The sequence below is a fragment of the Flagellimonas sp. ABD4_174 genome (assembly GCF_056160185.1).
Genome location: NZ_JBSWWP010000001.1, coordinates 2,402,958 through 2,518,300, shown reverse-complemented (window position 1 = coordinate 2,518,300; position 115,343 = coordinate 2,402,958). Strand labels below are relative to the sequence as shown.

103 protein-coding genes and 1 tRNA gene (2 of these 104 cut by a window edge) are annotated in these 115,343 nt (G+C 40.1%); 65 read left to right on the top strand and 39 right to left on the bottom strand.

Annotated features, from left to right (window positions below):
• From ACXAFK_RS11155 to ACXAFK_RS11120, 8 genes are all read right to left on the bottom strand, one after another.
• Window positions 1-388, bottom strand: the 5' portion of a protein-coding gene (locus ACXAFK_RS11155; RefSeq protein ID WP_474957808.1) for a pyridoxamine 5'-phosphate oxidase family protein. The gene continues 224 nt to the left of window position 1, outside the view; only the first 388 of its 612 coding nucleotides appear in the window; it begins with the start codon at window positions 386-388; the stop codon falls past the left edge of the window.
• Window positions 389-467: 79 nt separating this feature from the next.
• Window positions 468-3,629, bottom strand: coding sequence for an ABC transporter permease/M1 family aminopeptidase (locus ACXAFK_RS11150; protein WP_474957807.1), 3,162 nt, complete (start codon window positions 3,627-3,629; stop codon window positions 468-470).
• Window positions 3,626-4,501, bottom strand: a complete 876-nt coding sequence (locus ACXAFK_RS11145) for an ABC transporter ATP-binding protein (protein ID WP_474957806.1) — start codon at window positions 4,499-4,501, stop codon at window positions 3,626-3,628. Before ACXAFK_RS11145 ends, ACXAFK_RS11150 begins: the two co-directional genes overlap by 4 nt.
• 21 nt (window positions 4,502-4,522) lie before the next feature.
• Window positions 4,523-4,726 carry a helix-turn-helix domain-containing protein gene (locus ACXAFK_RS11140; protein ID WP_014034008.1) on the bottom strand — a complete coding sequence of 68 codons (204 nt, stop codon included), beginning with the start codon at window positions 4,724-4,726 and terminating at the stop codon, window positions 4,523-4,525.
• Window positions 4,727-4,729: 3 nt separating this feature from the next.
• The gene (locus tag ACXAFK_RS11135) at window positions 4,730-5,239 is read right to left on the bottom strand and encodes a DUF2975 domain-containing protein (protein WP_474957805.1); all 510 of its coding nucleotides are present in this window, start codon (window positions 5,237-5,239) and stop codon (window positions 4,730-4,732) included.
• 126 nt (window positions 5,240-5,365) lie between these two features.
• On the bottom strand, window positions 5,366-6,844 hold the full coding sequence (locus tag ACXAFK_RS11130; RefSeq protein ID WP_474957804.1) for a serine hydrolase domain-containing protein: 1,479 nt from the start codon (window positions 6,842-6,844) through the stop codon (window positions 5,366-5,368).
• A gap of 96 nt (window positions 6,845-6,940) precedes the next feature.
• Window positions 6,941-7,570: an NAD(P)H-dependent oxidoreductase gene (locus tag ACXAFK_RS11125; protein ID WP_224837095.1), complete on the bottom strand. Its 630-nt coding sequence runs from the start codon at window positions 7,568-7,570 to the stop codon at window positions 6,941-6,943.
• A gap of 25 nt (window positions 7,571-7,595) precedes the next feature.
• Window positions 7,596-8,045, bottom strand: a complete 450-nt coding sequence (locus tag ACXAFK_RS11120) for a DMT family transporter (protein ID WP_369884345.1) — start codon at window positions 8,043-8,045, stop codon at window positions 7,596-7,598.
• A 166-nt stretch (window positions 8,046-8,211) separates the two neighbouring features.
• Between ACXAFK_RS11120 and ACXAFK_RS11115 the strand changes: the two genes are divergently transcribed.
• The 5 genes from ACXAFK_RS11115 to ACXAFK_RS11095 all read left to right on the top strand — a co-directional run bounded on the left by ACXAFK_RS11115 (window position 8,212) and on the right by ACXAFK_RS11095 (window position 13,391).
• Window positions 8,212-9,426 (top strand): alpha/beta hydrolase family protein, encoded by a 1,215-nt coding sequence (locus ACXAFK_RS11115; protein WP_474957803.1) that lies wholly within the window; start codon window positions 8,212-8,214, stop codon window positions 9,424-9,426.
• A 198-nt stretch (window positions 9,427-9,624) separates the two neighbouring features.
• Window positions 9,625-11,106, top strand: coding sequence for a serine hydrolase domain-containing protein (locus ACXAFK_RS11110; protein WP_474957802.1), 1,482 nt, complete (start codon window positions 9,625-9,627; stop codon window positions 11,104-11,106).
• Between the two features lie 154 nt (window positions 11,107-11,260).
• The gene (locus ACXAFK_RS11105) at window positions 11,261-11,704 is read left to right on the top strand and encodes a GNAT family N-acetyltransferase (RefSeq protein ID WP_474957801.1); all 444 of its coding nucleotides are present in this window, start codon (window positions 11,261-11,263) and stop codon (window positions 11,702-11,704) included.
• Window positions 11,701-12,162, top strand: a complete 462-nt coding sequence (locus tag ACXAFK_RS11100; RefSeq protein WP_474957800.1) for a nuclear transport factor 2 family protein — start codon at window positions 11,701-11,703, stop codon at window positions 12,160-12,162. Before ACXAFK_RS11105 ends, ACXAFK_RS11100 begins: the two co-directional genes overlap by 4 nt.
• A gap of 62 nt (window positions 12,163-12,224) precedes the next feature.
• Entirely contained in the window at window positions 12,225-13,391 is a 1,167-nt protein-coding gene (locus ACXAFK_RS11095; RefSeq protein ID WP_474957799.1) for a serine hydrolase domain-containing protein, read from the top strand.
• Window positions 13,392-13,503: 112 nt separating this feature from the next.
• Here ACXAFK_RS11095 and ACXAFK_RS11090 read toward each other — a convergent pair whose 3' ends face one another.
• The 6 genes from ACXAFK_RS11090 to ACXAFK_RS11065 all read right to left on the bottom strand — a co-directional run bounded on the left by ACXAFK_RS11090 (window position 13,504) and on the right by ACXAFK_RS11065 (window position 17,042).
• Complete coding sequence (locus tag ACXAFK_RS11090) at window positions 13,504-13,803, bottom strand: antibiotic biosynthesis monooxygenase family protein (protein ID WP_474957798.1); 300 nt, start codon at window positions 13,801-13,803, stop codon at window positions 13,504-13,506.
• A 25-nt stretch (window positions 13,804-13,828) separates the two neighbouring features.
• Window positions 13,829-14,230 (bottom strand): DoxX family protein, encoded by a 402-nt coding sequence (locus ACXAFK_RS11085; protein WP_293295616.1) that lies wholly within the window; start codon window positions 14,228-14,230, stop codon window positions 13,829-13,831.
• An 18-nt stretch (window positions 14,231-14,248) separates the two neighbouring features.
• Window positions 14,249-14,872: a hypothetical protein gene (locus ACXAFK_RS11080; protein WP_474957797.1), complete on the bottom strand. Its 624-nt coding sequence runs from the start codon at window positions 14,870-14,872 to the stop codon at window positions 14,249-14,251.
• 149 nt (window positions 14,873-15,021) lie between these two features.
• Window positions 15,022-15,750: a GNAT family N-acetyltransferase gene (locus tag ACXAFK_RS11075; protein ID WP_474957796.1), complete on the bottom strand. Its 729-nt coding sequence runs from the start codon at window positions 15,748-15,750 to the stop codon at window positions 15,022-15,024.
• Window positions 15,751-15,761: 11 nt separating this feature from the next.
• Window positions 15,762-16,385, bottom strand: a complete 624-nt coding sequence (locus ACXAFK_RS11070; RefSeq protein WP_474957795.1) for an NADPH-dependent FMN reductase — start codon at window positions 16,383-16,385, stop codon at window positions 15,762-15,764.
• 81 nt (window positions 16,386-16,466) lie between these two features.
• Window positions 16,467-17,042 carry a Crp/Fnr family transcriptional regulator gene (locus tag ACXAFK_RS11065; protein ID WP_224837106.1) on the bottom strand — a complete coding sequence of 192 codons (576 nt, stop codon included), beginning with the start codon at window positions 17,040-17,042 and terminating at the stop codon, window positions 16,467-16,469.
• A gap of 173 nt (window positions 17,043-17,215) precedes the next feature.
• Here ACXAFK_RS11065 and ACXAFK_RS11060 point away from each other — a divergent pair, with 173 nt between their 5' ends.
• Window positions 17,216-17,938, top strand: a complete 723-nt coding sequence (locus ACXAFK_RS11060) for a DUF4386 domain-containing protein (protein ID WP_474957794.1) — start codon at window positions 17,216-17,218, stop codon at window positions 17,936-17,938.
• Here ACXAFK_RS11060 and ACXAFK_RS11055 read toward each other — a convergent pair.
• The 4 genes from ACXAFK_RS11055 to ACXAFK_RS11040 form a co-directional block, all read right to left on the bottom strand.
• Window positions 17,925-18,500 carry a Crp/Fnr family transcriptional regulator gene (locus tag ACXAFK_RS11055; protein WP_252079496.1) on the bottom strand — a complete coding sequence of 192 codons (576 nt, stop codon included), beginning with the start codon at window positions 18,498-18,500 and terminating at the stop codon, window positions 17,925-17,927. The two genes, ACXAFK_RS11060 and ACXAFK_RS11055, sit on opposite strands and share 14 nt — an antisense overlap.
• A gap of 97 nt (window positions 18,501-18,597) precedes the next feature.
• The gene (locus tag ACXAFK_RS11050; protein ID WP_474957793.1) at window positions 18,598-19,068 is read right to left on the bottom strand and encodes a VOC family protein; all 471 of its coding nucleotides are present in this window, start codon (window positions 19,066-19,068) and stop codon (window positions 18,598-18,600) included.
• A gap of 224 nt (window positions 19,069-19,292) precedes the next feature.
• Complete coding sequence (locus tag ACXAFK_RS11045; RefSeq protein ID WP_474957792.1) at window positions 19,293-19,868, bottom strand: uracil-DNA glycosylase family protein; 576 nt, start codon at window positions 19,866-19,868, stop codon at window positions 19,293-19,295.
• 19 nt (window positions 19,869-19,887) lie between these two features.
• Entirely contained in the window at window positions 19,888-20,229 is a 342-nt protein-coding gene (locus tag ACXAFK_RS11040; protein ID WP_474957791.1) for a pyruvate kinase, read from the bottom strand.
• Window positions 20,230-20,498: 269 nt separating this feature from the next.
• Between ACXAFK_RS11040 and ACXAFK_RS11035 the strand changes: the two genes are divergently transcribed.
• From ACXAFK_RS11035 to ACXAFK_RS11010, 6 genes are all read left to right on the top strand, one after another.
• Window positions 20,499-21,584 (top strand): sensor histidine kinase, encoded by a 1,086-nt coding sequence (locus ACXAFK_RS11035; RefSeq protein WP_474957790.1) that lies wholly within the window; start codon window positions 20,499-20,501, stop codon window positions 21,582-21,584.
• 8 nt (window positions 21,585-21,592) lie between these two features.
• Window positions 21,593-22,921 carry a sigma-54-dependent transcriptional regulator gene (locus ACXAFK_RS11030; RefSeq protein WP_474957789.1) on the top strand — a complete coding sequence of 443 codons (1,329 nt, stop codon included), beginning with the start codon at window positions 21,593-21,595 and terminating at the stop codon, window positions 22,919-22,921.
• A gap of 258 nt (window positions 22,922-23,179) precedes the next feature.
• Entirely contained in the window at window positions 23,180-23,425 is a 246-nt protein-coding gene (locus ACXAFK_RS11025; protein WP_252079300.1) for a hypothetical protein, read from the top strand.
• A gap of 39 nt (window positions 23,426-23,464) precedes the next feature.
• Window positions 23,465-24,757 (top strand): Glu/Leu/Phe/Val family dehydrogenase, encoded by a 1,293-nt coding sequence (locus ACXAFK_RS11020; protein WP_224834928.1) that lies wholly within the window; start codon window positions 23,465-23,467, stop codon window positions 24,755-24,757.
• Window positions 24,758-24,819: 62 nt separating this feature from the next.
• Window positions 24,820-25,239: a GreA/GreB family elongation factor gene (locus tag ACXAFK_RS11015; RefSeq protein ID WP_224834927.1), complete on the top strand. Its 420-nt coding sequence runs from the start codon at window positions 24,820-24,822 to the stop codon at window positions 25,237-25,239.
• Entirely contained in the window at window positions 25,236-25,631 is a 396-nt protein-coding gene (locus tag ACXAFK_RS11010; RefSeq protein ID WP_224834926.1) for a hypothetical protein, read from the top strand. The genes ACXAFK_RS11015 and ACXAFK_RS11010 overlap by 4 nt, the downstream gene beginning before the upstream one ends.
• A gap of 139 nt (window positions 25,632-25,770) precedes the next feature.
• On the opposite strand, the gene ACXAFK_RS11005 is transcribed toward ACXAFK_RS11010, so the two are convergent.
• The 6 genes from ACXAFK_RS11005 to ACXAFK_RS10980 form a co-directional block, all read right to left on the bottom strand.
• Entirely contained in the window at window positions 25,771-26,406 is a 636-nt protein-coding gene (locus tag ACXAFK_RS11005; protein ID WP_474957788.1) for a transglutaminase-like domain-containing protein, read from the bottom strand.
• Window positions 26,407-26,555: 149 nt separating this feature from the next.
• A complete protein-coding gene (locus ACXAFK_RS11000; RefSeq protein ID WP_474957787.1) occupies window positions 26,556-28,760 on the bottom strand; it encodes a PepSY domain-containing protein in 2,205 nt (734 codons plus the stop codon).
• A gap of 9 nt (window positions 28,761-28,769) precedes the next feature.
• Window positions 28,770-29,255, bottom strand: a complete 486-nt coding sequence (locus ACXAFK_RS10995; RefSeq protein ID WP_224834914.1) for a DUF2271 domain-containing protein — start codon at window positions 29,253-29,255, stop codon at window positions 28,770-28,772.
• A 1-nt stretch (window position 29,256) separates the two neighbouring features.
• Window positions 29,257-30,756: an ankyrin repeat domain-containing protein gene (locus ACXAFK_RS10990; RefSeq protein WP_474957786.1), complete on the bottom strand. Its 1,500-nt coding sequence runs from the start codon at window positions 30,754-30,756 to the stop codon at window positions 29,257-29,259.
• Between the two features lie 7 nt (window positions 30,757-30,763).
• On the bottom strand, window positions 30,764-31,669 hold the full coding sequence (locus tag ACXAFK_RS10985) for a DUF6607 family protein (protein ID WP_474957785.1): 906 nt from the start codon (window positions 31,667-31,669) through the stop codon (window positions 30,764-30,766).
• A 226-nt stretch (window positions 31,670-31,895) separates the two neighbouring features.
• Window positions 31,896-32,603 carry an arylesterase gene (locus tag ACXAFK_RS10980; RefSeq protein WP_224834911.1) on the bottom strand — a complete coding sequence of 236 codons (708 nt, stop codon included), beginning with the start codon at window positions 32,601-32,603 and terminating at the stop codon, window positions 31,896-31,898.
• 35 nt (window positions 32,604-32,638) lie between these two features.
• Between ACXAFK_RS10980 and ACXAFK_RS10975 the strand changes: the two genes are divergently transcribed.
• From ACXAFK_RS10975 to ACXAFK_RS10915, 13 genes are all read left to right on the top strand, one after another.
• Window positions 32,639-33,319, top strand: coding sequence for an ABC transporter ATP-binding protein (locus tag ACXAFK_RS10975; protein ID WP_474957784.1), 681 nt, complete (start codon window positions 32,639-32,641; stop codon window positions 33,317-33,319).
• On the top strand, window positions 33,319-35,856 hold the full coding sequence (locus ACXAFK_RS10970; protein WP_474957783.1) for an ABC transporter permease: 2,538 nt from the start codon (window positions 33,319-33,321) through the stop codon (window positions 35,854-35,856). The genes ACXAFK_RS10975 and ACXAFK_RS10970 overlap by 1 nt, the downstream gene beginning before the upstream one ends.
• Before the next feature lie 411 nt (window positions 35,857-36,267).
• Window positions 36,268-36,822 (top strand): RNA polymerase sigma factor, encoded by a 555-nt coding sequence (locus tag ACXAFK_RS10965; protein ID WP_224834908.1) that lies wholly within the window; start codon window positions 36,268-36,270, stop codon window positions 36,820-36,822.
• 155 nt (window positions 36,823-36,977) lie between these two features.
• Window positions 36,978-38,150 (top strand): FecR family protein, encoded by a 1,173-nt coding sequence (locus tag ACXAFK_RS10960; protein ID WP_474957782.1) that lies wholly within the window; start codon window positions 36,978-36,980, stop codon window positions 38,148-38,150.
• A 64-nt stretch (window positions 38,151-38,214) separates the two neighbouring features.
• Window positions 38,215-41,742 (top strand): TonB-dependent receptor, encoded by a 3,528-nt coding sequence (locus tag ACXAFK_RS10955; protein ID WP_252079320.1) that lies wholly within the window; start codon window positions 38,215-38,217, stop codon window positions 41,740-41,742.
• Between the two features lie 17 nt (window positions 41,743-41,759).
• Complete coding sequence (locus tag ACXAFK_RS10950) at window positions 41,760-43,139, top strand: RagB/SusD family nutrient uptake outer membrane protein (protein ID WP_474957781.1); 1,380 nt, start codon at window positions 41,760-41,762, stop codon at window positions 43,137-43,139.
• A 208-nt stretch (window positions 43,140-43,347) separates the two neighbouring features.
• Window positions 43,348-44,235, top strand: coding sequence for a PIG-L deacetylase family protein (locus ACXAFK_RS10945; protein WP_474957780.1), 888 nt, complete (start codon window positions 43,348-43,350; stop codon window positions 44,233-44,235).
• A 57-nt stretch (window positions 44,236-44,292) separates the two neighbouring features.
• Window positions 44,293-45,549 (top strand): MFS transporter, encoded by a 1,257-nt coding sequence (locus ACXAFK_RS10940; RefSeq protein ID WP_252079322.1) that lies wholly within the window; start codon window positions 44,293-44,295, stop codon window positions 45,547-45,549.
• Window positions 45,549-46,394 carry an ROK family protein gene (locus tag ACXAFK_RS10935; RefSeq protein WP_474957779.1) on the top strand — a complete coding sequence of 282 codons (846 nt, stop codon included), beginning with the start codon at window positions 45,549-45,551 and terminating at the stop codon, window positions 46,392-46,394. Before ACXAFK_RS10940 ends, ACXAFK_RS10935 begins: the two co-directional genes overlap by 1 nt.
• Window positions 46,395-46,415: 21 nt before the next feature.
• Window positions 46,416-49,058, top strand: a complete 2,643-nt coding sequence (locus ACXAFK_RS10930) for an exo-rhamnogalacturonan lyase family protein (protein ID WP_474957778.1) — start codon at window positions 46,416-46,418, stop codon at window positions 49,056-49,058.
• 85 nt (window positions 49,059-49,143) lie between these two features.
• Complete coding sequence (locus tag ACXAFK_RS10925; RefSeq protein ID WP_338194151.1) at window positions 49,144-50,577, top strand: SLC13 family permease; 1,434 nt, start codon at window positions 49,144-49,146, stop codon at window positions 50,575-50,577.
• A 76-nt stretch (window positions 50,578-50,653) separates the two neighbouring features.
• A complete protein-coding gene (locus ACXAFK_RS10920) occupies window positions 50,654-51,496 on the top strand; it encodes an ATP cone domain-containing protein (RefSeq protein WP_474957777.1) in 843 nt (280 codons plus the stop codon).
• Between the two features lie 6 nt (window positions 51,497-51,502).
• Window positions 51,503-52,873, top strand: coding sequence for an MBL fold metallo-hydrolase RNA specificity domain-containing protein (locus ACXAFK_RS10915; RefSeq protein WP_474957776.1), 1,371 nt, complete (start codon window positions 51,503-51,505; stop codon window positions 52,871-52,873).
• A gap of 11 nt (window positions 52,874-52,884) precedes the next feature.
• On the opposite strand, the gene upp is transcribed toward ACXAFK_RS10915, so the two are convergent.
• Window positions 52,885-53,538, bottom strand: a complete 654-nt coding sequence (gene upp, locus ACXAFK_RS10910; RefSeq protein WP_224834897.1) for a uracil phosphoribosyltransferase — start codon at window positions 53,536-53,538, stop codon at window positions 52,885-52,887.
• 193 nt (window positions 53,539-53,731) lie between these two features.
• Here upp and ACXAFK_RS10905 point away from each other — a divergent pair, with 193 nt between their 5' ends.
• From ACXAFK_RS10905 to ACXAFK_RS10895, 3 genes are all read left to right on the top strand, one after another.
• The gene (locus ACXAFK_RS10905; protein ID WP_474957775.1) at window positions 53,732-54,643 is read left to right on the top strand and encodes a DnaJ C-terminal domain-containing protein; all 912 of its coding nucleotides are present in this window, start codon (window positions 53,732-53,734) and stop codon (window positions 54,641-54,643) included.
• A 7-nt stretch (window positions 54,644-54,650) separates the two neighbouring features.
• Window positions 54,651-54,941, top strand: coding sequence for a chaperone modulator CbpM (locus ACXAFK_RS10900; RefSeq protein WP_252079329.1), 291 nt, complete (start codon window positions 54,651-54,653; stop codon window positions 54,939-54,941).
• Between the two features lie 159 nt (window positions 54,942-55,100).
• Window positions 55,101-55,922 (top strand): universal stress protein, encoded by an 822-nt coding sequence (locus ACXAFK_RS10895; RefSeq protein ID WP_474957774.1) that lies wholly within the window; start codon window positions 55,101-55,103, stop codon window positions 55,920-55,922.
• On the opposite strand, the gene ACXAFK_RS10890 is transcribed toward ACXAFK_RS10895, so the two are convergent.
• Window positions 55,923-56,327 carry a hypothetical protein gene (locus ACXAFK_RS10890; RefSeq protein WP_474957773.1) on the bottom strand — a complete coding sequence of 135 codons (405 nt, stop codon included), beginning with the start codon at window positions 56,325-56,327 and terminating at the stop codon, window positions 55,923-55,925.
• A gap of 89 nt (window positions 56,328-56,416) precedes the next feature.
• On the opposite strand from ACXAFK_RS10890, the gene ACXAFK_RS10885 reads away from it, so the two are divergent.
• The 11 genes from ACXAFK_RS10885 (at window position 56,417) to ACXAFK_RS10835 (ending at window position 65,590) form a co-directional block, all read left to right on the top strand.
• Window positions 56,417-57,946, top strand: coding sequence for a sensor histidine kinase (locus ACXAFK_RS10885; protein ID WP_474957772.1), 1,530 nt, complete (start codon window positions 56,417-56,419; stop codon window positions 57,944-57,946).
• Window positions 57,924-58,973: a response regulator gene (locus ACXAFK_RS10880; protein WP_474957771.1), complete on the top strand. Its 1,050-nt coding sequence runs from the start codon at window positions 57,924-57,926 to the stop codon at window positions 58,971-58,973. Before ACXAFK_RS10885 ends, ACXAFK_RS10880 begins: the two co-directional genes overlap by 23 nt.
• Window positions 58,974-59,059: 86 nt before the next feature.
• Window positions 59,060-59,896, top strand: coding sequence for a universal stress protein (locus ACXAFK_RS10875; protein WP_474957770.1), 837 nt, complete (start codon window positions 59,060-59,062; stop codon window positions 59,894-59,896).
• Between the two features lie 147 nt (window positions 59,897-60,043).
• Window positions 60,044-60,886, top strand: a complete 843-nt coding sequence (locus ACXAFK_RS10870; protein WP_474957769.1) for a universal stress protein — start codon at window positions 60,044-60,046, stop codon at window positions 60,884-60,886.
• 7 nt (window positions 60,887-60,893) lie between these two features.
• The gene (locus ACXAFK_RS10865) at window positions 60,894-61,709 is read left to right on the top strand and encodes a universal stress protein (RefSeq protein ID WP_474957768.1); all 816 of its coding nucleotides are present in this window, start codon (window positions 60,894-60,896) and stop codon (window positions 61,707-61,709) included.
• Window positions 61,710-61,767: 58 nt separating this feature from the next.
• Window positions 61,768-62,619, top strand: a complete 852-nt coding sequence (locus ACXAFK_RS10860) for a universal stress protein (protein ID WP_474957767.1) — start codon at window positions 61,768-61,770, stop codon at window positions 62,617-62,619.
• 12 nt (window positions 62,620-62,631) lie between these two features.
• Window positions 62,632-63,060: a hypothetical protein gene (locus ACXAFK_RS10855; protein WP_474957766.1), complete on the top strand. Its 429-nt coding sequence runs from the start codon at window positions 62,632-62,634 to the stop codon at window positions 63,058-63,060.
• Window positions 63,061-63,144: 84 nt separating this feature from the next.
• Window positions 63,145-63,543, top strand: coding sequence for a hypothetical protein (locus ACXAFK_RS10850; RefSeq protein WP_224834885.1), 399 nt, complete (start codon window positions 63,145-63,147; stop codon window positions 63,541-63,543).
• A gap of 80 nt (window positions 63,544-63,623) precedes the next feature.
• The gene (locus tag ACXAFK_RS10845; protein ID WP_293295551.1) at window positions 63,624-64,064 is read left to right on the top strand and encodes an Hsp20/alpha crystallin family protein; all 441 of its coding nucleotides are present in this window, start codon (window positions 63,624-63,626) and stop codon (window positions 64,062-64,064) included.
• A 45-nt stretch (window positions 64,065-64,109) separates the two neighbouring features.
• A complete protein-coding gene (locus ACXAFK_RS10840; protein ID WP_474957765.1) occupies window positions 64,110-64,562 on the top strand; it encodes a hypothetical protein in 453 nt (150 codons plus the stop codon).
• Window positions 64,563-64,582: 20 nt separating this feature from the next.
• Window positions 64,583-65,590: a 2-hydroxyacid dehydrogenase gene (locus ACXAFK_RS10835; RefSeq protein ID WP_474957764.1), complete on the top strand. Its 1,008-nt coding sequence runs from the start codon at window positions 64,583-64,585 to the stop codon at window positions 65,588-65,590.
• On the opposite strand, the gene cls is transcribed toward ACXAFK_RS10835, so the two are convergent.
• The 3 genes from cls to ACXAFK_RS10820 all read right to left on the bottom strand — a co-directional run bounded on the left by cls (window position 65,585) and on the right by ACXAFK_RS10820 (window position 69,161).
• Complete coding sequence (gene cls / locus ACXAFK_RS10830; RefSeq protein WP_474957763.1) at window positions 65,585-66,991, bottom strand: cardiolipin synthase; 1,407 nt, start codon at window positions 66,989-66,991, stop codon at window positions 65,585-65,587. The two genes, ACXAFK_RS10835 and cls, sit on opposite strands and share 6 nt — an antisense overlap.
• 126 nt (window positions 66,992-67,117) lie before the next feature.
• Window positions 67,118-68,446 carry an MBL fold metallo-hydrolase gene (locus ACXAFK_RS10825; protein ID WP_293299201.1) on the bottom strand — a complete coding sequence of 443 codons (1,329 nt, stop codon included), beginning with the start codon at window positions 68,444-68,446 and terminating at the stop codon, window positions 67,118-67,120.
• A gap of 49 nt (window positions 68,447-68,495) precedes the next feature.
• Window positions 68,496-69,161 (bottom strand): peroxiredoxin, encoded by a 666-nt coding sequence (locus ACXAFK_RS10820; RefSeq protein WP_474957762.1) that lies wholly within the window; start codon window positions 69,159-69,161, stop codon window positions 68,496-68,498.
• Window positions 69,162-69,688: 527 nt separating this feature from the next.
• Here ACXAFK_RS10820 and ACXAFK_RS10815 point away from each other — a divergent pair.
• The 8 genes from ACXAFK_RS10815 to ACXAFK_RS10780 all read left to right on the top strand — a co-directional run bounded on the left by ACXAFK_RS10815 (window position 69,689) and on the right by ACXAFK_RS10780 (window position 80,785).
• The gene (locus ACXAFK_RS10815) at window positions 69,689-71,329 is read left to right on the top strand and encodes a TldD/PmbA family protein (RefSeq protein ID WP_474957761.1); all 1,641 of its coding nucleotides are present in this window, start codon (window positions 69,689-69,691) and stop codon (window positions 71,327-71,329) included.
• A 27-nt stretch (window positions 71,330-71,356) separates the two neighbouring features.
• Window positions 71,357-72,673 carry a TldD/PmbA family protein gene (locus ACXAFK_RS10810; RefSeq protein WP_474957760.1) on the top strand — a complete coding sequence of 439 codons (1,317 nt, stop codon included), beginning with the start codon at window positions 71,357-71,359 and terminating at the stop codon, window positions 72,671-72,673.
• 81 nt (window positions 72,674-72,754) lie between these two features.
• A complete protein-coding gene (locus ACXAFK_RS10805) occupies window positions 72,755-73,375 on the top strand; it encodes a DUF4159 domain-containing protein (RefSeq protein WP_474958165.1) in 621 nt (206 codons plus the stop codon).
• Window positions 73,376-73,385: 10 nt separating this feature from the next.
• Window positions 73,386-74,393, top strand: a complete 1,008-nt coding sequence (locus ACXAFK_RS10800) for an AAA family ATPase (protein WP_474957759.1) — start codon at window positions 73,386-73,388, stop codon at window positions 74,391-74,393.
• Window positions 74,394-74,611: 218 nt separating this feature from the next.
• Entirely contained in the window at window positions 74,612-75,511 is a 900-nt protein-coding gene (locus ACXAFK_RS10795; RefSeq protein WP_474957758.1) for a DUF58 domain-containing protein, read from the top strand.
• Window positions 75,512-76,792 carry a BatA domain-containing protein gene (locus tag ACXAFK_RS10790; RefSeq protein WP_474957757.1) on the top strand — a complete coding sequence of 427 codons (1,281 nt, stop codon included), beginning with the start codon at window positions 75,512-75,514 and terminating at the stop codon, window positions 76,790-76,792.
• Window positions 76,789-79,035, top strand: a complete 2,247-nt coding sequence (locus tag ACXAFK_RS10785) for a tryptophan-rich sensory protein (RefSeq protein WP_474957756.1) — start codon at window positions 76,789-76,791, stop codon at window positions 79,033-79,035. The genes ACXAFK_RS10790 and ACXAFK_RS10785 overlap by 4 nt, the downstream gene beginning before the upstream one ends.
• Entirely contained in the window at window positions 79,028-80,785 is a 1,758-nt protein-coding gene (locus ACXAFK_RS10780; RefSeq protein WP_474957755.1) for a hypothetical protein, read from the top strand. The genes ACXAFK_RS10785 and ACXAFK_RS10780 overlap by 8 nt, the downstream gene beginning before the upstream one ends.
• A 16-nt stretch (window positions 80,786-80,801) precedes the next feature.
• On the opposite strand, the gene ACXAFK_RS10775 is transcribed toward ACXAFK_RS10780, so the two are convergent.
• Complete coding sequence (locus ACXAFK_RS10775; RefSeq protein ID WP_474957754.1) at window positions 80,802-82,532, bottom strand: alpha/beta hydrolase-fold protein; 1,731 nt, start codon at window positions 82,530-82,532, stop codon at window positions 80,802-80,804.
• Between the two features lie 178 nt (window positions 82,533-82,710).
• Between ACXAFK_RS10775 and ACXAFK_RS10770 the strand changes: the two genes are divergently transcribed.
• The 12 genes from ACXAFK_RS10770 to ACXAFK_RS10715 all read left to right on the top strand — a co-directional run bounded on the left by ACXAFK_RS10770 (window position 82,711) and on the right by ACXAFK_RS10715 (window position 93,922).
• Window positions 82,711-83,574: a sugar phosphate isomerase/epimerase family protein gene (locus ACXAFK_RS10770; protein WP_474957753.1), complete on the top strand. Its 864-nt coding sequence runs from the start codon at window positions 82,711-82,713 to the stop codon at window positions 83,572-83,574.
• Window positions 83,575-83,678: 104 nt separating this feature from the next.
• Window positions 83,679-83,752: transfer RNA gene (locus ACXAFK_RS10765), tRNA-Arg, on the top strand.
• Window positions 83,753-84,206: 454 nt separating this feature from the next.
• Window positions 84,207-85,949 carry a tetratricopeptide repeat protein gene (locus tag ACXAFK_RS10760; RefSeq protein WP_474957752.1) on the top strand — a complete coding sequence of 581 codons (1,743 nt, stop codon included), beginning with the start codon at window positions 84,207-84,209 and terminating at the stop codon, window positions 85,947-85,949.
• 207 nt (window positions 85,950-86,156) lie between these two features.
• On the top strand, window positions 86,157-87,587 hold the full coding sequence (locus tag ACXAFK_RS10755) for an amidohydrolase family protein (RefSeq protein WP_474957751.1): 1,431 nt from the start codon (window positions 86,157-86,159) through the stop codon (window positions 87,585-87,587).
• A 310-nt stretch (window positions 87,588-87,897) separates the two neighbouring features.
• Window positions 87,898-88,056, top strand: coding sequence for a glycine zipper domain-containing protein (locus ACXAFK_RS10750; protein ID WP_474957750.1), 159 nt, complete (start codon window positions 87,898-87,900; stop codon window positions 88,054-88,056).
• Entirely contained in the window at window positions 88,056-88,757 is a 702-nt protein-coding gene (locus ACXAFK_RS10745; RefSeq protein WP_474957749.1) for a DUF4386 domain-containing protein, read from the top strand. Before ACXAFK_RS10750 ends, ACXAFK_RS10745 begins: the two co-directional genes overlap by 1 nt.
• Window positions 88,754-89,662, top strand: coding sequence for a TolB family protein (locus tag ACXAFK_RS10740; protein ID WP_474957748.1), 909 nt, complete (start codon window positions 88,754-88,756; stop codon window positions 89,660-89,662). Before ACXAFK_RS10745 ends, ACXAFK_RS10740 begins: the two co-directional genes overlap by 4 nt.
• A gap of 64 nt (window positions 89,663-89,726) precedes the next feature.
• Complete coding sequence (locus ACXAFK_RS10735; RefSeq protein ID WP_474957747.1) at window positions 89,727-90,329, top strand: hypothetical protein; 603 nt, start codon at window positions 89,727-89,729, stop codon at window positions 90,327-90,329.
• A 186-nt stretch (window positions 90,330-90,515) separates the two neighbouring features.
• Window positions 90,516-91,199, top strand: a complete 684-nt coding sequence (locus ACXAFK_RS10730) for a DUF6624 domain-containing protein (RefSeq protein ID WP_474957746.1) — start codon at window positions 90,516-90,518, stop codon at window positions 91,197-91,199.
• A complete protein-coding gene (locus ACXAFK_RS10725; RefSeq protein WP_474957745.1) occupies window positions 91,186-91,971 on the top strand; it encodes a CPBP family intramembrane glutamic endopeptidase in 786 nt (261 codons plus the stop codon). Before ACXAFK_RS10730 ends, ACXAFK_RS10725 begins: the two co-directional genes overlap by 14 nt.
• A gap of 77 nt (window positions 91,972-92,048) precedes the next feature.
• Window positions 92,049-93,011, top strand: a complete 963-nt coding sequence (locus tag ACXAFK_RS10720) for an NAD(P)-dependent alcohol dehydrogenase (protein WP_474957744.1) — start codon at window positions 92,049-92,051, stop codon at window positions 93,009-93,011.
• Between the two features lie 50 nt (window positions 93,012-93,061).
• Window positions 93,062-93,922 (top strand): alpha/beta fold hydrolase, encoded by an 861-nt coding sequence (locus ACXAFK_RS10715; RefSeq protein ID WP_474957743.1) that lies wholly within the window; start codon window positions 93,062-93,064, stop codon window positions 93,920-93,922.
• Window positions 93,923-94,134: 212 nt separating this feature from the next.
• Here the strand turns inward: ACXAFK_RS10715 and ACXAFK_RS10710 are convergent, their stop codons facing one another.
• The 3 genes from ACXAFK_RS10710 to ACXAFK_RS10700 form a co-directional block, all read right to left on the bottom strand.
• On the bottom strand, window positions 94,135-94,731 hold the full coding sequence (locus ACXAFK_RS10710; protein WP_474957742.1) for a Crp/Fnr family transcriptional regulator: 597 nt from the start codon (window positions 94,729-94,731) through the stop codon (window positions 94,135-94,137).
• A gap of 272 nt (window positions 94,732-95,003) precedes the next feature.
• Window positions 95,004-96,695, bottom strand: a complete 1,692-nt coding sequence (locus ACXAFK_RS10705) for a RagB/SusD family nutrient uptake outer membrane protein (protein WP_252079540.1) — start codon at window positions 96,693-96,695, stop codon at window positions 95,004-95,006.
• Window positions 96,696-96,701: 6 nt separating this feature from the next.
• Window positions 96,702-99,812, bottom strand: coding sequence for a SusC/RagA family TonB-linked outer membrane protein (locus ACXAFK_RS10700; protein ID WP_338194595.1), 3,111 nt, complete (start codon window positions 99,810-99,812; stop codon window positions 96,702-96,704).
• Between the two features lie 625 nt (window positions 99,813-100,437).
• Between ACXAFK_RS10700 and ACXAFK_RS10695 the strand changes: the two genes are divergently transcribed.
• Window positions 100,438-103,929, top strand: coding sequence for a VCBS repeat-containing protein (locus ACXAFK_RS10695; protein WP_474957741.1), 3,492 nt, complete (start codon window positions 100,438-100,440; stop codon window positions 103,927-103,929).
• A 19-nt stretch (window positions 103,930-103,948) separates the two neighbouring features.
• Here the strand turns inward: ACXAFK_RS10695 and ACXAFK_RS10690 are convergent, their stop codons facing one another.
• Window positions 103,949-104,839, bottom strand: a complete 891-nt coding sequence (locus tag ACXAFK_RS10690; RefSeq protein ID WP_474957740.1) for an aminotransferase class IV — start codon at window positions 104,837-104,839, stop codon at window positions 103,949-103,951.
• Between the two features lie 190 nt (window positions 104,840-105,029).
• Between ACXAFK_RS10690 and ACXAFK_RS10685 the strand changes: the two genes are divergently transcribed.
• From ACXAFK_RS10685 to ACXAFK_RS10675, 3 genes are read left to right on the top strand one after another with little or no spacing between them, the layout of a single operon-like run.
• Window positions 105,030-105,551, top strand: a complete 522-nt coding sequence (locus ACXAFK_RS10685; protein WP_293295496.1) for a 5' nucleotidase, NT5C type — start codon at window positions 105,030-105,032, stop codon at window positions 105,549-105,551.
• Window positions 105,552-105,599: 48 nt separating this feature from the next.
• Entirely contained in the window at window positions 105,600-106,286 is a 687-nt protein-coding gene (locus ACXAFK_RS10680) for a carboxylesterase family protein (protein WP_252079545.1), read from the top strand.
• A gap of 5 nt (window positions 106,287-106,291) precedes the next feature.
• Window positions 106,292-107,017 (top strand): M15 family metallopeptidase, encoded by a 726-nt coding sequence (locus ACXAFK_RS10675; RefSeq protein ID WP_474957739.1) that lies wholly within the window; start codon window positions 106,292-106,294, stop codon window positions 107,015-107,017.
• Here ACXAFK_RS10675 and ACXAFK_RS10670 read toward each other — a convergent pair.
• The 3 genes from ACXAFK_RS10670 to ACXAFK_RS10660 form a co-directional block, all read right to left on the bottom strand.
• Window positions 107,014-108,126, bottom strand: a complete 1,113-nt coding sequence (locus tag ACXAFK_RS10670; protein ID WP_474957738.1) for a THUMP-like domain-containing protein — start codon at window positions 108,124-108,126, stop codon at window positions 107,014-107,016. The two genes, ACXAFK_RS10675 and ACXAFK_RS10670, sit on opposite strands and share 4 nt — an antisense overlap.
• 73 nt (window positions 108,127-108,199) lie before the next feature.
• Window positions 108,200-109,300: an AI-2E family transporter gene (locus ACXAFK_RS10665; protein ID WP_474957737.1), complete on the bottom strand. Its 1,101-nt coding sequence runs from the start codon at window positions 109,298-109,300 to the stop codon at window positions 108,200-108,202.
• 3 nt (window positions 109,301-109,303) lie between these two features.
• Window positions 109,304-109,912 carry a DUF4159 domain-containing protein gene (locus ACXAFK_RS10660; protein WP_252079548.1) on the bottom strand — a complete coding sequence of 203 codons (609 nt, stop codon included), beginning with the start codon at window positions 109,910-109,912 and terminating at the stop codon, window positions 109,304-109,306.
• A gap of 81 nt (window positions 109,913-109,993) precedes the next feature.
• Here ACXAFK_RS10660 and ACXAFK_RS10655 point away from each other — a divergent pair, with 81 nt between their 5' ends.
• Entirely contained in the window at window positions 109,994-110,755 is a 762-nt protein-coding gene (locus ACXAFK_RS10655; protein WP_474957736.1) for a DUF1223 domain-containing protein, read from the top strand.
• Here ACXAFK_RS10655 and ACXAFK_RS10650 read toward each other — a convergent pair.
• Both ACXAFK_RS10650 and tsaD read right to left on the bottom strand, forming a co-directional pair.
• Window positions 110,752-111,459: a 16S rRNA (uracil(1498)-N(3))-methyltransferase gene (locus tag ACXAFK_RS10650; protein ID WP_224837157.1), complete on the bottom strand. Its 708-nt coding sequence runs from the start codon at window positions 111,457-111,459 to the stop codon at window positions 110,752-110,754. The two genes, ACXAFK_RS10655 and ACXAFK_RS10650, sit on opposite strands and share 4 nt — an antisense overlap.
• Window positions 111,460-111,474: 15 nt before the next feature.
• Window positions 111,475-112,542, bottom strand: coding sequence for a tRNA (adenosine(37)-N6)-threonylcarbamoyltransferase complex transferase subunit TsaD (gene tsaD / locus ACXAFK_RS10645; protein ID WP_474957735.1), 1,068 nt, complete (start codon window positions 112,540-112,542; stop codon window positions 111,475-111,477).
• A gap of 63 nt (window positions 112,543-112,605) precedes the next feature.
• Here tsaD and ACXAFK_RS10640 point away from each other — a divergent pair, with 63 nt between their 5' ends.
• On the top strand, window positions 112,606-115,343 hold the 5' portion of the coding sequence (locus ACXAFK_RS10640; protein ID WP_474958164.1) for a translocation/assembly module TamB domain-containing protein. Its footprint extends 1,684 nt past the window's final position; only the first 2,738 of its 4,422 coding nucleotides appear in the window; its start codon is at window positions 112,606-112,608; its stop codon lies beyond the right edge, outside the window.

Genomic DNA, 115,343 nt, shown 5'->3' with positions numbered 1-115,343 from the left:
CTCCCCAAATTTTTACCCTTGTTTTGTTCGGGTAGTCCATTAAAAAAAGAAATGCTTTAGGGTTATCGGCCAGATTGCCCACACTGATGTATTGACGGTTTCCTGAAAAATCGGCAAAAGCGATGGTTGTTGGGTCCAATATTTTTAAAAAACCTGGCGCCCCACCTCGATGTTGGATGTAGGGCTGTCCCTCAGGGTTAGAAGTTCCCATATAAAAGGAATCCCGCTTGCTTACAAAATCGATTATAGGCGGGGTCAGTTCCTTTAGCCAACCCCTGCCGGTCTCCATTTGAGCATAACTTTTTCTTGAACCGTTTTTTTCCTGAAGTTTTTTTACGGTTGAAGTAAATGCAATGTCGGAGGTGAATTCCCCTTGCTGTTTTTTCATACTAATTGGATTAAAGGACGCTTTTTATTATCCTATATCCTTAGTATGATTTTAGGCGAAAACCTGACAAAGGCAATCTTTATTGAAACAATGATTTAATTTTGGAATGATAAATTGGGTCTGCTACCTCCAGAATAGCACTTAACAAATCCGTGGATATAGGCTTATTATTAGGGTATCTATTGCTGCTCAAAAAGTTTTTCAAAGCTTTATTCAATACCGATTCCCCAATCAGTTCACTCAGCTCCACAAATACAAGGGCACCTTTTGAGTAGGCCAAATATGTTTCGCCCGGGGCAACTTTTAGTATAGACTTTCTTTGGTTAAAACCTTTTTCGGCATCGTAGATCTGTTGGTGAATCGCTAATCGCTCCCACATTTTATCCTGACCGTACATCTGTTTGTAGATCATCATTTCCGTATACATGGCCAAGCTTTCGGTAAGCATGGAATATCCTTCCCTAAAATCGGGCTGTATTTGATGCGTACCCCACCAAAAGTGGGAAACCTCATGTCCGGCGAGTTCATTGATAACATCTTGTTGTTTTCCTGCGGTCAGGTTCGCATTGAAGGTCATATGTTCGGTTAGGAATATAGACCCGGGGTAAGCAGTACCCGCAAATCCTTGCGTAAAAGAAGATACTTCTGCATAGTTAACCGTTTTAAAAGGATATGGCCCAAAATGTTCTTCACAGTAATCTAGTGTTAGCTTCGTATTTTCTATTAAATGTTCCACATTCGAGCTATGCTCTGGATGATGGTAAACCCTAATGTCGATATTATGGTGCTTTACATTCTTAACTTGATAGTCTGCCGAGGAAATTGCAAAACGAAACGGGATGGATTGAGCGGCATAAGCAAAGTAATTTCTTTCCCCTTGCTGCCATTGCTTTTTTAACTCTCCGGTCCCCACAGCTACTTGATCGCCAGTGGTGGAAATTTGCATGTTCAAATCTATGGCATCGTTCAAGTATTTTTTAGGAGCTTCCAATTTTCTAAAGGTTGTGCCAAGCGAAAGGCCATACTTGGCACGCGTAATGGAATCTTTTATTTCCCTATCGGAGTCATATCCAAATTGGGGATAATACCTGCTGATCCTCATGAACGAACCATTTTCGATGATGGCATTAAAGGAATCGTGACCGTTCACAGCAAACCATTGATAGTCCAATTTAAATTGTAACTGGACGGAATCGTTGGGTTGTATGGGGTGGGGAAGGACCAGTTCTGAATTTGTATCGTTGAGCTCAAAATTTTCTTGACCGTATTGAAAAACCATGAACCTGATTTTCATTTCCTCAGGGACACTTATTAAAACTGAATCAATAGGCTGGTCGTGTTTATTGACCAAAGTATATTGTCCTTCGATGGTATAAGATTGCTCATCAGGGTATAAATGTACTTTGGTCTGTACCTTTTTTATCGTGGGTTGTGCCATGTTTTGGTACTTCCTAAACTGTTTTTCATACATCAGCTGGGCATTGATAACTTCCTCTTTTTCTTTTTTAGGATGATAGTTCCTTAAGTAAATAGAACTGCTTATAAGTGCAATCATCAAGGATAGAACCATCCCGATCATAAGCACTTTTCTATCCTTGTTATTTCTTTTAAAATAATACCACATGAATAGTAGCATCAAAATAGAAAAACCAAAGACCAAGCGCAATGAGTAGGGGTTTATATAGTCGCCAAACCCAATAAATTCACTATAAGAACCTCTATAACCGGAGAAAAACCGAAGCAATGAACTAGTAAATATACTTTTGGAGATGGGTGTTGCCAATACCAAAAAACACAAAATGGAAACACCAAGAGCTATTGATTTATTTTTGCTCAACAGATTGATCAAAATCATGAAAAGGCCAAGTAGTACTAAAGGGAGTGTGTTGAATAAAACAGCTCCAAAGTAGGCCCGAGCATCAAAAATTAGATGTTTAAAAAAAACTTGAAAGGCTAGTGCCTCTACAATAATGATAAGTGTTAGGGTGGTCAGTAATACCACAATGCTACCGATATGGCCCACTAATTTTTGCGTCGCATAAAAGGTTGTTTGCTCTAAAACGGAAAACCTACTTGAGTTACTCCGCCAGAAAAGGTCATTTACAAAATAAACGGTAAACAATGCGCCCAAAGGGTAAAACGTACTGTTGATGGTTTGTACTAAAAGACCAGAACTTGCATACATTTGAGGTATTCGAATTCCTTTATTGATATCATCATACATTTCCACGCCAACATAAAAAACCAAGAGTAGGACAGTGGCTATAAAAGGTATGCTTTTAAAGATATAAATGGTATCCACCTTTATAAACGATAATATCGCTTTCCACTTAGATTTTTTATTGAATTCCGTAACCGCGGCGGCAAATGGATTTATGGAAGGTTTTACACCCGTAATTATCAACTTTTTTCTACTTTTTTTCTTGAATTTTGGAAGAAATGAGAACGACCGAATCCCCAGAAGTAACATACCAAAGGCTAAGACAATACTAGCCATTCTGTTAATGAGTAAAAGATTTGACAAGGGTACAACCTGGTAATTTCTTTGCTCAAGGCTCAAATCCTTGGCTTCAAAAAAATAGCCCGACAAGCCAAAAATATCCACTATGGCAGAAATGCGTTGAACAAACAGGGATTGTGGCATGGCCTGTGCCATAAACGGCGCATTCGAGAATAAGAGTGTAATCATGTACAACACGTAGAGCAGCACCCCAACAATGGCCACCATTAGTTTATTCTTGTACGACTGCGCCACATAAAATAACACACTGCAGATAACCAACGTGTTGACGACTCCAAATATTAAAAAGGGATATGCAAAATGCCAAAATTGGAAACTAGGATTCAATAGGACGTCTTTGGCCAAATGTATGCCTAATACATAACCTGATATAAGACAAAAAAAACCGAACAACGTGAGTAGGTTAAACGAAAAAAATCGAGCAAAGGCAAATCTGTTTTTCGCTATTGGCGTTGAGAAAACTATTAGTTCGTAGTTGGCATCCTGTTCTTTGAACAAAAGAGGAAAAGCCAAAACGGTGGCAATTAATATGATCGCCAAACTCAAAAGACCGATCATGAATCCAACAGAATACGATGCGTTGACCGCAAGTTCATCTCCTACCGAGATATTGAACTTATAACCGGTTAAGATACCGATACCCAAGAAAAAGGCAATGGCTATATAGGTGGTTTTCTGCCTAGCAAGGGTTTGCAAGTCGTTTAGAAGAACAGTTTTCACGATGCAACTTTGTTTAGGTGGGCAAAATAGGCGAGTTCAAGACTAGGTTCGATAGGAGTAAAACCAGGAGGGCAGTCCGTTTCAAGAACAGTGATGTGCATTGTTCTTTCCACCAACTGCTTGTTTATGACATGGTAGTTGGCTTCCATTGCCGACAGCTCTTCCTTAGTTGTAGGTTTACGCCACAATTGGCCTTCCAATTGTTTCAAATAGTTTTTTGGGGCGTCTTGGGATACTATTTCGCCCTTTTTGATTATTGCCATTTGCGAACAGAGGTTTCTAACATCCTCCACCAAATGGGTAGATAGAATGATGATGATATCTTCGCCAATATCGCTGAGCAGGGAATTGAATCTATTTCGTTCTTCAGGGTCTAAACCTGCGGTTGGCTCATCCACAATTAATATTTTAGGATTTCCCAATAACGCTTGTGCCACTCCAAAACGCTGTTTCATGCCCCCGGAGAAGGTATGTACTTCCTTATCTTTGTAATCCAGCAAATTAACTTTATCCAATAACCATAGTATTTGGTCATGGCGTTGTTGCGAATGGTTAACTCCTTTCAGCTTGGCCAAGTGTTCCAATAAATGATAGGCGGATACCTTTGGGTACACACCAAAATATTGAGGCAAAAAACCCAAATGCTTTTGGATATCCAGCGGGTTTTGAACCACGTCCGCCCCGTTAAAATAAATTTTACCGGTGGTTGGTTTTTGCAGTCCAACAATGGTTTTCATCAGAGAAGATTTTCCAGCACCATTGGGCCCCAAAAGTCCAAATATTCCGTTCTGTATTTCTAGATTTAAGGCAGTAAGCGCCCTGTACCCATTGCTGTACACAAGGGATACATTATCGATTTTTAATGTATTCATGATTAAAATATGTTGGAAGAACTATGCTACATAGTCAATAATATCTCCTGGTTTACAGTCCAAAGCCTTGCAAATGGCCTCTAGGGTTTCAAAGCGTACACCTTTAGCTTTTCCATTTTTAAGTATGGATAAATTGGCCGGGGTTATGCCAATCTCTTCGGCGAGGTCCTTGCTCTTTATCTTTCGTTTGGCGAGCATCACATCAATATTTATAATAATCGGCATAACTTAGATATATAGATCTTGTTCGTTTTGTAATGACAGTCCTTGATTGAAAATTTCTGAAATAATAAAAATAAAGACCCCTAAAACAAGATGTAACGCTACAATGATGAATATTCCTTTATCGATCTCAATAAAGAACGATGAAAAGGCAACGAGCACTATGGGGAAAATCAAATTAGCTGCATAAAACCGCTTTAAATGTGTAACATTGGGTTGGGTAAAAAGTTTTTCCCGGTAGAATACTTTAAACACATTGGAGAGCAACCAAAAAAATAAGGTGTAAGACGAAACAGGCAGTAAAAAGGCGAATAAAAAATACGACCAGTTGTTGTCCAATATTAAAAAAGAAACATCGCTAAATGGATAATTGATTATGGCCCGTGTATCCTCTGTGCGAATATTCGTTTTTGTTAGCCAAGCAAAGCCCCCGTACAATGCAATTACCAAATATATCCAAGCGAGACTTCTGGTAATGGCGTACAATATTGTAGATAGTACTCTTGTTTTTTTCATTGGTTAGATGATAAATATTTTTGCAAACATATAAAAAATTATTGTAAAACAATAATAAAATATTCTTTTGTGAAATATTATTGTTCCTTAAAGATAACTTTCAAGAGGTGATTTTACAGGCCTATTTCATTTTTTGTAAATTAAAGATCCGGTGGATAGAGAGTCTTTACTGACCTGAAAAGTTCTTGATAATACCCCTAGATTGCTACTGTATCCACCCTCATCGTTTCGGAATATTTTACCCTTTAATACTCCCCATTTAAAAATGTAGTGGTCCTCTTCTCTGTAAATTTCAATGGTGGGCCAGTTTTGCTCATTGTGATACGTTCCTATGATGCTATCATTGGTTGAATTGGCTGAAAGCATTTGCGAGTCATCAGGATATTCCAAGTTATCTTCCCTCTTAAAACTATTATCGAAAGAGGTTTTTTCAATTTTTAAAATACTGTCAGCAGGCTGTTCATTGATTAGGTTGTAGGCATAATTTGCCATCAAATGAGGTAATAGGTAAGCTCTGTTATCGTTCGAAAAAGCAATCACCCCGACCTTTTTATCGGGCATAAAAGAAATGTGAAAGCTGATCCCGGCCAGTCCTCCAAATCGGGTCAAAATCCTATCATTCCCATATGCCGCAATATCCCAGCCCAAACTATAACCAGAACGTTGGTAGGTAAAGTATTTTTTGTCCTGGGTTGCGATTGAGGTATGCAGTTCACCCCACGAATCTTTATGTAATAGCACACTATCCTGATTGATATTCGCGGCCAACCATTTGGATAGATCATTGATGGTGGAAACAATCCCTCCCGAGGCATGCATCGTGATATCTGATTTATAGAAACCTTTTTCAACAATTCCCTTTTCTTTGGTAACGGTTAATGAAGGACGAATGTTTTCGAAGTCAAAATCACTGACATTGGCACTTGTGTTTTCCATTTTTAAAGGAGAAAAGATGTGGTTCCCCATAAGGGTTTTCCATGTTTTTCCGGTCACTTTTTCTGCAACCATGCCAGCTAGGATTGGTCCTACGTTGGAATACCGATACTTGCCTGAGGGATCAAATAGAAAATCAGTGTTTAGATCATGTATCAGTTCCTTATTCCCATCCTTGTATCCCAAAAAGGCGGTTTTCCATGTCATCGGCGTACTGAAGGTCCCATGGGTATGGTTTAAAAGATGGGTAAGGGTAATGTTCTTTGTATCGACACTATCTTCGAAATTTAAATCGGGGAGGTAGTCGTGCAACGACTTTTCCAAGGAGAGAACATTTTTCTCCTCCAAAATTTGTAGCAAAGTACCCGTAAACGATTTTGTGCTGGATGCAATATAAATAGGAGTATCGTTACCCAGAGAGCCCTCTTTGCCATTTAAAATATCCCGATTCAATGCAAATGAATATGCCAAGCCGTTTTCGTCGACCACGGCGAAGATGAAATCCCCATACATTTCTTTTTCAAGATAAATGTCCTTTACCTTGTTTTGAAATTGCGTTGCAAAAACGGGGTGGTTTTCAGCAAAAATTTCAGAATTGGTGGGAGCGATAACCTTGTTGGTCCCGCATCCGTTAGCTATTAATATTAGAATTGGAATAAGTAACAATCTCATGATGTTTTTGTTTTTTTTGATGCAAAGGTTGGACGAGTAAACTCCGGTCGAGGTTACTTAGATTATCTTTTGAGTGTTGTGCAGGTTGCAAATTGCTTAAACTTCCTCAAAAAGAATTTCCATGGGTTTTCTTACCTTTTTTCTGAACTGGGTGTGGTCTTCGGAAGAACGATATCCGACCGTTGCAATTACCGCTGCATTTAAACCCTGCTCCTCAAGACCCAGAATGGCATTGAACTTTTCAGGTTCAAACCCCTCAATAGGACAGGAATCAATTTTTAGTTCCGCACAGGCGGCCAATAGATTGGAAAGAGCCAAATAGGTTTGCTTTTGAGACCAGCTTTGCCATTCCACATCCGATTTACTCGATGTACTCTGCTTGATCAGATTACTGTACCCCTCAAGTTTCTCGATCGGGGTGTCCTGAATTTTAGAGGTAGCTCTAATGTAATCATCAATATGCTCGTTTTTTCTTTCGGTATAATTACAAAAAACAAAAATATGGGAGGCGTCGGTAAGCTGATCTTGGCCCCATGCGGCAGGCTTTAATTTTTCTTTAAGTTCCTTGTTGGAGACAATTAGAACTTTATACAGCTGAAGCCCGTAGGATGAAGCGGAAAGTTGCACAGCCTCTTTCAGTTTTTGTAGCTCGTCCTTGCTTACCATTTTTGAAGCATCAAATTTTTTGGTGGCATAACGCCATTTTAGGTTTTCTACTAGATTCATTGTCTTGGATTTTTAATTGAATGTTTTAAACTTTATTGATTAATAGAATGCCGATCACCATTGTTATCAATCCAACCATTTTTTTTATGGCCATCGGTTCTTGGGGCAGTCCAAACCAGCCAAAATGCCCGGCGATTGCTGAAAAAATAAGTTGACCGAACAAACCAACGGAGATCATAGTGGATATGCCCAGCTTCGGGATCGTGTAGTAGTAGAGTCCTATCCCTATCACGCTAAAAAGAGCTCCAGTGAACCATAAATGTTTTGGAATACTCCATAGTTGAGAGGCGTTAGGAATGTTTTTGATACTAATCACCACTACCACTAATGCAAAGAGCGTACTAAAAAAAAATGCCGTGAGCGAAGCCAACAACGGATTTTTTAATTGAACGCCCAATTGTGCATTTAATCCACCTTGCATGGCCAGAAACACTCCGCCTACAAAAGCCAATAAAATGTTGATATACTGATTCATGATTTCACATTTGATGTCACAAAACTAGAGTGATGCCTAGGAGTAATTCTTAAGGTAGCTTAAGAAATCGGAAGCGGGGTAGAGCTAATTTTGATATCTGATCAGTTGCTGGGTTTCTTAACCAAAGTCAATGTGGATGTGATGGTCACAAAATATTTTTGTGGGAATGGGAAAACAAGCATCAAATAGAGAGAATCCAATGATATTTTTAGAATCAAAATCCAATTATGGAAACAGGCCACGGTTTTTTGAGAAACTGATAGTAGGTTCAGATAGTGGGTCCAAAAAACTGCGTGCTGGCACCCAACTTGGAATTTGCTTAACAGCTTTGTTGTTCGCAACATTTTCCTGTTTTGGAAATAATAGTTTCCAAAAAAAACCACCAGTATCGATTGATATGGTTATAAAAACAGAAAAAGTTGCCATTGGAGGAACCCTGGTAATCCCCTCTCATTTAAAAACTACATCGCTTGTTATTATGAGTTCGGGAAGTGGCCCACAGGATAGGGATGAAACTTTGGAGGGATTTAAGATATTTAAGACCATTGCCGAGCATTTGGCAGCTAATGGAATTGCTTCTTTCCGATACGATGATAGGGGAGTTGGAGAGAGTACCGGGGATTTTGTAAATAGCACGCTCGATGACCACGCCAAGGATCTGGAAAGCATCATAGACTATTTTAAAGTGTCAAAATCCCATACGTTCAAAAGTTTTGCTCTATTAGGGCATAGTCAAGGTGGAATTGTGGTCTCTAAAGTCGCGGTTGCAAACACATCAGTTAAGAAAGTAATTTTAATGGGGGCTCCGGCAGTGCCATTGATCGATGTCGTGCTTTATCAAATTAGAGAGGAGCATAAACAATTGGGTATTTCACCCTCATTGATAGAGGAGGATGTTTCAGCTCACAATAGGTTAATGCGAGCCATAAAAGACCAGAACAATATCGAAACAGCGCTTGAAACGTTCCAAAATACAAATCAAACTATTTTACGGTTCCAAAATTCAGAAAAGGAATTGGATTTGAAGAAGATAGCGGAGCAAGTCAGGGTTACCGCAAAAGAATACCATATTATCTATGGTTTACCTTCTTTAACATCTTTTTTGTATTACGACCCTTCCAAGGATTTTGAACAATTCAATATTCCTGTTTTAAGTCTGTTTGGCGGGCTGGATTTTCAAGTGCCCATTCATCAAAATAAAGATAGAATGGAAAATGCTTTGCTGAGTGCAGGGACAAGTTATCAATTTAAAACCTTTGATAAGGCCAACCATTTCTTTCAAAAAGCCGAGACCGGCAATCGCGATGAATATTCAAAACTTGAAAAGAGATTTGTTGATGGATTTTTAGATGAAATTTCCAGTTGGCTGGTTGATGAATAGGCATTTCTGAATGATATTTTATAGGTTCCCCTACACTGATTTTTTTACACTGATCTAAATGGTATGTTACCAGTACAAATATTTTTGAAAGGGTAATGTTTGTAGCACGACCGAGAAGACATAATTTAACAGAATTAAAAAGTACACTGTTCTACCCACAGGTTACGATAAAAACCATTACAAACACAACGAGTTATCATGAGAAAATTCTACCTCCTTATTTTGATGGCCTTTAGCTTTTGCTCAGAGAGTTTTGGTCAAAAACTACCTACCAAAACACAAGATTTGGTTCAGCGATTGGACAACTATTTATCGGCATCCGAGACCAATGGATATAATGGTGCGGTATTTGTTGTTAAGGGCAATGAAGTTATTCTGGATAAAGGCTATGGCTGGGCAAACACGGCGGATTCGATTTATAATACCAAAGAAACCGTTTTTGATATTTGTTCTGTTACCAAACAATTTACTGCAGCTGCCATCCTAAAATTGGAGGAAGAAGGAAGGCTTAAACTGGATAACCCTTTACACATCTATTTTAAAGACATGCCTTTGGACAAGGCAAATATCACAATTCACCAATTGTTGACACATACCGCAGGTTTTTCCCATGGCATCGGCGAAGGGGATTTTGATCATATTCCAGAGGCAGAGTATTTTGATCGGTTGTTCTCCAGCGAACTTAGATTTGAACCCGGCGAAAAGTATAGTTACTCCAATTCCGGGTATAGCGTACTTGGTAAAATTATTGAAAAAGTATCTGGAAAATCCTACGAGACCTTTCTTCAGGAAAAATTATTTGCTCCTTCCGGAATGACACAGACCGGCTATATTTTGCCCAATTGGAACTTGAACCATGTAGCCAATGAGTATGTGTACAATGTAATTGATAAAGGAAATCATGTTGATCGATATCTAGCGGATGGAAAAATCGCATGGCCTTTAAAAGCCAATGGGGGAATCAACTCTACTTTGCAAGATATGTATAGATGGTATTTGGCATTGAGAGATCAAAAAGTGTTGCGTAAAGCCTCCATAGATCTATTGACCCGGCCTCATGTTCAGGAACAAGTGGGGCAGTCTACCTATTATGCGTATGGATGGGCCATTTTTGAATCGGATAGAAATACCAAAATAATTGGTCATAACGGATTCAATGGGGTGAGCTATTTTGAGTTTCTTTGGTTTCCAGAAGAAGATGCCCTTATTTTATTCGCCTCCAATTCGTCCACTAGAGAAACATCAAGAATGCCCATTGAGTTGGAAAGAATACTTTTTGATGATGGATATGTTGCTGAACCTTATCCTCAAAATTTGGTAATGCAACTAGTTCACTTTGTAGAAGATTTTTCCGGCACCCACAAAGAACTGTCCGCTGCTATAAAGAAGAAATATAGCGCAGAATTGGATTCACCTTCGCACCTAAATCGATTAAGTGGTCTGTACTTGAGAGAACAAGAACAGGAAAAGGCCTTGGCAATTGCACGGTTGAACTGTGATTTATTTCCCAATGACGGAAATATTTGGGATACATTGGGAGAAGTTTACATGGCATCCAATAGAGATGAGGATGCTATAAAAAGTTATAGGAAGGCCCTGGAGCTTAAGCCAAAAGAGGATTGTTTCTATTGTGAAAACGCACTAGAACAAATCGAGAAATTAACGCAACGCAAAAATTAAAAATCTAATTAGCATGCCTCATTTTGTCCTCGACTGCTCCAATACGATGCTTGAGATGCAGTCACCAAAACTATGGCTTAACTATATTCAATGTTAAAGAAATTATACTATCTGTGTTTGGTGGAGCATAGTTCTTCAACATAAAAATTAAGAAATGGAAGTAAAAATTACCAGTATAGATAAAACAGAATACAAGGAAGTTGTAGATATATGGGAAGCCTCTGTGAGAGCTACTCACCACTTCTTAAAAGAAGAGGACATAGCCTATTTCAAGCCTTTAATTTTAAATACCTATTTAGATGCTGTTGATTTAAAAGGTATTAGAGATGAAAATGGAAAAATAATGGGCTTTCTTGGAGTGGCCGATCAAAATTTGGAAATGCTATTCATCCATCCATCATATATAGGAAAAGGAATAGGAAAGACCTTGTTGGATTTTGGTATCAACCATTTAAATGTGACTAAAGTTGATGTTAATGAGCAGAATGAACATGCTGTTGGGTTTTATAAACATTGCCGATTTGTGGTAATTGGACGCTCAGAATTGGATTCATTGGGAAAGCCTTACCCGATTTTGCATATGAAACTAGAAAAATGAAATTAAAATCTATCGCTTTAACAATGCTGTTGGTTTTTACTTTAAGTTTAACCAAAGCACAAGAACAAAATACTAAAGCTAAAGATTCGCTTCTCCGGTTAATGGAACAGTATTACAAGCTGAACCTAAAAGTTTTCCAACAAAACTCGACTCCTGAAGACATTGACAACATCTTTGAACTCTTTACGGACGATTTTACTTATGTGCACCCTCAATATGGAGGGGTGTATACTAGGGAAGACCTATATAACGGTTACATGCGCAACCAGAAAAATGGCGGTTATGATGGTAGTGTGGTCGATATACGAGTCGAAAATAAAATTGTTGGGCTGAATGCCATCGCTGTAAGCAAGCGATTCATTAAATTGGTACAGAACAAAACTGTTGAAGGTGATGCTCAAATGGCTCTTTTCGAATTTAGGGACGGGAAGATTTCCAGGATTTATGAGTATTGGTAGTTCCTAAATGAAATAATTAACAATCAAACAGAAAAATCAAATCAATTAAAAGAATGTACTGTATGAGAGCTCTTTTATCGTTGTTATGTATTGTAATGGGGGTTTACTCCGTTCAATCACAACAGCAGACCGATTCGATAACCAAGGAATTGAAAAGGATACAGGAAAGCAGTAACCTTGTGGGCTTCGCCGTGGCCATTGTCGATAAAGATAGTATTGTTTACTCCAAAGGCTTTGGCTATTCGAACAAAGAGCAACAGAAACCCTATACAACAAAAACAGTCCAACCCATTGCATCCATTTCCAAGACGTTGCTCGGAGTGGCCTTAATGAAAGCACAGGAAATGGGTTTACTGGATTTAGATGACCCCATCAAAGATTATTTACCCTTTACCATACAGAACCCATTTTATCCAAAGGAGCCAATAACCATTCGTCAACTTGCTAGCCATACCTCCAGTATTCTAGATACGGAGCACTATGAGAAGATTTACATTTTTAATGACAGTATTCCTCCCTTCTACGAAAACCTGCCCCAAAAAACCAAACAAAAGGTACAAAAGGAGGTAAACTTATTGAATGAAAACCAAATGATGCCTGCAGCCCAATTCATTAAAAACCAATATTGTACGGATGGAAAATGGTATACGTCAAATAGCTTTTCAGACACGATTCCAGGATCTTCGTATAATTACAGTAATATGGGAGCCAATATTGCGGCCTATATTATTGCACAGGCCAGTGGTATGGAATACACCGATTTTTTACAGGAACATATTTTAAAACCACTCCAAATGAATGATTCAGGTTGGGCGAACAAAGACCGTCCACTGAACAATACATCTACACTTTACTGGTACGGTTACCCAATTCCGGCATATGAGTTTGTTGTATACGGTGATGGCGGATTCATGACCAATATAGAGGACTTCAGTCAATATTTGATGGCGGTGATGAAGGGCAATAATGGGGAGAGTAATGTTTTAAAGGCATCCAGCTATAAGGAAATGCTATCTGAACCGGCCTCAAAAGAATTCAAAAAGAATGTTTTTTGGACTATTGATGATGAAAAAATAGGGCATAGCGGCAATGATCCAGGTATTATTTCCCATGCATATTTTCTTAGGGAAGGAAGTCATGGTATTATTGTGTTTGTCAATACTTCGGAAGTCGAAAACGATATGATATCGGTAAGGGATATCTATCGCACACTGCTAAAATATATGTAGTAGCTCTAACGAATCTTGAATATTTGAAAGAAGAATTATTGGAAGTCAACTTAAAAACCAAAATCAAATAATCATTTGTAAGTATGTATGTTTTTTCGGTTCATAAAATCTCTTAAATCAACAAATCCTTTTTGACTTTCATATTGAACAATACTGTAATTTCCTCACAATACCCGTTCATTCGGTGTAGATTTTCTATAGCAGTTTTTGGTAATTTTTGTCTAGCAGTTTCCCAAGCTTTTTTATTGGGCCATTGGGCATATGCAATATAAACTCCCGCCTCGGTTTTATGGAGACGGGAGCCAAGCCCTTCCGCATGGGCCATAAATGCTTTGGTAACCGCCCGCCATAAGTTCTCAAAAGCAACTTCCTTGCCTTGGATAACTTTAAACCGATAGATTACTGCATACATATTGACTTTGTTTTATTGGCTATCATCAGTCCCAAGCATGGGAGGTCGAGATAGCATGTTTACCTGCGCCACTGAAATAAAAAGCGACTCCGGCAACAAGATAAATAAACAAAAGGTCTAATGTCCAACCGCCATACTGGTTTAATGTGAAAATATGTTGGATTTGGGCCATAAGTATGGCCAATAAACAATTAAAGGCTAATAGTAAACCTGCCAATCTACTTCTGTAGCCTAACACAAGCATTAGTGGTGCTACTATTTCCCCTATAAAAACCCCATAGACCAAAAAGGAGGGCAAATTATAGGCATCCAATAAACTGCCGATGAACCCGGTGCCGTTTGTAATTTTATCAATACCATAAATCAACATGGTAAAGGGAATGGAAACCCTAAAAAGAAGGATAGCAACATTTTTGTTTCGTTTCATGATTCAATTTATTTTGATTTAAAAATTATACTTAAAGAATATTCCGAAATTGGCAAGTGTTCTTTTTGCGTTATTGAACTGGTCTAGATTAGCAGCAATCCCAGTGGTCAGTAGCTTTTTTTGGATACCGACCTTAACTTGTTGGAGGCCTCTTGTGTATCCATTAGAATTCAAATTTGCTGTTGCGAGCAGATTCAGATATCCTCGGTTACTTTTTCCTAAAACGGGCATATAGCTCATTACCAGTGATTGCTCCAATGACACGCCTTTTTGATAAGTTCCGCCCACGGTATAAATACCGAGAAAGTTTGGTGACCGAAATACATAGGACATCGACAAAGTGCTAAATGCCCCAGGATTTTTTATGCCTATAGCCGCATTTGCACTCACATTTTTGAACACGGAATATGAAACGGTGTTTCTTATAAAAAAGAGATTGTTCTCATCGGTGTTGTATTCGGTATCGAACAGGGTTAAATTATCGACGGTCAATTTTTGATTGAGTGTGTATTTGACCAAATGTTTATATGTGATAGATCGATTACCCAATACCACATCGGGATCAAAACGTAGTTCCTGTCCAAACCCAACGCCAATAACCGATACATTAAAAAATATGAATAGAAGTTTGTCCTTGCTCATTGTTCTATATTTTATTGGGACAAACCTACATGCAAACCAAAAGGGAATACTTAAGGTATATTAAGAAAGAAAATAGGGTCATAGAAAATGGGAAGGCGCCCCTTTTATTAAAAAGAGACGCCTATAAAACTTAGTCAGCAGACACTGTTTTATGGTCCGGTTAGCGAAAAGCTTTCCAAATTACCATACGTGGCAAAACCAAGTTTGTGATAAATACGCTCACCTGCCTCCGATGCCACAAGAAATACCATATTACTATTTGACTTTATTGATTGATTTATAAGGAATCGGGTCATTTTTTTGCCCATGCCCAATCCCTGAAATTCTGCCCTGGTACCGATCATATGGATTCCTGAAATACCATTTTGGTCCAAATAGACCATTCCGCAGCTTGGGAAGTCATCCTTACATCTCCCCAAAAAGAGCTGCATGTTTTCTTTGTTGATCAAGGATTGGACTACAGAGGTATCTACCAAATATCCGAACGATGCCGATGCTGTCTTCGCAAAAATACGTGCCTTGTTTTTTGAGTCCACGAGTGTAAATTCAGACTCGTCAATATCATCGTAATACAATTGCTCGGTGCTCATGGCCATGGCTTTTACCTTGGAGGTGGAGCAAAAATTATTGGATTCCAACAACTGTTTCGTGTTTTCGCACTCGGGTATTCCAATCGAATTGGGAATTTCACCTGTGCGAATCCTTCGCTGTACATCTTCAATATTTATTTGACCGACCTCAATGTTGTAAACTTTACTGGGCCATGAGTTGGGCTCTGGTTTTGTAAAGGCAAAGCCTCTTTCCTTGTTAAAAGAATCGGTATGTTTTCCAATCTGTTCCCACAGTTCAAATAAATGCGCAATGATTTGTTTGTTCATGATCTCTCTTATTATATAAATCCTTTGGACTTTAGATTATGCTTGATTTCATCCATAAATGAATCCATTTCTAATTGTGTTCTGAACCTGCCATTAGGTTGATTGTGGTAGTTCAAAATATTATGGACCACAGCTTTTAGTTCCAGTTTGTCTTCCAGCCTAACCAGTTCATTATTTTCTATATCGAATGTTTTATGGAATACACCTAAGGAAAACCGACCAACCATTTTTCCACCCCAATTGGGTATCAATCTATCTAAAATGTTGAGGTGGGTACTACCGCCTAGTTTTCCGGGCGAGGCACTTAAAAGAAGAATCGGCTTATCGCCAAAAAAACGTTGATCTATTCGTGAAAGCCAATCAATATGGTTTTTTAAAAAAGTTGTGGGCAGGCCATTGTGCTCTGGCGATGCGATGATAAATCCATCTGCCGAGGTGATAATTTGAAAAAGCTCCTTGACTTGGATGGGAAAGCCCTCTTTTTCGATATCCGGACTGTAAATAGGTAGGTCAAACGTTTCAAGATCAATATACTCAATATCATTTTCAACAAATTCCTTTAGAATATAACCGATTAACTTTTTATGAATGGAGTTACGGCCATTACTGCCCGAGATCGCTATTATTTTTTTCATGCTGCACTAATGTGTATGGTCAGTGCAAACCTAAATAGAGGGGAAATTTTTAATCTTAAGGTGGATTAAGAAATGCTTTTGTTACCGTTTTTTTCGCAATGCACTTAAAAATTCCGGGGTAATTCCCAGATACGAGGCAACCATATATTGGGGTACGCGCTGCTCTATGCTTCTATACTTCGTGCGGAATTCCAAATAACGTTCTTCTGCTGTTTTACTCATGGAATTAATAGTGCGATCTTGTAGGGCCACATACGCATTTTCGAACTTCAATCTATAAAATCGCTCAATGGCAGGAACTTTGTTATATAGATCGTTTAAAGTATCTCGATGAATTTGTAGAACCACGGAAGGCTCTAGGGCCTGAACAAATTGTTTGGCAGGGGTTCGGGTCAGATAACTATAGAGATCGTTCACCCACCAACCTTCTATGCCAAATTGCACGATGTGTTCTTTAGCCTCTTCATCCATGTGATAGGCCCTAAGGCAACCCTTTGCTATAAAACGCATATGCGAGGATATCTCCCCGGCAAAAAGCAAAACCTCCTTCTTTTTTAGCTGTACTTCGGAATAGCTATCGCATACGATGGATTCTTCCTCGGGCGTAAGCCTGATACTTTCCTTTAAATGCGATATTAGTTGGGCCTTGGAATCCAAAATTCAATTTAAACCTGAAATTACTAAAAGTTGAACAAAGGCTGATGATACATCCCTTAAATTGACAAAAAATGTATGCTAACCAATTTTTTGGCACAAAAAGTTCTTAACCAAAGTCAATGAATTTTGTTACATCGAAATTTAGCTTTGCCTGGCTTTAAACATGTTTTACAATGTGCTACAAACCATCGATAAAATTTTCGGGTATCAGTTATATTCTGCTGTTCGTTGCTGGATTTTATGCTAACTTTTTCGTTTTGGAAAAACTGGTAGTTCCCTCAGATCCAGAAATTACCGTCAGCAATTTTGTTGAATTTCGTTCATTGTTCCGTCAAGGGATATTAGGTTTTGTTGTGATGCTGCTTTTTGATATCTCCTTGGTAGGCTCGTTGTATTTTGTAACACATCACGTCAACAAAAAAGTGACCATTTTCGCTTCTCTGTTGCGACTCTCCCATGCATTGGTTTTTACTGTCGCATTGATGGGTTTGTTCAGTATTTACCAAAATACACACCCATCCTTAATAATGGATGAAAAGCAATTGCAGGAGTTGGTAATTACGGCACTGGCCAATTTTAATGCAACTTGGAATATTGGATTGTTGCTCTTTGGAATGCACTTGTTGGTTTTGGGGTACCTCTGTTTAAAATCCCCTAGGATTGCAAACGGCATTGGAGGAATACTGCTTTTAGCGGCTTCTGGATACCTATTGGATGGTTTGGCCAAACTCTTTCTGGACAGCTACAAAAATTACAAGGAAACTTTTGAAATAATGGTACTTATCTGCGGTGTACTGGGTGAATTGACTTTTACGTTTTGGTTATTGTTCCAAGGGTTCTGGGGAGACCGGTTTAATAGAAAGTACAACTGGTCGGGTGGTACTACCGAGAACTGATGCGTTTTCGTATCCTGCTCAACGATTCAGGTTTTATGCCCAGGTAACTTGCCAAATGGTACTGTGGGATACGCTGTAAAAGGTCAGGCCTATTTTCCAATAGGTCTATGTATCGTTTTTCTGGACTGGAAATCATGAACTGGGCCAATTTATCCTGGTACGTTCCAAGTTCCTCCTCCACAGAAACCCTACAAATGGATTCGAAGGCAGGTACATGTTTGAATAGTTTTTTCTCGCTTGTTCTTGATAAGATAGCCAATCTACAGTCTTCAATGCATTCCAAATAATGGTTGGAGGGAATTTTAAGATGATAGCTCTGCAAGGAAGAAATAGCATCTTGCTCAACATAGAATTCCGTGGTTTTTTCTTCACCATCTACCATATAATACTTCCGTACCAGCCCCTGTATGTTAAAATAGGACTCGTTGGAAACCTGACCTTCGCGCAATAAAATATGTCCTTTCGAAAATTTATGGATAGGAATACATTGGGTCACGACCAAGGCTTCCTCATCGGTCAGGGTCAGAGCATTTTCCAACAATTGGACAATTTCACTTTTCAATACGATCTTTTAGATGTTTGACGCTGCCCTCAAGATAACAAATCCATGTACAAGTTCGTATTTAAACCTTGGTTTTATACTAAAAATGGTCCAAGCACTAATCTTTTGAAGTAATACGAAGGTAATAACCATCAGGGTCTATCAAACGGAAATCAGTGAGCCCCCAATTTTGCTTTTTTAAGTCGGAATGTATCGGATATCCGTTGGATTTCACTTTCTGATACAACTCGCCAATGTCTTCGACCTCTAAAACAATTTCCGTTCCATAACCTTTTTGGGTGCTTTTTAGCTTGGGATCAAAATAATGGTCCGGGGAAAGTTTTTGTATGGGACCAATCCCCAACACTACACCATCTTTAGTTACGACTTGATACGATGGGTCTGGTTTTTCTCCTGCCATGGTGAAGCCAAGAACATCTGTGTAAAAGTTAATGGATGCTTCCATATCGGATGTAAACAGTTCCAATCGAAGTGTCGTTTCTTGAGATGAGGGGCCATTGCTTTCCCTTTTACAAGAAACAATGGTCAATAAAAGTGTTATGATTAAAGTTGATATACGATTTATCATGATGGAAAATTATGGATGTGATTTAAAGATCTTATAAAAGCGAAGCGACTTCATCGTCGCATACTTTTACAAAGAAAACCAAGTATTGCCCTAATTTTCTTAAGCTACATTAATAAGGATGATTTTTGGTCTACTAGGTTTGCCCGACCCTGTTTTGGATAGGATGTTGCTGCAATTGGAAGTAGGGTACATTGATCCTTTTGGTCGATTATAAAATTGGAAGCCTAGGGTGCGATCAATGCATTTACCCGTTTCTGCAATTCCGGTAGTACCTGTTTACCGAACCAAGGGTTTTTTTGCAACCAAAACCTATTTCGTGGAGATGGGTGGGGGAGTACAAAATATTTGGGCAAATAAATATTATAGTTGTTCACGGTCTCGGTCAGATTTCTTTTCATAGTACCTCTCAAGTAATGGTTTTGGGCATACTGGCCTATTAAAATAATGAGATCGAGGTTGGGCATTTGGTCCATTAATGGATTGTGCCATTTTGGAGCGCATTCGGGTCGAGGAGGCAGATCCCCGGATTTTCCCTTGCCTGGATAGCAAAACCCCATGGGAATCAATGCAAATAACTGTTGGTTGTAAAATTGTTGTTCGGTTACATTGAGCCACTCCCTCAGTTTTTTTCCGCTTGGGTCGTCCCAAGGTACACCTGTTTGGTGAACTTTGGCTCCCGGGGCTTGTCCAATAATAGCTATTTTGGATTTTGGATGGGCCGCAACAATAGGTCTTGGTCCCAATGCCAAATGTTTTTCGCAGAGGTTACAGCCTTGGATTTGATGTAAGAGCTGATCCATTTGGGCTTAATTTACCTTTTTACTTAGTAAAAAGCTCGTAAATCGCCTGCTTTTCTTCTAAAGTAAATTTTTTGTCCTCGAACCAGTCGTGTACTTCTATTTTTTTGTTTTCTATTTGTGCTTGCCTAATGGCATTTATGGATACCAAATGCCAATGCACTCCTCGTTGACGATACACGGAATAACCGATATCCTCCATAATATAAGAGGGTTTAGGGTAGTTTACCAGGCGGGTCCCGTTTTTTAATATGGCCAAGGTTTTGGTAAGTTCTACAACTACAGAAAAGGTATAGCGCTTAAAATCATCGAACCCATCTTGGGTCACATTGTATACTTTATCTCCGATTTCTAGTGGTCTCATAGGCTACTGGCAGCCAAAAATAAAAGCCTATTCATAGTATACCTAAGGAATGTTTGATTTGTTATTAACAGCGCTGAGTGGGGAAGTATTATGGTCAACAAGTATCGAATTTTCCTTTTCGTGCAACTAACATATGGTAAGAGACAAAGGTATATCTGTCAGAATAATTAAAAATGTGAATTTATAATACCTTCTATTAACAGATATTTTTGCATTCGTTGTACAACTCGTTCCAAACCCTGTAACTTTACAGTAATAAACAGTGGTCCATGACAAGTACCGAACAGAAATTAAAAGAACGTGTTAAGGAGTTGACCTGCCTTTACGAGGTAACTTCCATTATTGTAAATTCAGGATACGATGAGCTCACTACTTCGTTGGAAGCTATTGCCTATTGTTTAAAACGAGGATGGCAATTTAAGGACGATGCAGAGACCAAATTGTCCATAGGTGATTATCAAGTACAGACAAGCGGGTTCGACGAACATAGAGTTTGCCTTACTTGCAATGTCATTGTCTTCAACAAGGTCGAAGGGACCATTTCCGTAGGTTATCCCTCACCTAAATACACCATGGAAGATTTTCTGGAAGAAGAGCAAACACTGCTCAAAAATGTGTCTTTGGCTGTAGGTAATTTTATTGAGCGCAAGCAAATCCATGATACGGAGCAGGAAACCAAAAGACAATTGGAGCGCAATGATCGACTTCATATTTTAGGCGAGATTACTGCCGGAATAGCCCATGAGCTAAATACCCCGTTGGCCAATATTTTGGGATTCGCCGAATTGTTGATGGATGGGGCAACCGATCCACAGACCAAAAGAGACCTTCAAAAAATAATGGACAATGCCATTTTTAGCCGTGAGATCGTTAAAAAATTAATGTTCTTTACCTGCGAAATGCCCGATCAAATGGAGCCCGTTGACCTGATCAAGGTAATCGAAGATGTGGTTCGGTTAATGGGACCATCGCTCAGGGCAAAAGAACTTAAAATCATCACAGCTTTTAAGCAAGATCATCTTTATATACGTGCCAATACTGTTCAGCTTACCCAAGTGTTCTTCAATTTAATAATGAACGCGGCCTATTATTCACCCGTACAGGGCGAAATAAAAATAGAACTCATTGGAAAGACCAATACGACTGTCATAAGTATTATGGATCAGGGAGAGGGAATTTCTCCGGATATCGAAAATAAAATATTTGAACCTTTTTATACCACCAAACCGGTGGGAGAGGGGACAGGTTTGGGGTTGAGCGTGGTCCACGGCATAATTAAAAGTTACAAGGGCACCATTGCCCACAAGCCCAATACGCCAAAAGGCACTATTTTTACCATTGAGTTTCCTAATTAAGGGTATATATGGCACTGCACAAAGAAAACATTTTGATCGTTGACGACGATATTGGGATATTGGAACTTTTAACGAGAAGATTAAAGGACCTGAATTTTCATGTTTTTAAAGCAATTTCAGTTAAAGAAGCTGTATTTATTCTAAAAGATACACCTATAGATCTTTTAATAACGGATATACAAATGCCCGAAGTGGACGGGGTTCAATTATTAAAATTTGCCAACGAACACTATCCAAATATGCCCAAGTTGGTAGTTACCGGATACCCCTCTGTGGATGGCGCGTTGGAAGTGGTTAAATCGGGTGCGATGGATTATTTGACCAAGCCTTTCACCAAAGAAGAGCTCAAAACTGCCGTGGATAGAGCATTGTCCCAAGGGCGTAAAACAGACAAACCTTCGTCCTCTGCGACTAAAATTAGGGTAGATGCCCATTTTAAAGAAATGGTGGGAGAATCCGTGGCTTTTGATCAAGTTAAAACTATTGTCGATCGGGTTAAGAACAACAGGGCCACTGTTTTAATCAATGGGGAAAGCGGTACAGGGAAGGAACTGGTCGCCAGGGCAATTCATTATTCGGGCAAGTATGCGAAAAAACCATTTGTGGCCGTAAATTGTGGTGCCATTCCAGAGAATCTTCAAGAAGCTGAACTCTTCGGATATACCAAGGGTGCTTTTACTGGGGCCGACCAAAATCGTGATGGATTTTTTCAGGCAGCGTCGGGGGGGACACTCTTTTTGGATGAGATAGGAACGGCCAGTTTGGATGTACAGGCCAAACTGCTGAGGGCGCTTCAAGAAAAGGAGATTACAAAAGTGGGCTCCAGAGCCGTGGAGAAAATAGAACTAAGGATCGTTGCCGCAACCAATGTTGATCTTGTGGAGGAAATCAGAAAAAAGAATTTTAGGGAAGATCTATATTATAGATTGACCGTTGTTGAGATCAATGTGCCTCCATTGCGTGATAGAAAGTCAGATATTCCTTTATTGGTGGACAAGTTTCTCCAAAAGTACGGAATCGAATATAGAGATCGCTTTGTGCGCATAGACCCGGATGCCCTTAATCTATTGGAAAGATATGATTGGCCAGGAAATATTAGAGAACTGGAAAATGTGATCCAACGGGCCGTGATCATGGCAGATGGCCATATTTCCATAAAAGATTTGCCAGATTATTTAAAATACGAAATTCAATTTCCGGAAGACGAATTGATACCTTTAAAGGAAATGGAAAAAAGGTACATCCAAAAAGTACTGGCTCATACCGAAGGCAACAAGACCAAAGCAGCCGAAATTTTACAGATAACCCGTAAAACCCTCCGGGACAAACTGGATTAATTTGGATAGCTTTTGACCAATTGGTTCAAAAGTGACCACTTCCCATATAACTTTCAATGCACACATAAAGTTTAATAATCTGATTATTAAGCACTTGAATGGAATCAGCTTTTTTGTGTCTTAAAGGGTATGCCATTTGTTATACTGTTGCCAAATAAGTTGGTAACAACGAACTAAATGTGGTAACAATGATAGGATCACCGTAAAGCACGATCAAAAGGACTGAAGATGAATAATTCCTGATGGTCAAAAACAATTGTGGAATCTACAGACCTGGAAACCATAGGTCCATCTCAAGTTATTTCCTTCATTAAAAAACAAATACAACTAAAAATCAATAATCCAATGAACGAATTTGTTCGGAGCCTTTGCTCGACCTGTATTCATAGATCGTATTGCTCGTTGAGCAAAAAAAGGACCCAAATAAGTCTGTGCAACGAATACCATCATTTTATGGAAGATAACCAAGAGCCTACCATAATGATGTCGGATGAAATGTATTAATAATCAAAAAAAGAAGGTAGAAGTATCTTAAAATTACATATGACAACAACGATAACATCAGAGAAGAAGCAAAAAAAGCAAGGGATGCTGGATAATGTTATGCGTCAATTCAACAATGCCGCTGACATTATAGATTTAAACAAGAATATCAGAAAAATCCTTGAAGTGACCAACAATGAATTTGTGGTCCACTTTCCGGTCCGTATGGATAATGGCGAGGTAGAAATTTTTACAGGCTACCGTGTTCAGCATAATAATGCCCTTGGGCCATATAAAGGAGGTCTGCGATATCACCCAACTGTGGATATCGATGCCGCACGGGCCTTGGCCATGTGGATGACATGGAAAACTTCTTTGGCAGGATTGCCCTATGGTGGAGCCAAAGGAGGAATCCAGCTAGATCCGACCAAATATTCCCAGGACGAGTTACAACGGATTACCAGAAGGTTTACCTATGCACTGGGTGACAATATAGGACCTGAGTTAGACATACCCGCTCCGGATGTAAACACCAATCCACAGACCATGGCCTGGATCTTGGATACTTATATGTCCACAAAATCTCCGAACGAGCGGTCCAAGAATTTACACGTAGTAACCGGTAAGCCCATTGGAGCGGGTGGTTCCGAAGGTAGGGATAGAGCTACAGGGTATGGTGTTTTCTTGACCATTAAGTTTTGGGCGGAACACAAGAACATTTCACTAAAAGGTAAAAAATTCATAGTGCAAGGTTTTGGCAATGTTGGATATTGGGCATCCCATTTTCTACATGAAGAGGGGGCCTTACTTACTGCGGTACAAGACGCCTATGGAAGTATTTACAATGAGTCCGGTATTCATCCTGAGCAACTTTTGGACTATGCCAAGGCCAATAAAGGGAGTATACTAGGTTTTAGTGGTGGCAATCCTGTGGATAACGCTGATTTTTTTGGGTTGGACTGTGATATTTGTATTCCAGCAGCTCTTGGCAATCAGATTACGGTAAAAAATGCACCACAAATAAAGGCAAGCCTTATCGCGGAAGGCGCAAACGGGCCTACAGATGTAAAGGCCGAAGAAATACTGTTAAAAAATGGGGTGGACATTATCCCGGACATTTTATGTAATTCAGGAGGTGTCATCGGTAGTTATTTTGAATGGCTGCAAAACCGTAACGGAGAGATTTGGCAACTGGATGAGGTGTTGGAAAAGCTGGAGAAAAAGATGAGGGAATCCTTTAGTAAGGTAATGCAAAAAACAAAAACCGAGAAAATCGATGCACGGACCGCTGCATTTGTAATTGCTATTGAGCGACTTGAAGAAGCCTATGTACAAAGAGGTATTTTTCCTTGATCAAGGAAAAATTATCAAGTGAAGTATGATGAGGTTAACAATAATTTTATAAGAATGACACAATGAAATATGGGAGTTTGATAATTGAAAAAAAGGAATATGTTCTTCTTAAACGGCTGATAAACCTTACAGGTTACCATAAAGACGATACCTTTAAACGATCTGTGGGAAAACTTAGAGAAGAGATGGAATCAGCACAGATTTTGGATGGGGAAGATATGCCCAAGGATGTCATACGCTTCAATTCATGGGTCACGATCACTTCCGAAAACGGATGGCACAAGAAATTCAAATTGGTAATGCCGAGCAAGAGTGATGTTAGGAACAATCATATTTCCATTTTGACCCCTATGGGGGCATCGGTAATTGGTTATGCACAAGGAGATACCTATTTATGGGAATTTCCTTCAGGTGTTCAGCAATTGACCATTGAGCATATTGAGCAAGAAAACGAACCTATAGATATAAACATGGTAATATGAAACAAGTAGGTAGACCATATTATCACGAATCCATAAACAATATTCTTAGTAAAAAGGATAAATTGGAAATAGGTAATTGGACGGATAACATGGAACTGATCAATGAAGAGTTGCAATACCTCATCCCATTGGAAAAGCGACTTTTGGGCAATGCAAGCCTTCAACAAAGATTATTGGCATTGCAAAGGGAAAACCAACTGCGATTGGGGACCCTATACCGGTACGAACGGAACATGGCAAATGCCATAGAATGCGATACCTTGGAATGTGATGCCTATTACCTGAATACACATGAAAAAAACAGGGATGGCTACATGGAGCATTTAAAAAACTATTCACAACTTAAATTGATGTTGTTTTCCAAAATTTTGGACCGATACAAGAATAATTGATTCAAGAGGGAAAATTACCGGTGGGTTGGTTTGTAGCCTTCCCCGAAACAGACGACTTTGATGATAATTTTACGATTTTAGCAATGTTCTAAAAGGGGTTAGGCTACAATGATTTGCTGTAGGTCTAAATTGATCAAAGTTATTTGATTTTGATCTCTTTTGCACCTTGTATTTTTTTGCTTACCTCAGGATAGGTGTCCTGAAAGGTTTTGAAAATAAAATCAATAGGAACATCTTCAAAGTGACCGTAATCCTCCAAATACTCCATAAATTGTTTGTTGTCCCTGTTATATTCCTGAAAAATGGAGTCTTGGGTGCCATCAAACTCCAAGGGAGCAACATTATAGCGATCACAGAGTTCTTTGTTAAAAGCAGGCGAACATTTGAACCAATTGCCATTGAGGAATACATCTACCAAACCATGTGGGGCTATTTCGTGCGAGCCTAAAGTTTCTTCTAAGTGTTCCGTCGCGATATGGTTGGCCACTTTGGCCAAACGTAATCTGGCAGGTATGTGCAGTGCACGGAGCCCTGCTACATATAAAATAGCTTTATCGATACAGTGGCCTACCGTTTTTCGGGCAATGGCACTGGCTTTATAATGCGCAGGTGTCAATCCAATATTGAATGGGTTGTAACGCCAACCGTCTCTAACTTTAAGATACAATTGCTCGATTTTTTCCTGGTCGGAAACCAAATTTTTAATGCTCTCCACCATTTTTTGAATTTCTGGACTGGAATGATCAAAGTAAGAAGTCTCCTGGATGTATACCATAATTTTAAAAGGAAAGGTTTTTGGTAAAAGTTTTCTTTATGATAAAATTTTTGGATTTAAATGTTTCTCGTAAAGATACTTAAAGTAATCAATAGTGTTCTGCTGTATTTATTTATAATGAGACTATTTCAAGTAGAAACTTGATCCAATCAATAACAATCCATTCTTAATTGTCCATTGCTTTGGAGTAGATCAAGGTCCAGCTCAGTGTGTTCCAGAAGTATGGATTCCAAAACATCCAGCACTTGTCTTTGCATGGCCAAGGAACCGCAGATCATAATACAACCGCCATCTTTTATAGTTTTCAAGATATGGTCTTCTTGTCTGGAAAGCATGTCCTGAACGTACATCTTATTTTCCTCTCTCGAGTAAGCGATATATTGAGCAAAATTGGTATTGTGCCCGATGTTATTTTCTATATACTCACGGTATAAATCTGTGGAAGATGTATAACGCACCCCCCAGAGTAGGCTGATTTTAATAGTATTGTGTTGGTGGATCATTCCCAAAAATGGTGCAATCCCCGTTCCATTTGCAATGAGAATGGCGGAAGGTGTTTTTTTAGGAAAATGAAAGTGTGGATTTTTATCGATACTTGCCATCAGGGTGCTTCCTTGCTCCAATTCGGATAGAAAGGTAGAACAAAGGCCGAAATCATGCTTTTTAATACTCAAAACAATGTCTTTTCCAATTTTGGCTACCGAATACTGTCGGGCAATATCGGAACCCTTGGGGTAAATGGACAACAGATCGCCAGAAGTACAATCAACACTGTTTTTGGGCCTCAGCCTGAGTAAAAAGGTATCATCAATGTTTAAATCCGAGCGGTGGACTACGTCAAAAGGGACAAGTTTGATTTTTTTCTGTTTTTTTGAAGCGGGTCGTAATGAAAACTCAATTTTTGAGGCTTTGCTCCACTCCTGTGCCCAGTCATTAAACGTAGAGAACGCAGCATTATTTATTTTTTGAAGCGGCAAAAGAGGTGTAAAGTTTTCCCGATGATTAAGGGCATTGTCCACTTCAATGGCATATTTGCAATAATCAGGATATTCGGTAGAGCCAAAACCAACAACCGAATAGTTCAGGTCTTTAGGTTGATGCACTGATTTTACCCTACCCAGAAATTTTCTGGCATTGGTCGGGGAATCGCCCTCACCATAGGTAGAAGTCAAAATAATAATGTGCTCTGCGTTTTGGAATGTGGTGTAATGGTTCAACTCGGTAAGGTAGACTTTTTTATTGGTCGAACTCATTGATCGGTATAATTGCAGTGCAAAATCGTAGGTGGTTCCGGTTTCCGAGCCCACCAAAATTATAATCTCGCTCTCATCCTTATCCGGCATTTGATCTAAAGTAATGTGCTTTTTACCACGTTTTATTCGTTTTACCGACATCACAGCCCCGGAATAGATAAAAAACAAGATCGAAGCACTTGCCAAAAGTAGGACCAAAGACCACACAACACTGCCCTCTCCCGTATGCAGGTTAAAACTCACCCTGGAAGCTAAGGTCACAAAAGGATAGGAAGCACTGGCGACTATGTCTCCAGTTTCTTGGTTTACCTGGATTTCTTCGTACTTTAGTGAGATTTGGTAAAACTCTTCCGGATCCTCGGAGAAAGGAAACTCTACCATTCTAACATCCTGAAGTGTTGTGTTTTGGAAGAAAGGGATATTTAGAACACTATTGTATTTGTTCTGGGACCGGATTTTCTGTTCTACCCAATGTTTTGTGCTGGTGTCCGGAAGTAAATTGAATTTTTCCAACGAAAGATAAACGCCGGTAACGGAAAGGATGATTATCGGGATAAAAAACCATCGACTTAAAATTACATGATAGCGAAGCTCCATATAATCTTGCTGTACCTTGGAGAACAGTTTTTTTATCCCTCCTTGTCGCTTGGCCAACAGCACCAATCCGGTTAGGGCGATCAAGAGCAATAAAAACGAAATTGACCCCACAAAAAACCGCCCAATGCCCTTTAAGAACAGTGAGCGGTGTAAATTGGTGGCAAAACTATAAATGCCAGGTCGGTCTTGAACCATGCCCAGTTGTTCGCCCGTTCTTGGATCGATATAAATATCGTGTGTATCCAAATCCATGGTCAGAACCGAGGCTTTTACAAAATCGGATGATTCTACCTCAAAGGAGAAAACCTCCTCATAATTTTGATCAAGTGCATGGATCGTGGTTGCCAGCGAAATTTGGTCCAAATCCTTGATTGCATACCCTTTGGCTTGATGCTGTATAGGTTCCACGGCTAATATTACACCGGTAACGGAAGCGATCAAAAGAAATATGGATGAAACCAGAGCCAATAAAAAATGGCTGTATCGCCAAATGGATATGGTCATAGATCTTTTTTACTGCGCGAGCATTCGCACGTAACGAATAAATCCTTTGCCCTCTTTCTTGCTTTTCAGGTTATCCGAAGTCAGCTCAAATTGGATGTCATCCATGTAATACTCCTGATCTTCAACGGAAGTCTCAAAGCGAATACGATATCCTTTATCAATTTTATCCTCGGGTATCTGCAAAACGGTAACAGTACGTTCGCCCCCACTTATGGTTTCACCGGAAATACCATCTATATTGGGACGATATTTGCCATAGAACTTCCACCATTCGGGAATTTCACTGTACCATTCACTATCCTTACCTTGGACATAGAGGGTTTGCTCATATTCACCATCAGGTTTAAGGAGAGATACCACCAAATACGCACCTTCACCAGTATAATTGGTCATTTGGATTAGACACTTTACCGTTTTGGTCTGGGTAGGAGCAAAGGCGGTGAACAGTAATCCTGCAAGCATAAGTACAGGAACTAGTTTAATCAATTTTTTCATCTTACTTTAAAAAGGTTAATACGATGTTTTGTTGTTGTAAGAGTTCATTTTCACTGGCCAGATCATAAACCGTTTCCTCAAAGTCGGTCTTGATGTCTATATCGGCACCTTTTGATATCAAATACTTCATTAATTTATCATCTTCGGCTTTCATGGCAGCTAAATGCAATGGCGTGAGCCCCTCGGCGTTTTTGGCATTCACGTTGATACCAAGACCATCCAGTTTTTTGGCAAGGGATACGTTATTGTTCTTGGCCGCCAAATGGTACAAGGTATTGCCATCGGCCTGTGCCGTATCGAATACCACATCCTTATTCTCCAACATCTTTCTTTTTTCTTCAAAGGCTGCTATATTTTTGGCGTTATAAGAGGCTGCCCAATAGTAGGCCATTGAATTTCCAGAGTTGTCGCTCAAAGTGGCATCGGCGCCTTTGGAAAGCAAATATTCCACCACTTCGGGAGTGTTGTTTTCCAAGGCGAGCATTAAAGGTGTCTGCCCTTCGTTGTTTTTTGCATTGAAGTTTGAAACATCTGTTGACAGTAGTTTGACCATCTCCATATTGTTTCGGGCAGCAGCATTGATAAACGGAGTATTACCATTGATATCTTTCTGATTTACATCTGCTCCGGCCGCAAGGAACAAATTAAAAATAGCTTTGTCCTTATTGTTGTAGGCCAAACGGTGAAGAGGCGTATAACCATCTTTGGTTACCATATTGGGATTTAACCCTAGGTTTTTTAAATACTCATAGACAGATATTGGGTTGCTAAATCCACGCCTTCCTTGTGCTGCAAATAGAAAAGCATTGGCACCTTCCTTGTTTGGTGTTTTATAATCGACCCCTTTTGATATGAGCAAATCAAGGAATTGAGTATTTCCTTTTTTTGCAGCGTAATTAAAAATACCGTTGCCTGATTGGTCTTTACTGTCCAACTGGAATCCTTTATTTAGGAAAAAGTTGAGCTCTTTTTCATTGTTAAGAGCTGCCGCTACCAATAAAAGAAGGTTGGCACCGTTGTCGCTTTTTTCTTCGGTAAGAACTACTCCATGCTTTTCGAACGTATTGTACAGTTCTGGATTTTTTTGACCAGAATTGGCGGCAAAAGCCAAGGGAGTGTATCCATGACTGTCCAAATCGGTCACCGAAGAACCTTTTTCCAGTAAATAATCTACCATCTCAATTTTTCCTGCGTATGCAGCCCAATGGAGATAAATACGGCTATCGTGGGTATTCTTGTCCACGGAATTTCTTTCTAAGGATAATAAATAGGTAATAACCCGGTCGTCCGCTTTTTCCAAAAGGGCGTACACCACTGCATCAAAAGCATTGGCATTGAGCGCCACAGGGTCGTTGCCTTCTTTGATTTTGTTTTTTACGGTTTCAACATCTGGGTTGCTTTTCCAGAAAGCTCTATCAAGTAAAACATTGCTGTTTTGCGCGATCAAGGAAAAGGTAGGCAAGAACAGACCCAATAAAAGTATTTTCTTTAGTGATTTCATGTATTGGTTATTTTACAAAAGCTTCGATGATCTCATCAATTTTGCCTTTTTCGTTGTAGGCCTCTTCATCCAACAAATATTTAAAAAGAACTTTGTTGTCCACTTTGTTCTCTAGTTGCAGATCAGTGTTTCTGCCGTAGACCTCGTCCCATTTGGCGCGAACCATGGCCCACTTTTCTTGGTTTTCCTTCCACCATTTTGCAGCTCCGGCACATCGGCTATCATCTACTTTTACATAGGTATTGTACCCTTTTTCTTTGGCCAAAACAAAGTCTTCTTTCCCCTTTTCACGTATGATCTTTGCGTTGTCTTGTTCGTGCAACCATCCATAATCTGTTATTTCCTGGCGGTTTCCCCTCATGGTCAGATTGTAGTCGCTTCGGGTGGTATATTCTCGACGGGGGAGGGGAGCAGGAGTTGTATTTTCCCAATAGCTTTTTCCATCTACGTGTACCCAGGTGGCGGAACCTTCGTAGCGGGGACTATCATCCACTTGATATACCTTTTGGGTCCACTGACCTTTAACTTCTGCCGGGTCCAATTGTTGGTAGGTCCACTCATTATTGGCGTTGAACTTATATAGGTCGGTATTCTCGAACAACCAATCCTGTCTCCAGTGTTTTACAATGTAGGGCTCATTTGGGTTGCCTACCTGTAATAGGTGTTGTATGGAAATCTTGTTGTCCTCATCAGTAACCAATTGTGCCCACTCCAATCCCTTGTCCACTTTTGTTTTAGAGGGTTTGTATAGGGAATCGTTGGCATAATTAAAGGTTTCGGCAAAGTTAAAAGTAACCTCGTAGCAACCACACATATTCTTAATGGCTTCGCGATCTTTATCTTTTTTTTCGGTTTGAGAAAAAGCATTGGCGAAAATCAAAACAACCAATGCAGAGAGCATGATATTTTTCATCAGGAAAGTTTACATTATTTAGTTACGCTGACAAAAATAATTAAATATAATTAATCTAAATAAGAATAGTGAAGCTTTATTTTATTGAAGTGTTTTATGCCCAAAAATTAGAATTCCAACTCTTGCTATTGAATTGAAAATAAATTGTTTACTACAGTTTTTATTTGGGCTGAAATGTGTTTGCCTTTCGATTTTTAAGATTTTATCTTTAAAAACAACGAAGGTTTCATAGAATCGGTTGCAGTACTTTCCATACATTTTCGGCAACCAATTTTTGTCCTTTTATGGTTGGGTGAATGCCGTCACTTTGGTTAAGATGGGGGATGCCTGCCACATTTTCCAATAGGAAAGGGATTAAATATATCTCTTCGGATGAGGCCAGTTTTGGAAAGATCTCTTCAAATTCTTTGGTATATTCGGGTCCCATGTTTGGTGGGATTTTCATTCCGGCCAAAATAATCCTTGCGTTTGGCAAGGTTTCCCGGACGGTATCCACCATGCTTTTTAGGTTGGACTCTGTTTCCGACAAGGGAATGCCCCTTAGACCATCGTTGGCACCCAATTCTATAATTACAATATCAATATTTTCTTCGAGAACCCATTCCAATCTGTTTTTTCCACTGGCCGTGGTCTCTCCGCTTAATCCGGCATTGATCACGGCATAATCCAAATCAAGGGAATCTATTTTTTGTTGAATTAAAGTTGGAAAGGCCTGACCCATTTCAAGTCCATAACCTGCGGTTAGGCTATCTCCAAAAAATAAAATTTTTTTATCGGAACCTTCGGTCGTAATCGTTTCGGTTTTTTCAGCTGGATTGTCCTTGATAGCGTCTTTCTTAACGGATTTGTCACCACAGCCAATTAAGAGTAGGATCAAAAAATAACAAAACATTAACGGCCTAGGGGAGCTTGGTATTTTCTTGGACTTGTCCATTTTAGTATTTTGAGAGTTTTAACCAAAAACGAGTTATGTCAAAGATATTAAAAGTTCAACACCTCTCTAAAACCTACCGGAGTGGTGAGCACGATCTTACTGTTCTGAATAATGTGTCTTTTGAAGTGGATGCCGGAGAAAGTTTTGCGATTGTTGGGCCATCCGGAAGTGGAAAAACCACATTGTTGGGACTTTGTGCAGGACTTGATACTACTGATGAGGGGGAGATTTGGCTTTGTGGCCAAAATTTGTTGAAGTTGGATGAGGACGGAAGGGCACGGTTAAGAAATCAGAATGTAGGTTTTGTTTTTCAGGACTTTCAATTATTGCCCACTTTAACGGCTTTGGAAAATGTTATTGTTCCCTTGGAGTTAAGAGGGGTTAAAAAAGCCGCTCAGCAAGGAAAGGAGCTTTTGGTTAAAGTCGGTCTTGGCGATAGGGCCGGACATTATCCTTCACAATTGTCCGGAGGGGAACAACAGCGGGTTGCCCTGGCCAGGGCTTTCGCCAACAAACCATCCATTCTTTTTGCGGACGAACCAACAGGAAATTTGGATGATGAGACTGGGACAAAAATAGAGCAATTACTTTTTGATCTAAACAAAGAACAGGGCACTGCTTTGGTGATAGTGACCCATGATCTGGAACTCGCCAAAAAAACAGATAAGAGCATAAGGCTAAGGTCTGGCAAAATAGAGCAAACTGTAGTTGGGTAATGAGAAACAACAATACTGGAATTTCTTGGTTGGTAAAAATGGCATGGCGAGATGGTAAAGCAAGTTTTGGCAAGCTATTACTGTTTGTTTTTTCCATTACATTGGGAGTGGCAGCTGTGGTCAGTGTATACTCGTTCAGTGGGATTTTAAAAAAGAACATTGCTTCGCAATCCAAATCACTTTTGGGTGCAGACTATTTAATCGAAAGTGATAAACCCGTCAACGATAAGGTACGGGCTATTATAGACTCATTGGGCGGAGCCGACGCCAAGGAAATCAATTTTTTGTCCATGGCAGCTTTCCCCGGTTCCAATGGCACAAAGCTCTTGGAGGTTAGGGGAGTGGAAGGTGGTTTTCCATTTTATGGTGAATTGGAAACAATCCCAAAATCAGCAGCCAAAGATTTTGTGCAGAGTGGAGCATTGGTAGATGCAACCACAATGCTGCAACTCGATCTACAAGTAGGGGACAGCATTAAATTGGGCGCGATTACACTCCCTATTGCCGGATCGCTGGAAAATGTTCCAGGAAGCACATCGGTTTTTGGTACAATTGCACCGCCGGTTCTTATACCTTATATATATATAGATGCAACAGGACTGGTACAGACAGGAAGTAGAATTGAATACAAATATTACTTTAAGGCCGATGAGAATGAAGACTTGGTATTGTTAAATGACCAACTAGCCCCGGTGCTGGATGCCGAAGAAGCAGACTTGGATACCCATATTTCGGAAGCACGACGTTTGGGCAGACGCTACGAAAACTTTGGCAAGTTTCTGAACCTGGTCGGGTTTATTGCTTTGCTTTTGGGTTGTGTGGGCATAGCAAGTGGCATGGGCATTTATGTTCAAATGAAATTAAGGAGCATAGCCGTACTAAAATGTTTGGGAGCATCAAAAAGGCAGAGTTACTTGATTTTCTTTATACAAATTGCAGCCATGGGTATTGTAGGAGGGTTGTTGGGTACAACGGTCGGTTATCTTCTTCAACAATTGTTCCCGGTACTTTTGGGCGATTTACTGCCTGTGGATGTCGACATTAGCATGTCATATCAAAGTATGGTTCTAGGTGTCGCCTTAGGCTTGGTGATGTCCATTTTGTTTGCATTATATCCGTTGATGAAAACTTTATATGTCTCACCATTGCAGGCATTGCGTGTGGTGGGGGATACAAGGTCGCGTCCAAAAAGGGCTACAATGGCAGCGGGATTGGGCATTGTTCTTTTTGTACTGTGTTTTTCCTATTGGCTGTTGGGCAATTTTGAACGCTCTCTGGCTTTTGTTGGAGGTTTATTGGCCGTGTTTTTGGTCCTAACTGCGGTTGCCCGTGCTTTTATGGCCCTGTTGAAGAAGTTTTTTCCAGATTCGTGGGGTTTTATTCCCCGCCAAAGTTTAAAGAATCTGTTCCGACCGCAAAATCAGACTTTGGTTTTGGTACTGTCCATAGGTATAGGAACATTTTTGATCAGCACCTTATATTTTACCAAGGATTTGCTTTTGGAAAAAGCCTCCATAGAAGATAGTGCAAACAGCGCAAATATGATTCTTATGGATGTACAGAGCAATCAGGTCAGCGCTATTTCCAAAACCATTACGGGTTCAGGTTTGCCCGTCATTGATCAAATTCCGATTGTTACCATGCGAGTGGAAAAACTCAACGGAAAACACGTGGAAGAAATTCGCAAGGACACCACGTCCCAAGTCGGTCGGTGGATTCTGAACCACGAATTTAGGGTTACCTACAGAGATACCCTTATCGGCTCGGAAAAAATAATCGAGGGCAGTTGGAGGGGTACGGCCAGTTCAAATTCCGATATTCCCATTTCAGTAAGTAGTGACTTTGCACGAATGGCACGGGTAAGCGTCGGAGATCCGGTGGCCTTTAATGTGCAAGGAAGAATTATGGATACCCGGGTGCAAAGTATACGCGAAGTGGATTGGAGCAGGCTACAACCTAATTTTTCTGTGGTATTTCCAAAAGGAGTATTGGAAAATGCACCACAATTTGGCGTAATCACCACAAGAACAAAGACCGATGTGGGTTCGGCAAAGCTACAGCAGCAATTGGTCAAACAATTTCCTAATGTTTCAATCTTGGATTTAAAACGCATCTTAAGTTTGTTGGAAGAAATATTGGGTAAAATAAGCTGGGTCATCAATTTTATGGCCTTTTTCAGCATATTTGTTGGTATTGCTGTTCTTATGGGAGCCATATATAGTAGTAAGCACCAACGGGTAAAACAGGGGGCCTTGCTCAGGACTTTGGGTGCCAAAGGTCACCAAATTTTAAAATTGATTGCCATCGAGTATGCTATTTTGGGCTTTTTAGGTGCGTTTGTGGGCGTTGTGCTGGCTGTTTTCGGAAGCTCACTTTTGGCATGGGTCTTATTTGATATGGCATTTGCACCATCCTGGGTTCCATTTGCAATAATTCTTCCGGCCATTACATTGTTGGTATTTGTATTAGGAGTGGCCAATAGTTTAGGTATTGTGAGAAACTCCCCACTTTCGGTTTTAAAGAAGGAAAAGAGTTGATCATAGTTTAAAAACTTAGTTGTATTTCCTTTATACTGTGTAGGGACTCGACTTTACCCCATTATCTAGGTGATTAAAAACTCAGGGGGTTTTCAGGAAATCATAAAAAAAATTGTTCAAAATATTTTTATTAAAGTTTTTTTTATAATTTGTTAACGTTTTTTGGTAGTATTTCAATTGGTTTTTAATCGAATCTAGGAAATAACAGCAACTTTCCTTTATTAAAGATTCTCTCTTTAAAAGAGAATAATAAGCGTCGGTACTTTTTTTGTTGAAAACTTAAAAAGATCCTCATATGGTTTGTTCTAGCGGTTCTGTGTTATGTAATGATGATATGTTGACAATTGGCAAAGAATTGCCCAATGCGAATAATATTTGGATTGTGACATACCTAAAAAGAAAGGTGAAATAATGGGCCAAAAAAGTTTTACAAACGAAACCTACCTCATTGAACAGCTGCAAAATGGCTGTAAAGAGGCCTATGCCCACTTGTTTGGCCTATACCATAGGGAGTTGTGCAATTATATGACTGCAATTTCGGGTAACCAAAAAGCTGCAGAGGATATTGCCCAACAGACTTTCATCAAAATTTGGGACAACAGACGAAAACTTTCCGTTTCCGAAAATAAATTAAAGCGCTATTTATTTAAAATTGCCTATAATTTGTTTATCGACTCACAACGCAAAAAGAAGAAAGAATTTCAACTTCTGGAAAAATTAAAGGACGAAGCCTATTTGGAAATGGCCGAAACCGACAGCTCACTTTTTGAAGAGCGATTGAAAAAAGTAGAGCAAGAGATCGATAATTTGCCGGAACAGTGTAAAAAAGTGTTCATTATGAGCAAAAGGGAAGGTCTAAAATATCGGGAAATCTCGGAACAACTTCAAATATCCATTAAAACAGTAGAGGTGCACATGGCCAAGGCCATGAAACGACTTAGGGCACAATTGACTGTTTTTTTATAATAATTTACTTCTCAAATGTCTGATTACTGGGATTTTATAGTCAATAAAACCCTTCTTTAATCATGGATTTCACATTTTAAATGTTAAAATTTTAAGTCCTTGTAAGGGTTTTTTAAAAATCTTGCGTCTCTTTTAAAAGTGACAATAATACTCAGATGACCAAGATTGATATCAGACGAATAATTACAAGGTACATCAACCAAGAAGCTTCGCAGGACGAATTGACGATTTTGTTCGAATGGATCCAAAAGGGAAATAATGCAGAAGTGTTCAAAAAGTTGGTGCAGGCAGATTTTTTGGTCAAGTACGAAGATAAGCCTTGGGCTACCGAAGCTGCTTTTGAAAGTTTCTTGGATACCATTAAAGAAAAAGAAAACAGAAAGATCAGGTCGTTGTTCGTGCGAGAGCATGTTTGGAAGTATGCTGCCGTGATCATGATTGTTTTAGGTTCCTCACTGTACTTTTTGCTCAATCAGAACCCGTTGGGAGACATTCAGGTAAATTTAGATCCCAATCAAATTACCATACAGTTGGATAATGGTGAGATTTTGACCATTGATCCAGAAACCAATGCTACGGTAAAAAGTAAAAAGGGAAATACGGTAGTATCTTTTGTAAATGGAGTTTTGAGACAAACCGAAGAAGGTGAGAACAAAGGAGAGGTTGCTCATAATACCATTAGGGTCCCTTACGGCAAAAACCTTTCCGTTACGTTGCAAGACGGTTCCGTGGTGATGTTGAATTCTGGTTCAAGCCTTACGTATCCTTCCAGTTTTGAAAACTTGGACAAACGGGAAGTTGCCCTAAACGGAGAGGGCTTTTTTGAAATAGCGAAAAACCCCGAAAAACCTTTCATAGTTAAAACAGAAACTATGTACACTCAGGTTTTTGGAACGGTATTTAATGTTTCGGCCTATGAGGAAGATGGTCCGAGCGAAGTGGTGTTGGTAGAAGGGTCAGTTGGTGTTGGTGAGTTTAATGGTTTGGTAAACAGTGACTTACAAATGATAGTGCCATCGCAAAAAGCTACCAAATCTGAAGGAAAGGGCTTTATCGTGGAACATGTGGATGTGTCCTCATATATATCGTGGACCAAGGGAATATTGGCTTTTGAAAATGAATCCATGGCACAGATCATAAATCGTTTACAGCGTCAATACGATATAAAAATCGTAAATCAATACAGAGAATTGGGAGAGCGGAGATTTACGGGTATGTTCGATGAGGAATCTATAGATAATGTGCTCAGAACCATACAGGCACATACACATTTTAAATACGAAGTTGAAGGAAATACGATAACAATAAAAAAGAACAAAAAAGAATAGTGCCTATGATGTGAAAACCTTTAGAAACCAAAAAACTTAAATTACTAACTAGACTAATTCAATTATGAAAAAAACCAAGACTATATGTGCCATAGTTCCTAAACTCGGGCAAAAATTGCTTTATGGATTTTTCCTGCTCTTTATGTTTGGGCAAGTCAATGCAGCGTCTTGCGCGCAATATGATAAAGTGGCCGCGAACTTTGATGACACACGATTGAGTGATGTGTTCGAAACCATCACAGAAACAACAGGTTATAAGTTCTTTTATGAGGCCACCGAGGTCAACATAAACCGAAAAGTAACCGTAAACGGTGCAAATCTTTGCATCGAGGATTTCTTAAAAGAGGTATTTAAAGGTACCGACCTTTCCTTTGAGATCATTGCTAGACAAATAGTGGTGAAAAAGAAAGAAAAGACTTTGAAAAGCCTAGTTCCACAAAAGAAGATCAATGCTGAAAATCCACCACAGTCCAACTTAACCGGGGTTGTATTGGATAATGCAGGAATTCCGTTGGCAGGAGCTACCATTATAGCAAAGGGTACCACGGTTGGGGCTACTACGGATTTTGATGGTAATTTCGAAATTACCATGCCATCCGGTGTAACGGTAATCAGAGTTACCTACATTGGTTTTAAGGCAAAAGAAGTCGATGTTGCCGGACAAACTTCCGTTAATATCACCCTGGAACAAGATGCCGCCGCTCTAGAAGAGGTAGTAGTTGTTGGATACGGTACATTGGCAAAGAAAAAAGTAACCGGGTCTGTGGTTTCCATTACTCCGGAAACCATAACCGAAGTACCGGCTCTGACTCCGGAAAGCGCCCTTATTGGACAAGTAACAGGTGTTCAGGTGCAAGAAGTTTCTGGTGAACCAGGTGCTGCACCGAATATTCGAGTTAGGGGTTCGGGATCCATTTCTGCGGGAAACGATCCATTGTTCGTGGTAGATGGGATTCCTATTTCGCGAAACCTTACATCATCTAGTCAATTGGGTGGGGTGGCAAGCCAAAGAGCTGCGTTTCAGCCTCCAACAATTAACCCATTGGCAACCTTGAACCCAAATGATATTGAGTCTATCCAAGTATTGAAAGATGCCAGTGCCGCTGCCATTTATGGTTCAAGAGGTGGTAACGGTGTTCTTTTGATCACTACAAAAAAAGGATCTAACAATGATGAAGGAGTTTTTTCCTTTGATTCTTATGTGAGTATTCAATCGGTAGCCAACAAATTGGATTTGATGAATGCCGAGGAACTCATAGATTTTACGAGAGATGCAAGAAACAATGCGTATCTTCAGGATGTTCCGGGAGCATCTGTCGATGATCCGATCGGACCTGGCGACAGAGGGAATGCTAATTATGAGATGCCGGAATCATTCCTTAACTGGGATGGAACCGATACCGATTGGCAAGATATTATGTTCAAGACAGGGGTAGTGCAGAGCTATAACTTTTCCTATGCATCACCAGTAAGAAATAAAACTAGTTTTTACGCTTCTACAGGATATTTTTCGCAAACTGGTATTATTGACAAGGCCAAGTTTGAAAGGTATTCCGTATTGTTGAACGTAAATTCCCAATTAACGGAAAAACTGAACCTTGACCTAAGATTGGCTCCTACGGTGACAGAGAACCAAAGGGTTCCGGCAAATTCACCATATTTTGGAACACCTCCGGGAATTGTATATTCCGGTATAGTTCACTCGCCAACAGTTGCTCCATACAATCCCGATGGAACAATCAACCAGCTGAACAACCAGTCTTATTTAGGAGGAGGTACAACTACAGCGAGTAACCCATTGGCCATTATTGAAGCGGTGGATGATCAAATATTCCAGTTTCAAACAAGAGGTAATCTTGCCTTGACCTATGATATTCTTCCGGAATTAAGCTTCAAGACCTTTGGTGGGGTTTACATCAACCTATACAACCAAGATTTTTACAGGGCCAGTACGTTGTTATATCGTAATTCGGCAGATGGGAATCCATACGGACAAGCATCTTCTTCTACGGAGACCAACTGGTTGTGGGAGAACACCTTGAACTGGACCAAGGAGTTCGGCGATCACTATATAGACGCAGTAGTTGGTTATACAGCGCAAAAGGACAATGTACACCTGAAAAGTGTTTTGGCCAACAATTATCCGGACGATCTTGTGCCGACCGTTAGTGGTGGACAGGTGTATGGCGGTACTGCCATTAAAGAGCAGTGGTCTTTATTGTCCAGCTTGTTTAGGGTGAATTATAGTTACAAGGATAAATATTTGTTTACTGGAACTTTCCGTTCCGATAAATCTTCTCGTTTTGGTAAAAACAACCAAACAGGATACTTCCCTTCCTTTTCTTTGGGATGGAGATTGAACGAAGAGGACTTTTTGGCGGATTCAGAAACTATATCCGAACTTAAATTGCGTGCCAGCTGGGGACAAACAGGTAACTTTGAGATTCCAAATTATGGGGCTGTTGGTCTTTTATCGCCTCAGAACTATAACCTTGGAGGAAACCAAATCAATGGTCTTGTACAGAGCACAATTCCAAACCCAAACCTAACTTGGGAAAAATCCGAGCAAATAGATTTAGGTATAGAATTAGGGTTGTTCAACAACAGAGTTTTCCTTTTGGCCGATTACTACGACACCAAAACAAGGGATTTGTTGCTTAACGTGGCCATTTCTTCAGTTTCTGGTTTCGAGACCACTTTAAGAAATTTGGGAGAAGTACAAAACAGAGGTTTTGAACTTGCTTTGAGCACCAAGAACTTTGTAGGTGAGGATTTTACTTGGAATACCGATGTTAATTTCTCCACCAACAAAAACGAAGTACTTTCCCTGAACGAGGGCAATGAGCCTATTTATTCTTCAGGTAGTGCGGGGGTACGACACGTAACCAGGGTAGGTGATCCTATCGGTAGCTACTATGGTTATGTAGTGGACGGAGTATATCAATCCCAAGCTGAGATTGATGCTGCACCATTCGATACACAAGCGCCCGATCCAGCACCTGGGGATTTCCGATTCAAGGATATCGATGGTGACGGAGAGATCACTCCAGATGATAGAACCGTAACAGGAAGTTACTTCCCGGATTTTAACTGGGGTATTAACAACAGGCTGACCTACAAGAACATCGATTTCAGTTTCTTGATTCAAGGTGTGGAAGGCAATGAAATTCTAAACCTGACTTCAAGACACATGAAGAACGGTGAGGCCAACTTTAACTCCTATGCCATATTCAATGACCGTTGGATATCGGAATCCCAACCAGGAAGCGGTTCTGTGCCAAGGGCGGATAGGGTATCCGGAAATCACGGTAACAACAATAGACCTTCTTCTTTTCAAGTAGAGGACGGTTCTTATGTTCGATTAAGAAATGTAACCTTGGGTTACACTTTGCCGACCGATAAGTTTTTTGGAAGCAAAATTCAGAAACTTAGGTTCTATGTTACGGGAACAAACCTCTTTACCATTACCGATTACCTCGGTTATAACCCAGAGGTTAGTAGCATTACCACGAATAGTTTAACCCCTGGGGAGGACTATGGAGCATTTCCATTGGCTAAATCCTTTACCTTGGGCGTAAACCTTAAGTTCTAACCTAAAAACTGAGAAAAATGAAACGAATTCTATATATAATGCTATGCACGGCACTATTTACCGGGTGTAGTGAAGATTTTACCGATCTAGCACCAATTTCCAATAGGAACGAGGCGGACTTCTATAACACTGCGGATGATTTTGAAGCCGCTGTTACCGCCAGTTATGCCGGTCTTCAAAGCACTGGTGTATATGGTAGAGGGTATTGGACCATGTTCGAGATGCGAAGCGATAATACAGATCAAGGTCCGGATGCTACCGGATTGGCACGTCAGTATACCGAAATAAATGCATTTACCGAAGACGCCTTGAACGAGCAGGTTACCTCTGCATGGAGCGAATCTTATAGGGTAATAGCCAATTGTAACGTTATCTTGGATCGTATTCCAAATGTTGAGTTGGACGCAGCATTTAGTGATCAACTTGCTGGTGAAGCATTGTTTATTCGATCTTTAATGTATTACCATTTGGCAATCGGTTTTGGTAATATTCCCTTGCAGTTGACGCCATTTGTGGCTGGAGACGAGCTTACGCAAGTGGACGAAACCACAGTGCTACAACAATTGGTCACCGACTTGACCACTGCAGAACAAGGTTTGCCAGTATCCTACAGCGGAAGCGAAGTGGGTAAAGCGACCAAGGGAGCTGCAGCAACATTGTTGGCCAAAGTATTGTTGACATTGGGCGAAAATTCCGCAGCAGAAACCGTGCTCAGAAGAATCATTGCCAACTATGGTTACGAATTAGTACCAAATTATTCGGATCTATGGGGCGTGTCCAACGAGAACAACGCAGAGTCCATTTTCGAAGTGCAGTATATTAGTGGAGGAATTGGTCAAGGTAGTTTGTTTACCAACGATTTTTCACCAAGTACCGATCTGCAGACCGGATCTGGTTTTGGTAGAAACCGTCCCACGCAATCTATGATGGATGCTTACGAAGATGGAGATTTGAGATACGATGTTTCCATGGCAGCTACTTACGAAAACCTTGAAGGTGAAACCGTTGAGCAGCTACATGTGAAGAAATATCAATCTGATTTGGCCATAGAAAACGATTCTGATATCAATTTTGTGGTGTTCCGTTATGCCGATGTATTGTTGATGCTTGCCGAAGCTTTGGGTGAAACATCAGAAAGCTACGATTTGATAAATGAAGTTAGAAATAGAGCAGGATTGGCAGATATCGATGCATCCAGCCCAGGAACTTTTGAAGAAAAGTTGTTGCAGGAAAGAAGAGTTGAACTCGCTTTTGAAAACCATCGATGGGCAGACCTTAAGCGTTTCAATGCCATTGACAAAGTTATCGATGCAGAGGACTTTATAACAGGCACAAGAGAATATTTCTATATCCCACAAAGGGAGATGGACATCAATCCAAATTTTGTGCAAAACTAAAGATCGACAACGAAGTATTCGTGAGTTTATGTTTTGTTTTCATTCATTAAGTTAGTTTGTTTGATCAGTCCCAAACCATGGATTACCTACTTATACCTATGGATGATCAACTAACTTAAAGTGTTGAAAAAGAATAGTGTAGTTGCTTTTTTATAAAGCGACCAGGAACAGAATTGTAAAATAATAACCTAATAAATAAAATAGTAAGATGAGAAAGTTAATTATGGCTGTTTGCCTATGCTTTGCCGTGGCAACATTGCAGGCACAACAAAAAAAAGTGTTGAATATTCTGGCCATCGGAGCACACCCGGATGATTGTGATTCCAAATTTGGTGGAACTGCAGCTTTGTTCGCTAAAATGGGACACAATGTAAAGTTCCTATCGTTGACCAATGGTGATGCAGGCCACCATGCAATGGGAGGCGGTATTTTAGGTAAAAAGCGAAGACAAGAATCTGTAAATGCCGCTAAGGCATTGGGCATTGCAGAGTACGAAGTATTGGACAATCACGATGGTGAATTGTTGCCTACTTTAAATGTTCGTTTGGAGGTAATCCGCAGAATACGTGATTGGAACGCAGATATTGTTTTGGGCCTTAGACCCAACGATTATCACCCAGACCATAGAAATGCAGGTTCAGTGGTACAAGATGCAGCTTACATGAACATAGTTCCCAATGTAGCTCCCGATACCCCACCACTAAAAAAGAACCCGGTATTCCTTTACATGAGCGATCATTTCCAAAAGCCTTATCCATTCATAAAGGATATAGCGGTAATTGTGGACGATGTAATCGATGTAAAAGTAAAAGGTTTGGCAGCTCACGATTCCCAGATGTTCGAATGGTTGCCTTGGACAAGAGGTGTAGACCTTTCTACCATACCAACAGAGGAAAAAGCAAGATTGGCATGGCTAAAAGAAAGATGGATGGACAGAAAACCGGATGCAAGCACATTGGAAGCTGTTAAAAAATGGTACCCAAATGTAGATGTGTCAAAAGTTAAACAAGTAGAGGTTTTCGAAATTTGTGAATACGGAAAGCAACCTACCGAAGAGGAAATCAAAGAAATGTTCCCAATGTTGGGTACTAAATAAGAAAATAGGCATTGACCACCCAGGAAAAATCCAAGTGTAATTAACCAACCAATTAAAATGGAGAACAGCAAGCCCACGACCAAAAGGTATATACATATTATAGGCTTGGTAATGATCGTATTTTTTGTGATATCGTTCATTACTAATATCCTTAATTCTATTATCGTTGATGTAAAGGACAGTTTTGACCTTAGTCTTACATTGACAGGATTATTGCCTTTCACCTTTTTTATAGCCTATGGGATTATGTCCATACCGGCCGGGTTTTTATCAGAAAAATACAGTGAACGGACACTACTATCCGTTTCATTTTTGGTCATGGCGCTTGCTTCCCTGGGTTTTGCCCTATTACCGCAATACGCTGTTTTTAGTATTACCCTTTTTGTATTGGGTTGTTGTATGGCCGTATTGCAGGTTATTATCAATCCAATGTTGCGCGTAGCGGGTGGCGAAGAGCATTTTGCCTTCAACTCGGTACTGGCACAATTGGTATTTGGTGCAGCCTCCTTTTTAAGTCCCTATTTGTACAAATATTTGGTGAGCAAGGACAACACGGACGATACCTTGGCAGAAACATTGCGCGGATGGGTCCCACAAGATTTACCATGGGCCTCATTGTATATCGTTTTTGCAGCAATCGCATTGATCTTGTTCTTTTATGTATTCTTTACCAAGTATCCGAAGTTTGAAAAAACGGAAGAGGAAAAAGCTGGGGACCGTAGTTCTTACTGGGACCTTTTAAAAAATAAATGGACCATACTTTACTTCCTGGGAATATTTTGTTACGTGGGAACGGAACAAGGGGTAGGTAACTGGATATCACAGTTCCTAAGTCAATATCATGGACTGGATCCACAAACGGTAGGTGCGAATACAGTATCCTATTTCTGGGCAATGTTGACCGTAGGCTGTTTACTGGGCTTGTTATTGCTCAAGTTTATGGATAGCCGAAAACTCTTGATTTTGGCCACGTCCATTACCATAATATGCTTGGTGGTGGCACTTACTGGTTCCGCCCAAATGGCATTGATCGGCTTCCCAATGGTAGGCTTCTTTATCTCTGTAATGTATTCCATAATATTCTCATTGGCCTTGAATTCGGTCAAGGAACATCATGGATCATTATCCGGAATTTTATGTACCGGTATAGCTGGTGGAGCCGTAATACCCTTCATCGTTGGAGGGCTAGGGGAAATCATGTCCCTACAATCGGGAATGTTCTTTCTGATCATTCCTTTGGGCTTTATCCTATCTATCGGATTTTGGGCCAAACCTTTAGTAAACAATAAAACCATCAGCTTAAAGAAAGACTAGTGGCAGAAGAAACACGAACAGTTTTGGGAGTGGATATCGGAGGAACCAAGATCAAAACAGGTAGGGTTTTGGGAACACACGTGGAACGGACAGGTTTTTCCATGGTGGATAAAAATGATTCCCTGGAAACTTCACTGGCCAAATTATACGAAACCATTGAAGAAGTGATGAACGACTCCGTTACCGCCATTGGCGTAGGTGTGCCGGCAGTGGTCGATGCAGATTCCGGCGTGGTGTTCGATGTACAGAACATTCCATCTTGGAAAAAAGTACCATTAAAGCAACTCTTACAGGATAAGTTCAATGTACCAGTTTTCTTAAACAACGATGCCAATTGTTTTGCATTGGGAGAAAAGCATTTTGGAAAAGCTACCGATTATAAAAATTGTGTAGCCCTTTCCTTGGGAACCGGTCTCGGTATGGGAATCATAATAGAAAATAAATTGTACAACGGAGTTTTGTGTGGTGCGGGGGAAGTTGGAATGCTATCGTACAAAGATGGAATTTTGGAACAGTACACCGGCAGTTTCTTTTTTGAAGATGCCTATGGTACATCTGCAAGAATTCTCTACGCAAAAGCTTTGGAAAATGATATAAAAGCTATCGCCGCCTTTAAAGAATATGGTATGCATCTGGGCGAAGCGATAAAGAACATATTGTATTTGTTTGCTCCGGAAGCCATAATTCTAGGTGGCTCCATAAGTAAAGCCCATCCTCTATTTAAATCCGCATTGGACGATGCGCTCAAAACATTCGCATACCAAAAGCAATTAGAAAATTTTAAAATAGAAATCTCGGATCTGGTGGATTCGCCCATCTTGGGTGCTGCTGCACTTTGTCTTTAAAAAAATAACCTTACTGAACCAATGAGAATATTACTAACACTAGTTCTGGCATGCTTGCTGCTTCAATCCTGTGCTGAACCCAAAGTAGCGGGAAATCAGCTGAGCATTACAGTCGAAAACAATAAAAAAGGGGCGCCCATAACTTTAGGGATACCTTTTCCAAAAGGAGAATTATACTCAGTGGACCATATTCGTTTACTGACATCAGATGGTACCGAAATCCCGTGCCAGACCACAGAAGTGAGTACTTGGGGACCTATCGATGATAGTATAAAATGGGTGTGGGTATTTTTCTTCTCCGAAGAAACCACAGATTATGTGTTGGAGTATGGTGACGGAGTTGTACCAATGCGTCCTACGGAAAAAATAATATCGGCCAACAACATGAGGCCAAGTGGTGGAATCGAAGTAAATACGGGAGCCATTTCCTTTAACATTCATAAAAAAGGGGACGGATTTTTGGATGAAGTCTTTTTAGATTCCAACAACGACGGCGAATTTTCAGAGAAAGAGCTGATTGCATCTTCACCGGGCAGTAATAGAGGTTCTTTTTTCGATTTACTCGATGATGCAGGTATCGATTCATCCAAAGCTGTGATCAATGAAGTGTTCCGCGAAAAAGGCTCAGGTCCAATGCATTCCATTTTTAGGGTAGAGGGAACCTATACCTTCAGTAGGGACGATAACAACTTATCGCCTTTTACCATCTGGCTGCACGCATATGCAGGAAAAAGTTACATAAAAGTGTTGCATACCATGACGTATACCGGAGTTCCGGATAAGCACAAAATTCAGGAAGGGGAGCACGCAAATATTGCCACACAGAAAGAAAAAATTATTTCGGAGAACACAGCCGACGACGAAGGTTGGACCCAGCCCAATGATCAAATAGCAGGAATTGGACTTCAGTTAAAATATCATTTGGACGAAAATGCAACCGTTTCCATGCCATTGCAAGAAGGCTCTTGGAAGAATGATAACGCTCCATCAACAATGAAAGAGACGGGTCTCGATGGCTCATCCATACAATTGCTACAAAAAGGACCGGCCAAAAAAAGTCCACCTACCTTAAGGGATGTTTATCTGGGCCAAGCCACAAAAAATAGTGATGGTGCAAACAAAATAGACGAAGAATTCCAGGCAACGGTAACCCAAGGAACAGAAGAAGTCGCCAAATCACAAAGAGCCAAAGGTTGGTTGAACGTAACAGATGGCAAAAGGGGAATTGGCGTAGGGATACGGAACTTTATGAAAGAATATCCCAAAGGGATAAAAGTAGATCCCGCCAATAATTTGCTTTTGGGAAGCATTTGGCCGGAAGAGAATGGGCCCATGAGCTTTGAAAGACACCATACGGCCATGGACGGCGGAATGTTGTCCAATTTTGCCCAAGGGATAACCAAAACTACCGAGTTCATATATTACTTCCACGACAACAAGAACGACGTTGCCGAAAAAATGGATTATGTAGTCGAAAGCCCAGTTGCACACGCCACACCGGAGTGGTACACCAATTCCAAGGTGTATGGCAATATGGCACCGGCATCATCCGAACATACTGAGTTCGAAAATGCCCTTCAATATAGATATCAATGGTGGGCCTACAACCAAAAAAATCAGCCATGGTACGGCATGTTCAACTATGGTGATGGAAAAACCTATTACTATAACGGCCATTGGGTACAGTGGACCAACAACGAGCCCACAGTGGATTTTATGTTGTGGACCAACTTTATGCGAACGGGCGACCCCAAGTATTTTGAACTGGCCCAAGCCATGAGCAGACATACCATGGATGTGGACAACATACACTGGCCCAAAAAACGCACATACTATGGTCAGATCAACGATGCCATCGACTTTTGGAACTTTGAGGATGAGCCGGAATCCACACCTTATTTGGGTATTGGTAGAAGACATGCCGCAGAACACTGGTATTCGTTATTAAGTGCACACGTTTGGATTCAGGGTTGGATCGCCGATTACTATCTAACAGGCGACCATAGAGCCTTGGAAGTAGCTAAAATGACAGGAGACACTTACATTAACCGAATATGGGGTGAACACGATTTGCGAGGTAGAAGGTTGTATTTGTCCGTACTCAATATGGTTGAGTTGTACGATGCCACAAAATTGCAGAAATATAAGGATGAGCTGGACGATAGGGTACGATTAATGCTCGAATTCCAAGAACGCCAAGGCGGAAACCTATTGTTGGATAGATATGGATATTCCCAGCCCTATGTGGCGCAAGGACTGTATAAATATCAACAGATTACAAGTGATGAAAAAGTACGCAAGGCCCTATTGAAGCACGCCAGATGGGTGCGCGATGTACCTCCATTGAACCACGAAATGGAATCGTATTTGGCTACCATTTACCCTCTATTGCTAGGTTATGAGATAAGTGGACAGCAAAGCTACTTGGACGAAGCCTTGGCAAGGGCTGAAATACTTAAAGTAGGAGAATTACCAAAATCACCCGACGAATACGAATCAACAGAAGACTATAGTAAAGACCTTTTGGGAATATCCAATCTGCCCATGAGCAAGGGACGATTTACCAATTGGCAGACCAACCAAGGACTGCGTGTTTTTGGATGGACACATGCATATAACATTCCTTATTTACTATACTGGATGGATAAGGAAAATATCGACTAAATCTAGTAATCTTCGGAAGGGGGTGGTGTAGCTTTAGGGCCACCATCCCTTTTTTATTTGCACAAAAACTAACTATCCAACTCCTATGTCCTACAAGAAATTCGGCCTGGTATTAGGCCCGCTACTTTTTATCCTGATTCAGTTATTCTTTAAAGATGAAACACTCTCCGTACAGGGCAAAAACGTGCTGGCGGCCACCGTGTGGATTGGAGTATGGTGGGTTTTTGAAGTGTTGCCCATTGCGGTCACCGCTTTATTGCCCATACTAATGTTCCCCCTTTTGGATGCTGTTGCATTGAGCGATACCACTGCGAGCTATGGGCACAAGTATGTTTTTCTGTTTATGGGTGGTTTTATTTTGGCGGCAGCCATTGAAAAGTGGAACCTTCATAAGAGGATAGCATTGCAGATCATTAAAACCATCGGAACCAATATGTACACCATTGTATTGGGATTTATGGTGGCCACTGCGTTTCTTTCCATGTGGATCTCCAATACGGCAACAACCGTAATGGTAATCCCAATGGCCGTTTCCATTGTAAAACAATTAAAGGACAATCCGGATACACCAGAGGATGAAAATAAAATATTCAGTAAATTATTAATGCTGGCCATTGCCTATGCCGCTTCGATCGGTGGGATTGCAACTTTAATTGGAACACCCCCAAATTTGGTATTTGCCGGATTCGTTCAGAAGACCTACGGCGTGGATATTAGCTTTTGGCAATGGATGAAATATGGACTGCCCGTATCTTCTATACTTTTAATACTGGCCTGGCTTTATCTTACTCGAATTGCATTTCCTTTAAAACAGACCCGGTTTCCAGGGGGCAAAGAAGAAATAAATAGGCTATTGGCCGAATTGGGACCCTTGGGAACAGAAGAAAAGCGGGTATTGTTCGTTTTTGTGTTCACGGCCTTTTGTTGGATCACAAGATCGTTCTTGTTACAGCAGTTTATGCCCAATATGGACGATACCATTATAGCCATAGGTGCAGCCATTATCCTTTTTATGATTCCGGCCAATAAAACAGGGGAGCCCTTGATTAACTGGAGAGAAGCGGTACAAATACCATGGGGAATCATATTATTGTTTGGTGGAGGTATGGCAATTGCAAAAGGATTTCAGGATACTGGTTTGGCCAACTATCTTGGTGGACAAATGACGGTTTTTGAAAGCTTGCCATTGTTCGTTTTACTGCTTTTGATCATAACCTGTGTAAACTTTTTGACCGAAGTTACCTCAAATTTGGCCACCACCGCCATGATGCTGCCCGTACTGGCACCGTTGGCGATAACGCTTGGCGTAAACCCTTATTTATTAATGGTCGCGTGTACTTCGGCCGCATCTTGTGCATTTATGCTTCCTGTGGCCACACCCCCCAATGCTGTGGTATTTGGTTCGGGCTATCTACGTATACAGGATATGGTACGAACCGGATTTTTAATGAATATATTGTCCATAATAATTATGGCAATTGCGGTATTCTTTGTTTTGCCATACCTGTGGGGGCTCTAATCGGCCCAATTACCTCTTATTGGTAAAATTGATGAATGTCATACCGTTCTCCTAAAAGGATGTTTACTTTAGTAATATGGCAAACAATAATCTCCAAATTACTAAATCTTCCGGTGAACAGGTCAAGTTTTCCATCGATAAATTGGAAAGATCCCTTCAGCATTGTGGGGCCAACGAAGAAATGGTACAAGAGGTCGTAAGTAGGGTAGTGGATGAATTGTATCCCGGAATTTCGACCCGGGAAATCCATAATAGAGCATTTGCCCTTCTTAAAAAGAAAAAATCCATTTATGCATCCAAATACAAATTAAAAAAAGCCATTTACGAACTGGGCCCGACCGGATTTCCTTTTGAAAAGTTCATCAGTGGGATTCTATATTATTCAGGATACAAGACACAAGTTGGTGAAATGGTCAACGGTACCTGCGTTGCCCACGAAATAGATGTTTTGGCCATTAAAAATGGTACAATGAACGTAATCGAGTGTAAATTTCATGGAGATGATGGACTAAAATGCAATGTAAAAGTACCATTATATATCAATGCACGATACCAAGACGTAAAAGGTCCCATGGAATCCAACAAAGATAAGAATTATACATCGACCCTTGGTTGGGTTGTGACCAACACAAGATTTACCAAAGATGCCCTTGCTTACGGCAATTGTGTGGGATTGTATTTATTGAGCTGGGACTATCCTCATGGCGATGGACTTAAGGAAAGGATAGATAGGTTGCGGTTATACCCCATTACCGTATCCACATTATTATCGGGTAGGGAAAAACAGTTTTTGCTGGAACGCGGCGTAGTGCTTTGCAGGCAATTGGAAAAAGATAGTTTTTACCTAGACCATCTGGGCGTATCCAATGGCAGAAAACAGCGAATTCTTAAAGAAATGAAATCATTGTGCAATTCGTAAGACGTTATGAATAAACTGGAAATACACTTTTTGGGCGGGTCTGGGACTGTGACGGGATCTAAGTTTTATTTGCACACCGAAGAAATAAAAATTTTGGTGGATTGTGGATTGTTCCAAGGTATTAAGACGCTACGGGAAAAAAATTGGGAACGCTTGCCCATAGATGTTTCCCAGATCGACTATGTTTTGCTCACCCACGGTCACCTGGATCATTGCGGGTATTTGCCTCTTTTGGTAAAACAAGGTTTTCGAGGAAAAATTTTAGGTACCGGACCAAGTCTGGACATTGCTAGGATCATTCTGGAAGACAGTGCCAAAATACAAGAGGAAGAGGCAGAAAGAGCAAATAAAGAGGCATACAGTAAACACGATCCGGCGTTGCCTTTGTACACTGCCGAAGATGCAGCTTTCGCTTTGAAGTTCTTTGAGCAAGTCGACGAAGGCGGGCAAGTTTCATTGTCCGAGCATTGCGATGCCCGATTCCTGTACAATGGACATATTATTGGTTCAACCTATATAGAAATTGATCTATTCGGTAAACGCCTGGTTTTTTCCGGGGATGTGGGCAGGCAGCAAGATGAATTACTGGATGCACCAAAACAACCCGAATGGGCCGATTATCTGTTTGTGGAAAGCACATATGGAGATAGGCTACATCCTACAGAGGATGTTGGGCAGAAGCTGGTAGAGCTGGTCAATGATACCTTGTACAAAAAAGGGACCTTGATTATACCTTCTTTTGCGGTGGAACGATTACAATCGCTCATGTACCAATTGTGGAAACTCTACAAAAAGAACAAGATTCCCAATATCCCCATTTTTGTGGATAGTCCTATGGGCAACAATGTTCTGGAAGTATTTGAACATTACCCTGACTGGCATAAACTTACACCCGTGGAGTACTGGAATATGTGCAACCATATCAATATTGTGAGTTCTTATGCCGAAACCTGGGAAACCATTGACGACCCCAGGGCAAAAATTGTAATTGCCGGTAGCGGTATGGTAACGGGAGGAAGGGTTCTTACCTATATTAAACAATTGGGCGATATGATATCCACCTCGATATTACTTGTTGGGTACCAGGCGGAAGAAACCCGTGGAAGAAAACTTCTCGAAGGAGCGACAGAACTCAAGATCTATGGCAAAACAATACCCATTAAAGCACAGGTACACCACTTGGAAAGCTTATCCGCACATGCGGACCAAGGTGAGTTGGTGAACTGGATGGGCTCCATTAAAAACGTTCCAGAAAAAGTGTTCCTGGTACATGGTGAAAAGTCGGCAATGGAGGTCTACAAGGACAAAATCCAGGAAAGTTTTGGTTGGGATTGCTATATCCCGACCATCCACGAAGTCGTTGAAATTATACTATAAAACTTAAAAGATTACAGTTTAGGGCCATAACTTAAATCCCCAGCATCACCAAGCCCTGGAATAATATAGCCTTTGCTCGTTAAGTGTTCGTCCACCGTAGCGATCCAAAGTTGAGTGTCGCTTGGAAAGACCTTTTCCACTTTGGCAATCCCAGATTTGGAACCAATTACCGATAGAATGTGAATCTGTTTTGGTGTTCCATGACTCTTTAGGGCATTGAGCACATTCTCCAAAGTTTTTCCTGTTGCCAGCATGGGGTCGGTGAGCACCAAAACCTTACCATCCAAAGATGGTGCGGCAAAATATTTTACGATCACTTCAAAATCATCATCATCGTTGGGGTGGTGTCTGTACGCCGAAATAAAGGCATTCTCGGCCCGGTCAAAATAATTTAACATGCCCTGATGTAGGGGCAATCCGGCCCTTAGGACCGAACAAAGCACTAGGTCGTCCTTACATCCAAAGGTTTTTTTGGTGCCCAAAGGCGTTTGTATTTCTCTCGCTTCATAATCCAAGGACCGACTCAATTCATAAGCTAGAACTTCGCCGATTCGTTCAATGTTTCTTCGAAAACGCATGGAATCCTTTTGGATCTCCACATCCCTAATTTCGGAAATAAATGTATTGAGTACCGAATTGGTCTGGTCAAATTGATGTATGATCATTTGAATAGAAATTGTTTCTTTTTTAAAGGTATGGGATGTTCCTAAAATATAAAAATGAAAAACCATAGGTCCACTATGCAAACCAATTGACTGATATAGGTCATTGGAAAGAAGTAAGTTTTTTATAAAAATTTGAAAGAATCTTTTATTCAAATGATTTTTAGGTTGTACCACTAAGATTTTGTGACCATTTATGGAGTTTATCGATTATTATAAGGTTTTGGGGATTGATAAAAAGGCGTCGCCCGAACAAATAAAAAAGGCATATCGCAAATTGGCGAGGAAATATCATCCAGATCTTAACCCGAATGATGCCGAAGCGGAGAAAAACTTTAAACGGGTCAACGAGGCCCATGAGGTACTCTCGGATACCGAAAAAAGGAAAAAGTACGACGAATACGGCAAGGACTGGCAGCACGCCGAAGCGTTTGAAAAAAACAAGCGATCCCGCACCCAATATGCTGGACAAAATGATTTTGAAGGGTATACCTATCGTCGCACAGGAGGGTCGAACCAAGATTTTTCCGATTTTTTCGAGTCCATGTTCGGTGGAGCATCAAGTTTTGGTTCCAAAGGCCAAAAGGTCCATTTTCGTGGCCAAGATTACAATGCCCAGCTCCAATTGTCGTTGATGGATGTGTACACGACACAAAAACAGACCCTTACCGTTAACGGAAAAAATATTCGATTGACCATCCCTGCCGGTATCGAGGACGGACAGACCATTAAAATAAAAGGTCATGGAGGCCCGGGAATCGATGGAGGCCCTGCCGGGGACCTTTATATTACATTTTCCATTGTAAACCATACCGCTTTTAAACGAGATGGAGCAAACCTGTACAAGACGGTTCAAATTCCTTTGGTGAAAGCGGTACTTGGAGGCGATATTCAGGTCGAAACTTTAACGGGTAGGGTTAAATTAAAACTGGCACCGGGGACCGATAATGGCACCAAAGTTAAACTCAAAGGGAAAGGGTTTCCTAAATATAAGAAAGAAGGAGAATTTGGGGACCTCTATTTAACCTATACCGTTAAAATTCCAAAGCACCTTACACAAGAACAGAAAAGCCTCTTCGAATCCTTGGCAAAGACCAATCTAGCATAGCACTGTCATGAAAAAAGAAAACTTTATATCGATCAAAACATTTTGTGAAAACCATGGGGTAGGCGAATCTTTTATCTATTCCATGTACGAATACGAAATTTTGCAGGTCCAACAGGAAAAAGAAGCGGGAATGCTCCACCTGGACGATCTTCCCCTTTTGGAAAAAATGGTGCGTCTGCATCATGACCTCGATATAAACCCGGAAGGGATACAAGCCGTACACCATCTTTTGGGGCAGGTGGAAAGTTTACAGCAAGAGGTCGCCTCACTTAAAAAGAAACTGGACAGATTGGAGTAAAATCCGATCGAGGTTTGGATATGACCTAGATCATTGGAATTAAAATACACGAAACCTATTTTTAGTCGAAATAAAAAAATGGAAATGGTACAGGGTATTGCCGAAAAAGGCAGTATTTGATTTGGTAGCCAATGACATTTTTCGCAAACCATGGATATTATGAAAAAAATACTGGTTCCCGTTGATTTTTCCGAACACTCGGAATATGCTTTGCATGTAGCCGCCATTATTGCCAAACAGCATAATGCAGGCATTGTTTTGCTTCATATGATAGGAATGTCCGATTCGGTTCTGGCCAATTCCGAGATCGCAGAGGAGGCAGAAGCCAAATACTATCTTAATTTGGCAAAGGATAAAATCAAACAATATACAGAAAAAGAATACCTCAAAGGAATATCGCTAGAGGCCATTATCCAAAACTACAAAGACTTTGAGGAGGTAAATAATGTGGCCGAAGAGAAAAATTGTGATTTGGTGGTGATGGGTTCTCACGGTACCAGCGGGATAAGCGAACTTTTTGTTGGGTCCAATACGGAAAAAGTGGTACGTACATCCAATGTTCCGGTAATAGTGATCAAAAAACCACACCAAGATTTTACCATAAAGAAAATGGTCATGGCCACTGATTTTGACAATAAAAGTGTATCTGCTTATATTAAGGCCGATACCTTTGCCAAATTGTTCAATGCTAGTTTAGAAGTGGTCTATGTGAATACCACAGGGGCCAACTTCATTGGATACGACATTGTGGATAAAAGACTGGAAGCCTTTAAAAAAGAGTTGGGCAAGGACGTCAACATTAATTTCTACAGTCACCCAAGTGTAGAACGCGGAATTTTTAAGTATTGTCAGGAAAAGAATGCCGATCTATTGGTAATTCCAACACATGGTAGAAAAGGTCTGGCACATTTTGTTGTGGGCAGTTTGGCCGAAAATGTTTCCAACCATGCGCAAATGCCTGTTATGACGATAAAAATGTGATCAACGGTCAAAAAGCAGCTGTAAACGCCCCAATAAGATCAATTCCGATTTGTTGCTGCCATAAATCGAAGCTGTGATCGCTCTCGAAGTGGACATGGCCAAATTTTTGATCTTTGGGGTAAATAACAGTTCGTGCTCCGTATAAAAAGCTTCGAATTCTTCATAATTTTCCTCGGGGTCTTTTTCATATTCCAATAACCTATCAAAAACGGTGATTATCTGTAGTGCGGCGTCGGCACCAAATTCGTCCTCAATATCATCTACTTCCAACCATTGCTCACGGACCACCTCGTTCAATTTCTCCATTTCGTTCATATGCACACTGTGATCGGCCATGGCCATGGCATAGAATAGTTTCCCCAAATTCTGATATAGTTCGTTGCCCATTTTCGTCCTGTGTGCCATGATCTTCTGTGTTTAAGTGCTCAATTAATAAATATAGTTATCCGTAAAGTTTTTCTACATGATGTAAATCAGTAAATTTATTTACTGATATGGAAGGATTTAAAGAAATAGACGTACTGGATATTTTATCGGAAATCATTTCTGAGGGAATCCTGATTGTGAATGACCAACATAGCATTACGGCTAGCAACCATGCGGCAAATGTAATGTTTGGCTATGGTGAAGGAGAGCTTATCGGCGAACCATTGGATATTTTGATACCCAAAAGCTCCAGAGCCGACCATGGCAAACTTGTTTCTGGTTTTATGCACCATGGAAAGGCCCGGCAGATGGGTAAAGGCTTGGATTTGCTCGGTCGATGTAAAAATGGGGATGAGTTTCCACTGGAAATTAGCCTCAATCCTTTTAAATTGAACAGTAAAAAGTATGTATTGGCCTTGATCATGGATATCACCGAAAAAAAGAAGGCCAAAGAAACCATAGATTATTGGTTTAAAATTTTTGATGAATCCCTAAATGAAATCTATGTTTTTGATCCAGAAACATTGGTTTTTATCAATGTAAACCTCGGGGCTCAAAAAAACTTGGGCTACAGCATGCAAGAGTTGGCACAAATGTCGGTGTTGGATATTAAACCGAGCCTTTCGGAAGCGGTAATGAGACGTTTGGTTTCCCCATTGTTGTCCAAACGCAAACAAAAGGTTGTATTTGAAACAGAACATAAGCGCAAAGACGGATCTACCTATCCTGTTGAGGTACATTTACAGATTTCCTTTATAGGGAAACGAAAAGTATTTGTGGCCATTGTTTTGGATATTACGGAAAGGAAAAATTATACCCAGCAACTGGAGAAGACCGTCGAGGAAAGAACACAACAATTGCAAGAGGCCCTAAAGGCCGAAAAGAAGCTCAATGAACTTAAAACAAAGTTCCTCTCATTGGTGTCGCACGAGTTTAAGACGCCGTTGACCAGCATTCTCACCTCAACATCGTTATTGGCCAAATACACCGAATCCGAACAGCAAAACAAAAGGGACAAACATATTGCCACTATTAAATCAAAAGTAAAGTACTTGGATGGTATCCTAACGGACTTTTTGTCCATAGAACGGTTGGAGCTGGGCAAGGTAAAATATGAGTTGACCACATTCCCCTTGAGCAAGGTGATCAATGAAGTGATCTACGATGCCAATATGCTGCTAAAAGAAGGACAACGAATAAAATACCCGAACAATATCGATGGTATTGTATTGGATTTTGATGAGAAAATGCTTGTTCTGGCCTTATCCAATTTGGTCCATAATGCGATAAAATATTCTCCCGAGGAAACGGATATAGAGCTTAGGGTAACCATGGAGCAGGAACAATTGAATATTGAGGTGGTCGACGAAGGCTTTGGAATACCACCAGAAGACCGACCCTTTATTTTTGATAGGTACTACCGGGCCTCCAATGTACTTACAGTTCAAGGAACCGGAATCGGGTTGAATATTGTGAGGCAACATATGCATAACCTCGATGCGAATGTTACTTTTAAAAGTAACAGGGAAAAAGGATCCACATTTACACTGCACATACCAATTAAAAACAAGGAAAATGAAAAAAATCTTACTGGTTGAGGATGACACCTCGCTAAGGGAGAATGTAGCGGAACTGTTGGAATTGTCCGGTTATACCGTATGTTCGGCATCAAATGGAAAAATAGCCGTTCCAATGGCCATAAAGGAACGTCCCGATCTGGTTCTTTGCGATATCATGATGCCGGAAATGGATGGGTACGAGGTATTGGAGGAATTATCTACAAAGGAATCCACAAGGTATATCCCGTTTATCTTTATATCGGCAAAAACGGAAAGGCAAGATGTAAGAAGGGGTATGAACCTTGGTGCAGATGACTATTTGACCAAGCCGTTCGAAGAGGAGGAGCTATTGGGAGCCATAACCTGCCGACTGGAAAAAGCTGAACAAATGCAAGTCGTCCTATCCAATGAATCCATTAATAAAAATGGGGAGGGTGAAATACGATCTCTGAACGAGCTCAAAAACTTTTTTGACGACCATGGTCAGTTGCTTTCTTATGCCAAGGACGACATTATCTACAATAGAGGAGATCATTCCAATATGGTTTACCTCATATTAAAAGGGGTCATAAAGAGCTGTGCCTTGGACGAAGAGGGCAAGGAGCTGATTACCGCTATATATTCGGAAGACGATTTTTTGGGATTTACATCCCTAACGGACCATTTGCCCTATCAGGAATATGCCATTGCCATTGAAGATGTTGAGTTAGCAGGAATCTCCAAGGAAAAGGTCAAGGCAATTTTGGAAGATAATAAAAGCGTTTCCTTGGAACTGATGGATGTAATCACCGATAATTTGTCCGACATTAAAAAACAATTGCTGCAAATGGCCTATAGTTCGGTAAGAAAAAAAACCGCACAGACCTTATTGCGTTTTTCCCGGGCAATAAACAAGAACAAACGTGGACCATTAAAAATTGCGCGCAGCGATTTGGCCGGAGTGGCAGGCATTGCCACCGAGAGCCTGATCAGAACCCTTTCCGATTTTAAGCATGAAGGACTAATTGCCATAGAAAATAGAAATATTCTTGTGTTGGAACCAGAGGCATTGGAGCAGGTCCACTAAAAAATTACGTCATAAATAGGGCAAGTGATATTTATCATTCCGTTTGTTTTAATCAATAGCAATCTTGCACCATCAATTTATGACAAATGAAGAATATTCTGGTCCCCACGGATTTTTCGGAAAATTCCATTCAGGCATTAAAGTATGCCCAAGTGCTGCTTAGCGGTTTAGAATGTAATTTCTACGTGTTATATGTTGGCACCCTACTGGATACCAAAGCTGATGCAGAATCGCTTCGAGAAAAAACGGACGAGACCAGAAAAAATACTAAAAGGCGACTGAATGATCTGGTACGGGCGGAACGTAAAAAAAGTACTGAGGCCAATCACTTTTTTTTCGCTTTGCACGAGTATGGATTCTTTATTCCGATCATAAAAAAACATCTGGAAGAACAAGATATCCATCTTATTGTAATGGGTACCAAAGGTGTTTCCGGTGTTCGGGAAAAAGTGGTGGGAAGCAATGCCGGCGATGTTATTACCAAAGTGCAGTGCAATACTCTCGTGGTTCCGCAGCATGTTGATTTGTCCAAACCCCGAGAAATAGCTTTCCCTACAGACTTTAATATATTTTATTCCTTAAAGATCTTGCGCCCCATGGTGGAAATGGTTCAGTGCAGCAATGCACAGCTAAGAATCATGAATGCCTTGAAATATGGTGATACCCTAAGTGAAGAGCAACAGAAAAATAAGGAATATCTTATGGACTTTATGGAAGAGACCTTTCCGAAGGTGCACAGTTTTCATACCATTACCAATCAAAAGGTAAAGTCGGCCATACAATGCTTTGCGGAGAGCAGGGAGGTCGATATGATGATCATGGTGGCCAAAAACCTAAATTTTATACAACAGATTCTGTTCGATTCCATAGTGGAGCAAATAAGTTTTCATACCAAAATTCCATTTTACGTAATTCACGAGTAGTGTTTTAATTAAATCGTTCGATTGGTTTTTGTATGTGATACCTAAACCGATAATCCTCAAGTTTTTGTGATAGGTGATGGAAATCATAGTATAGAATAAACTAGCTAAATAGCTTTGTTACGATAAGGGATTTTAAATAATTGAGCTATGTTCAGAGTTGTATTGCCCACCGATTTTTCAGATAATGCATTCCATGCCATTTCCTATGCAGTAAAACTGTTGGAAAAGTCTACTTGTATTTTTTACCTGGTACATGCATATACCCCACCAGTGTACAGGGCCGATTATACTTTGGGCAGCCCGGGCCAATTGGGATTGCCCGATACAGAAAAGTACAAAGCCGAAGAAGCTTTGGAAAAAACAAGGCAAAAAATCAAGGCACAGTTCAATATACCGACCCACACGTATGTAACCCACGCTGCTTTTAATTCGTTGACAGATGAAATCGCAACCATAACCAATAAGGAGAACATCGATTTTGTGGTAATGGGTACACAAGGGGCAACAGGAGCGAAGGAAATTTTATTTGGCTCCAATACGGTGCATGTAATTCAGAGAACTAGTGTTCCAATTCTTGCCATACCCTCGTTTTTTGAGTTTAAACCCCCACACAATATATTGTTTCCAACCGATTTTGAAGTAGATTACGATAAGGCCAATATTGATTTTTTACTCAAACTTTCCAAACTATGGCATGCTAAACTGCATGTTTTACATGTATCATCGCCAAGCGGATTGGATGCCGATCAAGAAAAGAACAAAACCTATTTGCAGGGCATGTTGTTAGAAGAGAATACTGTTTTCTACGATTTACCGGACCAAGAACTGGTAGAAGGCATCAATGGGTTCCAGAACAAGGCCCAGGTCGAACTGTTGGCCATGGTGAAAAACAAACACTCATTTATTGAACGCCTTTTTATAGAACCGATCATTAAAAATATAGGGTTACATGCCAGAGTTCCTTTTTTGGTTCTCCCCTATAACCAATAATTAAATTATGTTACAGATTTTAGTACCCACCGATTTTTCAAACAATTCTTACAATGCGCTGTTCTATGCCGCTAAATTGTTCAAGAACAAGAAAAGTACATTTCATATTGTAAATGTGTGCAGTACCAAGAACGATCCAAAAAAGGAAGAAGCCCAATTGGAATCGGCCCAAGGATTGGATGCATTGGTACATCGGCTGATCAGGGATGTAGGAGAGAATTCGAACCATGACTATAAAAAAATATCGCTATGCTCCGATTTACCCGAGGGGATTGCTGATTATGCCAAAACAAACAAAGTGGACCTTACCGTAATTGGAAACAAGGCACAAGAAGAAGTCAAACATATTCTATTCGGGAACAATGCCATGCAGTTAGTTCGAGAAATAACCCATTGCCCTGTATTGATCGTGCCCTTGGAAATCGATTTTAAAAAGGTGGATAAACTGGCTTTTACATCCAATTATACCTATCCTATTGCAGAAGAAAATAGTAAGGCCATCATTTTTTTCAGTGAATTGATGGATAGTGTTGTTGTGCCAATGCGCATTCAAGAAAACAAAGGGAACGATACTGCCGAAAAGAACAGAACCCAATTTTTAAATGCGATTGCCCATAAAAGTGGAAAAGAGGTCGAGTTGCCCATTTTCGATGGCAAGGTGAACACGATTTTGGAATTTGTAGATCTCTGGAAAATAGATATGCTCTGCATGGTGTACTACCCGCACCACTTCTTTTTGGAGTTTATAGGCAATGGCATCATAAAGGAACTGAATACCAAATTAAAAGTCCCTTTTTTAATTTTGCCCAACCGCCAAAGTTGACGAAAATCATAGCGTAAACTATTGGTTCATAGTAAATTTCAGGAAAATGAGATTACGTATGGACAAAAGGATTTTGTTGCCTACCGATTATTCCAAAAATGCGTTGAACGCCATTAGGTACGCCCTGGAGTTGTATAGAAAAGTACACTGCGACTTTTATATTCTCAATGCGTTCCATATATCCAGCTACACCTTGGATAGCATGAGGGTCCCGGAAACAGGCGAACCGTACTACGAAGCTGCAAAACAAGAAGCGGAAGCAGGTATGGAGCGACTAATGCAAATGGTCAGACTCCATCCACAGAACCATAAGCACGAATTCCATACCATAACGACCTTTAACAGTGTTACCGAGGCGATCAGACATGTTGTGGATAAAAAAGATATCGATATGATCATCATGGGAACCAAAGGTATCACCGAATCCAAGGCTCGGATATTCGGCACCAATACCGTAAATGTAATGGAACGGATCAGGGAGTGCCCCGTAATTGCAGTGCCCAATAATTATATGTTCGAAGAACCAAGGGAAATTGTTTTTCCTACCGATTATAAGTCCCCTTTTAAGAAAAAAGAGATGGCAGATGTAATCGAGTTGGCACAATTGTTCAATGCTACCATCCATGTATTGCACATTGATAAGGACAAAGACTGTAAACTGGACAGGAAAGAGCAGGGCAATAAGGAATTGCTCCAAGAAATTCTGGAAGGGGTAACGCACCGGATGCACTTTGAGCCTGCAGCTAAGATCAGTGATGGGATCAACGCATTTGTCGATAGGCACAAATGTGATATGATCGCCTTTTTGAACAGAAAGCACTTATTTTTTGGAAGCATACTTACCAATCCTTTGGTGAAGAAAATAGGGTACGACCCCAAAGTGCCCATATTGGAACTTAACGATAACTAAAAAATTGTAACTATGAAACAGATAGGAATTTGGTTGGATAAACAAGAAGCCAACGGCGTGGTATTGGAAAATGGGAAGGAAAGTCTTTTTACAGTTCCATCGGAACTCGATTTTTTTAACCCTAGAGGCGGTTCTCGTTCCAAGACCAAATGGGGCCCACAAGACGTGGTGCAGGACAGTAAATACCTGGAAAAGGAAAAGCATCAACTAAGAAACTATTTTGAGAAGATTGCGGAAAAAATTTCCGATGCGGACGAGATAGCCATATTTGGTCCTGCCGAAACACCGGAAAAATTAGTAGGGGCTTTGCGGACGAAACATCCTGGATTGGCCAACAAAATAAAGATGACCAAAACTACGGACAGTATGTCCCAAAACCAGTTTAAAGCGTTGGTAAAACAATCTTTTGGTCTGGACGACCGATATCCTGCGGATAAATAAAAGTGAGCAAAATGATTTAGATCATTTTAAAACTAAGGGCTAAACCCTATTTTCAACGGTAAAATTCAATCGAACTCCAAGATAATGGCATGGGAGAGGAAAATAGAGGTGATGCGAGACGATCTTCAAAACTGGAAATCTTACATTCAGTTTATCGGGGACGAGATGGTGTTTATCCAAAAATTACTTGATTCTTACATTTTTGAACCAAGAACGCCCAACCTGTTTGAACGGTTGGAGAACTTTAAACAGCTTTTCAACGCTTCAAAGCAGCAAAGGGCATCGCTACTGGAATCCATTAAAATACATGGGAATAGACTTGGCGGTATTTTTGAATGTACACAAGAAGAAAGCGATAGTCAATACTACGAAAATCATCTGGACCTGAAAGCAAATGTCACGGGCTATATCAAATCCTATCTTGACCAAAAAAAGGAAGTTTACGAATATGCCGGATCTATACTAAAGAAAAAGAAGCCCTAGTGCTGGCATGATCAAAAGGGGATATCCCTTTGATCTGTGCCGGATTGTTACATGTTCATTAACCATTAAAAAATGTAATTATGTCACTTGTAAAGTTGGATGGAAAACGATTTCCATGGAATGAGAGACTGATTGATTTTTTCAATCGTGATACGTTTTTTGACGATGACTTTTTCAATCTAGAAAAAAACCATCCATCAATGAACGTTAAGGAACACAAAGATGATTTTGAAATTGAATTTGCCGCACCGGGATTCGAAAAAAAAGATTTCAAAATCACTATGAAAGATGATGTATTGGAAGTGTCTGCCCAAAAAAGTAAAGAAGATACCGAGGAGGACGAAAATTTTACCAGGAGGGAGTTCAACTACAATGCGTTTAAAAGAAGTTTACAATTGCCCAATTCCGTCGACCGGACAAAAGATGTGAAGGCAATGTATAAAAATGGCATTCTAAAACTTAATGTCCTAAAAATGGACGAAGCCAAGGATGGTCACAAAAAGGTAATCGAAGTAGTATAAGTTGAAATTGCGGTAGATGGGGCTCTCTCATCTACCGCTAAATGTATGGAAACAATGGAAGCAAAACCTATTAAAAGAAAGTTTAGGGAATGGTTCAGTGCAGATGAGTTGCACCAAGAATCCAAAGAATGGCTCTCCGAATTGCAATTTGCCGCGGACGAGCAACAGTTTTTGAACCATATGGTCAAAGATTATACTTTGGATATTATAGATTCCGATATGTTCAAGACCGTTCAGCCTGTTGTGGAAAACTTGAACAAAATGGAGAAGCAGTTGGTGGAACTCCTCAAGAAAGTACAATTGCACGAAAACCAACTTCAGATCATGGTGGACGATATCAATCAAGAAAAAATGGAGTCCGCCTATTTGGACACACATAACGATCTGGGCATGGAAGTGTCCGATTATATTATAAAATATAGGGAATCCAAGATCAGGATTTTTGATATCGTGTCCGACGTAATCAAGCGCAAAAAACAAAAAAGATTGCTCAATTAACCCAAGTTATACCAAAAAACATGAAAGTACTCGTTTACAGTGCCAAGGATTTTGAGATAGACCATTTAAAAAAAGTGAACGATGGCAAACACAACTTAAAGTTTGTGCCGGAAGCGCTCAATGCCACGACCGCGGTAATGGCAGCTGGCTTCGATGCCATCTGTATATTCTCCAATGATGATGCCTCTTTGGTGGTACTGGAAATTCTTCAGGATCTGGGAGTAAAATATATAACACTACGATCTACGGGCTACAATAATGTAAGCGTTAAGTCTGCCAAGCGGATTGGGCTCAAAATCGCTTATGCTCCGGAATATTCGCCACATGCCATTGCCGAACATACAGTGGGACTTACTTTGGCAATAAATCGGAAGTTGATTTTGGCCAATGCCCAGGTGCAACAATATAATTTTATGTTGGACAATCTGATCGGTACTGAAATCTTTGGCAAAACCGTGGGTATTTTTGGAACAGGTAGAATAGGCTCTATTTTAGTAAAGATCTTTCATGCTTTCGGGTGTAAAGTATTGGCGAACGATATAGAACGTAACCAGTATTTGGAAAACCATTACGAAGTGGAGTATGTTCCCTTGGAAGTACTGTGCCGTAGATCGGATATAATCAGTATCAACACGCCATTGACCTACGAAACACACCATATTTTTAATAAAACGCTGTTCTCCGTTATGAAAAAGAGGGCATTGTTGGTGAACACAGCTCGCGGTGGGATCGTAAAGACCAATGATGTTATAACCGCCCTTAAAAATGGAAATCTTGGAGGGTATGCAACCGATGTTTATGAACAGGAAAGGGGTATTTTTTTTAAGGATAACGGTAAATCGGGCATTGCCGACGAGCTGTTGAAAGAGTTGATCGATATGCCAAATGTGTTATTGACCCCTCACCACGCTTTTGCCACCAAAGAGGCGCTTGAGCGCATTGCGGAAACCACCATTTATAACTTGGATTGTTGGGAGGAGGGCAGGAGCTGTAAAAACGAATTGGGGTTCCAGACAATCACTTTATAGAAGCGGACTTAAAAGTTTGGCAAAACCTTCGATCAGTTTTTTGCCCCAAGAGCGCGATTTAAATTTTTCGTAATCGGACAAGAGGGTGGACTTATCACAATCCGACAAAAAATCGGATTTCATTTTGCGGCAAAGCTCGTTGTCGTAGACAAAAACTTGTGCCTCATAATTCTGCTGCAGGCTCCTGTTGTCCAAATTGGCCGTTCCAATGCTTGCAATCTCATCGTCGCACAACATTACCTTGCTATGTAAAAAGCCTTCTTCGTACAGATAAATTTTTATACCTGCCTTTAGATAAGATTCAAAATAGGCACGCACACACCAATCCACCAACTTGATATCGGTACTGGAGGACATTAATATCTTTACATCCACCCCGCTGAGCGCTGCGGTGATCAATGCTTGTAAAATGGCGTGATTGGGAATAATATAGGGATTAACGATGTAGAGGTATTTTTCCGCACTGTTTATTATGGAAAAATACACTTGCTCCATAACATCAAAATCGTCGTCGGGGCTACTGGGAACCATTTGGAGCGATGTGTATTTTTTTTGCGTCCGGTAGATATTTAATGTATTCAGGTCTACTTTTTTTGCACTTGCCAGAAACCAATCGGTTACAAAAGTGCGGTTGAGGAAATCCACAGCTTCGCCTTCAATTTTTAAGTGGGTATCGTGCCATTTGCCTAGAGCGGGATCTCCTTTCAGATATTTGTCGGAAATATTGATGCCCCCCGTAAACCCGATCTTATTATCGATAACTATGATCTTTCTATGGTTTCTATAGTTAAGGGAAGAAAGGAATCTTCCAAATTTAAAAGGCAGGAACTGTGCCGTCTCCACCCCGATGCCCTTGAGTTTTTTTAAATACTTTTTGCTTAGGGAGTAGCTGCCAATACCATCATAAAGGAGGCGAATGGTGACATTTTCAGCTACCTTTCTTTCAAAAACCTCCAATAATTTATCGGCCAAAAGACCGTCCTCGAAAATATAATATTGCAAATGAATATGCTCTTTGGCTTCCTCCAAGGCATTAAAAATGCTTTCGAAAGTGTTTCTTCCATCTTTGAGCAATTCTAAATGGTTATAACAGGTAACCGGGCATTTGGAGGTATTGCTGATCAAAGAAGTGATTTTTTCCTTGTTTGCTGAGATCCCTGGACGACAATCTTCATTTTTAAATTGATCATTTGGAGCAATTTGATGTTTTTGGGAGAACATTTTGCTTTTCCGTCGGTTTCGGCCAAATAAAATATAAAGAAGTGCACCTGCCACTGGGATGGTAAATATGGCCAAAAGCCAAGCCAGCGTTTTACTGGGGCGTACACCGTTCAGCAAAAGGCTGATCACCATTGTTAGGGAGATGATTACATAAAGTGTAATAAGAATGGGAACGAGCATCTTTGTATTGGATACAATTTGTAAACCACCGACAAGTTAGCAAAAGTAATTGGTGGGTACGCGTCTTTCAATCGCAAAATTGAGATAAACATTTATGACCCCTTCTTTTAAGAAGGGGTCATAGGATCAAATAAAATCCTTAATGCTTTCGCCAAGGTCGTAAACGGGCACTTTTTGATTTTCCTTAGCTATTATACTGCTTCCTGCGGCGCTACGGTACCCTCCTGCGCAGTGAACAATTATAGGTTTGTCCAAGGGTATTTTGGAAATTGATTTCCTTAAATCGTTCAAGGGTATTGCAATAGCTTTTTCAAAATACTTGCCCTCCTCAATTTCACTTTGGTTTCGGATGTCCACAATGGTGTATTTATCTGGATGGGTTTTAAAATCGGACAAATTCAATCGTTTACTCCCAACACTTTTGTCTTTGTCCATTGTCAAAACCAAATTCAGCTGTTTTTCGTATCCGATCTTTGCTACCCGTTGCAGTATATTTTCGAGGTCCTCCGGATTTTCAACAACAAGGCTAAAAGGTTCTTCGGGCTGAACAATTGCCCCTAGCCATGTTTCAAATTTAGAGTCTTCTGAAGTTGCCATAATATTGATGCTGCCCGGTAAATGCCCTTTTTTAAATTGGACTTCGTCCCTCACATCAATAATTAAACCATCAGTGCCATAGTTTAAACGAAAAGGCACTTTGGATATTGATGTTCTTAAATTTTCAGGGCCTCTTCGGTTCACATCCACATTAAAGCCGAAGTAAGAGGGTATAAAGGGTTGGCTGTCCAAAAGCGTATCCACAAATTCATCCTTGGATTGTGATTTAAAGGCCCAGTTTCCCATTCTTTCGTTGCCCAGGGTACTACTGTTGTCGGAGCTTAAGTTTTTGCCGCATAGAGAACCGGCACCATGTGCGGGATAGACCAAGGCTTCATCGGGCAGATTCTTAAACTTGTTTTGGATGGTATGGTACATCATTTCGGCAAGTTCTTGACGTTTTGCTGTCATGTTGCCCGCTTTTTCGCGCAAATCGGGTCGACCGACATCACCAATAAAAAGGGTGTCCCCTGTAAACAAAGCTGTTTTTCCGTCTTTTTCCGCAACAATGGTAATACTATCTGGAGAATGCCCAGGCGTATTCAATGCCGAAACTTTAATACTGCCGATCATTAAGCGGTGTCCTTCATCAAAAGGTTTAAAGGCATAATCGGCACCCAAATCTTTGCTGTGATATATGGAGGCCCCTGTTTCCTTTGCTATTTGTACATGGGAGCTCACAAAGTCTGCATGAGGATGGGTTTCAATTACAGCGACTATTTTTGCATTATGTTCTTGTGCAAATGCATAATACTGCATAGGGTTCCTTTCTGGATCTATAACGGCCACTTCACCATTGTCCACAATTGCATAGGAATAGTGGGCTAAAGGCTTATATTCAAACTGTTTTATTTCCATAATTTGAGATTTTAGGATGCCCTTTTTAGGGCATCCCATGATTATTTTTTTATATGCTTCTCTTGGCAAGGTACCAATCTACCTTTTCCAAGGAATCATCTGCAATTCTCTCGTTCAATTCATCCAAGGTCTTGGGAGGAGAAACTATAACTTTATCTCCTTTTTTCCAATCCAAAGGCATGGCGACCTTATGCTTGTCCGCCGTTTGAAGTGCCTTTAGTGCACGCAGTATTTCGGCCATATTTCTACCAACGTTTAGAGGGTAGTACATGATCAATCTAATTTTTTTGGAAGGATCTATAAAAAATACAGCTCGTACAGCGGCAGTTTCACTTTCGTTAGGTTGAAGCATGCCGTACAATTTGGAAACCTTCATGTCCAAATCCGCAATAATTGGGAAATCGAAATATACGCCGGTGTTTTCCCTAACATTTTGTACCCATCCCAAATGGGCGTGGATACTATCTATACTTAATCCGATAAGTTCGGTATTCAATGCGTCAAAATCGCCCTTTCTTAGAGCAAAACCACTCATCTCAGTGGTGCAAACAGGGGTAAAATCTGCAGGATGTGAGAACATTACTACCCATTTATCCTTCGCAAATTCGGAAAATTTTATTTTACCCTTGGTTGTAACAGCTTCAAAATCCGGTGCCAAATCGCCAATTCGTGGCATCTGATTTACTTTTTGATTTTCTAAATAGGAATTTTCCATAGTAATATAGATTATGTTTATTATTATTTAATATGTGATAAAAATAGTTTATGGTATGATATTGGGAAGTAACGTTTGTTACATAGGACCTATTTACTTCGGTAATTAGGGTTGTAAAGTATTGGGTCGATAATTATGGCCAGTTATTAAATTTTATAAAGAAGTGTAAAAACATTATCCTCTGGCAAAGTTTTGATTATACGATATATTGAGGACAATAGTAAAACTAAGGTAATAAGTACCGAATAATGGTTATTCATTTTCGCTTGTACAACTAAATCTCCATATCCAAAATTAAATTTACAGAGAACCGATTCCAAAAGAGTGCAAGAATTTTATATCTTAAACACCGATTGATGAAATGGACTTGTTAAATAAATTCCAGTTTTGTTGATTTTAGGTTAAAATTAACATAGTGCCAATAGGGGGCTACTTAAATTTAAGATGTTCTTGAGCAAAAAGGGTATTGATTTTTAACGATAACAGCTCAACGGATAAACTCAAAAATAAAATCAAATAACTAACAAATGAAAAGAAGAAACTTTATGCAGTATGCCGGTATGGGGGCAGGGGCAATGATGATGCCTTCGCTCCTAATGGGAAATTCTATTTCCGCCGAGGCATTGCTGGAACCAGGTATGGACATTGTCCTAAAAAAGAAAATGGCGGATGTTGCCCTAAATACGGCAAAATCCATGGGAGCTACTTATGCCGATGCCCGGATAGGAAGATATTTAAATCAATATGTTTTTACTAGGGAAGATAAAGTGCAAAATGTAGTCAATACAGAATCCTTCGGGATTGGAATTCGGGTCATTGCCAATGGTACCTGGGGATTTTCTTCCACCAACGATGTTACCGAGGATGGCATTAAAATAGCAACGCAACATGCAGTTGCAATTGCGAAGGCCAATTCAAAAATCCAAAAGGAACCAGTTGTATTGGCTCCAGTACAGTCCCATGGCGAGGTTTCTTGGAAAACCCCGATCAAAAAAGATTTTAAAGAGGTGCCCATATCCGAAAAAGTCGACTTGCTTTTGAGCGCAAACGCTGCCGCTATGGAAAATGGCGCCAACTTTGTCAACTCTGCTTTGTTCATGGTTAATGAGCAAAAGTATTTTGCCTCAACGGATGGGTCGTACATAGATCAAGATGTACATCGAATTTGGCCAACGTTCAATGTTACCGCCATCGACCGTTCGGCCGGTAAATTTAAATCCCGCCAAGCATTGAGTGCCCCAATGGGAATGGGCTATGAGTATATGGACGGTCTAGGATCAGAAAAACTTTCAGGTCCGGAAGGCATAAAACTGTACAGTAAAAGCTACGATATTGTTGAAGATGCTACCATGGCTGCAAAGCAGGCCAAACAAAAGCTGACAGCAAAATCGGTTGAAGCCGGTAAATACGATCTGGTACTCGAACCCAACCATCTCGGCCTTACAATCCACGAATCTGTGGGGCATCCCTTGGAGCTGGACCGTGTTCTGGGCTATGAGGCCAATTATGCAGGAACCAGTTTTGCAACCATGGACAAATGGAAAACCAAGAACTTTAAATATGGTAGTGATATTGTAAACATTGTTGCCGACAAGACCCAAGAGGGATCTTTGGGAGCTGTTGGATACGATGATGAAGGTGTACAGACCAAAAAATGGGACTTGATAAGAAATGGTGTTCTGGTAAACTATCAAGCCATTCGAGATCAAGTACATATGATCGATCAAAACGAATCGCATGGCTGCTGTTATGCACAAAGTTGGGAAGATGTTCAGTTTCAGCGCATGCCGAATGTGTCTTTGGAGCCAGGAACCGAGAAGTATTCCTTACAGGATATGATCAAAGATGTGGAGAAAGGAATTTATATTTTGGGCCGTGGATCATATTCCATTGACCAGCAGCGCTACAACTTCCAATTTGGAGGAACATTGTTCTACGAAATAAAGAATGGTGAAATTGTAGGAATGTTGGATGATGTAGCATATCAATCGAATACCCAGGAGTTTTGGAATTCTTGTGTGAAAATTTGTGATAAGGACGATTATAGGATGTTTGGTTCGTTTTTCGATGGAAAAGGACAACCTTCGCAAATCAGTGCGGTCTCGCATGGCAGTTCTACATCAAGGTTTAACGGGATCAATGTTATTAACACAGGAAGAACCATTTAAGGTGTATTTTAATTAAAGATAAAGACAATGGCAATATATACAGAACTAGAAGCAAAAAATATTTTGGAAAAAGCATTGAGTTTTTCCAAGGCCGACGCTTGCGAAATAAACCTGAGTGGGAGTAACAGCGGAAATATTCGATATGCTAGAAATACGGTATCGACAGCAGGCTATAGGTCAAGCCAAAGTTTGGTAGTGCAATCCAGCTTTGGAAAAAAGGTAGGTACGGCAACCATAGACGAATTTGATGATGCATCTTTGGAAAAAGTGGTAAGAAGAGCTGAAGAATTGGCGAGATTGTCGCCTGAGAACCCAGAATTTATGCCTCCGTTGGGGCCTCAAGAATACGATAAGTCCATTACTTATAAAGAAGCCACGGCCAATGTAACTCCGGAATATAGAGCGGAAGTGGCGAACAAGAGTATTGTGCCTGCCTCGGCACAAGATGTAACGGCAGCAGGCTTTTTGGATGATTCAGAGTCGTTTTCGGCCATGATCAATTCCAATGGTCTGTTCGCATATAACCAATCGACCAACGTGGACTTTACCGTAACCATGAGAACCAATGATGGTACTGGGTCAGGTTGGGTAACACGGGACTACAACGATATTTCTAAGTTCGATCCTGCCGAAGCATCAAAAACCGCTATAGATAAAGCTGTTATGTCCAGGGAGGCACAGGCAATTGAGCCGGGTAAATACACGGTTATTTTGGAGCCTGCCGCATCATCAGGTCTGTTACAAAACATGTTCAGATCTTTTAACGCAAGATCTGCTGATGAAGGCCGCAGTTTTATGTCTGCAGCGGATGGTGGAAATAAATTGGGGCAAAAAATTGTGGACGAAAGAGTTAACATATGGTCCGATCCGTTACATCCAGATGTGCCGACTTCCACTTGGAACGGTGCAGGTCAGCCGTTAAAGAAAACAACATGGTTGGAGAACGGTGTTGTTAAAAATTTGGCCTACGACCGCTATTGGGCAGAGCAAAAAGGCGTAGATCCAGTTCCTTTTGCAAGCAACGCAATAATGGAAGGAGGAGATGAAACCCTAGAAGACATGATCAAAGGAACCAAAAAAGGAATTCTTGTAACCCGGTTTTGGTATATCCGTAGTGTTGACCCACAGACTTTATTATATACCGGTTTGACCAGGGACGGAACATTTTACATCGAAAATGGACAAATCAAGTTTCCAGTGAAAAACTTTCGATTCAATGAGAGTCCGATAATTATGCTCAATAATTTGGAATCACTTGGACAACAAGTAAGGATCAACGGAAATTTAATACCCTATATGAAGATTCGTGACTTTACCTTCACCAGTCTTTCGGATGCAGTATAACCAAATACAATGATAAAGCTGGTGGTCAATATGGATATGACCGCCAGTTTTTATTTTTTGAAGCCTACAATCCATATGTCATTGGATAACGAATTCTTTTTTACACGATTGCAGTACGAATCAGGGGATTGGGACGTTGATCAACGTATGCCTTCCAATTTGTTGAACTCCTTGGTGGAGTACACCACATTAAAAGTGGATACCCAGGAGAAAATCATAACTCTTGCCAGTGATGAAATTTTCGAAAGTCCGTTTTGTTATATATCTGGTCATAAATTGGTTCAGTTTACCAAAAAGGAGCGCGAAAATTTTGAGAAATATGTCCAGAATGGCGGTTTTGTATTTGCTGATGATTGCAATCACGATATCGACGGTCTATTTGCCAAATCATTTGAGCGTCAAATGGAAGAAATATTCGGTCCGGGTGAGTTGCGGAAAATTCCCAATGATCACGAAATTTATACCATATTCTTTGAGTTTGAGGATGGTCCACCCACAACTTCCCAAGAACTGAACGGTTGGGGAGACGACCTTGTCCACGATTACCTAAAAGCAATTGTGGTGAACGGACGGATCGGTGTTCTCTATAGTAACAAGGATTATGGCTGCGAATGGGATTACGACTTTCGGAACAAACGCTGGTACAAAATAGACAATACCCGATTCGGGGTGAATATTGTGTTATATGCTTTAACCTCTTAACTAAACGAATTTGGATAAAGAACTACAACAAATTGCAAGTGAAGTAGAAGGGCTCTCGGAAAAACTGAAAGCCCTGAAAAAGGAAATTGGAAAGGTGATCATTGGTCAGGAAGAGACCGTTGCCCAACTGTTGATTACCTTTTTGGCAGGTGGACATGCCCTATTGGAAGGTGTCCCCGGATTGGCAAAAACTTTGATGATACGGACCCTTTCGGATGCAATTGACCTGAAATTCAAAAGGATACAGTTTACTCCAGACCTAATGCCCTCGGATATCATCGGAACAGAAATATTGGAAGAGGACCATACCACGGGCAAAAAATTCTTCAAGTTCAACAAGGGACCAATTTTCTCCAACATTATTTTGGCAGATGAGATCAACCGCACCCCACCCAAAACGCAGGCAGCACTCTTGGAAGCTATGCAGGAGTTCGAGGTGACCTACGGCGATAAAACCTATAAACTGGACAGGCCATTTTTTATTTTGGCCACCCAAAACCCGATAGAGCAATCAGGGACCTTTGTATTGCCAGAGGCACAACAAGATAGGTTTCTGCTATACATCAAAATTGGCTACCCTACAGATAAAGAAGAGACCGAAATTTTAAAGGCAACCACCGGAACCAAAAAGGCACAATTGAACAAGGTGTTGTCAGGAGATGATATTATACGATTACAACAGTTGGTTCGGGAAGTTTCTATAAGCGATGGATTGATTCAATATGTGAGCGATGTGATACGCGCCACCCGGCCCGACACCACTTCGGTGGACTACGTGAAAAAGTGGGTCGATTGGGGAGCAGGCCCACGTGCAGGTCAAGCCATGATTTTGACCGCCAAGGCCAATGCGCTTTTGGAAGGCCGATTGGCCGTGACTTTGACCCATCTAAAATCTGTGGCCTTGCCGGTATTGAGACACAGGGTACTGGTCAATTTTAGGGCAGAAGCGGAAGGCATCACCTCAGACACGGTGACTAGACACATTCTAAAAATCATTCAAGTTGAAGATGGTAAATAGAGATTTTGAATTTTATTCTATTTTAAAGGATGGTTAATATTAGGTTACTTGAATTTTTTGGTGGAATTGTCTTTTGGATTCTGAATGGATTTAAAGGAAAGTTTAAGGACATGATTGATAAACAATACTCAGCGATTATAGGTCTCGTATTTGTTACAATTCTTACTATAATCCTTACTCAATGGTTCTAATATTTAGAGTTTATTAAAAAATAATTAATGGCAACAAGGGACTACCACGACCTTTTGAAACCTGATGTAATCAATACGGTATCGGGCCTCAGCCTGATTTCCCGTATTGTGGTGGAAGGTTTTACCTCCGGTCTGCACCGCAGCAAGAGCTTAGGACATGGTATGGAGTTCAGCCAATATAGGGGTTATGAGCCTGGCGATGATTTACGGTTGCTGGATTGGAAAATGTTGGCCAGATCAGGCCGCTACTACATTAAACAATCAGAAGTGGAAAGCCACGTCACCGTTAAGTTTATCATGGATGCCAGTGCTTCCATGGAACATGAAGAGAATGGGATTTCCAAATTGGAATTCGCGCGCGTCATGATTGCTTGTCTTTCCCTTTTGGCACAAAAACAAGGTGATTCTGTCGGGCTTTTTGCCTTAAATGAAGATGATTTTGTGAGTATATATCCTAAGGCGGACCGAAAGCATTTTAACCGTTTGCTGCTGGAATTGTTGGGTATATCCACCAAAGGAAAATGGCCCGAGTTTTCCGTTGCCTCAAGAAAAATCCATAATAGAGGGGAAAAGGAACTCGTTTTTTTCTTGACCGATATGTACGAAGATGTTTCCGAGCTCTCCGATTTTGTCAAAAACCTGAAAACCGCGCACAACGAGGTCGTGGTAATTCAAATTATGACGGGTCGTGAAATGGATTTCGATTACAACAAATCCGTCACTTTTGAGGATTTGGAAACCGGGACCAAGGTCAAGGTGGATGTCAACAAGGCCAAAGTTGGGTATTTGAAGGCATTGGACAACAAAATAAGACAGACCAAAGAGCAATTGCTCTCGCAAGGGGTACACTATCATCTGTTCCGCATGGACGATGATTTGGGTGATGCCCTCCAATTATTTTTAAAGGAACGTATTCGATTGGTGTAAATGGTTTTTGCGAATCCAACATATCTCTGGGCACTTTTGGGACTTTTAATCCCCTTGGCCATTCATTTGTGGAGCAAAAAGGAGGCAAAGACCATAAAAATAGGGAGTGTCGAGTTATTGGACGAATCCAATTCGCGCCAATCCAGCAGCCTTCAATTAAACGAATGGTTGCTCCTGCTGTTGCGTATGCTGATTTTGGCACTTATCGTATTGTTGATGGCGGGCCCACAATGGCGTACCAAGGGCAATCAACAACAGGTTACCTATTTTGTGGAGCCTTCGCTGGCCAACGAGCCCACTTTGACCACAATTTTGGATAGTTTACAAGAAGATGAATCCGTAAGGTTGTTTGCCAACGGATTTCCGGAATGGGATTTGGATGCGGATTACCGAGCGGAACATGAGACTCCCAATTATTGGCAATTGGCACAACGATTGGATTCGTTGCGTTCGGATAGTTTAGTCGTATTCACCAAAGCTCTTTCCAAAGGATTTCGTTCCAAACGACCAAACACAGCTAAAAAAATTCATTGGATAGTACTCGAGCAGGAAGAATTTGTAAAAAATAACGTTGTCGCAACTAAAAATAAAGAAGATATTTTCCTTTTTAGCACTCTAGGCAATGGAATGGTTACTCAACTACAAAAACAAAAAGTAGGCCAAGGATATACCATTAGTGCCTCTGGTGATAGCTTGGTGTTGCCAGACGAATACCGGACCATTGTTCCCATGTTGGAGCAACCTTCTCTTGCAATAAACTTGTATGCCGAAGAAGATTTTAAAAGAGAAGTACAATATATTAAAGCTTCATTAAAGGCATTGTCCATTTACTTGAACTGGGAAATATCGATTAGGGAAATAGAGAGTATTTCCAACGTCGGAAACGGAGATATGAACATATTCTTAGGTCAAGAGCCACGGTATCCTCTAGAAGGCAAATGGTTGGTTTTTAACCAAAGTACACTGGCAAAATCATTGATCGAGCCTAGTGCACATAAAAACCTCTTTTACTTAACAGCTAGGTTGGACACCAAAAGAACGGTAGAGGAGCATTTTACCGAACAATTGCTCAATATTTTAGATTTGGACCACTATTTTGCCCAACGGATTACAGCACTGGACAATAGGCAATTGGATGAATCTCAGTTTGCACCGAACTATAAGGCTCCAATTCACAAAAAGGAAAAAGCCATGTTGGTGGATGTGTCCCATTGGTTGTTTTGGTTGTTAGTTGGCTTGATCTGTTTGGAACGAGCATTATCCAAAATTAAAAAGCAATGACAGGAGCCAATGCTATTTTACGGTTTCAGAAGCGATGGCAGCAGTCCATTTATGTGGAGGTGTTGCTCTATGCTATCGGATCGGGGGGATGCATATTTATTTTGACCCAAAAAGTAGGTTTTGGGATTCTAGGGTTCCTAGTCACCATTTCGGTTTTAATACCACTGTTTAAACCATGGAGAGTGAATGCCGAAAGGACTGTGGCATATATAGATGCCCATGTGGTCCAAGCTGGTTTTAGTAGCGGACTTTTGCTGGTGCCGGCTAACGAACTTTCTGGTTTGTCCAAACTACAAAAGCATAGAGTAATTGCGCAATTAGAGTCAGTTTTAACCAAATTAAGGCCACCAAACCAATGGAACAGGGCTACTATGGTCATGTTGGGGCTACTAGTTCTGGGCTTACTTGGAAACAGTGCTCTACAATCGATCAATGGATATACTCAAAAAAGCGATACCAAGAAAAACATAATAAGTTTTGTTCCCAAGGATAGTTCGGATGCATTACAACCAATTCCTGAACTTACCCGAACCAGTATTTCTATCCAATACCCAAGTTATACGGGTGAAGAAACCCAATACACATCGGTCCCCAATATTAAAGCAGTTGAGGGGTCCAGAGTAAATTGGAGCTTGGAATTTGATAGAAGTGTTGAAGAAGTTGAAATGGATTTGTTAGGCGAGAACATCGGTTTTACAAAAGCTCAAGAATCGTACCGGTTGACAAAGATTCTGGAAACATCCGGATTTTACAGTTTCATGTTCAAAGATGAACAGGGAAACGAGCATATCAGTGACCTGTATTCGTTGGAAATATTCAAAGATGAGCCTCCAGTAATCGAATTGAAAGGATTGGACAATTACAGTTACTTCGAATTCAAAGACGAAAAACAAATACAATTCAATGCCAGTATAACGGATGATTTTGGAATACAGGACGCTTACATAATAGCTACTGTTAGCAAAGGATCTGGTGAATCGGTGAAGTTTCGTGAAGAAAAATTAAGTTTTGATGATACGCTGGTAAAAGGGAAAAAACTGAATCAATTTGACAAATCGTTGGATTTGGATGACCTTAAAATGGATCCAGGAGATGAACTGTACTTTTATGTAGAAGCTATTGATCAAAAAGCGCCTAAGGCCAATGTAGCACGCAGTGAAACGTTTTTCGCGGTAATCCGCGATACGGTAACCGATGTATTTGCCGTGGAAGGCAACTTGGGGGCGGACTTAATGCCCGATTATTTTAGGAGTCAAAGACAATTGATCATCGATACAGAAAAATTGATTGCCGAACAATCCAAAGTAACGGAAAAAGAATTCAAGTTCAGGAGCAATGAATTGGGTTTCGATCAAAAACAACTTCGTTTAAAGTATGGGCAGTTTATGGGCGACGAAACAGAAATGCAAGCTGCTGCTGGACAAGTATCCCACGAAGAGAACGATCACGACGATGATCACGACCACGAAGAAGGTGAGGAGGGCCTATTGGACGAATATACCCATAAACATGACAGTGAAAACGAGCATAATCTAGTTGAACGGCAAGACCATGATCACGATCACGACCATGAAGATCAAGAGGTTGCCAATGATCCGCTACACGAATATGTCCACGATCATGGTGACCCGGAAGCATCTACCCTTTTCGAAAAGTCCTTAAAGGCCAAACTCCGAAGTGCCCTTAGTATTATGTGGGATGCCGAATTATATTTAAGGCTTTATGAACCTGAAAAATCTCTACCGCATCAGTACAAAGCATTAAAAATAATTCAGGATATTAAAAACAGTGCACGGATCTATGTACACCGTATCGGGTTCGATCCTCCACCCATTAAAGAAGAAAGTAGACTAAGTGGGGATATTGATGAAATAAAAAACTTTGATAAACGTGAAGAGTTTACCTATCGCCCAACATTTGCATCAACACGAAAAGCGATAGCTCGATTGGAGGAGCTCATTCATAACAAAACAACTTTTGATGAAACTCACAATATTAGTTTTAAAGAAGCTGGGAACGAGTTGGCCCGGAAAGCAATTTCGGAACCTGTAAAATATCTTAAGGTATTGAGAGGGCTTCGTGATTTGGAAAAAGTGGACAACCGGACCATAATAAAATTTAAAGAGGTGCAGACCGAACTACTTTCAGTACTTCCGGAAGTGGAAAAAATTCCAATGAAGACACCAAGGTTCCAAGATGAAATCGATCTTTTATTTTTAAAAGAACTGAGTATTTATGAGTGATGGAGTGGTATTTTTAAATCAGCAGTATTTTTGGCCAACCGTAATATTGGGAGCCTTTTTATGGGGCATTTTTATTTGGAAGGAATGGGAGCAGCCCAAAAAATCAAAACTTTGGATAAATGTAATTATCTCTTTTTTTGCGGTAGCGGGGCTTGTTCTTATATACTTAAAGCCCGGTACATGGCAAAACGCTACTAAAGGAAAGGGCATCATATTAACGCAGGAGTATCGTCCCGCCCAATTGGACAGCCTTAAATCAATATATAAAAGAATAAGGACCGAAGATTATACCGAAGGAAGAACCCTCTCAATAACAAAAGAACTGGATACCTTGTTCGTGTTGGGCAATGGTCTGGAAAATTTTGATCTATGGCAACTCAAAGAAAAGTCAGTTACTTTTTTAGGAGGGCAGCCGATTTATGGATGGACGAAAATCTCCTTTGATGATAAAATTCAGTTGGGAGAACTATTGCATGTACATGCCAAATATAAAAGCCCTACACATGGGCATTGGGCCATATTGACGGATAATGGTGGTAACCCATTGGATTCCATTTTCTTTGAAGATGTGGAGGAGCAGAATATCAGACTATCGGCGCGGCCAAAGGCAAGTGGTAGGTATGAATATCGACTTGTAGAAAAGGATCGATCCAACAACATTTTATCCGAAGAACCAATTCCTGTCCAAGTACTGGAGGGTCACCCCTTAATAGTACTGATCGTGAATGCGTTTCCCACTTTTGAAACAAAATACCTCAAAAACTATTTGGCAGAAAAAGGGCATCAAGTTGTGGCCAGAACACAGCTTACCAAAGGAAAATATAAATTCGAATATTTTAACGGAGCGACCAATCCGGTATATCGGCTTTCCGAGGAGGTGTATAAGAATTATGACTTATTGATATTAGATACTGAATCCTATTTGAGCCTAGGTTCGAGGGCACGCAGATCAATGAAGGAATATCTCGAAAAATATGGAACAGGTGTATTTGTTCAACCAAACGACAAGACTTTTTCGTTAGCTAGCCCACAAAGTCCTTTTCTATTTACGAGCAATTATCAAGAAGAAATTGTTTTAGGAGAGTCCTCCACTGTACTAAAAAAGTATCCGTTTGAATTTCAGTTGGATATTCGTACACATCCAATAAAGATCGATTCAACCTCCGTGGGCGCTTATGTAGCTATCCAAAAAGGAAAGTTGGGTACTAGCTTGTTAAAAAATACATATAGGTTAATATTGAATGGACAATCGGAATTGTATGGTGAGTTATGGTCCCAATTTGTAAACGAGGTATCAAAAAGGAAGGATAAACCCTTACAATGGACTGCTCTTACTACGACACCAAGAATTGATCAACCATATAATTTTAAAGTGCGGACTGGGATCGAAGGTATTGAAGTTGTTACGGAAAACGGGGCTCGCATACCTTTGCTGCAAGATTTACTGTTACCAAGTAAATGGACAGGCACCCATTATCCACGAGAAGTAGGATGGAACGTACTTAAGGCAACAAATGATTCATTGGAACCACATTCCTATTATGTCTATAGCCATGATCAGTACAAATCAATATCAAAAGCAAAAACAGTACAGGCCAATATGCGTGAGTTCGATACCAAAAAGACATTTAGTTCAATCAATACTGAAACTAACAGCGAAATACGACCCATTTCCACTATTTGGTTTTATCTGATTTTCTTATTGTGTTCGGGATGGTTGTGGTTAGCACCCAAACTAACCGGCCACTAATTTCAAATTAGTGGATTTACGGGTAGGTCCAACTGCTCAAATCGGCGCCTTGCGGAGCACTTTCGGCAATTCGTTTCATAATTTTTGGTACATACATGGAGTTGTATCGTAAACGGCTAATGGCGTTGGGAAGTTCCGGGTCGCCGTTCCAGCAATGCTCAGCGCGGTCGCCATACAGCACTTCGCCCTCGTAATAGGGCTCTGTGGTGCTTTCCAAAAAGTCTTCCATCAAATAAACCGCATTGTTCAGATAGTAGTTGTCCATATCTCCGCAATAGATATGAATCTTGCCCCGCAGTTTTGGACCTAATTTGTCCCAATCGCGTTCCAGTATGTGTCTTAGATCATAGTTTTCTTTCCAATACTCGGCAACTTCGTGGTCAATATCCCCTGTCAATTTATCCCAGATCCTTACCGGATAACCATCTTCCCCTTGAGGGGAATAGGTAGCTTCCCAAATATCCCATTGTTGCCCAGATCGGGATTTGTCGCCAAGCACCAGTTCCAAATGATTGCCTTGTTTTAAGGTGGATTGAATGTCGCCCAGATAATCCCTATGGGAAGGTACCTCCAGTTGTTTATGTGCCGAATCGTAGTAATACGCATTGTCATCCTCATAAATATTGGTGAGGCAATACGCTCTAAAATCTATGGGGTCGGGACAGGCAGCAAAACAACCGTTGTATTCATCCGGGTATTTTACTTGGACCGCGAGAGCCTCCCAACCACCAGTGGAACCTCCGTACAAAAATCGTGACCAACCTTCTCCCATACCCCTGAACTTTTTTTCGATATATGGTATGAGTTCATAGGTAATGGCATCGCCATAGGGGCCTTGACTGGCTGAATTTACCGCGTAGGAGTCATCATAATAGGGGGTGGGGTGTTGAATTTCAATGATCAAGAAGCGGGGAAAGTCTGGCTCGTTCCATCTTTTGTAAAAATCATAGGCTTCTTGTTGCTGTATAATATTGTAGCCTTCCAAATCAAATCGTGCAGAATATTCGGGTTCTAAATTGGGGTCGGGCGGGGTGGTCCTAAATCCGCCAAAATCCTTTGGAAAATGTCCATGGAAAACCATTAACGGATATTTGGCCTCTGGCTGTTCATTAAACCCTTTGGGCAAAAGTACATGTGCACCCAGATACATATCCCTCCCGTAGAATTCCGATAATTTTTCGGATTTTATTTTGATATGTTTTATCCAATCGGTGTCTTCCGGCTCGGGAATCGGGGGGATTTCCTGATCCATTACGACGGAAATATTTTCGATACCGTTTTCTCTAACCGTAATTTTAAAAGGTTTACTATACAGGTTTCCGGGAGAGGTATTCCAATGTTGGCCCTCCCCATTGTCCATGGGCAGTTTTACCGTATGACCTGTACTTAAATTGAAAGTTTCATACACGTGCAATAGCGCCTGTACATTGTATTCTCCAGGTGGGACATCGGATAAACTTGGGTAGGGGTACCCAAATATGGATTCATCAAAAGTGAAGGTTTCATCGGGTTCCATACCCTCTACGTTCATCCCAAAAATGAGTTGTGTGTTTAACCCATCATTAATTTGAAAACGTGGTTCCTTGCTATCGTCCGTTGAAAGCATTAGAAGTAAGCGGCCATCTTTGCTTAGCTCACTTGCCGCTTGGTCAAAAGATACTTGAATTTTGTGGTTTGTTTTATTGTTCTGTACGCAGGAAAATAAAAGCAAGGCTGCACTACAGACAAAAAAAAGTTTTTTGGTCATCTTAGTTGGCTTTGGATAAATAAGATAACCCATTCTTTTCACATACAAAAAGGTATCTATACTTATTCTGGTCAGCAGGAAGGTATTCGTCAAGCATAAAATCACAATATCTTTTAAAAATATTATGTGTATTGCCCTATATTGTATAAGAATTTTAATAAACAAACTGAATATTGTTATGGTACACAAAAATCGAATCATACTGCTCATAATTGCGATTGTTCTATCTGCAGCGCCAAGTTATGCACAAGATAATTTTGGTGGATTGGCCCTTTATACGGTTAGGGACGATATGGGGGAAGATGCTAAAGCAACATTACAGGAAGTGGCTGATGCCGGATATGCCTATATTGAAGCTGCAGGTTACGACCATGGGAAATTTTACGGTATAGAACCTCAAGCATTTAAAACCTACTTGGACCGTGTTGGTTTAACGCCTGTAAGCACGCACATGGGAGGAGTGACTATGGAAAATGCGGACCAACAGATTGCGGATGCCAAGGCGGCTGGTTTTACGTATTTTACCATTCCTGTTCCGCCAATGGGCATGTTTACCTTTGACCGTGAAAGCATGACTATGGGAATGGATGGATCTGTTGAGGATCTCGCCACTATTTTGACCACCCTTGGTAAGAAGTGTGAGGAGGCAGGCTTAAAATTATTGTACCACAACCACGATTTTGAGTATAAGGAGAATGAAGATGGGGTTGTACCTATCGACTATCTTTTGGAGAATACCGACCCCGACTATGTAAACTTTCAGATGGATTTATATTGGGTAACCCGGGCAGGGGCCGATCCGGTCGCTTATTTTGAAAAGTACCCGGGTAGATTCAAACTATGGCATGTGAAGGATATGGACAAAGAGGGTAAATTTGCCCCAGTTGGCGAAGGAACCATCGATTTTAGTAGAATTTTGAAGAAAAAAAAAGCTTCGGGTATGGAAAACTACTTTGTTGAACAAGATATGACTTGGGACAAAAAGCCTTTGGAAGTGATAAAAATAAGCCATAAAGGACTGAAAAAGATAGGGTTTCAATAAAGGAGACCTGGATTGATCAAGCTGATTGGGCAGAAAAAAACCAAGAAATTAAAAAAATATTTTTTACAATCGGTTACATTAGTATCTTTGCACCCGCAAACTTAGGTCGCGTAGCTCAGCTGGATAGAGCATCTGCCTTCTAAGCAGACGGTCGAAGGTTCGAATCCTTCCGCGATCACAACACTCTACAAACCACGCTATTTGGCGTGGTTCTTTGTTTTATGTAAAGTCCGAACACAGTTCGAGAACTTGAAATTAAATATAAAACGACAAGGATAATTGCTTATTTAGGTAGGGTATAACCTAAGGAGATACCATTTCTTTAATAAGTACTGGAATGTACACGAAATTCCAGATAGATATTCCAAGAATAGCAAATGCTAATTACTATTTACTTAATTTTAAGACGTTAAAAAGGATAAGGCCATAGTCCGATGGGCTGCCTTGGAAGTTTTGACATCAGCATAATAAAACAATCACTCTAAAAACCACGATTGGGTTGTAGCAATGGCCGCTGTTTTAAAAGAGGGAAATCAATTTATTTGGCAGAAGTAACTAAAGATCCAACAAACCAAGTTTAGTCATTACATAAAATGAACAAAAAATCCATTGCAGTCCTACCCTTTGTTAACATGAGCAATGATATTAACAATGAATATTTCTGCGACGGATTAACGGAGGAAATCATCAATGCATTGGCAAAAATCAAACAGCTTTCCGTTACCTCACGTACATCCTCATTTTATTTTAAAAACAAGACAGTTACCGTGGAACAGATAAGGGAGAAGCTAAATGTGGCGACTTTTATCGAGGGCAGTGTACGAACATCCAAGAGAAAAATGCGCATTACGGTGCAAATGATCGATACTTTGGAGGACTTTCATTTTTGGTCGGAGGTCTTTGATAGAAACCCGGAAGATGTATTCGAGATACAAGAAGAAATAAGTCATTTTATTGCTGAAAAATTACGCGAGCATATCGGTCATCTCGAAATTGAAGATAAACTAATTGAGCGTTACGAGGTCCCTGTACCTGTTTACAGAGAGTATTTAAAAGGTAGGTATTATTTAATGAAATTGGATTATGATAGTTCTTTAAAGGCCATCGAAATTTTTAAAAGCATTATAGAGAGATCACCAAACTTTGTAAACCCTTATTTAGATATTAATCAGGCCTATACTTTTATGGGAACCATGGGATTATTGCCAGCATTTGAAGCTTTTCAAAAGGCACAGTCCTTTTTTGAAAAAGCAAGGTCCCTAAGTCCTAATTCATCTAGAGTACAATTAAATTTGGCCTGGATAGAATGTTGGCAAAATTGGAACCTAAAAAAAGCGTACGAACATGCAAATAAAGCTTTGGAGACGCAACCTACGGATGAAATTTACCTGACCATTTCAAATTTATTAACTGTTGAGGGCAAATTAGGTCCTGCCCAAAATTATATAGATAAAGCGTTGGAATTGGATCCTTTTTCTTCAATAAACCATCATTACAAGGGGTTTCTGTATTATCTGCAGGAAGATTATGACAAAGCAAAGCGCTACTTGGAAAAGGCATTGGAATTAAACCCTAATTTACCTTTTCCACCTATTTATATTGGAAATAGTTTATTGTTATCGGGCAAGCCCATTGAAGCTTTGAGCTACTTTAATACACTATCGGGCATTTCTATAAAAGACCTTACTAAATTAGGAGGTAAAACCATGTGCTATGCCGTTCTTGGCGAAAGGACCAAATGTGATGATGGTATAAAAGAACTGGAAAGTTACCTAACATCCGACCTTGTTGAAAAAGCACTGATTTTTCTAATTCTGGTTTATGCTTTATTGGAGAATGAAGATAAGGTTTTGGAATATGTAAAAGAAGCCTTTAACAACCATTTACCTTTAGTTTTATTGTTAAATCCATCCCCTGTTCTCAAGTCTTTTAAAAACAACCAACATTATAAGGGTATTATGCTTAGGGCAATTCCTGACAATGTAAATTACAAGCAGAAAAAAAAGTACAAACAAGCCTTACTGGATACTAACGAAGTTACTAAGTACAGCAAAGAGTTAAAACAAATTATGATGGACTATAAGCTGTATTTAAATCCAGACCTATCATTAAAAGATTTGGCATCTTATTTAGACCTTCCTGCCAATTATGTTTCTCAACTATTGAACTTGGGGTTTCAGAAAAACTTCTCAGAGTACATCAATACTTTTAGGATCAACGAGTTTAAAGAGCGTATTCTTCTCGAGGAAAACAAAGGGTTGACCATAATGGCCATAGCTTATGATAGTGGGTTTAACTCTAAAACGGTTTTCAACACATTCTTCAAAAAAATAGAAGGTGTAACACCTAATGCCTATCTAAAATCCCATCGGTAAATTAGTTCGGATTTATAATCTGGAACTTTTACTTTATCGATTAGAGCTAGTATTGCCATGTAACAATGGAAATCAATCTTGAAAAAAAAGCTCAAATACTTAGTTAAAACAATTGCGGTACTTGTATTGCTGTCGATCATAACGATCACCAGTGCTTACTTATGGCCCACATCGGTATTGCAAACACCAAGAGTTTATACTAAAACAATGATCAATAATATAAATATTGTTGATGTTGAAACAGGTAAAACTGCCTACAATCAATTTGTACTGATAGAAAATTCCAGAATAACAAGAATAGATAGCGTACCATTTAAACCCATTGATAATTCATTGCGTATAGATGGCACCGGTAAATATTTAATACCTGGATTGTGGGATATGCACACCCATTCCAACCAACACTCTGAATGGTTGCACCATCCGCTTTACATTGCAAATGGCGTTACGGGCGTACGGGATATGTCTGGCCAATTAAATGAGAAAGATAGTTATTGGGTGGGCAGTAAGGAGCGTTTACAGTGGAATAAAGAACTGGAGAATAACACTAGGGTCTCGCCCAGGTACGTATTGCAAAGCAGTTATCAAATGGATGGTGAAAAAGCAATACCGGAAAATTCCCCCAATTTTTTTAAACTGCAGAACCGTTTGCAAGTAGACTCCCTGTTACAATTTTATAAAAACGAAAAGGTAGATTTTATAAAGATTTACGCGCAGTTACCAAAAGACATTTATTTAGATCTAGCTAAAAAAGCACCTATCTATGGTTTACATATAGCCGGCCACAAACCCATGTTTCTTAGTTTGGAAGAAGCTGTGGACTCTGGCCAAAGGAGTTTTGAACATGGACGCATTTTTTTGTACGAGTGTTTTCCCGAAGCCGATAGTCTAAAAAAACCCAATAATTGGAAAGATTATTTCTCTAGATCCAAAAAAAAGATGGTCAAGCAGTTTGACAGTGTTCGAGCAAAGGAGTTAATGGTTGTAATGCGTAACAACAAAACCTACTGGGTCCCAACTTTACAGACCTTAAAGTTTGAAGCATTGGCACATAAAGATAGTTTTACCAACAATGAAAATTTAAAATACATAACTAAGGTTAGAAAAAAACTCTGGTGGCAATATGATGTAGACCACTACAAAGAAAAGAATATCGAAAATGAAGGAGTCAATGTAAGCGAACAGTTTTATGAAGCTTCGAAAAAACAAGTGACTATGGCCCATAAATTGGGTGTGCCCATCATGGCAGGTACCGATGTTACCGATAGTTATGTATTTGCAGGTTTTAGTTTACACAATGAACTCTACGAATTAACCTCATGCGGTTTATCAAATGTAGAAGCTTTGCAAAATGCAACCATAGTTCCTGCAATTTTTTCAAACGTAGAGAAGGATTACGGAACCATTGAAATAGGCAAAAAGGCGGATCTGGTCTTATTGGATAAAAATCCTTTGGATGATATTAAAAATACAAAAAGCATCAAAGGAGTGTTGTTGAACGGTGTGTATTACGATCAAGGAAAAATCTCGGAACTCAAAAAATTCTCAGAAGGGGCGGCATCAAGTTTTCATATGAATGTGAAAACACTGGTAAGCTTAATCAACAGTCCGTTGATACGCGTACAGTTTGCAGATTAATTATTCCGTAGAACCTTAAATAGATGAAGGGATCATGAATCAATGAATCAAGGCATTATTTGAAAAGTATGAAATTAAGAAACGATATAGAATAAATAAAGACTGATAAGAAACCGAAGTCTTCCAAAAATAATTTCAATGAATATTTGGGACTTAGAAAAAGCAATTTATTGTAAAAGGGCAATGATTTGGTTTGTAATTGCACTTAAACCTCATTTTTGACGTCCCTGTACTTTTCCTTTTACTATTTAAAAGTGAAACGTTGCTTTGTTTAATAATGGATATCAAGAAAAAACAAACCATGGAAAAGATGGAACCTAAAAAAAGTAAAAAAGGCGTAAAACTGGGAATTGGAATTGTTCTTGGAACCATAGTGGGCTATATAACATCAAATATGCAATTATGGTTTGTTTTAGGGATTGCCATCGGAGCCGCTTTGGAATATGGAGTTCAACAAAAGTCAAAGTAATGGATAATAAGGTAATGGAAGGCAATAAACTAAAGAAAATACAGCAACAAGCCAAAATAGTTGGCTTCACCTATTTGACAACTACCTTAATTGGTTTTGTAAATATATTTTTCGTTAAAGCAGGTATACATAAACCTGAAATACTGTTAGCGTCAGAGTTTCAGTTTAGAATGTCCATCCTATTGGACATTACCATGTATACACTTGTAATGTGGATGGCTGTTGCACTGTATTTGCTGACAAAGTCAATAAATAAAAATCGTGCTATGCTCGGTTTGGTTTTTAGGTTGGCAGAAGTGGTCATGGGTTTTGTAATGGTACTATTATTTGCAGCACCCTTGATTATTTTAAAAAGGGCTCATAATTATCAGTTTACCAATGATACTTTACATTCATTAGCTACTGTATATTTTGATGTATATGGCATGGGGTCTAATCTTCATCTAATTCTTATGAGTATCGGTGCATTCATATTTATCAAATTATTACAATCTGCTTCTTATGTGCCTAAATGGTTAAGTTACTGGGGACTTTTTACTTATGCAAGCCTATTTATTGGTCTCTTAGTACAAATCATATATCCCGATGCTTCAAAACAATTTATGATCATAATGGCACCTGGGGCATTATTTGAGCTAGTATTTGGTATTTGGCTTTTAATTAAGGGAGTTGATTTAAAAAAAATAGAATATAAAATATGAAAACGACACATTACTTAATATTCTCTGCATTAACATTGGCCCTGAATGCTTGTAACCATAAAGAGCAAAAATCAAAAGTTAATGAAGAAGCAAGTTTAGAAGATGTTTATCTCGGTCAAAAACCACCAGGATTAAGGCCTATACCATTCGCTCCAGGTCTTGTATCTACTGAAATTTATGAGTACGATGGTGCATTCTCAAAAGATATGAGGGCGTTTTATTTTATAAGAAGAGGAGAGGAAAATAAAACATCAGCCTTTTACGAATACAAATATAATGACACTAACGGCGAATGGGAAAAATCAGAAATAGCATCTCCATGGATTGGACGACCAGTAATTTCACCAAACGGTGAAACCATGCATTTAGGTGATAGATATCTAAAAAGAACAGAATCAGGATGGTCCGAATTAAAAAAGCTGGAGCCACCTACCGTAAGTAATGATTCAATGTATATTATGCGCCTTTCATCATCCGAGAATGGCACGTATTATTTTGACACCTATAAAGAGAATGATTCAACGTTTCCAATTCGTTATTCACGTCTGATAAACGGAAAGCATGAAGAGCCAATAGCTTTGCCAAAAGCAATAAATACAGGAACTTTTTTAAGTCATCCTTTTATAGCTCCAGATGAATCCTATTTATTGTTCGATGCTGAAAGGGAAGATGGTTATGGTGATTCTGATATTTATATCAGTTTTAAACAAAAAGATGGTTCTTGGGGTAATGCTATTAATCTAGGAGATAAAATAAACACTGATGCTTGGGAAGCTTCGGCAAGCATAACGCCAGATGGCAAATACCTATTCTTCAGTAGAAATGTAGGTTCAGACGATTTTGAAAACGTAGATATCTTTTGGGTGGATGCGAAAGTTATCTTTTCACTTGAAAATCGTCATTAAAAAATATAATTCATCAATAAATACATCATTAATCAAAAAACGAACAATTATGACATCGATTAAAATGAAAACAATCAAAAAACAAATCTTATTAAACATGGCATGTGCCGCTTTTGCATTGGTATCAAGCACAACATATGCACAAAACACAAATGCTGAAACCACAACAAAAAGGAATGGTTTTATCATCGAATTCGCAGTGGGTGGAGGTATTATCAGTATAGAAGACAGTGCTGGTATTCAAACCTTCGACAAATCCCAGGGAACCTTTGTTTTTCCAGACCTAAAGCTTGGCCACATGTTAAATGAGAATTTCGCCATTACCGTCGCCATGCCAGGAAATATTTACGAATTTCAGGACAATGACAGGAATTTTGGAGGTTTTATTCCCTCTGTACAGTATTGGGTAAAAGATCGTTGGTGGATACATGGGGGAATTGGTTTAGCCATAGATTCGCCAGCACTTTATGATATTAAAGAGGATATAAATGACGATTGGAACTTTGGTTGTGCCTTTATGGCAAGTACAGGTTACGAAATTTATAAAAAGAGAAACTTCGCACTTAATGTGCAGTCCAAATTGGTTTTGGGTCGTGTATCTTTAGAAGGAGATGCACATAGAGATGCAGCCATCTTTAATATAGGATTAGGGTTCAGTTGGTTATAGTTCTTAAATTGAATGAGTTTTAAGTACTAACATCAATAATAATCTATTTATAAGTAATCTATATATTCAACTAGTATGCCCTAACCAAATTATTTTGGTTTGGGCATATGAATATTCCAACCAGGGATATCAATATTTTAAAATATAGACCCAAGCATAGTGATATTCATAAAAACCTTTAAAAGAATGAAATATATTTTATTGACCAGTTTACTGTTAGTGATGGGATGCACTAATTCCTCCAAGTCCAAAGAAGTATCGGCGAAAAAAGATACCCAAGAAAACCTGATAGCTATTTTGGATACTATTTGGCAAACGGAGCAAGGACCAATACGATTGAGGGATTCTATTGGTAGAGCAGTAGGTTTTGAATCAGAAGCCTTTAAAAAGCAAAACGAGATTTATCATAAAAACCATGATAAAAACGAAAAAAAAGTTTTACAAATTTTAGATTCTATTGGCTGGCCGAGTAAAGAAATAATTGGTGAACAGGGCAACTTAACTATTTGTAATGTATTACAACATTCTAGTTTAGAAGTGCGCGAAAAATACTTGCCCCTAATGCGAAAGGCGGTTAAGGACAAAGAACTGTCAGCTCGTTTTTTGGTTAGAGCAGTGGATCGGATAGCAACCGATAAAAATGAACTTCAAATATATGGCCAACAAATGAAGTACTATCCAGAAAGTCAGAGTTTTAATTTGTGGCCCATTAAGGACCCAGAAAATTTAGAAAAAAGAAGGGCAGAGATGGGGCTGGATTCAATATCGGAATTCTTAAAACGTAAACGGGTAGACTTTAAATGGGACCTAGAAGAACAGATCAAAAGATCTGAAGAATTTATTTTGGCAAAGGAAAATGCAAACCAATAGGAGAAGTCGTATCCAAACTGCATCGGTTGTGGTTATTCTTTTTATAATTGGAACACTTCTCAACATTCCATTCAGCAGAGAATTAAAAAGACTAAAAATCGAAGCGGGTGATACAAGCGTAGCACTATCGAATTCAATAACTTCGGATTTAGTTCAAACAAGTATTTATGGCCTTGTTTTGGGTGTTGTTTTGGTTCTTATTGGCTTATGGTTGGCTAAGAGTGCACAATTGGGAGCACCGGTAATAGAAAATATCTTTTCGGATACAACAGATATAAAATATCAAGGTTTTTTTAAAAAGCTATTGTTTCCTATCGGTCTTAGTGTAGTCCTGGCACTTGTATTACTAATGGCCCATAAAGTAACAAGAGCTTATTTTCCTGTGGAAATAATTATTGAAAGACCTTCAAAACCGTTTTACGCCATTGTATCATTTTCAGCAGGAATTACGGAAGAGATTATGTTCCGGTTTGGGTTAATGTCTTTGGTCGTAGCCTTGATTCAGTTTTTTAGAAAAGCAGAAAGGCCTTCGATAAGCGTGGTTTGGACGGGAATTATTGTATCTGCGGTATTTTTTGGTTTAATCCATTTACCATTATCAAAAAGCTTTTCCGGTCTTAGCTTGGTTACCGTTAGTTCTACGATGATAGGCAACCTTATTACAGGGTCTTTTTTTGGTTGGGTATATTGGAAACGTGGTTTGCTCGCAGCAATAATTGTACATGTTGTTTGGGATTTGGTCTTTCATGTGGTCGGCTCTCCCTATATGTGAAGAATTGTGTTCCGATTATAAAACACGAACGTTTAATTGCTTGATTAACGTCAATTTTGCTATATATAATCATAATTATGAAAGCAGCCATTTTTACCCAATACGGTGAGCCAGAAGTTATCCAGATTGTTGATACAGAAAAACCATCACCAAAACCAGACGAGGTTTTAGTGAAAATCGAAGCATCTTCCGTAACTAGGGCCGATACCATGATTCGCCAAGGAGTCCCAAAATTTGGCAGATTATTTTTAGGACTCATCAAGCCAAAAAATAAGGCTTTGGGCACCGGGTTTTCTGGAGTTGTGGAAGCTGTGGGTTCGCAAGTCACCAAATTTAGGATGGGCAATGCCGTTTTTGGCGAAAAATTGTTTAGCGAAGGGAGTAATGCAGAGTATTTATGTATGTCAGAAGATTTGGTAATTGCGCATAAGCCTAAATCAATATCCCATTCCGAAGCTGCTCCGATTTGCGATGGTTTTTTAACCTCCTACAACTTTCTAAAAGATATAGCCAAAATAAAATCGGGTCAGCATGTTTTGGTCAATGGTGCTTCGGGGAGCTTGGGAAGTGCAGCCATACAATTGGCAAAGATAATGGGAGCGAAGGTTACAGGGGTCTGTAGCGCAAAGAACATTGATTTTGTGCTGGCGTTGGGAGCAGATGAAGTATTGGATTACACCAAAGTAAAACTGGACGAGCTTTCTTGTACATACGATGTTGTTTACGATACTGTTGGAAAATTATCGTATAAAACCTTTAAAACCCTTATAGGTTCCAATGGTCTTTTTATGACACCGGTATTGAACGGGGAGGTTCTATGGCATATGTTATGGCGTCCAAAGAAAGTAAAGTTTGCCGCAACGGGCGTAAAAAAGACCAAGGAGTTAAAACGTTTGTTCGAGGAATTGGTTCAATTTTTCGAACAGGGAAAACTACACACCAATATTGACAATACATTTAAACTTTCCGAAATAAAATACGCGCATCAATACGTGGAGACAGGTCGTAAAGTCGGGAACATTGTTATCGTAAATTCATAAATCATCAATACGTGCTTAGCGCGGTCAAAGCATTAAAAAACGAACAAGTTATGTTATTTAAATCACCAGAGGGAAAATCAAAAATATTAAGTCTCTACAACAGAAAACTCCAAGAACTCAATGTCGGTCATTCAGAAAAATTAGTGGACACCAAGTTTGGCAAGACCAATATTGTATGTGTCGGCGACGCCAACTTGCCACCACTTGTTTTAATACATGGTACGGGAGGCTGCGCCCCTCAGATTCTGGATTCCTTCCCTAGTTTAGCATCACAATATTGTGTGTATGCAGTAGATGTGCTCGCACAACCCAATAAAAGCGCTGAGAACAGATTGGACATGAAATCTTTGGATTACGGCAAATGGCTTATTGAGGTAATTATAAAACTACGGTTGACCAATGTAACCTTGGCAGGTTTTTCCTTTGGGGGCTTAATCGCGTTAAAAGCATTGGAGTATAACCAAACCCCGATTAAACAAGTGTTCTTGATTGCACCCGTTTATATTGTAAACGGCAATCCCATGCTTAATGTATGGAAAATGTTTATTCCTTTAAAAAAATTCATCAAAACAAACAACCAGGCATACATTAAAAAAGTAATGGACGCCCTTTTTTCCAAATATGATGGTTTTGCATTGGTCTTTATGTCTACGGTATTTCAAAACTGCAATATGGACTTTTCGCCGTTACCTATAATTTCTAAAAATCGGGCAAAGAACATAAAAACTCCCATCTCCATTTTTGCGGCAGAGCAGGACATTATGTTCCCCGGTAAAAAAATGATAAAAAGAGCCAAGCAGATATTCCCTTCTTTAGAAGAAGTTGTTTTATTGAATGGTTCTAAACACGTGCCAAATGCAACAGATTTTAAAAAAATAGAACAGTTAATAATAGATAAAAGCAATTCATAATATGAAAACACACACAATACTAATTTACACCACAACATTGATGATGGTCCTATGTGCATCATGCTCTGGAGATGATTATACTAAGGACATGTTCTCAAATACGTACTAAAGAATACCCGATGCGAGCTTTGAGACAATTTTGATGGCAGAATGGTTCGCTAAATCCAAAAAATGTTCATTTAGAACTGTCGAATTGTAACCTTCACTAAAAATCAGTTTCTTTCTTTCATAAGCCTGGATAAGGTTTCGGGTCGCATGGCCAAAAAAGAAGCCAAGTACTTTTTAGGAATTCTATCGATTATCTTAGGCTTGTAAACATCCATAAAAAAGTCCAGACGTTTACCTGCATTGGGAATCCTGGCCAAAAACACCCTTTGTTCCGCCATAATGTAATATTCTTCCATTAATATTCGGTTGATTTCGAGCATCTCCGGAAAATTGTCGCAACAATATTTGTAATCTTCAAATGTTAAATAGTCGCAGTAGGTTTTTTCCAGGCTTTGTATGTTTTCCTGGCTAATTTCATTCCTAAAAAAACCTGTGATAGATGTGAATATTTCATTCTCAAGGTCCACCCACGTGGTGATGTCTGTCGAGTCTATTTCAAAGTAACCACGAACCATACCTTTTTTAATAAAGTAGAGGTTGTTGCAAATATCACCTGCTTTGCTTATAATTTCATTCTTGTCGAAAATGCATGTTTTAATATGGGTAAGCAAAAAAGATTTTAATTCAGGACCTAAGGGGTAAATGGCATTGAGAAAAGGGATAATAAAATGCTTTTTCTCGATATTTTCGTTATGGAGCATTTATGCAGTTAAATGTTATTAAGGTTCGTTGCTCTCAAATTTAATCTTTTGTAACCGAATTTTAATTTTCTTGCATATATAGTAGTTGATGTACAAGATTTATCGACTTAACGGATTGTAACGCTCTTAGCTAAAGAGCTATATGTTATTTCTGCGTAGGATGAAAAATTGGATTTTGACGTCGTATGGAACAAAAAATGGCCCTGTTTTAAAACAGGGCCATTCAGATTAAACGAAAAGCGTTAAACTAAACTCAATTAAACTAACTATCTCTAATAATCTGGGTTTTGTTTTAAGGCGCCACCGCTCAAATCGATGGCGGTAACTGGAATTGGGAATAAATCCATGAATGCTTGATAATCCCGAACTTTTGATTCTATTGTTGAAATTGTTCTACCTTCATTGGCGACATAAGCGTTCAATATCGATGCGGATACACCCCACCTTCTCAAATCGAACAATCGATGACCTTCCATACCTAGTTCTAGTCTTCTTTCAAACCTGACTGCCTGTCGGGCAAAATCTGCATCAGGGAAGGATCCGTACGGTTCAATTTCATAATTGGCGGCTGGTGCGTCCCCCGCTTCATTTAATACATAGGACGAATTTTTAGCCCTATTTCGAACTTGGTTCACATAATTAAGTGCGGTTGGTAAATCACCGGTTTCAACGGCTGCTTCCGCAGCCATAAGAAGTACATCCGCATAACGCATTATAGCGTAGTTAAGTCCGGAATGCTGTTGTCCCCAAGCACCTGTTCCTTGACTGGCATCCAGTTCATCTGCTTGATACATGTTCTTTTTTGAAAGATAGGGCCCGGAAATATCCGCATCTGTTGCTCGTATCCATTCTTGGCCGGGCATTATTCCAAATCCGTTGTAGTCTATTCCTCTTCTGCCTACAGTGTAGTCCAATCTTGGATCCAACGGTCCTGTGTGAGGAGTAAAGGGCTCATCTGTAGCAACCTCTTGGTCATTGGTTACATCTGTCTGATTGAATGTGTCCAATAAGGGAAGGCCATTACCGTCCGTTTGAAAAGCATTTACCAAATCCTGTGTTGGCTGGTAAAAACCACAACAGGTATTTATGGGGCCACCTCCGGGAAAGTTCAGTGTTCCGCCTTGGTTCCCATTAAGGGATTGTCCGCCATCTGCTGCATATTGTACCGCAAAGATAGATTCTTGTGAATTTTCACCAGCTGCATTAAAATTGTCAATAAACTCAGTGTTTAAAGCGTAAGGTCCATTGTTTATAACATCCTGGAACAGAGTAAGTGCAGTTCCCCAATCCGATTGGTAAAGATGTGTTTTTCCTTGAAAAGCTTTGGCGGTCCATGAAGTTGGCCTACCGGCATCCGATTGGGTTTCCGGTAGATTGTCTATAGCAAATTGGAAATCCGCTTCCACTTGGTCCCAAATAGGACCTGGATTTGGCTGATTGAACTCAGTATTCACATAATTTTCTTCAGAGATATATGCCGGATTTCCAAACATCTTTTGCAATTCAAAATTGAAATATCCTCTTAGAAAACGGGCTTCGGCCAGTTGGGCTGAGAAATCTCCCTCTTCTATAGATGCTATCAATGCTATTACCGCGTTGGAGCGGTTTACACCGGCATACAGGGACATCCATTTTCCCAAAAGGTACGGGTTACTTGTCTGTATATCATAGGTTTCCAATTGGAACAATTCCACTTGGTCCCCGTCGGTGCTTCCTTTGTGGGCATCGTCGGACATGGCATCGCACCACCAGTTATCCGGGCTTATGGCAAATCCATTGCCCAATTGGTTTTGTCGAACTCCGTCCAGAGCAGAATAGGCGCCTGTCAATAAAAGATCTACTCCCGTGGCATTGGCCGTTGCCTCTTCAGAGAGAACACCAATCGGGGTCTGCTCTGTAAAATCATCTTTACATGAATATGCAGAACCTATCAGTATAGCAATAATTAATATTTTCTTGATCATCTTTTTTTAAAATTTTAAGTTAACGCCAAACGTGTAAATTTGAGCCAAGGGATACGGAGCGGTATCAATTCCTTGTGTTAAGTTGTCCACCGATCCATCGGAAACGAGAATCGGGATTTCAGGGTCCATTCCACTATAATCCGTTATGGTAAACAGGTTCGAGGCCTGTAGGTATAAACGAATTTGATTTATGCCCAATTTATCCAAAACCGTGTCAGGAAGTGAATATCCAATTTGAAGGTTTCTTAATCTTAGGTATGATGCGTCCTCGACAAAATAAGAGTTAGGGCTTGTTTCCCGGTTAACCACAGAGGTTCCAAGTGCTGGAAGTGTTGCATTGGTATTTTGCGGAGACCAAGAATCCAGTACTCGCGTACTTCTGTTTCCGAAGAAAAAAGTTGGGAAATCCGTAAATATCTTGGAATAGTTATATACGTCCCTACCTTGCACTCCGGAGAAGAAGGCGGACAGGTCCCAGTTTTTATAACCGAGGCTCAGGTTGATACCATAGGTGAAATCGGGATGGGGCGTACCGATTTTGGTTCTATCCGAATCGTTGATTACACCATTGTTATCAACATCCCTATATTTAAAACGACCCACACCATCGGCATCGTTTTCAAACTGTTGGTCCGGTGAGGATGCAACCTCGGATTCGCTTTCAAATATTCCAATTACATCGAACCCATAAAAATAGGAGATAGGTTCGCCCACTTCGGTTACGGTTATGGCACCACCCCTAAATCCAGGGTCGCCAAATTGCTGGCTGTTGATTAGTTCCGTTACTTCATTCTTATATGAAGAAACATTGAGGTCAACTCCATAGGAGAATCCAGACTCTGTTTGATCTCTATAGCCTATTGCAAGATCAAACCCTTTGTTTTCAATACTTCCCAAATTTACAAAAGGGGCATTTGCATCTGGAGCCGTAGTACTGATCAATTGCAAGTCTTGTGCAATTAAATCTTCGGTTGTTATTTTAAATAATTCAAATTCCACGCTCAAACGGTTATCCAAAAAGCCCAATTCCACTCCAAGGTTGCTTGTTTGCGATGTTTCCCAACGTAATCCCTCGTTACCAATCGCTCTAATTATTGCTCCCGTTGCCGGTGCCCCAGATCCATTAAATGCGTAGTTGGTCTGACCGACATCTATACCTGCTTGGGTTAGCGTAGGCCCTTCAACAGGAACCTGCTGGTTTCCCAATTCACCATATGAGGCTTTGAACTTTACGCGGTTCAACCAGTCTACGTTAAACCAGTTTTCTTCGCTTAATAACCAGCCTGCACTGACCGCTGGAAAGGTGTCGCTTTGATTGTCTCCTAAAAAATTGGAAGATTTGTCCCTACGTAAAGTGGCAGTTAGGTAGTATTTGTTGTCGTACGAATAGTTTACGCTACCAAAGACGGAAAAAAGAGAAGTGGTGTTGTCTCCGGCGCTTACGATGGGGTCTCCAGTACCTGTATCCGGTAGATAATAATCAGGTGTCTCAAATAGGAAGTCGGTAACAGTTACAGATTTAAACTTGCTTCTATCTTCCAATGCCTCAACACCGACCAGTGCATTCACGTTGTGCTTTCCAAACGTTTTATTGTAATTCAACGTATTGGTCCAAATCCAGCTGTAACTATCGGTATCCGATTCGGTAAGTGAGTTTGTGGACCTAGCCTCGGAATGCTCTGGGTTGGTTGGCAGAAATGCCCTTGTACTAAGTAGTTCCGCATCACCACCGATCGAAGTTTTGGCTGTTAGCCCGTCGATAATTTCATAAGTGGCATAAATGTCTCCCAAAATTCTAAATGTTTTGTAGAAATTATCTCCAGCTCTTTTTAAATCTGCTACCGGATTGGTTGGATTGGATAAATCCAAAGCATTGGAATATGTACCGGTAAAGTTTCCTGCATTGGTATATGCCGGTAAAAGTGGGGAGTTCCTCATAGCCAACATCAAAGGGCTTCCTCCAAGACTTGTATTTGGATTTTTTGGGGAATTGCTATTGGCAAAAGATACGTTTAAATGCTGCCCTATCCTTACTTTTTCGCCTACTTTAAACTCTGAATTAACTCTGGTCAACCCTCTTTTAAAGGACGATTCCAGTTGTATTCCCTGACGGTTTAAATATGAAGCGGTCATTGAGTATTTGGCACCCGCATTTCCATTTTCCATGCGTAGGGATATGTTCTGTGTTGGAGCACTTCTGTAGATATCGTCAAACCAAGTGCCACTTGATCTGGCGTTTACAGGTTCGGGAGCACCCAAGATAGTTGAAGGTACAACAGGAGAGGCCCCGTCTCCATATTGCGCGTGGGATGGAGCTTGTCCAACATTGCTGAAACTATCCCAAAACATTTGTGCATGTTGTTGGGCATTTAAAAGCCCAGGAAGATTGGATGCTCTTGAGAAACCTGTGTACATATCCAAAGATATCTCGGCAGATTCCATATTGTACCCCCCATTTTTAGTGGTAACAATTACAACTCCATTGGAAGCCCTTGCCCCATAGATGGATGCCGCACCATCTTTTAACACGTTCATTTGAAGAATATCTGCAGGATCAATGGCATTTAAGATAGAACCATCTGTAGTCTGTACACCATCGATAATAAATAATGGATCGTTACCATTGGTCGAGCCAAAACCGCGAATACGAATGGTCGGGGCGGAACCGGGCACACCCGAATTGATCAGGGACACACCGGTAACCCTGCCTTCCAAAGCTTCGGCGGCGTTTACAATGGGTGCTTTTGTTGCTTCAGAAAGGTCCACTGAAGCTACGGAACCGGTTAAGTCTCCCCTGGTTTGTGTAGAGTAACCAAGCACTACTACTTCATCAAGTTGACTGGCATCCTCCGAAAGGGAAACATTAACAACCGACCGGCCATTTATCGGCACTGATTGTGTAGAGAATCCGACATAGCTGAATACCAAAGTCGCATTGCTGTCGGCACTTATCACATAATTGCCATCAAAGTCTGTTTGTGTACCGTTGGTGGTTCCTTGTACCAAAACATTGGCACCGATTAAAGGATCTCCATTTTGATCGGTCACATTTCCTGTAATTTGTGTTTGATCGGCAGTCTGTATTGCCTTAAAAGGATTTTCATGGGCTCTGATCATTGTGCTGCTGAAAAACATCAATAAAAAGCCTAGAGTAAGAGATAGACATGGTCTTCCGTGTTTGGACCATGAACAATTGTTTTCAATCATAGTGGTTAATGTTTGTCTAGTTAGTCAATACTTGTAAACGGTATTTTTATTAAACCAAAAAAAAAGCTAAAAAAATATTTAATAAGCTTTAAAAACGTTAAAAAAATATAATATTTACAAAAGCAAATTAATAAATAAAAATGCGAAAAACACAATTAAATACATTTGTAGGTGATATATTCGCAATGAAGGCAGCAAAATAACAGTGTACTCAAACGTTTTCGTAAAAAATATGAAGTATATGCAATTGATGAAGCTGATAATGATAATAAGTAGCTTAACTTTTTATTAACATCGCAATTTTAAAGGCATCAAACGTTTTCAGGTAGGTAAAATCGGGAGCACTTTTTGATATTCATTTATATTTTTATAACAAAAACAACCAAAAATGTGATTTAATTAAAAATAGCATCTGTGATAATTTAAGACCAATAAAAATTTAATAACCTATTGTCCTTTTTCAGAATTTTCCAACATAATCGATTTAAAAAGGAAAACTTTCGTGTTTGAAACTAATTCAACCAAATCAAAACCAATGCGTATAATAAAAAAAACCACTATTATATCTTTATTTCTAATAGTTGCCTGTACAAAGAATCAAAAAAGGGCACCATTATTCGAATTATTGGATGCTAGAACAACCCAGATAGATTTCAATAATCGGTTACAAGAAACCGATACTATGAACATTGTAGGTTTTGAATATATGTACAATGGCGCTGGAGTTGGTATCGGTGACATTAACAACGATGGTCTAGTGGACATCTACTTTACTGGAAATCAGGTATCCGATAAGCTTTTCATGAATAAAGGAGACTTTGTTTTTGAGGATATAAGTGAATCTTCGAATATAGTTTCAACCGGCTGGTCCAATGGAGTGACCTTTACAGATATCAATGAGGACGGTTTTTTGGATATATATGTTAGTCGGGGTGGAACTCGGGAGTGGGAAAAATCGGATTGGGCCAATAGAATGTTTGTTAACAACGGCGATGGGACCTTTACGGATAAAGCCAGAGAATATGGCATAGCCGATACCGGGTACAGTGTTCAGTCTGTTTTTTTTGATTTTGATAGGGATGGTGACCGTGATCTGTACGTACTTACGAATGCCTTGGTGGATTATAATAGAAATACCTCTAAATATAAAACGAACGATGGTAGTGCCAGTAGTACCGATAAGTTGTACAGAAACAATGGAGACGGCACGTTTACCGATATTTCCTTTGAGGCTGGTATAAACATGGAAGGATTCGGTCTTGGGGTGTCCGTTTGCGATATCAATACCGATGGTTGGTTGGATCTTTACATTTCCAACGATTTCTTGACCGATGATCTTTTGTTCATCAATAATGGTGATGGTACATTTACCGATCAGCTTAAGACCTATTTTAGGCATCTTAGCTACAATGGCATGGGTAACGATGTAGGCGATTTGAACAACGATGGAAAACCCGAACTCTTAACCGTGGATATGTTTCCCAAAAGCAATGAACGGATAAAACAAACCATGATGAAACCGAGCTTGGATGTTTTCTCGCATAATTTGGCCATAGGTTATGCCCCGCAATACGTTAGAAATACATTGCAGCTCAATAACGGTAACAAGACTTTTAGTGAGATCGGGCAATTCAGTGGAATTTATAATACCGATTGGAGCTGGGCGCCATTGATTGCCGATTTTGATAATGATGGGCTCAACGATATTTTTATCACCAACGGATACAGGAGAGATATTACCAACTTGGATTATCAATCCTATACACAGCGACCCGCAAAATACCAGACCGAGGACGAACTTATTCAGGGAGAACTAAAGCGGGTCAGTAATCTACCGGAAGTTAAATTGGCCAATTATATATATAAGAATAACGGTGATCTTACCTTTTCGGATAAAATTACCGATTGGGGGTTGGATAAGCCCTTATATTCCAACGGTGCGGCCTTTGCCGATTTGGATAATGATGGAGACCTGGACCTAGTGATCAATAATATAGACGACCCTGCGAGTATATATAAAAATAATACTATCGAGTTTGCCACATCAAACAGTTCATCTTTTCTTAAAGTGGACTTTAAGGTTAAAGGAAATAAAGATATCACTGGTACGGAGGTCCGTATTTATCATGGTGGAAAGTCGCAGTATAAGTTTGTATCCACAGTAAGAGGCTACCTTTCCTCCATGGATTCGGAAATGCATTTTGGTTTGGGTGATTTAAAAACGATAGATTCCTTAACTGTAAAATGGAACAGTGGTGGCATCCAAACCCTATTCAATATCGAGCCAAATCAAAAAATAACACTCGACGAATCGGAATCCTCCTTAATTGAAAAGAGTCGGGCAATAAAAGACTCCCCAAAGATATTTCGTGACATTATTAAGGAAATGGAAATGGAATACCTACATGTCGAAGATGATTTTGATGAGTTTAAACTACAGACCACCTTACTAAAAATGAATACAAATTTAGGACCTGGGATTACCGTAGGAGATGTAAATGGAGATCAATTGGAGGACTTTTATATTGGAGGAACAAAAGAGAAACCAGGTAAGCTTTACATACAGGACAGAGATGGTAAGTTCTTGGAACAGTCAATCACATGTGCCGGTTTAAGGGAAGATATGGGTGTAGTATTTGCGGATATTGATGGTGATGGTGATTTAGACCTTATTTCTATTGATGGAGGGGGAATTGAGGAAATGGCCCGCCAAGAATACACCGATTTTATTTATTATAATGATGGGAGTGGAAATTTTACCTGTAAACCCTTCCTGAAAAGAAAGTCGAGGGGCGGCAGTGTTGAATTGGCCGATTTTGATCAAGATGGAGATCTGGACATGTTCGTTGGAGGTAGGGTGGTTAATGGATTTTACCCCAAAAGCCCTAAAAGTTACCTCCTACGTAACGATTCGGATAGATTTATCGATGTCAGTGAAGAAGTATTGTCCAGTCAAGAACTAGGGATGGTGAGCGATGCCATCTGGACCGATTTTGATAATGATGGATGGTTTGATTTGGTAGTGGTAGGGGAGTTTATGGAAATCACTTTCCTAAAAAACAAAAAAGGAAAGTTCGAGGACATTACCTACTCCACTGGTTTAAAATATACCAATGGGTGGTGGAACAGCATAGTTTCGGGAGATTTTGATGCCGACGGAGACATGGATTATGTAGTTGGTAATTTTGGATTGAACAGCGATTTTAAATGTTCCCCGGAACAACCACTTACCATTTATACCAAAGACGTGGATGGAAATGGGACCATAGACCCGTTGATCAGTTGTTACCGGGAGGGAAAAGAACATTTGATACATACAAGAGATATTTTGGTCGACCAGATCAGTGCTTTAAAAGGAAGTTTCAAAGACTATCAATCCTACGCCAGTGCAGATTTTGATGAAGTAATGGAAGCAGCGGGATTAAACGATGCGAGCCAGTTAAAAGCCTATGAATTTGCATCTAGTTATATCGAAAATTTGGGCAATGGAAAGTTTACAATATCAAATTTACCTATACAAGTCCAATTCTCTCCTGCATTCGGTTTGTTGACCGATGATTTTGACAACGATGGGAATTTAGATGTAATGATTACCGGGAACCAATTCGATGTAGAACCTTTTATTGGACGGAGTGATGCATCCATAGGATACTGTTTATTGGGAGATGGGCAAGGTAATTTTACCATGGCCCAATCTTCGAAAAGCGGCCTTAATTTATCTGGTAGTGCCAAGGGGGCGGCATTGATTCGATTAAAAAATGGCAATTCGGCAGCTTTGATTGGTATTAACTCCGGAAAAATGTCAGCATATGGATACTACAACCAAGAAAGAAAAACAATTACTTTACAGACGAATGATGCTTTTGTGACAATCACAAAAAAGAATGGGAAAGGCCAAAGAATAGAATTCCCCTATGGAAATACATATTTGGGAAATTCTTCGCGCACATTAACATACGACCCATCACAAACATTAGAAATCAAAATAATGGATTACAAGGGCAATACAAGGAAACTCAACCCTTGAACTGCATTAAAGCTATAATTCATCGGAGGCCTAAATCCACCAGTGCCGTATCCCTGCTCCTTAGCTCGGAGAAAGCTCTTTGTAGGTTTCGGGTAACCTCACCAACTTGATCGTTCCGATAAAAAACATGCCTTCCCAATTCTGCAATGGACGCTACTTGTGTGGTGGTGCCCGTAAAAAAAGCTTCGTCCATTTGTTCAATATCAGTTTCGGCTACAGCTTGTTCGATTACAGGAAGGTTTAAATCCCTACAAAGATCAATAACAATGCGTCTGGTAATGCCGTCCAATATATGTTCGTTGGCCGGATGCGTGATTACCTTGCCATCTTTCACAAAAAATATATTGCTGTGAGACCCCTCGGTGACCAATCCCTGTCTTACCAAGGTAGCTTCATTTGCATTGGCGCTCACGGCAGACTCATTGGTCATAATATTGCCCAACAGGGATGTGGATTTTATATCGCATCGATGCCATCTAAAATCCGCAGTTAGTATGGATTTCATGTGAGTGGGGTTGACCAACGGAAGCGAATAGGGCAGGGCATACATCATTACACTTGCGCTAACGCCTTTTGGGTACGAGTGTTTTCGGGGAGCAATTCCTCGCGTAACCTGTATGTAGATCAAACACGCTTTATCCGTTAAACTCGAGGCCGATATTAGGTTGTCCAGTTCACTTTCAATCTCCTCTACGGCATAGTCGATGCCAATTTTATTAAGGTTGGACTGGAGTCTGTCAAAATGGGCTTTCTTGTAAAAAATATCATTTTCCAGCTGCATCATTACCTCATAAATACCATCTCCAAATAGAAAGCCACGATCGAACACGGATATTTTGGCATTCTCAGATGAAAAAATTTCACCATTTACGTATATTTTTTCAGGATAGTTTCCTTTGGGTAACATCATAGTTTTTTAAAATAGTATTTCTGTGAAGTTGACTATAGCGTTACAAAATTAATTTATTCAAATGAGGAGAAAAATAACTTATCTAGAATAAAAACACATTTGTGGTCCAATGCCCACCTCTTAACAAAACATTGATAAACTTGGTTTTTAAATATGAAGAGTATTACCGTACTTCACAAAAAATTATGGCATGACCATTTTTGTTGATATGGACGAGGTGATCGCAGATGCCTACCAAGCCCATATAGATATTTATAATAAAGAGTTCAATGCTCAATTAATGGCGGCAGACTGCCTCGGCAAAGAAGTTTGGCAATGTGTGCCCGAGGAGCATCAGCAAACAATAAAGAACCATACCTACAGGGATTGTTTTTTTAAGGATTTAAGTATTATCGCCGATAGCCAAGAGGTACTCAAAGCTTTGAGTGAAAAACACGATGTGTACATAGCATCCGCAGCTATGGAATTTCCGCAGTCCCTAAGGGAAAAATCGGATTGGTTGGATCAGCACTTCCCATTTATTTCATGGCAAAAACGAATTTTATGTGGAGATAAGCATGTGTTAAAAGGCGATGTGCTAATTGATGATCGGAGTAAAAATCTTGCACCCTTCTCCGGAAGGTCCATAATGTTTACTTCGCCCCACAATGTAAATGTGTCGAATTTTGAACGAGCCGATAGTTGGAAAGAAATCGCGGATAAACTTTTGTAACTTGTTTCAGAAATGTGTAAGTCCATTTTTAAATTTTCGGTATGTTCCATGTTACTGCTCTTAATGCAAGGGTGCGCAGCACAATCGCATTTAATTCAGGATGAACTGGACGCCGTTACTGTAGAAAACCTACAATACTATTTATACTACCCAGAGGACTATTTTGATTCCGATAAGGAGTTCCCTCTACTACTTTTTTTACATGGCGGAGGAGAATCGGGAAGGGATATAGGTGAGATTAAGAAAAACGGACCCCCAAAAATGTTGGCGGAGGGCAAGCAATTTCCATTTTTGGTCTTGGCCCCGCAAAACCCGCACATTAAAAAATGGTGGAATACCCAAGCCGTGGTCCAACTTATGGATTCTGTGGCAAGTAACAATAGAGTGGACAAAAAACGGATTTACCTAACCGGTCTGAGCCGTGGAGGAAGTGCAGCTTGGGAAATGGCCACACAATATCCGGAAAAGTTCGCGGCCATGGCGGTAGTTTGTGGTATGGCGCCCGTACCTTATGCACATTGGATAGATAGAGATTTGCCTATTTGGGTTTTCCATGGAGAGGAGGATAAGGTAATTGGGGTCGAGGAATCTGACAGGATGGTGGAAAAATTGAGAAACATGGGGCAAGATATACGGTATACCCGTTACAAAGGAGTAGGACACAATGCATGGAGCAGGGCCTACACTACGGATTCTTTATACACTTGGTTCACCAAACAAAAACGGATAAATTGATATAAATGAAGTACTCCTGGATTTTTATGGGTGTTTTGATTCTTGGGGCCTGCAAGCAGCAACCCAATGTATCCAAGAACGATTCAACCCGATCGGATGCAGAGATTGTAATGGATACAATTCTAAAAGACACCATTGTAGAGCAGAAAAAAACCACCTTAAAAACATTTGAAGGGATAGCGGATACCACCTTTGTACGACTTGCCGATTTTAGTGAGGATTTTGCATACGACATGCGCTATGCCACAGAGAACAATTTTTTAAAAGCAAAAGTGTACGATTGCCCTGAGTGCTATACCCGTGCAAAAACGGCAAAGGCTCTGATCAGAGCCAATAAGGATTTTATGGAGAAGGGGGTAAAGATCAAGTTTTTTGATTGTTATCGTCCCAATTCCGTGCAATACAAAATGTGGGAGATTGTTCCCAACCCTCAATACGTTGCCAACCCCGATAAGGGATCTATCCATAACAAGGGAGGTGCCGTAGACATCACACTGGTGGACTTGGAGGGTAAGGAGCTAGATATGGGCACCGACTTTGATTACTTTGGAAAAAAGGCTTATCACGATAATATGGATTTGCCACAAGAAATTCTCGACAACCGTAAATTATTGAAAGAGACCATGGAGGCTCATGGGTTCTGGTCCATTAGGACAGAGTGGTGGCACTATAATCTATCGGCGGCATCTAACGATAAGGTGGCCAATTTTAAATGGGAATGCCCAGATTAGATTTTGGAACAGACCAGAACGATTAAATTTTCCTCCAGATCTTGGGTAAAGAAAAGGTAATGGTCACCACCCTCTTTAATTTTGTGTTTTTTACGGATTTCCGCTACCGAAATGGGGAAGTTTCGGATGGTAATATTGGCCTTTGAGAAGGATAGCGTTTTCAATGTTTTTTTGGAATAGGGCAATACTTGTTGGATCTTAAACCGTCTGCCGGGAAATTCCACTAGGTTTTCCGAGCTGTATAAATGGGAGTTCACGTGCAGTTTTTGTACACCATGCGCATGGGCTACCGATCTAAACCCACCTGACTTTAAAATGGCTGCATTTGGTTCGTACAAATAGATGGATGGCAGGGCATAATTGCAATTGGTCAGTGGTTCCGATTCCAAAGAAAATGTAAACTCGTCTATTTTGTTGGGCTTTATATTCGCGGCAGTAATTTGAATAGGTCCTGAATATCCTTTTTCCAGAACAAATAATAATTCTTTGACATCGTTTTGCACGGCCACAACAAAGATATTCTTTACAAAACCCAAAGCTTGGACTCCCATTTTTATATCCAAAAGCGGAGAAGTCTTCAAAAGGATGTTCGACGTTTTTTTAAAAATCGAAGCTAGATGGCCCGGTACATTTGGCAGGCAATCCTCAAGTAAAAATACCTTTCCTTTTTTATCACTTCTTCGGGAAGGGTCAATATAGGCCCAATCAAAATTATGATCGGAACGCATTAAAAAATCAATCCCATTTTCGGGAATACAAGTAATATTTTTTTGTCCTAATATTTTAAAATTATGTGAAGCAATGGTGCTCAATCCCAAATTTATTTCACAATGAATAACCTTAAGGACCTTTCGCGCAAAATAGTAACTGTCGACCCCCATACCTCCCGTAAGGTCGATCAAAGATTTTCCATGGACCAATTGCGACTTGTATTCTGCAGTAAGTTCCGAACTGGTCTGTTCAATATTAAGTTTGTTCGGGTAATAAATATTTGGTGCATTAAACCAAGTGGGCAGCTTTTCCCTACATTTCTTTTTGGCTTCGATCTGCTCTGCCAATGCTTTTTGTCCAATACCTTCAAAAATAGGTTTTGATAGTAAAACTGACATGATGTCAGACAATAAATTTTTGTTTATAAAATCCTGTACACCAGTATTTAGTATTAATTTATTCAAAGTGATACTATAAATTTTTAGTCAACTTCTTCACTATGGAATATTCAGCTAAAAACTCCTTTAAAATCACCTTTATTGCGGTATACCCCGGTACGGCGATTACCATGCCGACCACACCAAATAGAAGACCGGCTATTATAATAATGAGGAAAATTTCCAGAGGGTGCGACTTTACGCTTGTGGAAAAAATAAAGGGCTGTGAAAAGAAATTGTCGATGAGCTGACCTATGGTCAATCCAAGTAAAACATAGAGTGCTTTTGGTAAGATAACTGTACTAAAATCGGCATCGATAAAACTGGTCATGGTAAGGGTGATCATAACAGCTCCCCCAATAATGGGCCCTATGTATGGTATAATGTTGAACAGCGAACACAAAAATGCTATAACAATGGCGTTTTCGACACCAACGATCAACAGCGCAATCGTGTAAATTACAAAGAGGATAAATAACTGTAAAAGTATTCCTGCGAAATATCTGGAAAGTAAATTGTTGATCTTGTCTATGGATTTTATCAAGTTACTTTCTTTGTTATCCGGAACAAAAGTCAATATTCCATTTTGCATCAATTTACTGTCCTTTAAAAAAAAGAACGAAATAAAGAGGACAGAAAACAAACCAATACTAAAATTGCTCAATACATTTACAAAGGAGTTGAGAAAATTTGGGATAAAGCCGAGATCTAATTCTTTTAAAACATTTTCTTCGATGTGGGATTCATCCAAAAGATTATTAAAACTACCTGTGGAGGCACCAAAATAATCCAGCGTCTGTAGATAAAGTGTATTTAGGTTGCCTTTAAGCGCTTCAATGTCCAAAAGCGATAAGTTCTTGCTCTGTTCGGAAATCAGTGGTATAAAGAGTGCCAATATGCCCAAAAAAATAGAAATCATAAACACCATTGTCGCCACTACGGCCAAGGTGTTGGGAAACCTTAGTTTTTTCCTTAAAAACATAACAATGGGCCTTCCCAGCAAGGCCAACACCGCAGCCATGGCCAAATAGGCCAAAACGGATTGTATTTTAAAGAAAAACCAGCAAATAAGTGCAATTCCGACCAATATGGCTACGGCCCTGAGTATTCCGTTGGCAATTATCTTAGCATTCATGTGTTAACTTTTAAAAGCGTATTCAATTATGTTGGCGCCCATTTGGAGGGCCTTTATGCGAACTTCTTCCGGGTCGTTGTGCACGGAAGGGTCTTCCCAACCATCTCCAAGATCGCATTCAAAGGTGTATAACAGCACCAGTCGCCCCTCGTCAAAAATACCAAAGGCCTGGGGTCTTTTTCCATCGTGCTCATGTATTTTGGGCAATCCGTTGGGAAACTGGAACTTTTGTGAAAATATGGGATGATCCACACCCAGCTCCTCCAAGGGCATATCGGGGAAGACTTTGGCCAATTCCCTTTTTAAATATGGTTCCATGCCGTAATTGTCATCGATATGTAAAAATCCGCCGGATAAAAGATAAGTTCTTAGGTTTTCCGCCTCTTCATCCGAAAAGTAGACATTTCCGTGCCCGGTCATGTGCAGGAACGGAAACTTAAATAGTGAAATACTGCCGACCTCTACGGTTTCCGGTTCAGGTTTGATTGTGGTTCCTATATTGGTGTTGCAGAATTCTATCAGGTTGGGAACAGCGGTTGGGTTGGAATACCAATCACCACCACCACCGTATTTAAGAATGGCAATCTCCTGTGCGGATGCCATGGTAATCATAAAAAAAGTTAAAGTACATACTGACCTGGTAAGTTGTCCCATCTTAAAACGAATAACTATATAACCAAAAGTACAGCATTCATGATTAAAAAGGCCATAATTCTATCATTTACCTTTTTTGCCTTGTCTTTATATACACTTTATACGGCCAATAAAATTGCACCAGAAGTCGCTAAGAAAAATAATCCAGTTGTTCTGGAGCTTTTTACTTCTCAGGGCTGCTCCAGTTGCCCGCCTGCCGATGCACTATTGGATCAAGTAAAGAGTGATTACCCAGAAGAGGTGATCGCGTTGTCCTATCATGTGGATTATTGGAATTACATCGGCTGGGAAGATCCTTTTTCCGACCATGCTTATACCGAAAAACAAAAAGCGTATGCCCATAAATTTGACCAACTCAACATCTACACCCCTCAAATGGTCGTAAACGGGAAAGAGCATTTTGTAGGCTCCAATAGATCGATACTCCAGTCGAAGATCCAGGAGCATACTTTCCATGGTTCGGCGAAACTTATGGAAATATGTGAAACAACATTGTCTGATGGTGTACTTTCGTTTACTTACAACATTATAACGGCTCCGGACCAAAAATGGATGAGGGCCTTATTGGTGATTGACGAGAGGGAAACGATGGTGAACAGGGGAGAAAATAGAAATAGAAAGCTTAAGAACAGTAATATTGTTGTCGCGGAAAAAAGGGCGGACTTAAGGTTGCGTAAAAATGAAGTATCGCTGAAAGTTCCGGATCTGGTTCAACAAAACGATGGTTTGACCCTGGTCGTGATTGTGGAAAACCAAGAACGAGATATACTTGGGGCGGCCCAAAAAAGAATTGTACGTTAACTATTAATAATGGCCACGGTTGTGCATGCCACAATGGCGGCAGTTTCGGTCCTAAGTCGATTGGCTCCCAAAGAAATAGGGACATAGCCTTTTTCTCTGGCCAAGTCGATTTCCGATTTGGAAAAATCCCCTTCCGGCCCAATAAGTATGGTGGTGTCATTGTCCGCGATAACTTTTCGCTTTAATTCCATTTTTTCCTCATTTTGGCAATGGGCAATGAACCGGTATCCTAGAGCGGTATCGTTCTCTAAAAATTCTTTGCAGCTAATCGGGGGATTCAATTTGGGTAAAACGGTTTGTAAGGACTGTTTCATGGCCGATTGAAGTACTCGCTCCATCCGTTCCATTTTAACGGTCTTTCTTTCGGAATGTTCACAAATTATGGGTGTAATCTCATCCACGCCGATTTCTGTCGCTTTTTCCAAAAACCATTCGTAACGGTCGTTCATTTTTGTTGGAGCCACGACCATGTGTAATTTATAACGTTTGGGTATGGATTTTTTTTCTGAAATAATCCTTGCCTTGCATTTTTTTTGATCGGGCACCAATATCTCCGCTTCGAACAAATACCCTTTGCCATTGGTAATATGCACAATGTCTCCTTCCGACTTTCGCAAAACCCGCACTATGTGCTTGCTCTCTTCCGGTGGAAAAATAAATTGTTTTGCACTGTTGTCCAACAAGGGGTTGTAAAAAAGTTGCATTTTGAGAGGTGTTAATTAACTACCGATGGCGTATCTGGCTTTTGCCGCAACACTTTGGTCCGTAAAATCACCTCGGTAAAATTTAAGGAGCCCCACGATTCCGATCATCGCCGCATTATCGGTACAGTATTCAAATTTAGGGATAAAGGTTTGCCAGCCCAAGTTTTCCTCGGCATCTTTAAGTCTTCCCCGAATTCCGGAATTGGCAGCAACGCCACCACCAATGGCTATTAGTTTTATTCCCGTCTGCTCTACGGCCATTTGTAATTTCTCCATTAATATTTCCAAGATGGTAAACTGTACCGAGGCACAAATATCGTTCATGTTCTGGGAAATAAAATCAGGATTTTTTTGGCTTTCTCGCTGTAAAAAGTAGAGAATACTGGTTTTTAACCCACTAAAGCTAAAATTAAGCCCATCAACTTTTGGTTTTGGAAATGTGTATGCCTTTGGATTGCCTAGTTTGGCATATTTGTCGATAAGTGGCCCTCCGGGGTAAGGTAGCCCCATCAATTTGGCACTTTTGTCGAAAGCTTCGCCGACCGCATCGTCCAGGGTCTCGCCCATAACTTCCATCTCAAAATAATCGGAAACCTTAACGATTTGTGTGTGCCCCCCGCTAATGGTCATTGCCAAAAAGGGGAAAGTAGGCGCGGTCTGACTTTCGTCCTCTATAAAATGGGCCAAAATATGGGCTTCCATATGGTTGACCTCGATCAAGGGAATATTGAGCCCCAAGGCCAACGACTTTGCAAAAGATGTGCCCACAAGCAGGGAGCCCATGAGTCCTGGTCCTCTGGTAAAAGCTATGGCGGATAGCTGTTTTTTATCGATATTTGCCTTGGCCAAGGCTTGGTGTACCACGGGAACAATATTTTGTTGATGCGCCCTCGAAGCCAATTCGGGGACAACACCTCCATATTGCTTGTGGATTTCTTGGGTGGCTACCACATTGCTCAGTACTTTTGTATGGCAAAGTACGGCCGCTGAGGTATCGTCACAAGAGGATTCTATGGCAAGAATATATTTTTTAGAATTTTCCACAGGTTTTGGAACAAAAATTGGTTGACAAAGGTAAAACATAAAAGCCCTATCAAAAAACTTCGTAAAATACTGTTGCGTTTGCTTTTGGCCATCATCCTAATCATGGTATTGGGATCGCTGGTTCTTTCCTTGCCCGTTGTACAGACCAGATTGGGCAAGTACGCCATGGATTCGTTGAACGAGGAATTTGGCACCAACATTCGTATAGACCGCATTAGTATGTCGCTGTTCAATTTAAATGCAGGCATAAAGGGCATCTATGTAGAAGATTACCAACAGGACACACTTATCTATATCCATAAATTGTCCACCTCCATTTTAAATCTGCGGAATATGGTCAACAATAAAATGGAGTTTGGAGATATAGAAGTGGACGGACTTACCTTTAATCTAAAGACTTATGAAGGGGAGACCGACACCAATTTGGACGTTTTTGTGGACAAGCTGGACGATGGCTCGCCAAGAGACCCGGGAACACCTCCATTTTTTCTGTCGTCGGATGGGATACAGATCAATAATGGCAAGTTTAGACTTGTTGATGAAAATCTAGAGTTGGAAGAGGTGTTGAATTTTTCGGAGATTTCTGTCATGGCCCGTGATTTTCAGATTTTGGGTCCAGATGTATCCTTAAAAATCGATAATCTCTCCACTTTGGCAAAACGAGGTATTCGACTTAAAAAACTGGCTGCCGAATTTACCTATACCAAACAACAAATGCGTTTTGACTCCTTGTTGATAGACACCGAGCAATCGGAACTGAAAGGGAATCTGGTCTTTAATTACGAAAGAGAACATTTGGCGAACTTTGTGGATTTAGTGAACATAGATGCGAGTTTCAAGGAATCCTCCGTAGCCCTTAACGAGATCAATGCTTTTTTTAATGAATTTGGAGCGGACAAGGTGGTCAACTTTACCGGAAATTTTAGTGGGGTCCTCAATCAATTACAGGTGGAAGACCTCTTCTTGTTTACGGATAATACTGGAATACGAGGAGATTTTAGGTTCGATAACATGTTTAGCGAACAAGCACCGTTTGTGTTAAAGGGGGAAATTGATAATCTAACATCAAGTTACTACCAGCTTAGGAGCATATTGCCAAACATTTTGGGTCAAAATATTCCCGAATCGGTTCAAAAGCTTGGGCAATTTACCGTTCGGGGCGATACCGAAATAACAGAAACCTCCATAGATGTAACAGCTAATTTGAATACCGCGGTAGGGGATTGCTACGTGGATCTTCAAATGACCAATGTACAGACCATTGAAGATGCTTCTTATATGGGGTTTATATCGTTGATAGATTTTAATCTCGGGGAGTTTATAGATAATCAAGATTTGGGCATGGCATCCATGGATATGAATGTCGAGGGGAAGGGATTCGTGGCAGAAAGTCTGAATACGGAAATATCCGGTGATGTTTACAAAATCGAGTTCAATGATTATGAATACAACAAGATAAAGGTAACCGGTATATTAAAAAATCAATTGTTCGATGGTGTCCTATTGTGCAACGACGATAACTTTAGGTTCGATTTTCAAGGCTTGGCCAATTTTGGCAGTCGACAGAACAAATTCAATTTTGTTGCAGCGGTCGATTATGCCGATCTCAAGGAATTAAATTTTATCAACGACAGTATCTCGATATTCAAAGGACATATAGATATGGACATCGAGGGCAACAATTTGGATGATATAGCCGGTCAACTGCGATTTTCCAATACAACATATCAAAATATAAACGACACATATTATTTTGAGGATTTTAACGTGGTTTCCTCCTTTGCCCAAGATACCATCCGCACCATCGAGATCAATTCGCCGGATATCATTACTGGGTACATGCGCGGTAGTTTTAAGGTAAACGAATTGGGTAAATTGGTGCAGAATTCCGTTGGTAGTATTTACACCAACTATCAACCTTACCAAATTTCAGAAGGTCAATATTTGGATTTTAACTTTAGGATATACAACAAGATCGTGGACGTTTTTGTCCCCGAAATGGCCTTTGGTTCCAATACCTTTATACGCGGGGCAATAGAGGCCGATAAAAGCGATTTTAAACTAACCTTTAAATCACCGAGTATTGAGGCGTTCGGAAACAAGTTCGACAATATAGAGCTGCAAATCGACAATAAGAACCCACTCTTCAACACCTTCGTTTCCGTAGAGGATATGTCCACAGTGTACTACGACATCAAAGACTTTAGCCTTATCAACACTACACTAAAGGATACCCTGTTCTTTAGAACAGAGTTTAAAGGCGGAAGTGAGTACGATGATAGTTACAACCTAAATTTTTACCACACTTTTAACCAAAACAATAGATCTGTGATCGGCCTCAAGCGATCCGATGTTAGCTTTAAGGGCAATACCTGGGTGCTCAATAAAGAGGGAAATCGAAAAAACAAGGTGATATTCAATAGTGCATTGGATAGTATTCGTATTGAAGATGTGGTAATGGACAACAATAACAACGAGCAGATTCGATTGCGAGGCGAGTTTGCAGATTCCACATACAAAGATCTCGACCTTCAATTTAAGTTGGTCTCCTTGAACAAGATTACACCGTCCATTGATAGTCTAAAGTTGGATGGTGAAGTAGATGGATTTCTCAATATCCTTCAAAAAGATGGGAAATATTTGCCGACATCCAGCCTCAACATCAAAGATTTTAGCGTGAATACCATGCGGATGGGTGATTTGGAAGTAGGCATCTACGGCAATAACGACCTTACCGAGTTCGGTGTAAGTACTTGGCTGAACGACGGTGGCAAAGAAAGGATGAGCATTAATGGAAAGGTAACCAATTATAACAACAAACAAGAATTGGACCTTGCGGC

Coding starts and splice junctions, on each gene's coding strand:
- ACXAFK_RS11145 (WP_474957806.1), bottom strand. CDS start 4,501: ATGAATACATTAAAAATCGATAATGTATCCCTTGTGTACAGCAATGGG.
- ACXAFK_RS11140 (WP_014034008.1), bottom strand. CDS start 4,726: ATGCCGATTATTATAAATATTGATGTGATGCTCGCCAAACGAAAGATA.
- ACXAFK_RS11135 (WP_474957805.1), bottom strand. CDS start 5,239: ATGAAAAAAACAAGAGTACTATCTACAATATTGTACGCCATTACCAGA.
- ACXAFK_RS11130 (WP_474957804.1), bottom strand. CDS start 6,844: ATGAGATTGTTACTTATTCCAATTCTAATATTAATAGCTAACGGATGC.
- ACXAFK_RS11125 (WP_224837095.1), bottom strand. CDS start 7,570: ATGAATCTAGTAGAAAACCTAAAATGGCGTTATGCCACCAAAAAATTT.
- ACXAFK_RS11120 (WP_369884345.1), bottom strand. CDS start 8,045: ATGAATCAGTATATCAACATTTTATTGGCTTTTGTAGGCGGAGTGTTT.
- ACXAFK_RS11115 (WP_474957803.1), top strand. CDS start 8,212: ATGGGAAAACAAGCATCAAATAGAGAGAATCCAATGATATTTTTAGAA.
- ACXAFK_RS11110 (WP_474957802.1), top strand. CDS start 9,625: ATGAGAAAATTCTACCTCCTTATTTTGATGGCCTTTAGCTTTTGCTCA.
- ACXAFK_RS11105 (WP_474957801.1), top strand. CDS start 11,261: ATGGAAGTAAAAATTACCAGTATAGATAAAACAGAATACAAGGAAGTT.
- ACXAFK_RS11100 (WP_474957800.1), top strand. CDS start 11,701: ATGAAATTAAAATCTATCGCTTTAACAATGCTGTTGGTTTTTACTTTA.
- ACXAFK_RS11095 (WP_474957799.1), top strand. CDS start 12,225: ATGAGAGCTCTTTTATCGTTGTTATGTATTGTAATGGGGGTTTACTCC.
- ACXAFK_RS11090 (WP_474957798.1), bottom strand. CDS start 13,803: ATGTATGCAGTAATCTATCGGTTTAAAGTTATCCAAGGCAAGGAAGTT.
- ACXAFK_RS11085 (WP_293295616.1), bottom strand. CDS start 14,230: ATGAAACGAAACAAAAATGTTGCTATCCTTCTTTTTAGGGTTTCCATT.
- ACXAFK_RS11080 (WP_474957797.1), bottom strand. CDS start 14,872: ATGAGCAAGGACAAACTTCTATTCATATTTTTTAATGTATCGGTTATT.
- ACXAFK_RS11075 (WP_474957796.1), bottom strand. CDS start 15,750: ATGAACAAACAAATCATTGCGCATTTATTTGAACTGTGGGAACAGATT.
- ACXAFK_RS11070 (WP_474957795.1), bottom strand. CDS start 16,385: ATGAAAAAAATAATAGCGATCTCGGGCAGTAATGGCCGTAACTCCATT.
- ACXAFK_RS11060 (WP_474957794.1), top strand. CDS start 17,216: ATGTGCTACAAACCATCGATAAAATTTTCGGGTATCAGTTATATTCTG.
- ACXAFK_RS11050 (WP_474957793.1), bottom strand. CDS start 19,068: ATGATAAATCGTATATCAACTTTAATCATAACACTTTTATTGACCATT.
- ACXAFK_RS11045 (WP_474957792.1), bottom strand. CDS start 19,868: ATGGATCAGCTCTTACATCAAATCCAAGGCTGTAACCTCTGCGAAAAA.
- ACXAFK_RS11040 (WP_474957791.1), bottom strand. CDS start 20,229: ATGAGACCACTAGAAATCGGAGATAAAGTATACAATGTGACCCAAGAT.
- ACXAFK_RS11035 (WP_474957790.1), top strand. CDS start 20,499: ATGACAAGTACCGAACAGAAATTAAAAGAACGTGTTAAGGAGTTGACC.
- ACXAFK_RS11030 (WP_474957789.1), top strand. CDS start 21,593: ATGGCACTGCACAAAGAAAACATTTTGATCGTTGACGACGATATTGGG.
- ACXAFK_RS11020 (WP_224834928.1), top strand. CDS start 23,465: ATGACAACAACGATAACATCAGAGAAGAAGCAAAAAAAGCAAGGGATG.
- ACXAFK_RS11015 (WP_224834927.1), top strand. CDS start 24,820: ATGAAATATGGGAGTTTGATAATTGAAAAAAAGGAATATGTTCTTCTT.
- ACXAFK_RS11010 (WP_224834926.1), top strand. CDS start 25,236: ATGAAACAAGTAGGTAGACCATATTATCACGAATCCATAAACAATATT.
- ACXAFK_RS11005 (WP_474957788.1), bottom strand. CDS start 26,406: ATGGTATACATCCAGGAGACTTCTTACTTTGATCATTCCAGTCCAGAA.
- ACXAFK_RS11000 (WP_474957787.1), bottom strand. CDS start 28,760: ATGACCATATCCATTTGGCGATACAGCCATTTTTTATTGGCTCTGGTT.
- ACXAFK_RS10995 (WP_224834914.1), bottom strand. CDS start 29,255: ATGAAAAAATTGATTAAACTAGTTCCTGTACTTATGCTTGCAGGATTA.
- ACXAFK_RS10990 (WP_474957786.1), bottom strand. CDS start 30,756: ATGAAATCACTAAAGAAAATACTTTTATTGGGTCTGTTCTTGCCTACC.
- ACXAFK_RS10985 (WP_474957785.1), bottom strand. CDS start 31,669: ATGAAAAATATCATGCTCTCTGCATTGGTTGTTTTGATTTTCGCCAAT.
- ACXAFK_RS10980 (WP_224834911.1), bottom strand. CDS start 32,603: ATGGACAAGTCCAAGAAAATACCAAGCTCCCCTAGGCCGTTAATGTTT.
- ACXAFK_RS10975 (WP_474957784.1), top strand. CDS start 32,639: ATGTCAAAGATATTAAAAGTTCAACACCTCTCTAAAACCTACCGGAGT.
- ACXAFK_RS10970 (WP_474957783.1), top strand. CDS start 33,319: ATGAGAAACAACAATACTGGAATTTCTTGGTTGGTAAAAATGGCATGG.
- ACXAFK_RS10965 (WP_224834908.1), top strand. CDS start 36,268: ATGGGCCAAAAAAGTTTTACAAACGAAACCTACCTCATTGAACAGCTG.
- ACXAFK_RS10960 (WP_474957782.1), top strand. CDS start 36,978: ATGACCAAGATTGATATCAGACGAATAATTACAAGGTACATCAACCAA.
- ACXAFK_RS10955 (WP_252079320.1), top strand. CDS start 38,215: ATGAAAAAAACCAAGACTATATGTGCCATAGTTCCTAAACTCGGGCAA.
- ACXAFK_RS10950 (WP_474957781.1), top strand. CDS start 41,760: ATGAAACGAATTCTATATATAATGCTATGCACGGCACTATTTACCGGG.
- ACXAFK_RS10945 (WP_474957780.1), top strand. CDS start 43,348: ATGAGAAAGTTAATTATGGCTGTTTGCCTATGCTTTGCCGTGGCAACA.
- ACXAFK_RS10940 (WP_252079322.1), top strand. CDS start 44,293: ATGGAGAACAGCAAGCCCACGACCAAAAGGTATATACATATTATAGGC.
- ACXAFK_RS10930 (WP_474957778.1), top strand. CDS start 46,416: ATGAGAATATTACTAACACTAGTTCTGGCATGCTTGCTGCTTCAATCC.
- ACXAFK_RS10925 (WP_338194151.1), top strand. CDS start 49,144: ATGTCCTACAAGAAATTCGGCCTGGTATTAGGCCCGCTACTTTTTATC.
- ACXAFK_RS10920 (WP_474957777.1), top strand. CDS start 50,654: ATGGCAAACAATAATCTCCAAATTACTAAATCTTCCGGTGAACAGGTC.
- ACXAFK_RS10915 (WP_474957776.1), top strand. CDS start 51,503: ATGAATAAACTGGAAATACACTTTTTGGGCGGGTCTGGGACTGTGACG.
- upp (WP_224834897.1), bottom strand. CDS start 53,538: ATGATCATACATCAATTTGACCAGACCAATTCGGTACTCAATACATTT.
- ACXAFK_RS10905 (WP_474957775.1), top strand. CDS start 53,732: ATGGAGTTTATCGATTATTATAAGGTTTTGGGGATTGATAAAAAGGCG.
- ACXAFK_RS10900 (WP_252079329.1), top strand. CDS start 54,651: ATGAAAAAAGAAAACTTTATATCGATCAAAACATTTTGTGAAAACCAT.
- ACXAFK_RS10895 (WP_474957774.1), top strand. CDS start 55,101: ATGAAAAAAATACTGGTTCCCGTTGATTTTTCCGAACACTCGGAATAT.
- ACXAFK_RS10890 (WP_474957773.1), bottom strand. CDS start 56,327: ATGGCACACAGGACGAAAATGGGCAACGAACTATATCAGAATTTGGGG.
- ACXAFK_RS10885 (WP_474957772.1), top strand. CDS start 56,417: ATGGAAGGATTTAAAGAAATAGACGTACTGGATATTTTATCGGAAATC.
- ACXAFK_RS10880 (WP_474957771.1), top strand. CDS start 57,924: ATGAAAAAAATCTTACTGGTTGAGGATGACACCTCGCTAAGGGAGAAT.
- ACXAFK_RS10875 (WP_474957770.1), top strand. CDS start 59,060: ATGAAGAATATTCTGGTCCCCACGGATTTTTCGGAAAATTCCATTCAG.
- ACXAFK_RS10870 (WP_474957769.1), top strand. CDS start 60,044: ATGTTCAGAGTTGTATTGCCCACCGATTTTTCAGATAATGCATTCCAT.
- ACXAFK_RS10865 (WP_474957768.1), top strand. CDS start 60,894: ATGTTACAGATTTTAGTACCCACCGATTTTTCAAACAATTCTTACAAT.
- ACXAFK_RS10860 (WP_474957767.1), top strand. CDS start 61,768: ATGGACAAAAGGATTTTGTTGCCTACCGATTATTCCAAAAATGCGTTG.
- ACXAFK_RS10855 (WP_474957766.1), top strand. CDS start 62,632: ATGAAACAGATAGGAATTTGGTTGGATAAACAAGAAGCCAACGGCGTG.
- ACXAFK_RS10850 (WP_224834885.1), top strand. CDS start 63,145: ATGGCATGGGAGAGGAAAATAGAGGTGATGCGAGACGATCTTCAAAAC.
- ACXAFK_RS10845 (WP_293295551.1), top strand. CDS start 63,624: ATGTCACTTGTAAAGTTGGATGGAAAACGATTTCCATGGAATGAGAGA.
- ACXAFK_RS10840 (WP_474957765.1), top strand. CDS start 64,110: ATGGAAACAATGGAAGCAAAACCTATTAAAAGAAAGTTTAGGGAATGG.
- ACXAFK_RS10835 (WP_474957764.1), top strand. CDS start 64,583: ATGAAAGTACTCGTTTACAGTGCCAAGGATTTTGAGATAGACCATTTA.
- cls (WP_474957763.1), bottom strand. CDS start 66,991: ATGCTCGTTCCCATTCTTATTACACTTTATGTAATCATCTCCCTAACA.
- ACXAFK_RS10825 (WP_293299201.1), bottom strand. CDS start 68,446: ATGGAAATAAAACAGTTTGAATATAAGCCTTTAGCCCACTATTCCTAT.
- ACXAFK_RS10820 (WP_474957762.1), bottom strand. CDS start 69,161: ATGGAAAATTCCTATTTAGAAAATCAAAAAGTAAATCAGATGCCACGA.
- ACXAFK_RS10815 (WP_474957761.1), top strand. CDS start 69,689: ATGAAAAGAAGAAACTTTATGCAGTATGCCGGTATGGGGGCAGGGGCA.
- ACXAFK_RS10810 (WP_474957760.1), top strand. CDS start 71,357: ATGGCAATATATACAGAACTAGAAGCAAAAAATATTTTGGAAAAAGCA.
- ACXAFK_RS10795 (WP_474957758.1), top strand. CDS start 74,612: ATGGCAACAAGGGACTACCACGACCTTTTGAAACCTGATGTAATCAAT.
- ACXAFK_RS10790 (WP_474957757.1), top strand. CDS start 75,512: ATGGTTTTTGCGAATCCAACATATCTCTGGGCACTTTTGGGACTTTTA.
- ACXAFK_RS10785 (WP_474957756.1), top strand. CDS start 76,789: ATGACAGGAGCCAATGCTATTTTACGGTTTCAGAAGCGATGGCAGCAG.
- ACXAFK_RS10780 (WP_474957755.1), top strand. CDS start 79,028: ATGAGTGATGGAGTGGTATTTTTAAATCAGCAGTATTTTTGGCCAACC.
- ACXAFK_RS10775 (WP_474957754.1), bottom strand. CDS start 82,532: ATGACCAAAAAACTTTTTTTTGTCTGTAGTGCAGCCTTGCTTTTATTT.
- ACXAFK_RS10770 (WP_474957753.1), top strand. CDS start 82,711: ATGGTACACAAAAATCGAATCATACTGCTCATAATTGCGATTGTTCTA.
- ACXAFK_RS10760 (WP_474957752.1), top strand. CDS start 84,207: ATGAGCAATGATATTAACAATGAATATTTCTGCGACGGATTAACGGAG.
- ACXAFK_RS10755 (WP_474957751.1), top strand. CDS start 86,157: ATGATCAATAATATAAATATTGTTGATGTTGAAACAGGTAAAACTGCC.
- ACXAFK_RS10750 (WP_474957750.1), top strand. CDS start 87,898: ATGGAACCTAAAAAAAGTAAAAAAGGCGTAAAACTGGGAATTGGAATT.
- ACXAFK_RS10745 (WP_474957749.1), top strand. CDS start 88,056: ATGGATAATAAGGTAATGGAAGGCAATAAACTAAAGAAAATACAGCAA.
- ACXAFK_RS10740 (WP_474957748.1), top strand. CDS start 88,754: ATGAAAACGACACATTACTTAATATTCTCTGCATTAACATTGGCCCTG.
- ACXAFK_RS10735 (WP_474957747.1), top strand. CDS start 89,727: ATGAAAACAATCAAAAAACAAATCTTATTAAACATGGCATGTGCCGCT.
- ACXAFK_RS10730 (WP_474957746.1), top strand. CDS start 90,516: ATGAAATATATTTTATTGACCAGTTTACTGTTAGTGATGGGATGCACT.
- ACXAFK_RS10725 (WP_474957745.1), top strand. CDS start 91,186: ATGCAAACCAATAGGAGAAGTCGTATCCAAACTGCATCGGTTGTGGTT.
- ACXAFK_RS10720 (WP_474957744.1), top strand. CDS start 92,049: ATGAAAGCAGCCATTTTTACCCAATACGGTGAGCCAGAAGTTATCCAG.
- ACXAFK_RS10715 (WP_474957743.1), top strand. CDS start 93,062: ATGTTATTTAAATCACCAGAGGGAAAATCAAAAATATTAAGTCTCTAC.
- ACXAFK_RS10710 (WP_474957742.1), bottom strand. CDS start 94,731: ATGCTCCATAACGAAAATATCGAGAAAAAGCATTTTATTATCCCTTTT.
- ACXAFK_RS10705 (WP_252079540.1), bottom strand. CDS start 96,695: ATGATCAAGAAAATATTAATTATTGCTATACTGATAGGTTCTGCATAT.
- ACXAFK_RS10700 (WP_338194595.1), bottom strand. CDS start 99,812: ATGATCAGAGCCCATGAAAATCCTTTTAAGGCAATACAGACTGCCGAT.
- ACXAFK_RS10695 (WP_474957741.1), top strand. CDS start 100,438: ATGCGTATAATAAAAAAAACCACTATTATATCTTTATTTCTAATAGTT.
- ACXAFK_RS10690 (WP_474957740.1), bottom strand. CDS start 104,839: ATGATGTTACCCAAAGGAAACTATCCTGAAAAAATATACGTAAATGGT.
- ACXAFK_RS10685 (WP_293295496.1), top strand. CDS start 105,030: ATGACCATTTTTGTTGATATGGACGAGGTGATCGCAGATGCCTACCAA.
- ACXAFK_RS10680 (WP_252079545.1), top strand. CDS start 105,600: ATGTTACTGCTCTTAATGCAAGGGTGCGCAGCACAATCGCATTTAATT.
- ACXAFK_RS10675 (WP_474957739.1), top strand. CDS start 106,292: ATGAAGTACTCCTGGATTTTTATGGGTGTTTTGATTCTTGGGGCCTGC.
- ACXAFK_RS10670 (WP_474957738.1), bottom strand. CDS start 108,126: ATGTCAGTTTTACTATCAAAACCTATTTTTGAAGGTATTGGACAAAAA.
- ACXAFK_RS10665 (WP_474957737.1), bottom strand. CDS start 109,300: ATGAATGCTAAGATAATTGCCAACGGAATACTCAGGGCCGTAGCCATA.
- ACXAFK_RS10660 (WP_252079548.1), bottom strand. CDS start 109,912: ATGATTACCATGGCATCCGCACAGGAGATTGCCATTCTTAAATACGGT.
- ACXAFK_RS10655 (WP_474957736.1), top strand. CDS start 109,994: ATGATTAAAAAGGCCATAATTCTATCATTTACCTTTTTTGCCTTGTCT.
- ACXAFK_RS10650 (WP_224837157.1), bottom strand. CDS start 111,459: ATGCAACTTTTTTACAACCCCTTGTTGGACAACAGTGCAAAACAATTT.
- tsaD (WP_474957735.1), bottom strand. CDS start 112,542: ATGTTTTACCTTTGTCAACCAATTTTTGTTCCAAAACCTGTGGAAAAT.